The 92,329-nt window shown below is 46.1% G+C and carries 97 protein-coding genes, 11 tRNA genes, 7 rRNA genes, 1 pseudogene and 2 other annotated features (2 of these 118 cut by a window edge); of the genes and pseudogenes, 113 read left to right on the top strand and 3 right to left on the bottom strand.

The annotated features are described in order from the left end of the window. The 108 genes and pseudogenes from divIC to NYE28_RS00910 form a co-directional block, all read left to right on the top strand. Positions 1–9, top strand: partial view of a cell division protein DivIC gene (gene divIC / locus NYE28_RS00375; RefSeq protein ID WP_004264632.1) — the end only. Its footprint begins 369 nt before the window's first position; 9 of the gene's 378 nt are visible here — the last part of the coding sequence; the start codon falls outside the window, past its left edge; it ends in the stop codon at positions 7–9. 80 nt (positions 10–89) lie between these two features. Then, positions 90–476: a S1 domain-containing RNA-binding protein gene (locus NYE28_RS00380; protein ID WP_004264630.1), complete on the top strand. Its 387-nt coding sequence runs from the start codon at positions 90–92 to the stop codon at positions 474–476. 155 nt (positions 477–631) lie between these two features. After that, positions 632–708: transfer RNA gene (locus NYE28_RS00385), tRNA-Met, on the top strand. Positions 709–717: 9 nt separating this feature from the next. Continuing rightward, positions 718–789: transfer RNA gene (locus NYE28_RS00390), tRNA-Glu, on the top strand. A gap of 209 nt (positions 790–998) precedes the next feature. After that, complete coding sequence (spoIIE, locus tag NYE28_RS00395; protein ID WP_007409936.1) at positions 999–3,488, top strand: stage II sporulation protein E; 2,490 nt, start codon at positions 999–1,001, stop codon at positions 3,486–3,488. A 67-nt stretch (positions 3,489–3,555) separates the two neighbouring features. Then, complete coding sequence (locus NYE28_RS00400) at positions 3,556–4,293, top strand: VWA domain-containing protein (protein ID WP_004264624.1); 738 nt, start codon at positions 3,556–3,558, stop codon at positions 4,291–4,293. Further along, positions 4,259–5,260: a serine/threonine-protein kinase gene (locus tag NYE28_RS00405; protein ID WP_094031439.1), complete on the top strand. Its 1,002-nt coding sequence runs from the start codon at positions 4,259–4,261 to the stop codon at positions 5,258–5,260. The genes NYE28_RS00400 and NYE28_RS00405 overlap by 35 nt, the downstream gene beginning before the upstream one ends. Before the next feature lie 104 nt (positions 5,261–5,364). After that, the gene (tilS, locus tag NYE28_RS00410; RefSeq protein ID WP_072589792.1) at positions 5,365–6,783 is read left to right on the top strand and encodes a tRNA lysidine(34) synthetase TilS; all 1,419 of its coding nucleotides are present in this window, start codon (positions 5,365–5,367) and stop codon (positions 6,781–6,783) included. Beyond that, positions 6,780–7,319, top strand: a complete 540-nt coding sequence (gene hpt, locus NYE28_RS00415) for a hypoxanthine phosphoribosyltransferase (protein ID WP_004264611.1) — start codon at positions 6,780–6,782, stop codon at positions 7,317–7,319. Before tilS ends, hpt begins: the two co-directional genes overlap by 4 nt. A gap of 97 nt (positions 7,320–7,416) precedes the next feature. After that, on the top strand, positions 7,417–9,336 hold the full coding sequence (gene ftsH, locus NYE28_RS00420; RefSeq protein ID WP_342490249.1) for an ATP-dependent zinc metalloprotease FtsH: 1,920 nt from the start codon (positions 7,417–7,419) through the stop codon (positions 9,334–9,336). 148 nt (positions 9,337–9,484) lie between these two features. Beyond that, on the top strand, positions 9,485–10,261 hold the full coding sequence (locus NYE28_RS00425) for a type III pantothenate kinase (RefSeq protein ID WP_007409940.1): 777 nt from the start codon (positions 9,485–9,487) through the stop codon (positions 10,259–10,261). Positions 10,262–10,271: 10 nt separating this feature from the next. Continuing rightward, positions 10,272–11,147, top strand: a complete 876-nt coding sequence (gene hslO, locus NYE28_RS00430) for an Hsp33 family molecular chaperone HslO (protein WP_004264606.1) — start codon at positions 10,272–10,274, stop codon at positions 11,145–11,147. Positions 11,148–11,192: 45 nt separating this feature from the next. Further along, positions 11,193–12,083 (top strand): peptidyl-prolyl cis-trans isomerase, encoded by an 891-nt coding sequence (locus tag NYE28_RS00435; RefSeq protein WP_039062448.1) that lies wholly within the window; start codon positions 11,193–11,195, stop codon positions 12,081–12,083. Between the two features lie 75 nt (positions 12,084–12,158). Next, on the top strand, positions 12,159–13,085 hold the full coding sequence (gene cysK / locus NYE28_RS00440; protein ID WP_342490250.1) for a cysteine synthase A: 927 nt from the start codon (positions 12,159–12,161) through the stop codon (positions 13,083–13,085). Between the two features lie 167 nt (positions 13,086–13,252). Further along, the gene (gene pabB / locus NYE28_RS00445) at positions 13,253–14,665 is read left to right on the top strand and encodes an aminodeoxychorismate synthase, component I (protein WP_025284092.1); all 1,413 of its coding nucleotides are present in this window, start codon (positions 13,253–13,255) and stop codon (positions 14,663–14,665) included. Between the two features lie 15 nt (positions 14,666–14,680). Continuing rightward, positions 14,681–15,268, top strand: a complete 588-nt coding sequence (gene pabA / locus NYE28_RS00450) for an aminodeoxychorismate/anthranilate synthase component II (protein WP_160223398.1) — start codon at positions 14,681–14,683, stop codon at positions 15,266–15,268. Continuing rightward, positions 15,265–16,128: an aminodeoxychorismate lyase gene (gene pabC, locus NYE28_RS00455; RefSeq protein ID WP_160223399.1), complete on the top strand. Its 864-nt coding sequence runs from the start codon at positions 15,265–15,267 to the stop codon at positions 16,126–16,128. The genes pabA and pabC overlap by 4 nt, the downstream gene beginning before the upstream one ends. A 1-nt stretch (position 16,129) precedes the next feature. Beyond that, positions 16,130–16,987 (top strand): dihydropteroate synthase, encoded by an 858-nt coding sequence (gene folP, locus NYE28_RS00460; RefSeq protein WP_007409946.1) that lies wholly within the window; start codon positions 16,130–16,132, stop codon positions 16,985–16,987. Next, positions 16,980–17,342, top strand: a complete 363-nt coding sequence (folB, locus tag NYE28_RS00465) for a dihydroneopterin aldolase (RefSeq protein WP_003150671.1) — start codon at positions 16,980–16,982, stop codon at positions 17,340–17,342. The genes folP and folB overlap by 8 nt, the downstream gene beginning before the upstream one ends. Next, positions 17,339–17,842, top strand: a complete 504-nt coding sequence (gene folK, locus NYE28_RS00470; protein ID WP_007409947.1) for a 2-amino-4-hydroxy-6-hydroxymethyldihydropteridine diphosphokinase — start codon at positions 17,339–17,341, stop codon at positions 17,840–17,842. Before folB ends, folK begins: the two co-directional genes overlap by 4 nt. After that, on the top strand, positions 17,794–18,003 hold the full coding sequence (locus tag NYE28_RS00475) for a helix-turn-helix transcriptional regulator (protein WP_003150668.1): 210 nt from the start codon (positions 17,794–17,796) through the stop codon (positions 18,001–18,003). The genes folK and NYE28_RS00475 overlap by 49 nt, the downstream gene beginning before the upstream one ends. Positions 18,004–18,024: 21 nt before the next feature. Beyond that, positions 18,025–19,026: a tRNA dihydrouridine synthase DusB gene (gene dusB, locus NYE28_RS00480; protein ID WP_007409948.1), complete on the top strand. Its 1,002-nt coding sequence runs from the start codon at positions 18,025–18,027 to the stop codon at positions 19,024–19,026. A gap of 89 nt (positions 19,027–19,115) precedes the next feature. Further along, positions 19,116–20,615 carry a lysine--tRNA ligase gene (lysS, locus tag NYE28_RS00485; protein WP_014416740.1) on the top strand — a complete coding sequence of 500 codons (1,500 nt, stop codon included), beginning with the start codon at positions 19,116–19,118 and terminating at the stop codon, positions 20,613–20,615. 327 nt (positions 20,616–20,942) lie between these two features. Next, positions 20,943–22,492, top strand: a 16S ribosomal RNA gene (locus NYE28_RS00490). A gap of 233 nt (positions 22,493–22,725) precedes the next feature. After that, positions 22,726–25,655 (top strand): 23S ribosomal RNA (locus NYE28_RS00495). 50 nt (positions 25,656–25,705) lie between these two features. Beyond that, positions 25,706–25,821: ribosomal RNA gene (rrf, locus tag NYE28_RS00500) — 5S ribosomal RNA — on the top strand. A gap of 23 nt (positions 25,822–25,844) precedes the next feature. Then, positions 25,845–25,920 (top strand) — tRNA-Val (locus NYE28_RS00505). A 5-nt stretch (positions 25,921–25,925) separates the two neighbouring features. Continuing rightward, positions 25,926–26,001, top strand: a tRNA-Thr gene (locus NYE28_RS00510). 36 nt (positions 26,002–26,037) lie between these two features. Further along, positions 26,038–26,113: transfer RNA gene (locus NYE28_RS00515), tRNA-Lys, on the top strand. Between the two features lie 6 nt (positions 26,114–26,119). Further along, positions 26,120–26,201, top strand: a tRNA-Leu gene (locus tag NYE28_RS00520). A 24-nt stretch (positions 26,202–26,225) separates the two neighbouring features. Continuing rightward, a tRNA-Gly gene (locus NYE28_RS00525) sits at positions 26,226–26,300 on the top strand. A gap of 14 nt (positions 26,301–26,314) precedes the next feature. Further along, positions 26,315–26,400: transfer RNA gene (locus NYE28_RS00530), tRNA-Leu, on the top strand. A gap of 11 nt (positions 26,401–26,411) precedes the next feature. After that, positions 26,412–26,488 (top strand) — tRNA-Arg (locus NYE28_RS00535). A 16-nt stretch (positions 26,489–26,504) separates the two neighbouring features. Then, positions 26,505–26,581: transfer RNA gene (locus NYE28_RS00540), tRNA-Pro, on the top strand. 4 nt (positions 26,582–26,585) lie between these two features. Then, positions 26,586–26,661 (top strand) — tRNA-Ala (locus NYE28_RS00545). Between the two features lie 166 nt (positions 26,662–26,827). Further along, positions 26,828–28,377: ribosomal RNA gene (locus tag NYE28_RS00550) — 16S ribosomal RNA — on the top strand. Positions 28,378–28,610: 233 nt separating this feature from the next. After that, positions 28,611–31,540: ribosomal RNA gene (locus NYE28_RS00555) — 23S ribosomal RNA — on the top strand. A gap of 50 nt (positions 31,541–31,590) precedes the next feature. After that, a 5S ribosomal RNA gene (gene rrf / locus NYE28_RS00560) occupies positions 31,591–31,706 on the top strand. The 16S, 23S and 5S rRNA genes sit together here with 9 tRNA genes alongside, the layout of an rRNA operon. A gap of 227 nt (positions 31,707–31,933) precedes the next feature. Then, positions 31,934–32,398, top strand: a complete 465-nt coding sequence (ctsR, locus tag NYE28_RS00565; protein WP_003156396.1) for a transcriptional regulator CtsR — start codon at positions 31,934–31,936, stop codon at positions 32,396–32,398. 13 nt (positions 32,399–32,411) lie between these two features. After that, entirely contained in the window at positions 32,412–32,969 is a 558-nt protein-coding gene (locus NYE28_RS00570; protein WP_025284097.1) for a UvrB/UvrC motif-containing protein, read from the top strand. Further along, positions 32,969–34,060: a protein arginine kinase gene (locus NYE28_RS00575; RefSeq protein WP_003156398.1), complete on the top strand. Its 1,092-nt coding sequence runs from the start codon at positions 32,969–32,971 to the stop codon at positions 34,058–34,060. Before NYE28_RS00570 ends, NYE28_RS00575 begins: the two co-directional genes overlap by 1 nt. After that, a complete protein-coding gene (gene clpC / locus NYE28_RS00580) occupies positions 34,057–36,489 on the top strand; it encodes an ATP-dependent protease ATP-binding subunit ClpC (RefSeq protein WP_007410388.1) in 2,433 nt (810 codons plus the stop codon). The genes NYE28_RS00575 and clpC overlap by 4 nt, the downstream gene beginning before the upstream one ends. Before the next feature lie 93 nt (positions 36,490–36,582). Further along, a complete protein-coding gene (gene radA, locus NYE28_RS00585; protein ID WP_015239037.1) occupies positions 36,583–37,962 on the top strand; it encodes a DNA repair protein RadA in 1,380 nt (459 codons plus the stop codon). Between the two features lie 3 nt (positions 37,963–37,965). Beyond that, complete coding sequence (disA, locus tag NYE28_RS00590; protein ID WP_007615225.1) at positions 37,966–39,048, top strand: DNA integrity scanning diadenylate cyclase DisA; 1,083 nt, start codon at positions 37,966–37,968, stop codon at positions 39,046–39,048. A gap of 113 nt (positions 39,049–39,161) precedes the next feature. Next, positions 39,162–40,262 (top strand): PIN/TRAM domain-containing protein, encoded by a 1,101-nt coding sequence (locus NYE28_RS00595; protein ID WP_003156403.1) that lies wholly within the window; start codon positions 39,162–39,164, stop codon positions 40,260–40,262. A gap of 12 nt (positions 40,263–40,274) precedes the next feature. After that, positions 40,275–40,973 carry a 2-C-methyl-D-erythritol 4-phosphate cytidylyltransferase gene (gene ispD, locus NYE28_RS00600; protein ID WP_015239038.1) on the top strand — a complete coding sequence of 233 codons (699 nt, stop codon included), beginning with the start codon at positions 40,275–40,277 and terminating at the stop codon, positions 40,971–40,973. Then, positions 40,966–41,442, top strand: a complete 477-nt coding sequence (gene ispF, locus NYE28_RS00605) for a 2-C-methyl-D-erythritol 2,4-cyclodiphosphate synthase (RefSeq protein ID WP_003156407.1) — start codon at positions 40,966–40,968, stop codon at positions 41,440–41,442. The genes ispD and ispF overlap by 8 nt, the downstream gene beginning before the upstream one ends. Before the next feature lie 91 nt (positions 41,443–41,533). Then, positions 41,534–42,985 (top strand): glutamate--tRNA ligase, encoded by a 1,452-nt coding sequence (gene gltX, locus NYE28_RS00610; protein WP_007410392.1) that lies wholly within the window; start codon positions 41,534–41,536, stop codon positions 42,983–42,985. Between the two features lie 2 nt (positions 42,986–42,987). Then, positions 42,988–43,221, top strand: a binding site (T-box leader). Positions 43,222–43,295: 74 nt separating this feature from the next. Continuing rightward, positions 43,296–43,949 carry a serine O-acetyltransferase gene (gene cysE / locus NYE28_RS00615; protein ID WP_003156410.1) on the top strand — a complete coding sequence of 218 codons (654 nt, stop codon included), beginning with the start codon at positions 43,296–43,298 and terminating at the stop codon, positions 43,947–43,949. Then, the gene (gene cysS, locus NYE28_RS00620; protein ID WP_160222801.1) at positions 43,946–45,346 is read left to right on the top strand and encodes a cysteine--tRNA ligase; all 1,401 of its coding nucleotides are present in this window, start codon (positions 43,946–43,948) and stop codon (positions 45,344–45,346) included. The genes cysE and cysS overlap by 4 nt, the downstream gene beginning before the upstream one ends. 4 nt (positions 45,347–45,350) lie before the next feature. After that, entirely contained in the window at positions 45,351–45,782 is a 432-nt protein-coding gene (locus NYE28_RS00625; RefSeq protein ID WP_003156412.1) for a Mini-ribonuclease 3, read from the top strand. Continuing rightward, positions 45,766–46,515 carry a 23S rRNA (guanosine(2251)-2'-O)-methyltransferase RlmB gene (gene rlmB / locus NYE28_RS00630; RefSeq protein WP_003156413.1) on the top strand — a complete coding sequence of 250 codons (750 nt, stop codon included), beginning with the start codon at positions 45,766–45,768 and terminating at the stop codon, positions 46,513–46,515. The genes NYE28_RS00625 and rlmB overlap by 17 nt, the downstream gene beginning before the upstream one ends. Positions 46,516–46,521: 6 nt before the next feature. Then, a complete protein-coding gene (gene rae1, locus NYE28_RS00635; RefSeq protein ID WP_003156414.1) occupies positions 46,522–47,034 on the top strand; it encodes a ribosome-dependent mRNA decay endonuclease Rae1/YacP in 513 nt (170 codons plus the stop codon). Between the two features lie 62 nt (positions 47,035–47,096). Next, the gene (gene sigH / locus NYE28_RS00640) at positions 47,097–47,753 is read left to right on the top strand and encodes an RNA polymerase sporulation sigma factor SigH (protein WP_003156415.1); all 657 of its coding nucleotides are present in this window, start codon (positions 47,097–47,099) and stop codon (positions 47,751–47,753) included. A gap of 85 nt (positions 47,754–47,838) precedes the next feature. Continuing rightward, on the top strand, positions 47,839–47,988 hold the full coding sequence (rpmG, locus tag NYE28_RS00645) for a 50S ribosomal protein L33 (RefSeq protein ID WP_003156421.1): 150 nt from the start codon (positions 47,839–47,841) through the stop codon (positions 47,986–47,988). Positions 47,989–48,020: 32 nt separating this feature from the next. Further along, entirely contained in the window at positions 48,021–48,200 is a 180-nt protein-coding gene (secE, locus tag NYE28_RS00650) for a preprotein translocase subunit SecE (protein WP_003156422.1), read from the top strand. 167 nt (positions 48,201–48,367) lie between these two features. After that, positions 48,368–48,901 (top strand): transcription termination/antitermination protein NusG, encoded by a 534-nt coding sequence (gene nusG, locus NYE28_RS00655; protein WP_003156423.1) that lies wholly within the window; start codon positions 48,368–48,370, stop codon positions 48,899–48,901. A gap of 167 nt (positions 48,902–49,068) precedes the next feature. Beyond that, on the top strand, positions 49,069–49,494 hold the full coding sequence (gene rplK, locus NYE28_RS00660) for a 50S ribosomal protein L11 (RefSeq protein WP_003156430.1): 426 nt from the start codon (positions 49,069–49,071) through the stop codon (positions 49,492–49,494). 94 nt (positions 49,495–49,588) lie between these two features. Further along, positions 49,589–50,287 carry a 50S ribosomal protein L1 gene (rplA, locus tag NYE28_RS00665; RefSeq protein WP_003156431.1) on the top strand — a complete coding sequence of 233 codons (699 nt, stop codon included), beginning with the start codon at positions 49,589–49,591 and terminating at the stop codon, positions 50,285–50,287. 48 nt (positions 50,288–50,335) lie between these two features. Further along, positions 50,336–50,478 (top strand) — a sequence feature (ribosomal protein L10 leader region). A 63-nt stretch (positions 50,479–50,541) separates the two neighbouring features. Next, positions 50,542–51,042 (top strand): 50S ribosomal protein L10, encoded by a 501-nt coding sequence (rplJ, locus tag NYE28_RS00670; RefSeq protein ID WP_007410396.1) that lies wholly within the window; start codon positions 50,542–50,544, stop codon positions 51,040–51,042. A 41-nt stretch (positions 51,043–51,083) separates the two neighbouring features. After that, a complete protein-coding gene (gene rplL, locus NYE28_RS00675; RefSeq protein WP_003156436.1) occupies positions 51,084–51,455 on the top strand; it encodes a 50S ribosomal protein L7/L12 in 372 nt (123 codons plus the stop codon). A 91-nt stretch (positions 51,456–51,546) separates the two neighbouring features. After that, a complete protein-coding gene (locus NYE28_RS00680; RefSeq protein WP_007410397.1) occupies positions 51,547–52,152 on the top strand; it encodes a class I SAM-dependent methyltransferase in 606 nt (201 codons plus the stop codon). A 244-nt stretch (positions 52,153–52,396) separates the two neighbouring features. After that, positions 52,397–55,978, top strand: a complete 3,582-nt coding sequence (rpoB, locus tag NYE28_RS00685) for a DNA-directed RNA polymerase subunit beta (protein ID WP_003156440.1) — start codon at positions 52,397–52,399, stop codon at positions 55,976–55,978. A gap of 62 nt (positions 55,979–56,040) precedes the next feature. Next, positions 56,041–59,640, top strand: a complete 3,600-nt coding sequence (rpoC, locus tag NYE28_RS00690; RefSeq protein ID WP_007410398.1) for a DNA-directed RNA polymerase subunit beta' — start codon at positions 56,041–56,043, stop codon at positions 59,638–59,640. Positions 59,641–59,808: 168 nt separating this feature from the next. Beyond that, positions 59,809–60,057 (top strand): 50S ribosomal protein L7ae-like protein, encoded by a 249-nt coding sequence (locus NYE28_RS00695; RefSeq protein ID WP_003156443.1) that lies wholly within the window; start codon positions 59,809–59,811, stop codon positions 60,055–60,057. 115 nt (positions 60,058–60,172) lie between these two features. Then, a complete protein-coding gene (rpsL, locus tag NYE28_RS00700) occupies positions 60,173–60,589 on the top strand; it encodes a 30S ribosomal protein S12 (RefSeq protein ID WP_003156445.1) in 417 nt (138 codons plus the stop codon). Positions 60,590–60,628: 39 nt separating this feature from the next. After that, on the top strand, positions 60,629–61,099 hold the full coding sequence (rpsG, locus tag NYE28_RS00705; protein ID WP_003156447.1) for a 30S ribosomal protein S7: 471 nt from the start codon (positions 60,629–60,631) through the stop codon (positions 61,097–61,099). A gap of 52 nt (positions 61,100–61,151) precedes the next feature. Then, positions 61,152–63,230 carry an elongation factor G gene (gene fusA / locus NYE28_RS00710; protein ID WP_007410399.1) on the top strand — a complete coding sequence of 693 codons (2,079 nt, stop codon included), beginning with the start codon at positions 61,152–61,154 and terminating at the stop codon, positions 63,228–63,230. Positions 63,231–63,349: 119 nt separating this feature from the next. After that, a complete protein-coding gene (tuf, locus tag NYE28_RS00715) occupies positions 63,350–64,540 on the top strand; it encodes an elongation factor Tu (protein WP_007410400.1) in 1,191 nt (396 codons plus the stop codon). Between the two features lie 103 nt (positions 64,541–64,643). After that, positions 64,644–65,609 carry an alpha/beta hydrolase gene (locus NYE28_RS00720; protein WP_085341675.1) on the top strand — a complete coding sequence of 322 codons (966 nt, stop codon included), beginning with the start codon at positions 64,644–64,646 and terminating at the stop codon, positions 65,607–65,609. 248 nt (positions 65,610–65,857) lie between these two features. Further along, the gene (gene rpsJ / locus NYE28_RS00725; protein ID WP_003156464.1) at positions 65,858–66,166 is read left to right on the top strand and encodes a 30S ribosomal protein S10; all 309 of its coding nucleotides are present in this window, start codon (positions 65,858–65,860) and stop codon (positions 66,164–66,166) included. Positions 66,167–66,205: 39 nt separating this feature from the next. Beyond that, positions 66,206–66,835: a 50S ribosomal protein L3 gene (rplC, locus tag NYE28_RS00730; protein ID WP_007410402.1), complete on the top strand. Its 630-nt coding sequence runs from the start codon at positions 66,206–66,208 to the stop codon at positions 66,833–66,835. Between the two features lie 27 nt (positions 66,836–66,862). Next, on the top strand, positions 66,863–67,486 hold the full coding sequence (gene rplD, locus NYE28_RS00735; RefSeq protein ID WP_007615239.1) for a 50S ribosomal protein L4: 624 nt from the start codon (positions 66,863–66,865) through the stop codon (positions 67,484–67,486). Next, complete coding sequence (gene rplW, locus NYE28_RS00740) at positions 67,486–67,773, top strand: 50S ribosomal protein L23 (protein ID WP_003156467.1); 288 nt, start codon at positions 67,486–67,488, stop codon at positions 67,771–67,773. The genes rplD and rplW overlap by 1 nt, the downstream gene beginning before the upstream one ends. 31 nt (positions 67,774–67,804) lie before the next feature. Next, positions 67,805–68,638, top strand: coding sequence for a 50S ribosomal protein L2 (gene rplB, locus NYE28_RS00745; protein WP_003156470.1), 834 nt, complete (start codon positions 67,805–67,807; stop codon positions 68,636–68,638). A gap of 57 nt (positions 68,639–68,695) precedes the next feature. Then, complete coding sequence (rpsS, locus tag NYE28_RS00750; RefSeq protein ID WP_003156472.1) at positions 68,696–68,974, top strand: 30S ribosomal protein S19; 279 nt, start codon at positions 68,696–68,698, stop codon at positions 68,972–68,974. A 16-nt stretch (positions 68,975–68,990) separates the two neighbouring features. Next, on the top strand, positions 68,991–69,332 hold the full coding sequence (gene rplV / locus NYE28_RS00755; RefSeq protein WP_003156475.1) for a 50S ribosomal protein L22: 342 nt from the start codon (positions 68,991–68,993) through the stop codon (positions 69,330–69,332). A gap of 3 nt (positions 69,333–69,335) precedes the next feature. Further along, positions 69,336–69,992: a 30S ribosomal protein S3 gene (gene rpsC / locus NYE28_RS00760; RefSeq protein WP_003156476.1), complete on the top strand. Its 657-nt coding sequence runs from the start codon at positions 69,336–69,338 to the stop codon at positions 69,990–69,992. A gap of 1 nt (position 69,993) precedes the next feature. Continuing rightward, the gene (gene rplP / locus NYE28_RS00765; RefSeq protein WP_003156478.1) at positions 69,994–70,428 is read left to right on the top strand and encodes a 50S ribosomal protein L16; all 435 of its coding nucleotides are present in this window, start codon (positions 69,994–69,996) and stop codon (positions 70,426–70,428) included. Beyond that, on the top strand, positions 70,418–70,618 hold the full coding sequence (gene rpmC / locus NYE28_RS00770) for a 50S ribosomal protein L29 (protein ID WP_003156482.1): 201 nt from the start codon (positions 70,418–70,420) through the stop codon (positions 70,616–70,618). The genes rplP and rpmC overlap by 11 nt, the downstream gene beginning before the upstream one ends. A 22-nt stretch (positions 70,619–70,640) precedes the next feature. Continuing rightward, entirely contained in the window at positions 70,641–70,904 is a 264-nt protein-coding gene (rpsQ, locus tag NYE28_RS00775; RefSeq protein WP_003156484.1) for a 30S ribosomal protein S17, read from the top strand. A 40-nt stretch (positions 70,905–70,944) separates the two neighbouring features. Further along, a complete protein-coding gene (gene rplN / locus NYE28_RS00780) occupies positions 70,945–71,313 on the top strand; it encodes a 50S ribosomal protein L14 (RefSeq protein ID WP_007410404.1) in 369 nt (122 codons plus the stop codon). A gap of 36 nt (positions 71,314–71,349) precedes the next feature. Continuing rightward, positions 71,350–71,661, top strand: a complete 312-nt coding sequence (gene rplX, locus NYE28_RS00785; protein WP_003156486.1) for a 50S ribosomal protein L24 — start codon at positions 71,350–71,352, stop codon at positions 71,659–71,661. A gap of 26 nt (positions 71,662–71,687) precedes the next feature. Next, the gene (gene rplE / locus NYE28_RS00790; protein ID WP_003156487.1) at positions 71,688–72,227 is read left to right on the top strand and encodes a 50S ribosomal protein L5; all 540 of its coding nucleotides are present in this window, start codon (positions 71,688–71,690) and stop codon (positions 72,225–72,227) included. 22 nt (positions 72,228–72,249) lie between these two features. Further along, on the top strand, positions 72,250–72,435 hold the full coding sequence (gene rpsN, locus NYE28_RS00795) for a 30S ribosomal protein S14 (protein ID WP_003156488.1): 186 nt from the start codon (positions 72,250–72,252) through the stop codon (positions 72,433–72,435). Between the two features lie 31 nt (positions 72,436–72,466). Then, complete coding sequence (gene rpsH / locus NYE28_RS00800) at positions 72,467–72,865, top strand: 30S ribosomal protein S8 (protein WP_003156489.1); 399 nt, start codon at positions 72,467–72,469, stop codon at positions 72,863–72,865. Positions 72,866–72,895: 30 nt separating this feature from the next. Further along, complete coding sequence (rplF, locus tag NYE28_RS00805) at positions 72,896–73,435, top strand: 50S ribosomal protein L6 (protein WP_003156490.1); 540 nt, start codon at positions 72,896–72,898, stop codon at positions 73,433–73,435. Between the two features lie 34 nt (positions 73,436–73,469). Next, complete coding sequence (rplR, locus tag NYE28_RS00810; RefSeq protein WP_003156492.1) at positions 73,470–73,832, top strand: 50S ribosomal protein L18; 363 nt, start codon at positions 73,470–73,472, stop codon at positions 73,830–73,832. Between the two features lie 24 nt (positions 73,833–73,856). Further along, on the top strand, positions 73,857–74,357 hold the full coding sequence (gene rpsE, locus NYE28_RS00815; protein WP_003156493.1) for a 30S ribosomal protein S5: 501 nt from the start codon (positions 73,857–73,859) through the stop codon (positions 74,355–74,357). Between the two features lie 13 nt (positions 74,358–74,370). After that, positions 74,371–74,550 carry a 50S ribosomal protein L30 gene (gene rpmD / locus NYE28_RS00820; RefSeq protein WP_003156497.1) on the top strand — a complete coding sequence of 60 codons (180 nt, stop codon included), beginning with the start codon at positions 74,371–74,373 and terminating at the stop codon, positions 74,548–74,550. Positions 74,551–74,580: 30 nt separating this feature from the next. Further along, the gene (rplO, locus tag NYE28_RS00825; RefSeq protein WP_007410405.1) at positions 74,581–75,021 is read left to right on the top strand and encodes a 50S ribosomal protein L15; all 441 of its coding nucleotides are present in this window, start codon (positions 74,581–74,583) and stop codon (positions 75,019–75,021) included. Between the two features lies 1 nt (position 75,022). After that, positions 75,023–76,318, top strand: a complete 1,296-nt coding sequence (gene secY / locus NYE28_RS00830) for a preprotein translocase subunit SecY (RefSeq protein ID WP_007615246.1) — start codon at positions 75,023–75,025, stop codon at positions 76,316–76,318. Between the two features lie 51 nt (positions 76,319–76,369). Then, the gene (locus tag NYE28_RS00835) at positions 76,370–77,023 is read left to right on the top strand and encodes an adenylate kinase (RefSeq protein WP_094031443.1); all 654 of its coding nucleotides are present in this window, start codon (positions 76,370–76,372) and stop codon (positions 77,021–77,023) included. Beyond that, positions 77,020–77,766 (top strand): type I methionyl aminopeptidase, encoded by a 747-nt coding sequence (gene map, locus NYE28_RS00840; RefSeq protein WP_007410408.1) that lies wholly within the window; start codon positions 77,020–77,022, stop codon positions 77,764–77,766. The genes NYE28_RS00835 and map overlap by 4 nt, the downstream gene beginning before the upstream one ends. A gap of 22 nt (positions 77,767–77,788) precedes the next feature. Further along, positions 77,789–78,113: pseudogene (locus tag NYE28_RS00845) on the top strand (RNA-binding protein). Continuing rightward, positions 78,091–78,309, top strand: coding sequence for a translation initiation factor IF-1 (gene infA / locus NYE28_RS00850; protein ID WP_003156508.1), 219 nt, complete (start codon positions 78,091–78,093; stop codon positions 78,307–78,309). The pseudogene NYE28_RS00845 and the gene infA overlap by 23 nt, the downstream one beginning before the upstream one ends. 33 nt (positions 78,310–78,342) lie before the next feature. Further along, positions 78,343–78,456, top strand: a complete 114-nt coding sequence (rpmJ, locus tag NYE28_RS00855; RefSeq protein WP_003156543.1) for a 50S ribosomal protein L36 — start codon at positions 78,343–78,345, stop codon at positions 78,454–78,456. A 22-nt stretch (positions 78,457–78,478) separates the two neighbouring features. Then, the gene (rpsM, locus tag NYE28_RS00860; RefSeq protein WP_003156545.1) at positions 78,479–78,844 is read left to right on the top strand and encodes a 30S ribosomal protein S13; all 366 of its coding nucleotides are present in this window, start codon (positions 78,479–78,481) and stop codon (positions 78,842–78,844) included. A gap of 20 nt (positions 78,845–78,864) precedes the next feature. After that, positions 78,865–79,260 (top strand): 30S ribosomal protein S11, encoded by a 396-nt coding sequence (gene rpsK, locus NYE28_RS00865; protein WP_007410409.1) that lies wholly within the window; start codon positions 78,865–78,867, stop codon positions 79,258–79,260. A 176-nt stretch (positions 79,261–79,436) separates the two neighbouring features. Beyond that, positions 79,437–80,381 (top strand): DNA-directed RNA polymerase subunit alpha, encoded by a 945-nt coding sequence (locus NYE28_RS00870; protein WP_003156549.1) that lies wholly within the window; start codon positions 79,437–79,439, stop codon positions 80,379–80,381. 77 nt (positions 80,382–80,458) lie between these two features. Further along, positions 80,459–80,821, top strand: coding sequence for a 50S ribosomal protein L17 (rplQ, locus tag NYE28_RS00875; protein ID WP_003156550.1), 363 nt, complete (start codon positions 80,459–80,461; stop codon positions 80,819–80,821). Positions 80,822–80,952: 131 nt separating this feature from the next. Beyond that, positions 80,953–81,798: an energy-coupling factor ABC transporter ATP-binding protein gene (locus NYE28_RS00880; RefSeq protein ID WP_007615256.1), complete on the top strand. Its 846-nt coding sequence runs from the start codon at positions 80,953–80,955 to the stop codon at positions 81,796–81,798. Next, on the top strand, positions 81,774–82,643 hold the full coding sequence (locus NYE28_RS00885; protein WP_094031444.1) for an energy-coupling factor ABC transporter ATP-binding protein: 870 nt from the start codon (positions 81,774–81,776) through the stop codon (positions 82,641–82,643). The genes NYE28_RS00880 and NYE28_RS00885 overlap by 25 nt, the downstream gene beginning before the upstream one ends. Continuing rightward, complete coding sequence (locus NYE28_RS00890; protein WP_059366897.1) at positions 82,640–83,437, top strand: energy-coupling factor transporter transmembrane protein EcfT; 798 nt, start codon at positions 82,640–82,642, stop codon at positions 83,435–83,437. Before NYE28_RS00885 ends, NYE28_RS00890 begins: the two co-directional genes overlap by 4 nt. A gap of 12 nt (positions 83,438–83,449) precedes the next feature. Continuing rightward, the gene (gene truA, locus NYE28_RS00895) at positions 83,450–84,193 is read left to right on the top strand and encodes a tRNA pseudouridine(38-40) synthase TruA (RefSeq protein ID WP_076425820.1); all 744 of its coding nucleotides are present in this window, start codon (positions 83,450–83,452) and stop codon (positions 84,191–84,193) included. 159 nt (positions 84,194–84,352) lie between these two features. Next, positions 84,353–84,790, top strand: coding sequence for a 50S ribosomal protein L13 (rplM, locus tag NYE28_RS00900; protein WP_003225844.1), 438 nt, complete (start codon positions 84,353–84,355; stop codon positions 84,788–84,790). Between the two features lie 20 nt (positions 84,791–84,810). Next, a complete protein-coding gene (rpsI, locus tag NYE28_RS00905; RefSeq protein ID WP_003225846.1) occupies positions 84,811–85,203 on the top strand; it encodes a 30S ribosomal protein S9 in 393 nt (130 codons plus the stop codon). A 137-nt stretch (positions 85,204–85,340) separates the two neighbouring features. Further along, a complete protein-coding gene (locus NYE28_RS00910; protein WP_007410414.1) occupies positions 85,341–86,108 on the top strand; it encodes a class I SAM-dependent methyltransferase in 768 nt (255 codons plus the stop codon). A 13-nt stretch (positions 86,109–86,121) separates the two neighbouring features. Here NYE28_RS00910 and NYE28_RS00915 read toward each other — a convergent pair whose 3' ends face one another. Continuing rightward, entirely contained in the window at positions 86,122–86,595 is a 474-nt protein-coding gene (locus tag NYE28_RS00915) for a DinB family protein (protein WP_025284101.1), read from the bottom strand. Positions 86,596–86,725: 130 nt separating this feature from the next. Between NYE28_RS00915 and NYE28_RS00920 the strand changes: the two genes are divergently transcribed. The 3 genes from NYE28_RS00920 to NYE28_RS00930 all read left to right on the top strand — a co-directional run bounded on the left by NYE28_RS00920 (position 86,726) and on the right by NYE28_RS00930 (position 89,075). Next, positions 86,726–87,169 (top strand): DUF2521 family protein, encoded by a 444-nt coding sequence (locus NYE28_RS00920; RefSeq protein WP_011996201.1) that lies wholly within the window; start codon positions 86,726–86,728, stop codon positions 87,167–87,169. Positions 87,170–87,229: 60 nt separating this feature from the next. After that, positions 87,230–87,943, top strand: coding sequence for an N-acetylmuramoyl-L-alanine amidase CwlD (gene cwlD, locus NYE28_RS00925; protein WP_007410417.1), 714 nt, complete (start codon positions 87,230–87,232; stop codon positions 87,941–87,943). A 79-nt stretch (positions 87,944–88,022) separates the two neighbouring features. Continuing rightward, positions 88,023–89,075 (top strand): Mrp/NBP35 family ATP-binding protein, encoded by a 1,053-nt coding sequence (locus NYE28_RS00930; protein WP_007410418.1) that lies wholly within the window; start codon positions 88,023–88,025, stop codon positions 89,073–89,075. A 32-nt stretch (positions 89,076–89,107) separates the two neighbouring features. Here the strand turns inward: NYE28_RS00930 and gerD are convergent, their stop codons facing one another. Then, positions 89,108–89,665 carry a spore germination lipoprotein GerD gene (gerD, locus tag NYE28_RS00935; protein WP_007410419.1) on the bottom strand — a complete coding sequence of 186 codons (558 nt, stop codon included), beginning with the start codon at positions 89,663–89,665 and terminating at the stop codon, positions 89,108–89,110. Between the two features lie 107 nt (positions 89,666–89,772). Between gerD and kbaA the strand changes: the two genes are divergently transcribed. Further along, positions 89,773–90,369 carry a KinB-signaling pathway activation protein gene (gene kbaA / locus NYE28_RS00940; protein WP_007410420.1) on the top strand — a complete coding sequence of 199 codons (597 nt, stop codon included), beginning with the start codon at positions 89,773–89,775 and terminating at the stop codon, positions 90,367–90,369. On the opposite strand, the gene pdaB is transcribed toward kbaA, so the two are convergent. Beyond that, positions 90,370–91,134, bottom strand: coding sequence for a polysaccharide deacetylase family sporulation protein PdaB (gene pdaB / locus NYE28_RS00945; RefSeq protein ID WP_011996204.1), 765 nt, complete (start codon positions 91,132–91,134; stop codon positions 90,370–90,372). A gap of 341 nt (positions 91,135–91,475) precedes the next feature. Between pdaB and NYE28_RS00950 the strand changes: the two genes are divergently transcribed. Beyond that, a 16S ribosomal RNA gene (locus NYE28_RS00950) occupies positions 91,476–92,329 on the top strand; it runs 696 nt beyond the window's last position.

Genomic DNA, 92,329 nt, shown 5'->3' on the forward strand with positions numbered 1-92,329 from the left:
AGCAAGTAGCCTTGTTGACACTTAAATTTTTATTTAGGTATAATTAAACAAACGATCTTTTTATAAGCCTAAGGAGGAGCACTTTTTTTATGTCGATTGAAGTTGGCAGCAAGTTGCAAGGGAAAATAACAGGTATTACAAATTTCGGAGCATTTGTTGAATTGCCTGGAGGCTCAACCGGTCTCGTTCATATCAGTGAGGTAGCCGATAATTATGTTAAAGACATTAACGAGCATTTAAAAGTCGGCGATCAAGTTGAAGTGAAAGTCATCAACGTTGAAAAAGACGGGAAAATTGGTTTATCAATTAAAAAAGCTAAAGACCGTCCGCAAGCCAGACCTAGAAATGATTTCCGTCCGAAAGAATCTTTTGAACAGAAAATGAACAAGTTTCTTAAAGATAGCGAAGACCGCTTATCATCTTTAAAACGAAACACGGAATCAAAACGTGGAGGGCGCGGAGCAAGAAGAGGATAACTTGCTGCTTTCTATAAATACATGGAGCATCCGTCTATCCCAGCGGGTGCTTTTTTTATGCGCCATTATAGTCAGAAAATTAAAACTTCAAAGTTTCTGTTGACGGAATGAAGAAACCTTTGTATTATATAACTTGTGCTTATAAGCACCTATATGGCGGTGTAGCTCAGCTGGCTAGAGCGTACGGTTCATACCCGTGAGGTCGGGGGTTCGATCCCCTCCGCCGCTACCATATATATCTGGCCCGTTGGTCAAGCGGTTAAGACACCGCCCTTTCACGGCGGTAACACGGGTTCGAATCCCGTACGGGTCATCAAGCGAATCGGCTTCTGTTGCAGAAGCCGATTTTTTCATATTTAGACAACTTTTTGAGAAATGTCGGAGGAAATACGAAAGGAAAGGGGAACAAGGGAGAAAGCGTCGAAGAGTTCTTTGGAATTGTTACCTTCTTTTGACAAAATCCTATCTGGGCTTTCATTTATAATGACAAGCAACGAATAAAACAGGTGGGGGATGAGAGCAATGGAAAAAGCGGAAAGAAGAGTGAACGGGCCGATGGCGGGACAAGCTTTGGAAAAACTGCAATCGTTTTTTGAAAAGGCGGCAAAGCTTACAGTCCATCAAGCGCATTCACTTTTTTTCTATAAGGGTTTCATTTATGTCGTGATCGGTTTTTTACTTGGACGGGCTTTCATATTATCTGAGGTTCTTCCGTTTGCGCTGCCGTTTTTCGGAGCGATGCTTTTGATCAGAAGAGATAAAGCCTTCTATGCTTGTCTGTCTTTACTTGCGGGCGCTTTAACCATTTCGCCGAAACACTCTTTATTGATTCTCACAGCTTTGGCCGTCTTCACTTTATTTTCAAAAATCGGTACATATATCGTGCAGGACCGGGTGAAGATGCTGCCGATCGTGGTGTTTTTCTCTATGGCTGCCGCGAGAATCGGATTTGTTTATTTTGAAAGCGGCGCTTTTACCACCTATGATTATGTGATGGCTGTTGTCGAGGCGGGCCTGGCCTTTATTTTGACGCTGATCTTTTTGCAAAGCCTGCCGATTTTCACGATCAAAAAAGTGAAGCAATCGTTAAAAATAGAAGAAATCATCTGTTTTATGATCTTGATCGCATCCGTTTTAACCGGGCTTGCCGGTGTTTCATTTCAGGGAATGCAGGCTGAACATATCCTGGCCCGCTATGTCGTGCTGAGTTTTTCCTTTGTCGGCGGGGCAAGCATCGGCTGTACGGTCGGTGTTGTGACCGGACTGATCCTCGGGCTTGCGAATATCGGGAACCTCTATCAAATGAGTCTGCTTGCGTTTTCCGGGCTTCTTGGCGGGCTGCTGAAAGAAGGAAAGAAAGCCGGAGCCGCAGTCGGATTAGTGATCGGCTCACTGCTGATTTCATTATATGGAGAAGGGTCTGCCGGATTAATGACCACTCTTTATGAATCTTTGATTGCCGTTGTTTTGTTTTTGATTACGCCCCAATCGATTACGAAAAAGGTGGCGCGATACATACCGGGCACTGCTGAGCACAGTCAGGAACAGCAGCAGTACGCGAGGAAAATCAGAGATGTCACCGCCCAGAAAGTAGACCAGTTCTCCAATGTGTTTCATGCCTTGTCGGAGAGCTTCGCCACCTTTCATCAGACGTCTTCCGATGAGCAGGCGGAAGAAGGGGAAGTGGATCTCTTTTTAAGCAAAATCACCGAGCATTCCTGCCAATCCTGCTATAAGAAAAGCAAATGCTGGGTTCAAAACTTTGATAAAACATATGACTTAATGAAACAAGTTATGCATGAAACAGAAGAAAAACAGTATGCCTCAAACCGCAGATTAAAAAAGGAGTTTCAACAGCACTGTTCCAAATCCAGACAGGTGGAAGAGCTGATTGAGGACGAACTTGCCCACCATCACGCCCATCTGACACTGAAGAGAAAAGTTCAGGACAGCAGAAGGCTTGTTGCCGAGCAGCTGTTGGGGGTTTCTGAGGTCATGGCGGACTTTTCTCGGGAAATAAAACGGGAGAGGGAGCAGCATTTTATTCAGGAAGAACAAATGATAGAGGCGCTTCAGCATTTTGGAATCGAGATTCAGCATGTCGAGATATACAGCTTGGAGCAGGGCAATATTGATATCGAAATGACAATCCCGTTCAGCGGAGGACACGGCGAGAGTGAGAAAATTATCGCCCCGATGCTGTCTGACATTCTTGAGGAGCAGATACTTGTCAAAAGCGAACAGCACTCGACTCATCCGAATGGCTACAGCCATGTCGCGTTCGGTTCGACCAAGTCGTACCGGGTATCGACAGGCGCGGCTCATGCGGCAAAAGGCGGCGGCCTTGTCTCCGGCGACAGCTACAGCATGATGGAACTGGGGGCGAGAAAGTATGCGGCCGCGATCAGTGACGGCATGGGCAATGGGGCGAGGGCCCATTATGAGAGCAATGAAACGATTAAGCTGCTCGAAAAAATTCTCGAATCAGGTATTGATGAAAAAATAGCGATAAAAACGATCAACAGTATTCTGTCTTTACGGACGACAGACGAAATCTACTCAACTCTCGATCTTTCTATCATTGATCTTCAGGATGCAAGCTGCAAATTCTTGAAGGTCGGTTCAACGCCGAGTTTTATCAAGCGGGGAGATCAAGTCATGAAAGTGCAGGCCAGCAATCTGCCGATCGGCATCATCAATGAATTTGATGTGGAGGTTGTAAGTGAACAGTTAAAAGCGGGAGATCTGCTCGTCATGATGAGTGACGGTATTTTTGAAGGGCCGAAGCACGTTGAAAACCACGACCTGTGGATGAAACGGAAAATGAAAGGGCTGAAAACCGAAGACCCGCAAGAAATCGCTGATATATTAATGGAAGAGGTCATCAGAACGCGTTCCGGCCAAATCGAAGACGATATGACAGTGGTTGTTGTCCGGATTGACCACAACACGCCGAAATGGGCTTCCATACCGGTGCCGGCGGTTTTCCAAAATAAAAAGGAGATTTCTTAATCCATTCGTATAAATCACTTTCCTTCTGGCGAAGATGGGACTAATCGTATCACCGGGAGGAATGTATGTGAATAAGGGACATTTAAATCAAGTTCTGCTGATTACAGATGGCTGCTCCAATCATGGTGAAGACCCGATCGCAATGGCGGCTTTCGCCAAGGAGCAGGGGATTACGGTGAATGTTATAGGAATTATGGAAGAAAACGCGATTGACCAAGAAGCAATGAAGGAAGTTGAAGGCATCGCCATGGCCGGAGGCGGCGTCCATCAAGTTGTGTATGCGTCACAATTGTCTCAGACGGTTCAAATGGTGACGAAAAAAGCAATGACCCAGACGCTGCAAGGTGTCGTCAATCAAGAGCTTAAACAAATCTTAGGGAAAAACGTTGAAATGGAAGAGCTTTCTCCTGAAAAACGCGGCGAAGTGATGGAAGTGGTTGATGAACTCGGCGAAACGGTTCATCTGCAAGTGCTTGTGCTGGTTGATACGAGTGCGAGTATGGCGCCGAAACTGCCGACGGTGAAAGAAGCGCTGATCGATCTTTCCATCAGTTTAAATTCCCGGGCCGGGCAAAATGAATTTGCAATGTGTATATTTCCCGGGAAAAGCCAGGAAGTTGAGCTTGTGCTGAATTGGACGCCGAAGCTTGAATCCCTTTCTGCACTCTTTGCGAAGCTGTCGACCGGCGGTATCACCCCTACGGGCCCCGCTATCCGGGAAGCGACGCAGCAGTTTGAGAGAATCCGCTCAAGAAGGAGCATGTTGGCAGATGATGAACGACGCTTTAACGAGTTTGGCATGTAGTCTGGCACCGGGGACGGCAATTCAGGGCAAATGGAACGGCAAATCCTACAGATTGCTCAAACAGCTTGGAAAAGGGGCTAACGGTATTGTATATCTGGCAGAAGCATCAGGCGGACAGGTCGCTTTGAAAATAAGCAGCGACAGCATGTCTGTTACCTCTGAAGTGAATGTCTTAAAATCCTTTTCAAAGGCCCGGTCGCAAACGATGGGGCCTTCTTTTTTTGATGCGGACGACGCGTTTATTCCGCAGCTGAATAAAAATGTCTCTTTTTACGTGATGGAGTACATAGAAGGGCCGCTTCTTCCGCAATATATCAGCAGTAAGGGAACAGAGTGGATTCCGGTGCTGATGGTGCAGCTTCTTTCCAGCCTGTCAGTCCTTCATCAGCAAGGGTGGGTTTTTGGCGACCTCAAACCGGACAATCTCATTGTAACCGGACCACCGGCTGCCATTCGCTGCATTGATGTAGGGGGAACGACAAAACAGGGCCGCGCGATTAAAGAGTATACGGAGTTTTACGACAGGGGCTATTGGGGGTATGGAACAAGAAAAGCAGAACCATCCTATGACCTGTTTGCTGTCGCAATGATCATGATCCACTGTGCCCAGAAGAAAGAGTGCAAAAAGTCAGGACAGCCGAAAGAACAGCTTCGTTCTATCATTGAAGGCCACCCGTTTCTGAATAAGTATAAGAAGGTTCTGTTTTCTGCTTTTAACGGCCAATATCCGTCTGCGGAAGCCATGAAGCATGACATCCTGACGGCGGGGCAGAGTGCAGGGAGTAAAAGGAAAGCCGCCGCCAAGCCTAAGCCGCCGCAATCAAAACCGCGGCAGGGCACTGTATCTCAAACGCGGTATAAACCTAAACAAAAACCCGCAAAGCACAATGGTTTGTTTGAAACAACACTTATTTTAATCAGCGTTCTCGCCCTTTATTTCGCTTACATCGTCTTTTTTCTCATCTAGTGCCGGCCGGACGCCTGCGCTCATGCTTCTTCTTTGCTTGGAGGGAATGAAAGTGATAGGATATGTATATCTTTAAAAAACCTGCTCATTGTGAGGGGGACATTGTGAAAAGCGTGGAAGATTTTTTCAAAACATATCATCTTCAGGCGGAGGGAGAAACGATTATTGCCGGGGTCTCCGGAGGCCCTGATTCAATGGCGCTTCTCAGTATGCTGAATAAGCACTTCGGGCATTCCTCCGTTATCATAGCGGCGCATGTCGACCATCAGTTCAGGGGTCCTGAATCTGAAGAAGATATGAAGTTTGTGCAGTCATATTGCGAAGCGGAACACATCCTCTGCGAAACGGTACAGATTGATGTTTCTGCATACGCAAAGAAGAATAAGCTGAACAAGCAGGCTGCCGCGCGTGATTGCAGATATCAGTTTTTCGAAGATCTGATGACAAAACACCAAGCGAAGTTTTTGGCACTGGCTCATCATGGCGATGACCAGGTTGAAACAATGCTCATGAGGCTTGCGAAAGGTACGCTCGGGGCAGGGCTTGCGGGAATGCAGCCCGTCCGCGAATTTGCATCCGGCTGGCTGATCAGGCCTTTCCTCTATGCGGCAAAGGATGAAATCCTTGAATACTGCCGTCAAGAAGGGCTCAGCTACAGAACGGATGAGAGCAATGCAAAAGACGATTATGCAAGAAACAGATTCAGAAAGACCGTGCTTCCTTTTTTAAAACATGAATCACCTGACGTTCATAAAATGTTTCAAAAGGTGAGTGAAGCACTGACAGAAGACGAACAATACCTGCAGTCATTAACGAAAGAACGAATGAATAAGGTTATTACAAGCAAGTCAGACACATCGGTTGAAGTCAATTCCTCTCAATTGCTTGCCCTTCCGATACCTTTACAAAGAAGAGGAGTTCAACTAATATTAAACTATCTTTATGAAAACGTTCCATCGTCGTTTTCCGCCCGCCACATACAGCAGTTTCTCGAATGGGCGGAAAATGGAAGCGCCTCGGGAGTGCTTGATTTTCCGAAAGGGCTGAAGGTGGTCAAATCATATCAGACATGTTTGTTTACATTTGAACAATGGCAATGTGAAAAAGTTCCCTTTGAGCTGCAGCTGCAAGGAGCGAAAGGCGAGACTGCTGTTCTCCCCAACGGCTTTATGATAGAGGTGGCCGATCAGGCTGACCCTCATATCAAAAATGGGAATGCTGTTTTTATGACAAGCAGAAACAAGGTGCAATTTCCTTTAACAATCCGGACGAGAAAAATCGGCGACCGGATCAAACTTAAAGGGATGAATGGCTCGAAAAAGGTGAAAGATATATTTATTGATCATAAACTGCCTCTGCGGGATCGGGACGAATGGCCGATTGTAACGGATGCGAGCGGTGAAATTATCTGGCTGCCTGGCTTGAAAAAATCCATCTTTGACGATCTTGTGATTTCAAACAGTGACCGCATTGTATTACAATATAGACAGCATGAAAAGTGTAGGGGGCAAGCATTAACATGAAACAGGATATCGAAAAAGTGCTGATCTCAGAAGATGAGATCCAGCAGAAAGTAAAACAGCTTGGAGAACAATTAACAAGCGAGTACAGCGACACGTTTCCGTTGGCAATCGGTGTGTTAAAGGGAGCGCTTCCTTTTATGGCTGATCTTATAAAGCATATTGATACATATTTGGAAATGGACTTCATGGATGTATCAAGCTACGGAAATTCCACGGTTTCTTCCGGAGAAGTCAAAATCATCAAAGATTTGGATACATCTGTAGAAGGCCGGGACATCTTAATCATTGAAGATATTATCGACAGTGGGTTAACCTTGAGCTATCTCGTAGAACTCTTCCGATATCGTAAAGCGAAATCAATTAAGATTGTTACCCTGTTGGATAAACCAAGCGGAAGAAAAGCGGACATTAAAGCAGACTTCGTAGGCTTTGAAGTTCCTGACGCGTTTGTTGTGGGTTACGGACTTGATTATGCCGAACGCTATCGCAATCTGCCTTACATCGGAGTATTAAAACCGGCGATTTATGAAAGCTGATCGGCTGCCTGCTTCCGAGATGGTTATCGGTTGTATTGGAATGATTTTCTATGGTACTATTGAACATAGTTGTGCTTACTGTGGGAGGAGGTAAGGAATGAATCGGGTCTTCCGTAATACCATTTTTTATTTACTTATTTTATTAGTAGTAATCGGGGTTGTGAGTTACTTCCAGACTTCAAACCCGAAGACAGAAAATATGTCGTACAGTACGTTTATCAAGAACCTCGATGAGGGGAAAGTTGATAGCGTATCGGTTCAGCCTGTCAGAGGTGTTTATGAGGTAAAAGGACAGCTGAAAAAATACGACAAAGACCAGTACTTTTTAACACATGTTCCTGAAGGAAAGGGAGCAGACCAGATATTTGATGCAATTAAAAAGACGGACGTAAAAGTTGATCCCGCACAGGAAACAAGCGGGTGGGTGACGTTCTTAACGACGATCATTCCGTTTGTCATCATCTTTATTCTGTTTTTCTTCCTGCTCAATCAGGCTCAGGGCGGCGGCAGCCGTGTCATGAACTTCGGAAAGAGCAAAGCGAAGCTGTATACGGAAGAAAAGAAACGCGTGAAGTTTAAAGATGTAGCCGGCGCGGATGAGGAGAAGCAGGAGCTTGTTGAGGTTGTTGAGTTTCTGAAAGATCCTCGCAAATTCGCCGAGCTTGGCGCCAGAATCCCTAAAGGCGTGCTGTTGGTCGGACCTCCGGGAACCGGTAAGACGCTGCTTGCGAGAGCCTCAGCCGGTGAAGCAGGCGTTCCTTTCTTCAGCATCAGCGGATCTGACTTCGTTGAAATGTTTGTCGGTGTCGGTGCTTCCCGTGTGCGTGATTTATTCGAAAATGCGAAAAAGAATGCGCCTTGTCTGATTTTCATTGATGAGATCGACGCGGTGGGACGTCAGCGCGGCGCAGGTCTTGGCGGCGGGCATGATGAACGCGAACAGACGCTGAACCAGCTGCTTGTAGAGATGGACGGTTTCAGTGCGAATGAAGGAATCATTATTATCGCTGCGACAAACCGTGCGGACATTCTTGACCCTGCATTGCTTCGTCCGGGACGTTTTGACCGTCAGATTACGGTAGACCGTCCGGATGTCATCGGCCGTGAAGCCGTATTACAGGTCCATGCGAGAAACAAACCGCTTGATGAAACGGTGAACTTAAAAGCAATCGCTTCAAGAACACCCGGTTTCTCAGGCGCCGATTTAGAAAACCTTCTTAACGAAGCGGCACTTGTTGCTGCCCGTCAAAACAAGAAGAAAATTGATATGCGCGACATTGATGAAGCGACGGACCGTGTCATTGCGGGTCCTGCGAAGAAGAGCCGCGTCATATCGAAAAAAGAACGCAATATCGTGGCGTACCACGAGGGCGGTCACACCGTTATCGGACTTGTGCTGGATGAAGCCGATATGGTTCATAAAGTAACGATCGTTCCGAGGGGGCAGGCGGGCGGATACGCGGTCATGCTTCCGAGAGAAGACCGTTACTTCCAGACAAAACCTGAACTTCTCGATAAAATTGTCGGTCTTCTGGGCGGACGGGTTGCCGAGGAAATTATCTTCGGCGAAGTCAGCACGGGGGCTCACAATGACTTCCAGCGGGCAACGAGCATTGCCAGAAGAATGGTGACAGAGTTCGGTATGTCAGAAAAACTCGGACCGCTTCAGTTCGGTCAATCTCAAGGCGGTCAAGTATTCCTGGGCCGGGATTTCAACAACGAGCAGAACTACAGTGATCAGATCGCTTACGAAATCGATCAGGAAATTCAGCGCATCATTAAAGAATGTTATGAGCGTGCGAAAACCATCCTGACTGAAAATCGCGATAAGCTTGAATTGATTGCTCAGACATTGCTTGATGTGGAAACATTAGATGCGGAACAAATCAAGCATCTCGTGGATCACGGAAAACTCCCTGAGCGCAATTTCTCAGATGACCATCATCAAAAAGACGATGTGAAAGTAAACATCCTGTCTAAAACAGAAGACGAAAAGAAAGACGAGCCGAAAGAATAGTTCGCTTTCTGATATGAAAACCGCCGGCGTATACCGGCGGTTTTTTTACTGGTTCCGTTTTGTTTACAAAAGAGCCGCAGATCGTGTATGGTATTGTAGAATGTTGAAAATGTTATGATTAGAAACTATTCAAAAGTGGTGATAGAGGTTGTTACTGGTTATAGATGTGGGGAACACCAACACCGTGATTGGTGTATATCATGATGGGGAATTAGAATATCATTGGCGCATAGAAACGAGCAGGCACAAAACAGAAGACGAATTCGGCATGCTGCTCCGCTCCTTATTTGAACATTCCGGACTCATGTTTGAACAGATTGAAGGGATTATCATCTCATCCGTGGTGCCGCCGATTATGTTCTCTTTAGAAAGAATGTGCACAAAATACTTTCACATCGAGCCGCAAGTTGTCGGCCCGGGAATGAAAACAGGTTTAAATATAAAGTATGACAATCCGAAAGAAGTGGGAGCTGACAGGATCGTCAATGCCGTTGCGGCGATCCAGCAGTATGGCGGCCCCTTAATTGTTGTTGATTTCGGAACGGCGACGACGTATTGCTACATTGATGAAAACAAACAATACATGGGCGGCGCGATTGCTCCCGGCATTACGATTTCAACGGAAGCGCTGTACTCACGTGCGGCGAAGCTTCCAAGAATTGAAATTGCCCGTCCGGACAATATCATCGGCAAAAACACGGTAAGCGCCATGCAGTCCGGCATCCTTTTTGGCTATGTCGGGCAAGTTGAAGGTATAGTGAAGCGGATGAAATGGCAGGCAACACAGGAACCGAAAGTCATTGCGACAGGCGGGCTTGCGTCATTAATCGCAAACGAATCAGACTGTATTGATATTGTTGACCCGTTTCTCACTCTGAAAGGGCTGGAAATCATTTATGAGCGAAATCGCGTGGGTCACGTATAGGAGGTAAACGATGGATTATTTAATTAAAGCAATTGCATATGACGGTAAAGTGCGGGCTTATGCAGCCAGAACGACAGATATGGTTAATGAAGCGCAAAGAAGGCATGACACGTGGCCGACGGCATCAGCCGCAATCGGCCGGACGATGACAGCTTCTCTGATGCTAGGAGCGATGCTTAAGGGTGAAGATAAGCTGACAGTCAAAATAGAAGGCGGCGGCCCGATCGGAGCCATTGTCGCAGATGCGAACGCAAAGGGTGAGGTAAGAGCATACGTATCAAACCCGCACGTTCATTTTGATCTCAATGAACAAGGGAAACTGGATGTCAGACGGGCGGTCGGAACTGATGGAACACTCAGTGTCGTAAAAGATTTGGGCTTGCGTGATTATTTTACGGGACAAGTAGAGATTGTCTCGGGTGAACTCGGTGACGACTTCACGTATTACCTTGTTTCTTCTGAACAAGTCCCTTCATCTGTCGGCGTAGGTGTTCTAGTAAATCCTGATAACACGATTCTCGCTGCGGGCGGGTTCATCATTCAGCTTCTTCCGGGGACTGATGAAGAAACCATTTCAACAATTGAAAAGCAATTATCTCAAATCGAACCGATTTCAAAATTGATTCAAAAAGGCCTGACACCGGAAGAAATCTTGGAAGAAGTTCTGGGTCAAAAACCGGACGTTCTCGAAACAATGCCGGTCAAATTTCACTGTTCTTGTTCAAAAGATCGATTCGAAACGGCCATTTTAGGACTAGGCAAAAAAGAAATACAAGATATGATAGAAGAAGACGGAAAAGCCGAAGCGGTTTGCCATTTTTGTAATGAGAAATATTTATTTACAAAAGAAGAACTGGAAGAGCTTCGTGACGAAACAACCCGCTAGCTCTTTAGCGGGTTGTTCTATTTTTTAAAAGGGATGGGGTAGATTTTGAAATCGAGAACACTTTTGACGATTATTGTAGCGGCGCTGTTAGTATGCAGTGTGACAGTGGCGTATAAGTTAACAAAATCCCAAGCCGCGGGGTCATCTGAAGAATCCATCGCGACAATCGGTGATAAACATATCACACGGCAAGACTGGATGAAAAAGATGGAAGACCAGTACGGAAAATCAACTCTGGAAGACATGATTAATGCAGAAGTAGTGGAAGAGCTTGCGAAAAAGAATAAACTCACAGTTTCAAACAGCGAATTGGAGCGGGAGTTTCTTTTAATCAAAGCGGTAGATAATTCATTTTATGAAGACAGCCATATTACCGAAAAAGAATGGAGAGACCAGATCCGCTACAACATTCTTCTTGAAGAACTGCTGACGAAGGACATCGATATATCGGATAAGGAAATGCAATCATTTTATAATAAAAATAAAGAATTGTACCATTTCGATGATTCATACAGAATCCGGCACATTGTCGTCAAAAACAAAGATGAGGCGGACAGGGTGCTTGCTGATTTGAAAGGCGGTTCCAGCTTTGAAGCCGTCGCCGCTGAGCGTTCCACGGACAGATACACGTCTCAGTATGGCGGAGACCTCGGCTTTGTGACAGAAAACCAGGAAAATATCCCGCAGGCATATATCACAGAAGCTAAAAATCTTAAAGAAGATGAATGGTCCGCTGAACCGATTAAAGTTTCTTCAGGATACGCCGTCATTCAGCTGAAAGAAAAGCTTAAAGCGAGAACTTTCTCATACAATGAAGTGAAGAGCCAAATCAGACGCCAGATCGCGATGGATCAATTAGGTGACAAGGCGACAGTCAAAACGCTGTGGAAAGAGGCGGGGGTCTCTTGGTTCTACGGGGAAAAAAGAACTAAATGATTGACAAAAAATTTTGAAATTGATAACTTATATTTATAATACCAATAAATTTAGTCGGAAATTGAGGTGTCCAACATGGTGCGTATTGCAAATTCTATTACTGAACTAATCGGAAATACTCCTATTGTGAAATTGAATCGCCTGACGGATGAAAACAGTGCAGATGTATATCTGAAGCTTGAATACATGAATCCGGGCAGCAGCGTAAAAGATCGGATCGGAGTGGCGATGATTGAAGCGGCTGAAAAAGAAGGAAAATTAAAAGCCGGCGACACAATCATTGAACCGACAAGCGGAAATACAGGAATCGGTCTTGCGATGGTGGCAGCGGCTAAAGGTCTCAGAGCCATTCTCGTTATGCCTGATACGATGAGTATGGAGCGACGCAATCTGTTGCGCGCATACGGAGCGGAGCTTGTGCTGACTCCCGGCGCAGAAGGAATGAAGGGCGCCATTAAAAAGGCGGAAGAACTTGCGGAGGAACACGGATACTTTGTGCCTCAGCAATTCAACAATGCGGCAAACCCGGAAATTCACCGCCAAACGACGGGGAAAGAAATCGTAGAACAGTTTGGTGACGAACAGCTTGATGCGTTCGTGGCCGGAATCGGTACCGGCGGAACCATCACGGGAGCGGGCGAAGTGCTGAAAGAAGCATATCCATCCATCAAAATCTATGCGGTAGAGCCGGCGGATTCTCCGGTTCTTTCCGGCGGAAAACCGGGCCCGCATAAAATTCAGGGTATCGGAGCGGGATTTGTCCCTGAAACATTGAATACGGATATCTATGATCAAATCATTCCCGTCAAAAACGAGGATGCATTTGAATATGCCCGTAAAACGGCAAAAGAAGAAGGGATTCTCGGCGGCATTTCTTCCGGAGCGGCCATTTACGCGGCCCTGGAAATCGCGAAAAAACTGGGGAAAGGCAAGAAAGTGCTTGCGATCATCCCTAGTAACGGAGAACGTTACTTAAGCACACCGCTTTATCAGTTTGAATAGAGACATACACACGGCTCCCGGCTGTATCCGGGAGTTTTTTTGTGCCTGAAGCATCGAAAATCCAAAAAACGTTTCGAATTTTATGGTTGGAAGTGAAATTCACTTTTTTCACCAGTGTGATTGCTTTAAAATAAAACTACAGTAAAACGAAGCAGAGGATTGATATGATGGCACAACGCAGACCGGCAGGAAGAAAAATACCTTTTACGAAACAAGCATTTTTACAGCGATATGAAAACCTTTCGAAATCGAGAAAACGGCATGTTCTGCTCGAAAGCGCGAGAGGGGGAAGATTCAGTATAGCCGGTCTAGATCCGATTGCGTCCGTCAGAGGGAAAGACGGAATTACAACGATCAAGCATGAGGGGGAAACACTGTTTAAAGAAGGTGACCCGCTGCGGGCCTTTCATGAATGGTTTGGAACGCTCGGAACGGAAACAAACGTTGAGTTTCCGGACTTTCAAGGCGGTGCGATTGGTTTTATCAGTTACGACTACGCCCGATATATTGAGAATTTTAAGATGCTGTCGTTAGATGATCTGGAAACACCTGATATTTACTTTCTTGTTTTTGATGATGTGGCCGTTTATGACCATGAGGAAGAGGCGTTATGGCTCATTACCCATACTGAAGCGGAAGAAGCGGATCTTGCGGAAGAAAAGCTGTCCCGCTTAGAGGACATGTGGTGTTCCCTTCAAACGGCGGACGAGCCTTTTTCACCGCTGAATCGGAATGGGGACGGATCGTACGCCGCTCCGTTCACTGAGGAAGGATTTTCACAGGCTGTAGAACAAATTAAACAATATATCGCGAGCGGCGATGTGTTCCAGGTTAATTTGTCCATCAGGCAGTCTCAGTCCTTATCCGTTCATCCGTATGAGGTGTATAAACACTTGAGAAACGTCAATCCGTCTCCTTACATGGCCTATCTCGAGACACCGGGGTTTCAAGTGATATGCGGGTCGCCGGAGCTATTGGTGACAAAGAAGGGGAAGAAGCTTGAAACGAGACCGATCGCGGGTACGCGTTCAAGAGGAAAAGACGATGCTGAAGACAAGGCTTTGGCTGATGAATTAATTCACAACGAAAAAGAACGTGCGGAACACGTCATGCTTGTTGATCTTGAGCGCAATGATCTCGGGCGCGTATCGCGCTACGGCTCCGTGCGGGTTAACGAATTTATGGCGATCGAAAAGTATTCCCACGTCATGCATATCGTGTCAAACGTACAGGGGGAACTGCAGGACGGATATGACGCGACAGACATTATTCATGCGGTTTTCCCGGGGGGCACCATCACGGGAGCGCCCAAAGTGAGAACGATGGAAATTATAGAAGAGCTTGAGCCGACAAGACGAGGGCTTTATACTGGATCTATAGGCTGGTTCGGATTCAACGGAGATTTGCAGTTTAACATTGTGATCCGGACGATCTATGCAGCCGGCGGACATGCTTTCATGCAGTCCGGAGCAGGAGTGGTCATTGATTCGGTTCCGAAGCATGAATACAAGGAATCGTTCAAAAAAGCTTTTGCAATGAAAAAGGCGTTAGAGCTGAGCGAAGAAGAGACAAAAAATTAGACGAGGTGAGCAGAGATGATTTTAATGATTGACAATTATGATTCATTTACGTACAACTTGGTTCAATATTTGGGTGAGCTCGGGGAGGAACTGATCGTCAGACGGAATGACGAGATTACAATTGAGCAAATTGAAGAGCTGGCACCGGATTTCTTAATGATTTCACCCGGGCCGTGCAGTCCTGATGAAGCGGGGATCAGCCTCGAAGCGATCAAACATTTTGCCGGCAGTATCCCTATTTTCGGCGTATGTCTCGGACATCAGTCGATTGCGCAAGTATTCGGCGGCGACGTCGTCAGAGCGGAGCGGCTCATGCACGGCAAAACGTCAGAAGTTATGCATGACGGACAGACGATTTTTAAAGGGCTGCAAAATCCGCTTGTCGCCACCCGGTACCATTCACTTATTGTCAAAGCGGACACGCTGCCGGATTGTTTTACGGTATCCGCTCAAACCAAAGAAGGAGAAATTATGGCAATCCGCCATAATGAGCTGCCTGTTGAAGGTGTTCAGTTCCATCCGGAATCCATCATGACCTCCTTCGGCAAAGAGATGCTCAGAAACTTTATAGAGACACACCGCAAAAAGGAAGTGCCGGTGTGATTATATATTTGAATGGTCAATATATAGAGGAGAAAGAAGCGGCGCTTTCTCCTTTTGACCATGGTTATCTGTACGGGATCGGCGCGTTCGAGACGTTCAGGCTTTACAGCGGCCGGCCGTTTCTGCCGGATGCGCATGTCGCCAGGCTCAACAGGGCGCTTCGGGATCTGCAGATTGCATATGAGGTGAACAAACAGGAGCTGCTTGATATGCTTCGGAGACTGTTGCTCCTCAATGACATCAAGGACGGCAGCGCGCGTGTCCGGCTTAACATCTCGGCAGGCGTCAGCGATAAAGGGTTTGCCGCGCAGACTTATGAAAAGCCGACCGTCCTTTGTTTCGTCAACCGGCTCAATCCGGAAACTCTGCCTGTTCAAAAAGAAGGCAAGCTTCTCTCTATCAGGAGAAATACGCCTGAAGGATATTTCCGGTTAAAATCCCATCACTATTTAAACAACATGTATGCTAAACGGGAGATCGGGAATGATCCCAATCTTGAAGGCATTTTCCTGACCGGAGAAGGAGATGTCGCGGAAGGCATTGTCTCCAACGTGTTTTGGCGAAAAGGAGACAAGGTCTTTACGCCATCCTTGGATACGGGAATTCTCGATGGTGTAACGAGACAGTTTGTCATTGATGAATTGAAACGGCAGGGGACAGAAGTCACCGAAGGCCGATTCCGTTTTCAATCAATGCTTGAAGCGGATGAAGCATGGTTGACAAACTCCGTGCTTGAAATCATCCCGTTTTCTAAAATAGAGGAAGTGCCGCTGCCCGGAGTGAGCGGAAAAACGGTGCAATTGCTCCGTAATCAGTATCAGCAGGAAATAAACAAAATGAATGTACAGGAGGAGGAATAAAATGGCGCAGCAAACAATTGAACAGCCTAAACTGATTCATACAAAAAAAGGCGCTCTTTCCTATAAAGAGAAGACGCTCGTTATGGGGATATTAAATGTAACGCCAGACTCCTTCTCTGACGGCGGCAAATACGACAGTACGGAAAGGGCGCTTCTGCATGCGGCGAAGATGGCTGAAGAAGGGGCGCATATCATAGATATCGGCGGCGAATCGACAAGACCCGGCGCATCACTCGTGTCGGCTGATGAGGAAATGTCACGAGTCATCCCCGTCATAGAGCGGATCACAAGCGAGCTGGACATTCCGCTTTCAATCGATACGTACAAAGCGTCCGTGGCAGACGAAGCGGTCAAAGCGGGAGCCTCTATCCTTAATGACATCTGGGGGGCGAAAGGTGATCCTGACATGGCGTCAGTAGCCGCCGCACACGGGGTTCCGATTATCTTAATGCATAACCGCATGGAAAGAAACTACAACGATCTTATTCCTGATATGCTTGCAGACTTGATGGAAAGCGTAAAAATTGCCGCAGAAGCCGGCGTCACAGATGAAAATATGATTCTGGATCCGGGGATCGGCTTTGCGAAAAACTATGAGGACAATCTGGCTGTCATGAACAAGCTGGAGGTGTTCAGCGGGTTAGGTTATCCGCTGCTCCTGGCGACATCGAGAAAAAGGTTCATCGGCCGTGTGCTTGACCTTCCCCCTGAAGAACGTGCCGAGGGAACGGGAGCGACAGTATGCCTTGGCGTCCAAAAAGGCTGCGACATTGTGAGGGTGCACGATGTCAAAGAGATCGCAAGAATGACGAAGATGATGGATGCTATGTTGAACAAAGGAGGCGTACATTATGGATAAAGTATATGTGGAAGGTATGGAGTTTTACGGATATCACGGCGTGTTCGAAGAAGAAAACAAACTCGGCCAGCGCTTCAAAGTAGACCTGACTGCCGAACTGGATTTGAGCAAAGCGGGAAAAACGGATGACCTTTCTTATACCATTAACTATGCGGAATTGTACAGTGTCTGCCGCGGCATCGTTGAGGGCGAGCCCGTTAATTTGGTCGAGACCCTTGCGGAACGGATCGCAGACACCGTCCTTGAGAAATTTGAGCCGGTGCAGCAATGTACGGTAAAGGTTGTTAAGCCTGACCCGCCGATTCCCGGCCATTATAAATCAGTAGCCATAGAAATGACGAGAAAGAAATCATGAACAATACGGCATATATCGGCCTCGGCTCCAATATGGGCGACCGTGAACATTATTTGCGTCAGGCAGTGGCCATGCTCAGCCGGCATCATGGCGTGACGGTGTCAAAGGTGTCCTCCATATATGAAACAGATCCCGTCGGCTATGAGGATCAAGATCAGTTTCTTAATATGGCGGTTGAAGTGAAAACGTCGTTATCTCCTTTTGAACTTCTTGATGTAACGCAGAGCATTGAAGCTGAATTAGGCAGAACGAGAGAGATTCGCTGGGGACCGCGGACGGCAGACCTTGACATTTTGCTGTATAATCGTGAAAATATTGAAACAGAGCGGCTGATTGTTCCGCATCCGAGAATGTATGAGCGCTTATTTGTCCTTGCGCCGTTAAAAGAAATATGCCCGCAGGCGGATCATATCACGATAAGCGCTGAAACAAACCAAGAAGGTGTAAGAGTATGGAAGCAGAAATCTGGGGTAGGCGAATTCGTGCATTCAGAAAGCTGAAAGGTTATACTCAAGAAGGATTTGCAAAAGCATTAGGTATATCAGTTTCTATTGTCGGTGAAATTGAACGCGGAAACCGATTGCCATCAGATGCCATCATTCAAGATGCGGCAGATGTTTTAAATATAAGTGCGGACGAATTGGCCCCGCCTGAAAAATAGACAAATGAAAGGAGGGGAAAAATGTTTAAAATCGGTGATATTCAATTGAAAAACCGGGTTGTGCTTGCCCCTATGGCCGGTGTCTGCAACTCAGCGTTCAGATTGACTGTAAAGGAATTCGGAGCCGGATTGGTATGCGCTGAAATGGTCAGTGACAAAGCGATTCTTTACAATAACGCCAGAACAATGGGGATGCTTTACATTGATGAACGTGAAAAACCGCTCAGCCTTCAGATTTTTGGAGGAAAAAAGGAAACCCTTGTGGAAGCGGCGAAGTTTGTAGATCAAAACACGACTGCTGATATTATTGATATTAACATGGGATGTCCCGTACCCAAGATTACAAAATGTGATGCGGGCGCCAAATGGCTCCTCGATCCCGATAAGATTTATGAAATGGTATCCGCAGTAGTAGATGCTGTTGATAAGCCGGTTACAGTGAAGATGAGAATGGGTTGGGATGAAGAGCACATTTATGCGGTGAAAAATGCCCAAGCCGTTGAACGTGCCGGCGGAAAAGCCGTTGCCCTGCACGGACGCACAAGAGTGCAAATGTATGAAGGCACTGCGAACTGGGATATCATTAAAGAAGTGAAGCAATCCGTCTCCATTCCCGTCATCGGAAACGGTGATGTCAAAACGCCTCAGGACGCGAAACGCATGCTTGAGGAAACAGGAGTTGACGGCGTCATGATCGGCCGGGCCGCACTCGGCAACCCGTGGATGATTTACCGTACGGTGCACTACCTTGAAACCGGCGAGTTAAAAGACGAACCGAAAGTCCGTGAAAAAATGTCAGTATGCAAACTGCACTTAGACCGCCTGATTAAGTTAAAAGGCGAAAATGTGGCAGTCAGAGAAATGAGAAAACACGCTGCCTGGTACCTGAAAGGTGTCAGAGGCAATGCGAATGTACGCAACGAAATTAACCAATGTGAGACGCGTGAAGAAGTTGTGCAGCTTTTAGATGCATTTACCGCCGAAGCAGAGGCAAAAGAGCTTCAAGATGCAAAAGTAGGTTAATATACACCCTCTATTGCTGCTCACTGCCAGCTTACCGCTGGCAGTTTTTCTGCTTTTTCGTGAAATCAAAATGTAACGGAGTGATACCAATGAGTCAAGAAGAGCAAAATCATGAGGAATTGAACGACCAGCTGCAAGTCAGACGAGATAAAATGAACCAGCTGAGAGAAAACGGCATTGACCCTTTCGGCGAACGTTTCGAGAGAACGCATCAATCTCAACAGATCATTGACGCCTACCAGGAGCTTTCTAAAGAAGAACTGGAAGAAAAAGCGATCGAAGTGACCATTGCAGGCCGTATGATGACAAAGCGCGGAAAAGGGAAAGCCGGCTTTGCGCATCTGCAGGACTTAGAAGGTCAAATTCAAATTTACGTAAGAAAAGACAGTGTCGGCGAAGAACAATATGAAATCTTTAAATCTTCAGACCTCGGAGACGTTATCGGCATCACGGGGAAAGTTTTCAAAACAAACGTAGGCGAGCTTTCTGTCAAAGCGACATCTTTTGAACTGCTGACAAAAGCACTGCGTCCTCTTCCTGATAAATATCATGGGTTAAAAGACGTTGAACAGCGTTACCGCCAGCGCTATCTCGATCTCATCGTAAACCCTGACAGCAAACAAACGTTTATCACACGCAGCAAAATCATCCAAGCGATGAGAAGATACTTAGATGACCATGGATACTTAGAAGTTGAAACACCTACGATGCACAGTATACCGGGAGGAGCGTCTGCACGCCCGTTCATCACGCACCATAACGCGCTCGACATGCCTCTTTATATGCGTATTGCGATTGAACTGCACCTGAAACGCCTGATTGTCGGCGGATTGGAAAAAGTCTACGAAATCGGCCGCGTGTTCCGTAACGAAGGTGTTTCTACACGCCATAACCCTGAATTCACGATGATCGAGCTGTATGAAGCGTACGCCGATTATAAAGATATTATGAGTCTTACGGAAAACCTCGTAGCACATATTGCGCAGGAAGTGCTTGGAAGCACCACAATCCAGTACGGCGAAGAGCAGATTGATCTGAAACCTGAATGGAAACGACTCCACATGGTAGATGCGGTCAAAGAAGCGACGGGTGTAGATTTCTGGAATGAGATGACTGTTGAAGAAGCGCGCGGTCATGCAAAAGAGCATGGTATCGAGATCACAAACTCAATGACGGTGGGTCATATCATCAATGAATTCTTCGAACAAAAAATTGAAGAAACACTCATTCAGCCTACATTTATTTACGGCCACCCTGTAGAGATTTCTCCTCTTGCTAAGAAAAATCCGGAGGACCCTCGCTTTACAGACCGTTTTGAACTGTTTATCGTCGGCCGTGAGCACGCTAATGCGTTTACGGAGCTGAATGACCCTATTGACCAGAGGGAACGCTTTGAAGCGCAGTTAAAAGAAAGAGAAGAAGGAAACGATGAAGCGCATATGATGGATGAAGACTTCGTTGAAGCTCTTGAATACGGCATGCCGCCGACCGGGGGATTGGGTATCGGTATCGACCGCCTTGTCATGCTGTTAACAAATGCTCCGTCTATCAGAGACGTTTTATTATTCCCTCAAATGAGACAACGATAATAAAAGGGAAGGCGCCGTTTCTGCTTATCGCAGTACGGCGCTTTTTTAGAAACAAGCCGCTCGTGAAACTTTTTTGATTTTCTTTTAAAAAACTATTGCACTATTATTTGTGAGGTGGTATATTATTATTCGTTGCCGCTAAACAAGGCGCTGACGAAAAAAGAAATTTAAAAAGTTGTTGACTTCAAGAGATTGATAAGATATAATAATAAAGTCGCTTGAACGAAAGACAAAATGATCTTTGAAAACTAAACAAGACAAAACGTACCTGTTAATTCAAAGTTTTAAATAAATCGCACAGCGATGTGCGTAGTCAGTCAAACTACTTTATCGGAGAGTTTGATCCTGGCTCAGGACGAACGCTGGCGGCGTGCCTAATACATGCAAGTCGAGCGGACAGATGGGAGCTTGCTCCCTGATGTTAGCGGCGGACGGGTGAGTAACACGTGGGTAACCTGCCTGTAAGACTGGGATAACTCCGGGAAACCGGGGCTAATACCGGATGGTTGTCTGAACCGCATGGTTCAGACATAAAAGGTGGCTTCGGCTACCACTTACAGATGGACCCGCGGCGCATTAGCTAGTTGGTGAGGTAACGGCTCACCAAGGCGACGATGCGTAGCCGACCTGAGAGGGTGATCGGCCACACTGGGACTGAGACACGGCCCAGACTCCTACGGGAGGCAGCAGTAGGGAATCTTCCGCAATGGACGAAAGTCTGACGGAGCAACGCCGCGTGAGTGATGAAGGTTTTCGGATCGTAAAGCTCTGTTGTTAGGGAAGAACAAGTGCCGTTCAAATAGGGCGGCACCTTGACGGTACCTAACCAGAAAGCCACGGCTAACTACGTGCCAGCAGCCGCGGTAATACGTAGGTGGCAAGCGTTGTCCGGAATTATTGGGCGTAAAGGGCTCGCAGGCGGTTTCTTAAGTCTGATGTGAAAGCCCCCGGCTCAACCGGGGAGGGTCATTGGAAACTGGGGAACTTGAGTGCAGAAGAGGAGAGTGGAATTCCACGTGTAGCGGTGAAATGCGTAGAGATGTGGAGGAACACCAGTGGCGAAGGCGACTCTCTGGTCTGTAACTGACGCTGAGGAGCGAAAGCGTGGGGAGCGAACAGGATTAGATACCCTGGTAGTCCACGCCGTAAACGATGAGTGCTAAGTGTTAGGGGGTTTCCGCCCCTTAGTGCTGCAGCTAACGCATTAAGCACTCCGCCTGGGGAGTACGGTCGCAAGACTGAAACTCAAAGGAATTGACGGGGGCCCGCACAAGCGGTGGAGCATGTGGTTTAATTCGAAGCAACGCGAAGAACCTTACCAGGTCTTGACATCCTCTGACAATCCTAGAGATAGGACGTCCCCTTCGGGGGCAGAGTGACAGGTGGTGCATGGTTGTCGTCAGCTCGTGTCGTGAGATGTTGGGTTAAGTCCCGCAACGAGCGCAACCCTTGATCTTAGTTGCCAGCATTCAGTTGGGCACTCTAAGGTGACTGCCGGTGACAAACCGGAGGAAGGTGGGGATGACGTCAAATCATCATGCCCCTTATGACCTGGGCTACACACGTGCTACAATGGACAGAACAAAGGGCAGCGAAACCGCGAGGTTAAGCCAATCCCACAAATCTGTTCTCAGTTCGGATCGCAGTCTGCAACTCGACTGCGTGAAGCTGGAATCGCTAGTAATCGCGGATCAGCATGCCGCGGTGAATACGTTCCCGGGCCTTGTACACACCGCCCGTCACACCACGAGAGTTTGTAACACCCGAAGTCGGTGAGGTAACCTTTTAGGAGCCAGCCGCCGAAGGTGGGACAGATGATTGGGGTGAAGTCGTAACAAGGTAGCCGTATCGGAAGGTGCGGCTGGATCACCTCCTTTCTAAGGATTTTAACGGAATATAAGACCTTGGGTCTTATAAACAGAACGTTCCCTGTCTTGTTTAGTTTTGAAGGATCATTCCTTCAAAACATAGGAACACCTGCTAAATGCGCCACTTCCTGTGGCAACGCATGTGTTAGCATGTCCTATGCGTTGTTCTTTGAAAACTAGATAACAGAAGTAATTCACATTCAATTAGTAATGCAAGATATCACGTAGTGATTCTTTTTAACGGTTAAGTTAGAAAGGGCGCACGGTGGATGCCTTGGCACTAGGAGCCGATGAAGGACGGGACGAACACCGATATGCTTCGGGGAGCTGTAAGCAAGCTTTGATCCGGAGATTTCCGAATGGGGAAACCCACCACTCGTAATGGAGTGGTATCCATATCTGAATACATAGGATATGAGAAGGCAGACCCGGGGAACTGAAACATCTAAGTACCCGGAGGAAGAGAAAGCAAATGCGATTCCCTGAGTAGCGGCGAGCGAAACGGGACCAGCCCAAACCAAGAGGCTTGCCTCTTGGGGTTGTAGGACACTCTGTACGGAGTTACAAAGGAACGAGGTAGATGAAGAGGTCTGGAAAGGCCCGCCATAGGAGGTAACAGCCCTGTAGTCAAAACTTCGTTCTCTCCTGAGTGGATCCTGAGTACGGCGGAACACGTGAAATTCCGTCGGAATCCGGGAGGACCATCTCCCAAGGCTAAATACTCCCTAGTGACCGATAGTGAACCAGTACCGTGAGGGAAAGGTGAAAAGCACCCCGGAAGGGGAGTGAAAGAGATCCTGAAACCGTGTGCCTACAAGTAGTCAGAGCCCGTTAACGGGTGATGGCGTGCCTTTTGTAGAATGAACCGGCGAGTTACGATCCCGTGCAAGGTTAAGCAGAAGATGCGGAGCCGCAGCGAAAGCGAGTCTGAATAGGGCGAATTGAGTACGTGGTCGTAGACCCGAAACCAGGTGATCTACCCATGTCCAGGGTGAAGTTCAGGTAACACTGAATGGAGGCCCGAACCCACGCACGTTGAAAAGTGCGGGGATGAGGTGTGGGTAGGGGTGAAATGCCAATCGAACCTGGAGATAGCTGGTTCTCTCCGAAATAGCTTTAGGGCTAGCCTCAAGGTAAGAGTCTCGGAGGTAGAGCACTGATTGGACTAGGGGCCCCTACCGGGTTACCGAATTCAGTCAAACTCCGAATGCCGATGACTTATCCTTGGGAGTCAGACTGCGAGTGATAAGATCCGTAGTCGAAAGGGAAACAGCCCAGACCGCCAGCTAAGGTCCCAAAGTATACGTTAAGTGGAAAAGGATGTGGAGTTGCTTAGACAACCAGGATGTTGGCTTAGAAGCAGCCACCATTTAAAGAGTGCGTAATAGCTCACTGGTCGAGTGACTCTGCGCCGAAAATGTACCGGGGCTAAACGTATCACCGAAGCTGCGGACTGTTCTTCGAACAGTGGTAGGAGAGCGTTCTAAGGGCTGTGAAGCAAGACCGGAAGGACTTGTGGAGCGCTTAGAAGTGAGAATGCCGGTATGAGTAGCGAAAGAGGGGTGAGAATCCCCTCCACCGAATGCCTAAGGTTTCCTGAGGAAGGCTCGTCCGCTCAGGGTTAGTCGGGACCTAAGCCGAGGCCGAAAGGCGTAGGCGATGGATAACAGGTTGATATTCCTGTACCACCTCCTCACCATTTGAGCAATGGGGGGACGCAGGAGGATAGGGTAAGCGCGGTATTGGATATCCGCGTCCAAGCAGTTAGGCTGGGAAATAGGCAAATCCGTTTCCCGTGAAGGCTGAGCTGTGATGGCGAGCGAATTATAGTAGCGAAGTTCCTGATTCCACACTGCCAAGAAAAGCCTCTAGCGAGGTGAGAGGTGCCCGTACCGCAAACCGACACAGGTAGGCGAGGAGAGAATCCTAAGGTGATCGAGAGAACTCTCGTTAAGGAACTCGGCAAAATGACCCCGTAACTTCGGGAGAAGGGGTGCTCTGTTAGGGTGCAAGCCCGAGAGAGCCGCAGTGAATAGGCCCAGGCGACTGTTTAGCAAAAACACAGGTCTCTGCGAAGCCGTAAGGCGAAGTATAGGGGCTGACGCCTGCCCGGTGCTGGAAGGTTAAGAGGAGCGCTTAGCGTAAGCGAAGGTGCGAATTGAAGCCCCAGTAAACGGCGGCCGTAACTATAACGGTCCTAAGGTAGCGAAATTCCTTGTCGGGTAAGTTCCGACCCGCACGAAAGGCGCAACGATCTGGGCACTGTCTCAACGAGAGACTCGGTGAAATTATAGTACCTGTGAAGATGCAGGTTACCCGCGACAGGACGGAAAGACCCCGTGGAGCTTTACTGCAGCCTGATATTGAATGTTGGTACAGCTTGTACAGGATAGGTAGGAGCCTTGGAAACCGGAGCGCCAGCTTCGGTGGAGGCATCGGTGGGATACTACCCTGGCTGTATTGACCTTCTAACCCGCCGCCCTTATCGGGCGGGGAGACAGTGTCAGGTGGGCAGTTTGACTGGGGCGGTCGCCTCCTAAAAGGTAACGGAGGCGCCCAAAGGTTCCCTCAGAATGGTTGGAAATCATTCGCAGAGTGTAAAGGCACAAGGGAGCTTGACTGCGAGACCTACAAGTCGAGCAGGGACGAAAGTCGGGCTTAGTGATCCGGTGGTTCCGCATGGAAGGGCCATCGCTCAACGGATAAAAGCTACCCCGGGGATAACAGGCTTATCTCCCCCAAGAGTCCACATCGACGGGGAGGTTTGGCACCTCGATGTCGGCTCATCGCATCCTGGGGCTGTAGTCGGTCCCAAGGGTTGGGCTGTTCGCCCATTAAAGCGGTACGCGAGCTGGGTTCAGAACGTCGTGAGACAGTTCGGTCCCTATCCGTCGCGGGCGCAGGAAATTTGAGAGGAGCTGTCCTTAGTACGAGAGGACCGGGATGGACGCACCGCTGGTGTACCAGTTGTTCTGCCAAGGGCATCGCTGGGTAGCTATGTGCGGACGGGATAAGTGCTGAAAGCATCTAAGCATGAAGCCCCCCTCAAGATGAGATTTCCCATTCCGCAAGGAAGTAAGATCCCTGAAAGATGATCAGGTTGATAGGTCTGAGGTGGAAGTGTGGCGACACATGGAGCTGACAGATACTAATCGATCGAGGACTTAACCAATTTGAATGTATGCTTACTGTTATCTAGTTTTGAGAGAACACTCTCAATGGTTTGGTGGCGATAGCGAAGAGGTCACACCCGTTCCCATGCCGAACACGGAAGTTAAGCTCTTCAGCGCCGATGGTAGTCGGGGGTTTCCCCCTGTGAGAGTAGGACGCCGCCAAGCTATTACACGTAAGTGTAATATATGGAGGATTAGCTCAGCTGGGAGAGCATCTGCCTTACAAGCAGAGGGTCGGCGGTTCGAGCCCGTCATCCTCCACCATATTTGCCGGCCTAGCTCAATTGGTAGAGCAACTGACTTGTAATCAGTAGGTTGGGGGTTCAAGTCCTCTGGCCGGCACCATTTTTGGACAAGATAATAACATAAGTCTTTTAAAAAGAGCCATTAGCTCAGTTGGTAGAGCATCTGACTTTTAATCAGAGGGTCGAAGGTTCGAGTCCTTCATGGCTCACCATGTTACGCGGGTGTGGCGGAATTGGCAGACGCGCTAGACTTAGGATCTAGTGTCTTATGACGTGGGGGTTCAAGTCCCTTCACCCGCATTATACAGGATAACTATCCTGTATGCGGAAGTAGTTCAGTGGTAGAACACCACCTTGCCAAGGTGGGGGTCGCGGGTTCGAATCCCGTCTTCCGCTCCAACTATACCATCCGCGCCGGGGTGGTGGAATTGGCAGACACACAGGACTTAAAATCCTGCGGTAGGTGACTACCGTGCCGGTTCAAGTCCGGCCCTCGGCATTCATTATTATGCGCCCGTAGCTCAATTGGATAGAGCGTTTGACTACGGATCAAAAGGTTAGGGGTTCGACTCCTCTCGGGCGCGCCATAATATTTTTGAAAATCGGGAAGTAGCTCAGCTTGGTAGAGCACATGGTTTGGGACCATGGGGTCGCAGGTTCGAATCCTGTCTTCCCGACCACTTCGGGGCCTTAGCTCAGCTGGGAGAGCGCCTGCTTTGCACGCAGGAGGTCAGCGGTTCGATCCCGCTAGGCTCCACCATTTATAAAAAAATATGTTGACTTTAAAAGAAACTTATTATATAATTAAAAAGTTGATTGAGAAAGTGAACAAAATGATCTTTGAAAACTAAACAAGACAAAACGTACCTGTTAATTCAAAGTTTTAAATAAATCGCACAGCGATGTGCGTAGTCAGTCAAACTACTTTATCGGAGAGTTTGATCCTGGCTCAGGACGAACGCTGGCGGCGTGCCTAATACATGCAAGTCGAGCGGACAGATGGGAGCTTGCTCCCTGATGTTAGCGGCGGACGGGTGAGTAACACGTGGGTAACCTGCCTGTAAGACTGGGATAACTCCGGGAAACCGGGGCTAATACCGGATGGTTGTCTGAACCGCATGGTTCAGACATAAAAGGTGGCTTCGGCTACCACTTACAGATGGACCCGCGGCGCATTAGCTAGTTGGTGAGGTAACGGCTCACCAAGGCGACGATGCGTAGCCGACCTGAGAGGGTGATCGGCCACACTGGGACTGAGACACGGCCCAGACTCCTACGGGAGGCAGCAGTAGGGAATCTTCCGCAATGGACGAAAGTCTGACGGAGCAACGCCGCGTGAGTGATGAAGGTTTTCGGATCGTAAAGCTCTGTTGTTAGGGAAGAACAAGTGCCGTTCAAATAGGGCGGCACCTTGACGGTACCTAACCAGAAAGCCACGGCTAACTACGTGCCAGCAGCCGCGGTAATACGTAGGTGGCAAGCGTTGTCCGGAATTATTGGGCGTAAAGGGCTCGCAGGCGGTTTCTTAAGTCTGATGTGAAAGCCCCCGGCTCAACCGGGGAGGGTCATTGGAAACTGGGGAACTTGAGTGCAGAAGAGGAGAGTGGAATTCCACGTGTAGCGGTGAAATGCGTAGAGATGTGGAGGAACACCAGTGGCGAAGGCGACTCTCTGGTCTGTAACTGACGCTGAGGAGCGAAAGCGTGGGGAGCGAACAGGATTAGATACCCTGGTAGTCCACGCCGTAAACGATGAGTGCTAAGTGTTAGGGGGTTTCCGCCCCTTAGTGCTGCAGCTAACGCATTAAGCACTCCGCCTGGGGAGTACGGTCGCAAGACTGAAACTCAAAGGAATTGACGGGGGCCCGCACAAGCGGTGGAGCATGTGGTTTAATTCGAAGCAACGCGAAGAACCTTACCAGGTCTTGACATCCTCTGACAATCCTAGAGATAGGACGTCCCCTTCGGGGGCAGAGTGACAGGTGGTGCATGGTTGTCGTCAGCTCGTGTCGTGAGATGTTGGGTTAAGTCCCGCAACGAGCGCAACCCTTGATCTTAGTTGCCAGCATTCAGTTGGGCACTCTAAGGTGACTGCCGGTGACAAACCGGAGGAAGGTGGGGATGACGTCAAATCATCATGCCCCTTATGACCTGGGCTACACACGTGCTACAATGGACAGAACAAAGGGCAGCGAAACCGCGAGGTTAAGCCAATCCCACAAATCTGTTCTCAGTTCGGATCGCAGTCTGCAACTCGACTGCGTGAAGCTGGAATCGCTAGTAATCGCGGATCAGCATGCCGCGGTGAATACGTTCCCGGGCCTTGTACACACCGCCCGTCACACCACGAGAGTTTGTAACACCCGAAGTCGGTGAGGTAACCTTTTAGGAGCCAGCCGCCGAAGGTGGGACAGATGATTGGGGTGAAGTCGTAACAAGGTAGCCGTATCGGAAGGTGCGGCTGGATCACCTCCTTTCTAAGGATTTTAACGGAATATAAGACCTTGGGTCTTATAAACAGAACGTTCCCTGTCTTGTTTAGTTTTGAAGGATCATTCCTTCAAAACATAGGAACACCTGCTAAATGCGCCACTTCCTGTGGCAACGCATGTGTTAGCATGTCCTATGCGTTGTTCTTTGAAAACTAGATAACAGAAGTAATTCACATTCAATTAGTAATGCAAGATATCACGTAGTGATTCTTTTTAACGGTTAAGTTAGAAAGGGCGCACGGTGGATGCCTTGGCACTAGGAGCCGATGAAGGACGGGACGAACACCGATATGCTTCGGGGAGCTGTAAGCAAGCTTTGATCCGGAGATTTCCGAATGGGGAAACCCACCACTCGTAATGGAGTGGTATCCATATCTGAATACATAGGATATGAGAAGGCAGACCCGGGGAACTGAAACATCTAAGTACCCGGAGGAAGAGAAAGCAAATGCGATTCCCTGAGTAGCGGCGAGCGAAACGGGACCAGCCCAAACCAAGAGGCTTGCCTCTTGGGGTTGTAGGACACTCTGTACGGAGTTACAAAGGAACGAGGTAGATGAAGAGGTCTGGAAAGGCCCGCCATAGGAGGTAACAGCCCTGTAGTCAAAACTTCGTTCTCTCCTGAGTGGATCCTGAGTACGGCGGAACACGTGAAATTCCGTCGGAATCCGGGAGGACCATCTCCCAAGGCTAAATACTCCCTAGTGACCGATAGTGAACCAGTACCGTGAGGGAAAGGTGAAAAGCACCCCGGAAGGGGAGTGAAAGAGATCCTGAAACCGTGTGCCTACAAGTAGTCAGAGCCCGTTAACGGGTGATGGCGTGCCTTTTGTAGAATGAACCGGCGAGTTACGATCCCGTGCAAGGTTAAGCAGAAGATGCGGAGCCGCAGCGAAAGCGAGTCTGAATAGGGCGAATTGAGTACGTGGTCGTAGACCCGAAACCAGGTGATCTACCCATGTCCAGGGTGAAGTTCAGGTAACACTGAATGGAGGCCCGAACCCACGCACGTTGAAAAGTGCGGGGATGAGGTGTGGGTAGGGGTGAAATGCCAATCGAACCTGGAGATAGCTGGTTCTCTCCGAAATAGCTTTAGGGCTAGCCTCAAGGTAAGAGTCTCGGAGGTAGAGCACTGATTGGACTAGGGGCCCCTACCGGGTTACCGAATTCAGTCAAACTCCGAATGCCGATGACTTATCCTTGGGAGTCAGACTGCGAGTGATAAGATCCGTAGTCGAAAGGGAAACAGCCCAGACCGCCAGCTAAGGTCCCAAAGTATACGTTAAGTGGAAAAGGATGTGGAGTTGCTTAGACAACCAGGATGTTGGCTTAGAAGCAGCCACCATTTAAAGAGTGCGTAATAGCTCACTGGTCGAGTGACTCTGCGCCGAAAATGTACCGGGGCTAAACGTATCACCGAAGCTGCGGACTGTTCTTCGAACAGTGGTAGGAGAGCGTTCTAAGGGCTGTGAAGCAAGACCGGAAGGACTTGTGGAGCGCTTAGAAGTGAGAATGCCGGTATGAGTAGCGAAAGAGGGGTGAGAATCCCCTCCACCGAATGCCTAAGGTTTCCTGAGGAAGGCTCGTCCGCTCAGGGTTAGTCGGGACCTAAGCCGAGGCCGAAAGGCGTAGGCGATGGATAACAGGTTGATATTCCTGTACCACCTCCTCACCATTTGAGCAATGGGGGGACGCAGGAGGATAGGGTAAGCGCGGTATTGGATATCCGCGTCCAAGCAGTTAGGCTGGGAAATAGGCAAATCCGTTTCCCGTGAAGGCTGAGCTGTGATGGCGAGCGAATTATAGTAGCGAAGTTCCTGATTCCACACTGCCAAGAAAAGCCTCTAGCGAGGTGAGAGGTGCCCGTACCGCAAACCGACACAGGTAGGCGAGGAGAGAATCCTAAGGTGATCGAGAGAACTCTCGTTAAGGAACTCGGCAAAATGACCCCGTAACTTCGGGAGAAGGGGTGCTCTGTTAGGGTGCAAGCCCGAGAGAGCCGCAGTGAATAGGCCCAGGCGACTGTTTAGCAAAAACACAGGTCTCTGCGAAGCCGTAAGGCGAAGTATAGGGGCTGACGCCTGCCCGGTGCTGGAAGGTTAAGAGGAGCGCTTAGCGTAAGCGAAGGTGCGAATTGAAGCCCCAGTAAACGGCGGCCGTAACTATAACGGTCCTAAGGTAGCGAAATTCCTTGTCGGGTAAGTTCCGACCCGCACGAAAGGCGCAACGATCTGGGCACTGTCTCAACGAGAGACTCGGTGAAATTATAGTACCTGTGAAGATGCAGGTTACCCGCGACAGGACGGAAAGACCCCGTGGAGCTTTACTGCAGCCTGATATTGAATGTTGGTACAGCTTGTACAGGATAGGTAGGAGCCTTGGAAACCGGAGCGCCAGCTTCGGTGGAGGCATCGGTGGGATACTACCCTGGCTGTATTGACCTTCTAACCCGCCGCCCTTATCGGGCGGGGAGACAGTGTCAGGTGGGCAGTTTGACTGGGGCGGTCGCCTCCTAAAAGGTAACGGAGGCGCCCAAAGGTTCCCTCAGAATGGTTGGAAATCATTCGCAGAGTGTAAAGGCACAAGGGAGCTTGACTGCGAGACCTACAAGTCGAGCAGGGACGAAAGTCGGGCTTAGTGATCCGGTGGTTCCGCATGGAAGGGCCATCGCTCAACGGATAAAAGCTACCCCGGGGATAACAGGCTTATCTCCCCCAAGAGTCCACATCGACGGGGAGGTTTGGCACCTCGATGTCGGCTCATCGCATCCTGGGGCTGTAGTCGGTCCCAAGGGTTGGGCTGTTCGCCCATTAAAGCGGTACGCGAGCTGGGTTCAGAACGTCGTGAGACAGTTCGGTCCCTATCCGTCGCGGGCGCAGGAAATTTGAGAGGAGCTGTCCTTAGTACGAGAGGACCGGGATGGACGCACCGCTGGTGTACCAGTTGTTCTGCCAAGGGCATCGCTGGGTAGCTATGTGCGGACGGGATAAGTGCTGAAAGCATCTAAGCATGAAGCCCCCCTCAAGATGAGATTTCCCATTCCGCAAGGAAGTAAGATCCCTGAAAGATGATCAGGTTGATAGGTCTGAGGTGGAAGTGTGGCGACACATGGAGCTGACAGATACTAATCGATCGAGGACTTAACCAATTTGAATGTATGCTTACTGTTATCTAGTTTTGAGAGAACACTCTCAATGGTTTGGTGGCGATAGCGAAGAGGTCACACCCGTTCCCATGCCGAACACGGAAGTTAAGCTCTTCAGCGCCGATGGTAGTCGGGGGTTTCCCCCTGTGAGAGTAGGACGCCGCCAAGCTATCATTACGGTAAAGGCAGCTCATCATGAGCTGCCTTTTTTGTGTTTTTCTGCATACGTTATATAATATGAGAAACGTAACGATATGCCTTTTTGCAAAAGCAGGTTTTATGCTTGTGCAAAGTGGAAATAATAGAGATAGAGCGATACAGTTGAAAAATTTTGCGAAACACCTTATAGTAAGGTTAAAGTCAAATATAGTCAAAGTCAATGAAGGAGGGGGTTGAGTGGGACATAATATTTCTGACATCATTGAACAGTACTTGAAACAAGTATTAGATCAAAATGGCAAAGAAATTTTAGAGATCAAACGCAGTGAAATCGCTGATAAATTTCAATGTGTTCCTTCCCAAATAAATTATGTCATCAACACCAGATTTACAAGTGAAAGAGGATATATTGTTGAAAGTAAACGGGGAGGCGGCGGTTATATTCGTATTATCAAAATTAAAATGAATAACGAAGTCGTCCTCATCAATAATATTATTTCGCAGATTCATACCCACTTGTCCCAGGCAGCCTCTGATGACATTATTCTCAGACTGTTAGAGGACGGAGTTATTTCGGAAAGAGAAGCTAAAATGATGGTGAGTGTAATGGATCGTTCAGTTCTATATATTGATTTGCCCGAACGGGATGAACTAAGAGCCAGAATGATGAAAGCAATGCTCACATCTTTAAAACTAAAGTAAGCGGGTGAAAAGATTGATTTGTCAAGAATGCAATGAGAGACCGGCCACTTTTCACTTTACGAAAGTTGTTAATGGAGAAAAACAAGAAGTTCATATTTGTGAACAATGTGCAAAAGAAAATAGCGATTCATACAGTATAAGTGGAAACCAAGGGTTCTCGATCCATAATTTATTATCAGGGCTGCTGAATATGGAGTCTTCATTTCAAAACACCGGTTCTCAAATGTTCAGCTACTCAGAGCAAGGCACAGCTTGTAAGAAATGCGGTATGACGTTTCAGCAGCTGAGAAAAACAGGGCGTTTCGGCTGTGCGGAATGTTACGATACGTTCTACAGCCAAATTACGCCGATCTTGCGAAAAGTTCACAGCGGGAATACGGTGCATGCCGGGAAAATTCCAAAACGAATAGGCGGAAACCTGCATGTAAGACGGCAAATGGAAATGTTAAAAAAAGAACTTGAATCTTTAATACACCACGAAGAGTTTGAAAGAGCAGCGGAGGTCAGGGATCAGATCCGATCGTTAGAGCAGAAATTAAAAAGTAAAGACAGTGAGGGGGAACAAGGGTAATGTCGCTCAAGCATTTTATTCAGGACGCACTAAGCAATTGGATGAAGCAAAAGGGACCTGAAAGTGACATTGTACTCAGCAGCCGTATACGGTTGGCCCGAAACTTTGAAAATATAAAGTTTCCCGCCCGGTATACGAATGAAGAAGCCTCATCCATCATTCAGCAATTCGAAGATCATTTTTCAGGAAAAGAACTGCCTGATATCGGTCAATTTCATTTAATCAGAATGAGTGAAGCTCAGCCTTTGGAAAAACGGGTGCTGATGGAGAAACATCTGATCAGTCCTAATTTAACGGAATCTCCTTTTGGCGGCTGTTTGCTTTCTGAAAATGAAGAAGTCAGCATTATGTTAAATGAAGAAGATCATATCAGAATTCAATGCCTCTTCCCCGGCTTCCAGCTTCTCAATGCCATAAAAGCGGCAAACCAGGTTGATGACTGGATTGAGGAGAAAGTGGATTACGCCTTTGGAGAGAAGAGAGGGTACTTAACAAGCTGTCCTACAAATGTAGGGACGGGACTAAGGGCTTCAGTCATGATGCATTTGCCGGGCCTTGTATTAACTAGGCAAATGAATCGAATTATACCGGCAATTAACCAATTAGGTTTAGTTGTTAGAGGAATTTACGGTGAAGGCAGCGAAGCATTAGGAAATATCTTTCAAATTTCAAATCAAATCACACTCGGAAAATCAGAACAGGACATTGTAGATGATTTAAACAGTGTGGCTGCCCAGCTGATTGAGCAGGAACGTTCAGCCCGAGAAGCGCTTTACCAAACCTCGAAAATTGAATTGGAGGACCGGGTATTCAGGTCTTACGGTGTTTTATCCAACTGCCGTATGATTGAATCAAAGGAAACGGCGAAATGCCTTTCTGACGTTCGGCTGGGGATAGACCTGGGGATCATTAAAGGGCTATCAAGCAATATACTTAATGAACTGATGATTTTGACACAGCCGGGTTTTCTCCAGCAATATTCGGGCGGTGCATTACGGCCGAACGAAAGAGACGCGAGAAGAGCGGCTCTTATCAGGGAAAGGCTGCATTTAGAAATGAGTGCAAATAGACAGGAGGATGATTCGATATGATGTTTGGAAGGTTTACAGAGCGAGCTCAAAAGGTATTGGCACTGGCACAGGAAGAAGCACTGCGCTTAGGCCATAACAATATTGGAACTGAACATATCTTATTAGGTCTGGTTCGTGAAGGAGAAGGGATTGCGGCTAAAGCACTCCAAGCACTCGGACTCGGTTCGGATAAAATTCAGAAAGAAGTGGAGAGCTTAATCGGACGGGGACAGGAAATGTCTCAAACGATTCATTATACGCCAAGAGCAAAAAAAGTCATTGAGCTCAGCATGGATGAAGCCAGAAAGCTAGGACATTCTTATGTGGGAACAGAACACATACTTCTCGGACTGATTCGTGAAGGAGAAGGCGTGGCCGCGAGAGTTCTGAATAATCTCGGTGTCAGCTTGAATAAGGCGAGACAGCAAGTGCTGCAGCTTCTGGGAAGCAATGAGACGGGGTCTTCTGCATCCGGTACGAACAGCAATGCAAACACGCCGACGCTTGACAGCTTGGCGCGTGATTTAACTGCGATTGCGAAGGAAGACAGTCTTGATCCGGTTATCGGCCGAAGCAAAGAAATTCAGCGTGTTATTGAGGTATTAAGCCGCAGAACGAAGAATAACCCCGTTCTTATCGGAGAACCGGGTGTAGGTAAAACTGCGATTGCTGAAGGCCTCGCACAGCAGATCATCAATAATGAAGTGCCGGAAATTTTACGTGATAAACGCGTAATGACATTAGACATGGGTACGGTTGTAGCCGGTACGAAATACCGCGGAGAATTTGAAGACCGCTTGAAAAAAGTAATGGATGAAATACGTCAGGCCGGCAATATTATTTTATTCATTGACGAACTGCATACACTGATTGGAGCGGGGGGAGCAGAAGGTGCGATTGACGCATCGAATATCTTAAAACCTTCACTGGCCCGCGGAGAGCTCCAATGCATCGGTGCGACAACGCTTGATGAATACCGTAAATATATCGAAAAAGACGCCGCTCTGGAGCGCCGTTTCCAGCCGATTCAGGTGGATCAGCCGTCAGCCGATGAAAGCATTCAAATTTTAAAAGGGCTCCGTGACCGCTATGAAGCGCATCACCGCGTATCCATTACCGATGAAGCGATTGAAGCGGCGGTAAAATTGTCCGACCGTTATATTTCTGACCGCTTCCTTCCGGATAAAGCGATCGATTTAATTGATGAAGCGGGTTCAAAAGTGCGTCTCCGTTCTTTCACAACGCCTCCGAACTTAAAAGAGCTTGAGCAGAAACTCGATGAAGTTCGCAAGGAAAAAGACGCTGCCGTTCAGAGCCAGGAGTTTGAAAAAGCGGCTTCTCTTCGTGATACGGAGCAGCGCCTGAGAGAACAGGTGGAAGACACGAAAAAAACGTGGAAAGAAAAACAAGGCCAGGAGAACTCCGAAGTTTCTGTAGAGGATATCGCAATGGTTGTATCCAGCTGGACCGGGGTGCCTGTATCTAAAATTGCTCAAACGGAAACAGATAAGCTTCTCAATATGGAAAGCATTCTGCACTCCCGCGTCATCGGCCAGGATGAAGCTGTTGTAGCCGTTGCAAAGGCTGTCAGACGTGCAAGAGCCGGTCTGAAGGACCCGAAACGCCCGATTGGTTCATTCATCTTCTTAGGCCCTACAGGCGTTGGGAAGACAGAGCTGGCACGAGCGCTGGCGGAATCCATTTTCGGTGATGAAGAAGCGATGATCAGAGTGGATATGTCCGAATACATGGAGAAACATTCGACTTCACGTCTTGTCGGTTCTCCTCCGGGATATGTCGGCTATGATGAAGGCGGCCAGCTGACAGAAAAAGTGAGAAGAAAACCTTACTCTGTCGTACTGCTTGATGAAATTGAAAAAGCGCACCCTGATGTGTTTAACATACTCCTGCAAGTGCTTGAAGACGGACGCTTGACTGATTCAAAAGGACGCACTGTGGATTTCCGCAACACGATCCTGATTATGACGTCAAACGTCGGAGCGAGCGAGCTGAAACGCAACAAATATGTGGGCTTCAATGTGCAGGATGAATCACAAAACCATAAAGACATGAAAGACAAAGTCATGGGAGAGCTGAAGCGTGCCTTCAGACCTGAGTTTATCAACCGGATTGACGAAATTATCGTCTTCCACTCCCTTGAGAAAAAACACCTTACAGACATAGTGTCGCTTATGTCTGATCAGTTAACAAAACGTCTGAAAGAACAAGATCTCTCTATCGAGCTGACGGATGCTGCAAAAGCAAAAGTGGCAGAAGAGGGCGTCGATTTGGAATACGGCGCACGTCCGTTAAGAAGAGCGATTCAAAAGCATGTGGAGGACCGGTTATCAGAAGAACTCCTCAGAGGCAATATTGATAAAGGCCAGCACATTGTTCTTGATGTTGAGGACGGCGAATTTGTCGTAAAAACAACTGCTAAAACGAACTAATATAGTGACAAACATGAGGCATACGTAAGTAAGTGTATGCCTCACTTTGTTATATAGAGAAATATTCGATAAGGAAGAGGTCTTACAACATATATGGCTAAATCAAAAACAAAATTCATCTGCCACTCATGCGGATATGAATCCGCAAAATGGATGGGAAAGTGCCCGGGCTGCGGGGCTTGGAATACAATGGTGGAAGAAACCATAAAAAAAGCGCCGGCGAATCGGCGGGCGGCTTTCTCCCACTCCGTTCAAACCGTCCAGAAACCATCACCCATTTCATCAATTGAAACATCGGAAGAACCCCGCGTCCAAACAAAGCTCGAAGAATTCAACAGAGTGCTTGGCGGCGGCGTTGTGAAAGGCTCGTTAGTATTAATCGGCGGCGATCCCGGGATCGGAAAATCAACGCTCCTTCTCCAAGTATCCGCACAATTAGCAGATACGGCTGGCAGCGTGCTTTACATTTCAGGGGAAGAATCCGTGAAGCAAACGAAGCTGCGCGCCGACAGACTTGGAATCAACAGCCAAATGTTACATGTTTTATCTGAAACCGATATGGAGTATATTTCGTCTGCTATACAAGAGATGAAACCCGCATTTGTTGTCGTAGACTCCATTCAGACCGTTTACCAAAGTGATATCACCTCAGCTCCCGGCAGTGTATCACAAGTAAGAGAGTGTACGGCCGAATTGATGAAAATCGCGAAAACAAACGGCATACCTATTTTTATCGTCGGGCACGTCACAAAAGAAGGATCGATCGCAGGGCCGAGATTGCTTGAGCACATGGTCGATACCGTTCTATACTTTGAAGGAGAGCGGCACCATACATTCCGTATTTTGCGGGCCGTAAAAAACCGTTTCGGCTCCACAAATGAAATGGGCATCTTTGAAATGCGGGAAGAGGGGCTTACGGAAGTGCTGAACCCTTCTGAAATTTTCTTGGAAGAGCGTTCTGCCGGGGCATCGGGTTCGAGTATCGTTGCGTCAATGGAAGGAACGAGACCGATCCTGGTTGAAATCCAGGCGCTCATATCACCGACCAGTTTTGGAAACCCGCGCCGCATGGCTACAGGCATTGACCACAACAGGGTATCGTTAATTATGGCTGTGCTTGAGAAGCGGGTGGGTCTTTTGCTTCAAAATCAAGATGCGTATTTAAAGGTCGCCGGCGGGGTCAAACTGGATGAACCGGCGATTGATTTGGCAGTAGCCGTCAGCATTGCTTCAAGCTTCAGAGATACACCGCCGAATCCCGCAGATTGCTTTATCGGTGAAGTGGGTCTGACAGGAGAAGTCCGCAGGGTGTCAAGAATCGAACAGCGCGTAAAGGAAGCGGCGAAACTCGGCTTCAAGCGCATGATCATACCTGAGGCGAATGCAGACGGGTGGACAATACCAAAAGGGATTGAGGTTGTCGGAGTAGCAAATGTTGCAGAAGCGCTTCGTACTTCATTAGGAGGATCATAATAGATGGAAAAAGAGAAAAAAGGGGCGAAACAAGAGCTTGACCTGTCTGCAATTCTGCAGTTCGTTGCACCGGGCACCCCGCTCAGAGCCGGGATAGAGAATGTACTTCGGGCAAATACAGGCGGCCTGATTGTTGTCGGATACAATGATAAGGTAAAGCAAGTCGTGGATGGCGGTTTTCATATTAATACATCATTTGCGCCCGCTCACTTATACGAGCTGGCCAAAATGGACGGTGCCATTATTTTAAGTGATTCCGGCCAGAAAATTCTTTATGCGAATACGCAGCTTATGCCGGAAGCGACCATTTCTTCTTCAGAAACGGGAATGAGGCACCGTACGGCGGAACGGGTGGCGAAGCAGACCGGCTGTCTCGTCATCGCCATTTCAGAGCGCAGAAATGTCATTACGTTATATCAGGACAGCATGAAGTACACACTAAAGGACATAGGATTTATTTTAACAAAGGCAAATCAGGCCATTCAAACGCTTGAGAAGTATAAAACCATTTTAGACAAAACGATTACGGCTTTAAACGCATTAGAGTTTGAGGAGCTTGTGACATTCAGTGACGTGCTGTCCGTCATGCATCGATATGAAATGGTGCTCCGAATAAAAAATGAAATCAATATGTATATTAAAGAACTCGGAACGGAAGGCCACTTAATCCGTCTGCAGGTGATTGAACTGATTACGGACATGGAAGAAGAGGCGGCACTTTTCATCAAAGACTATGTCAAAGAAAAAATCAAAGATCCGTTCGTGCTGTTAAAAGAGCTTCAGGATATGTCCAGCTATGATCTGCTTGATGATTCCATTCTGTTTAAGCTGCTTGGATATCCGGCTTCTACCAATATTGATGATTATGTGCTCCCGAGAGGATACAGGCTGCTGAACAAAATTCCGCGTCTGCCGATGCCGATTGTTGAAAATGTGGTTGAGGCGTTCGGATTTTTGCCAAGCATAACGGAAGCCACTGTAGAAGAGCTTGATGATGTTGAGGGTATCGGCGAAGTGCGCGCCAAAAAAATCAAAAAAGGCTTAAAACGTCTTCAGGAAAAACACTATATAGATAGACAGCTTTAAGAATCGCTTAAACCTGTCGGAATCCGGGTATATTATTGTTAGTTTTTGTTTATTCTGAATTTGTAGGCTCTGACAGTCTGCTGAAAAAATGCTACTTAAAAGGAGGTGGAGGTATGTTAAAACGAATAGTTCAGGCGTTCTTCATTATTGTGGGCGGCGTTGTCGGTATCTTTTTAATACCTGAATTGTTTGTGCTGTCAAATATACAGGACATACCTTTAATAACAAACGCATATACGTCTGCTGCAATTGGTGCTATTATCTTTTTTCTCATCAGTATATGGACGACAGAATATGTGATTAATTGGGTAAAATGGATTGAAGATTCTTTGCTGAGAGCTCCGGTGCCGGATCTGTTATTCGGGAGTCTCGGATTGGTTTTTGGACTTATCATCGCATATCTCATTGTAAACGTGATTCCGCTGGACAATATTCCGTACCGTATATTCAGCACCATCATTCCGGTCTTTCTGGCTTTCTTTCTCGGTTACCTGGGCTTCCAAGTCGGATTTAAGAAAAAGGATGAACTGATCAGTCTTTTCTCCATTTCTGCAAGAATGCAGAAGAAAAAGGGAAGTGCTGATGAGGAGCAGGAGGAACAGGATAAAAGGCTGAAAATCTTGGATACAAGTGTTATTATTGATGGGAGAATTGCAGATATTTGTCAGACGGGCTTTTTAGAAGGCGTCATTGTCATTCCTCAATTTGTGCTGGAGGAATTACAGCATATCGCTGATTCTTCAGATGTTTTAAAACGTAACAGAGGGCGCCGCGGACTGGATATCTTGAATCGCATTCAAAAGGAACTGGATATTACGGTTGAAATTTATGAAGGCGACTTCGAAGACATTCAGGAGGTTGACAGCAAGCTTGTCAAACTTGCGAAGCTGACATCCGGCGTCGTTGTGACGAATGATTTTAATTTAAATAAAGTATGTGAGCTTCAGAAGGTTGCGGTACTGAATATTAATGACCTTGCAAACGCGGTGAAGCCGGTTGTGCTTCCGGGCGAAGAGATGAATGTGCAGGTGATTAAGGACGGGAAAGAGCATAATCAAGGTGTGGCTTACTTGGATGACGGGACGATGATTGTTGTGGAAGAAGGCCGCAATTATATAGGGAAACATATTGATGTGCTCGTAACCAGCGTACTGCAGACAGCGGCGGGACGAATGATTTTTGCCAAGCCCAAGCTGCTTGAGAAAGCTCTTTAAGAGGGAGTTTATATGGAGTATGTTGTCGTTATTCCGGCTGCCGGACAAGGAAAAAGGATGAAGGCCGGGAAAAATAAGCTGTTCATCAGCTTAAAAGGTGCACCTGTTATTATACACACACTGCGGGTTTTTGAAAGCCACGCACCCTGTCAGAAAATAATCTTGGTGATAAACGAGAGTGAACGGGAAGATTTTCGACAGCTGCTGGCCCAATTTCCGATTCAGACGGAAATTGAGCTTGTTACCGGGGGGGCGGAGCGTCAGCACAGTGTATACGAAGGACTGAAAGTGATTGATAAGGAATCGGTCGTCCTTGTTCATGACGGAGCGCGCCCGTTTGTCACACATCAGCATATCGATAAGCTCGTTGAAACAGCAGAGGAGGCGGGAGCGGCTGTCCTGGCTGTTCCTGTGAAAGACACGATAAAACGGGCGGAAGGCTCCCGGGTTGCGGAGACCTTTGATCGTTCAAGCTTGTGGGCCGTTCAAACGCCGCAAGCTTTTCGTCTTTCTTTATTGAAGACGGCGCATATGGAAGCGGAAAACAAAGGCTTCTTAGGTACGGATGACGCCAGCCTCGTCGAGCGTCTTGATGGATATCAGGTGAGTATCGTTGAAGGCAGCTATACCAATATTAAGCTGACAACGCCTGATGACCTGATATTTGCGGAAGCAATCATGAAAGCGGAAAGTGGGAATCATAATGTTTAGAATCGGACAAGGATTTGATGTGCATCAATTAACGGAAGGCCGTCCTCTCATCATCGGCGGAATTGAAATTCCTTATGAAAAGGGGCTGCTCGGACATTCAGATGCTGATGTATTGCTGCATACAGTCGCAGACGCGTGTCTCGGAGCGGCAGGTGAAGGAGATATCGGCAAGCATTTCCCGGATACTGATCCGGAATTCAAGGATGCGGATTCTTTTAAGCTGCTTCAGCATGTCTGGAACATTGTTAAAGAAAAAGGATACGTACTCGGAAATATAGACTGCACGATTATTGCGCAAAAGCCGAAAATGGCGCCGCATATTGATGCTATGAGAAAACGGATAGCGGAAGGCCTTGAGGCGGACGTCTCTCAAGTAAACGTAAAAGCGACGACGACAGAAAAGCTCGGGTTTACCGGAAGAGCCGAAGGAATTGCCGCTCAGGCAACCGTTCTGATCCAAAAAGCCTGATCATTGTTTTGATGCCCGGTCTATTTGGTGGTAGAATAGATACATATATTCGGCTAGAGGCTACAGACGAGATGAAAGGAAGTATTTGAACATGGGAAATGAAGTACGCGTTCGTTATGCACCGAGTCCGACCGGACATTTGCATATCGGTAACGCCAGAACGGCGCTTTTTAACTATTTATTTGCCCGCAGCCAAGGCGGAAAGTTTATTATCCGGATTGAGGATACGGACAAAAAGCGAAATATTGAAGGCGGAGAGCAAAGCCAGCTCAACTATTTGAAATGGCTCGGCATGGACTGGGATGAAAGTGTGGATATCGGCGGAGAATACGGCCCGTACCGCCAGTCTGAGCGTAACGACATTTACAAAAAGTACTATGAAGAGCTTCTTGAAAAAGGGCTTGCTTATAAATGTTTCTGTACGGAAGAAGAACTTGAGAAAGAACGTGAAGAGCAAATCGCCCGCGGGGAAATGCCGCGCTATTCCGGCAAACACAGAAACCTGACTCAGGAAGAGCAGGAGCAGTTTTTAGCCGAAGGCAGACAGCCGAGCATCCGTTTCCGCGTGCCGGAAGGGAAAATCATCGCATTTAACGATATCGTAAAAGGCGAGATTTCTTTTGAATCAGACGGCATCGGCGACTTTGTCATCGTCAAAAAAGACGGAACACCGACGTATAACTTTGCCGTCGCGATTGACGATTACTTAATGAAAATGACGCACGTGCTCCGCGGTGAGGATCACATTTCAAATACACCGAAACAGATCATGATTTTCCAGGCATTCGGCTGGGATGTTCCTGTCTTCGGACATATGACGCTTATCGTAAACGAAAGCCGCAAAAAATTAAGTAAACGTGATGAATCAATTATCCAGTTTATTGAGCAGTATGATGAGCTGGGTTACCTGCCTGAAGCGCTGTTTAACTTTATCGGACTTCTCGGCTGGTCTCCCGTCGGTGAAGAAGAGCTTTTCACAAGAGAACAATTCATTGAAATTTTTGATGTAAATCGTTTGTCTAAGTCACCGGCTCTGTTTGATATGCATAAACTGAAATGGGTCAACAACCAATACGTCAAAGCGCTGGATCTTGATCAAGTGGTTGAGCTGACCCTGCCGCACCTGCAAAAAGCAGGAAAAGTCGGCACTGAGCTTTCTGCCGAGGAGCAGGAATGGGTTCGTAAATTAATCTCTCTTTACCATGAGCAATTGAGCTACGGCGCTGAAATTGTCGAGCTGACTGATTTGTTCTTTAAAGATGAGATCGAGTATAATCAAGAGGCAAAAGCCGTTCTGGAAGAGGAACAGGTGCCTGAAGTGCTCAGCGTATTTGCTGCGAAGCTTGAAGAGCTTGAAGAATTTACGCCTGAGCTGATCAAAGCCTCAATCAAAGCTGTTCAGAAAGAAACAGGCCATAAAGGCAAAAAGCTGTTCATGCCGATTCGTGTAGCGGTTACCGGTCAGACACACGGTCCTGAGCTTCCGCAGGCCATTGAGCTGATCGGCAGAGAAACAGCCGTCAGACGCCTGAAAAGCATTTAAATATACGATTGTTGACAGGGAAGAGTATAAAACAATGACCATTACAGAAAGAATCTTCATCGGCTGAGAGAGATTCATGCGTCATGTTTTAGAAGTGCGCCCTTAAGACCTTTGAAGAACATTTCTGCGGAAATCAGTATTTAAAGGCGGCCGCCGCCGTTACCGGCTTTTAAGTTGGGAAAACAGTGACTTGTTTTTCAAACAGAGTGGAACCGCGCGGTAAAAGCGTCTCTGTCATGTTTACATGCAGAGGCGCTTTTTTTATAGGCGGAAAAACAGACTGGAGCGGGGAGAGAATGGGGGGAAGCATGTGTTTTTTAAAATGCTAAAAGAAGACATAGATACAGTGTTCGATCAAGATCCGGCAGCAAGAAGCTATTTCGAAGTTGTTTTAACTTATTCTGGTTTACATGCTATATGGGCGCATCGGATTGCACATGCTTTATATAAACGGAGATTTTTCTTCCTGGCGCGCCTGATATCACAGATTGCCCGTTTCTTTACCGGAATTGAAATCCATCCCGGCGCGACCATCGGGAGAAGGTTTTTCATTGACCACGGTATGGGGGTCGTCATAGGGGAAACATGTGAAATCGGCAATAACGTGACGGTATTCCAAGGTGTCACTCTCGGGGGAACGGGAAAAGAAAAGGGGAAGCGGCATCCGACCATAAAAGATGATGCTTTAATTGCAACCGGAGCGAAGGTGCTCGGCTCTATTACGGTCGGGCAAGGTTCTAAAGTAGGGGCCGGTTCCGTTGTGCTTCGTGATGTTCCCGACTTCTCGACCGTTGTCGGCATACCTGGAAAAGTCGTCATTCAGAACGGAAGAAAAATCAAACGCGATCTCAATCACCAAGACTTGCCCGATCCGGTTGCTGACAGGTTTAGAGCATTGGAGCAGCAGATTTTTGAACTGCAGGCTGAACTGGAAGATAAAAAAGAAAGGATCAACCAAAAATGACCATTACACTTTATAATACATTGACACGGAAAAAGGAAACATTCGTTCCTCTTGAGGAAGGCAAAGTAAAAATGTACGTGTGCGGACCGACTGTATACAACTATATTCATATCGGAAACGCCCGTCCGGCGATTGTGTATGATACCGTACGCAACTATTTAGAGTATAAAGGATACGATGTTCAATACGTATCGAATTTCACCGATGTTGACGACAAACTGATTAAGGCGGCCAACGAGCTCGGCGAGGACGTCCCGACCGTTTCTGAACGGTTCATTAAAGCGTATTTTGAAGACGTGGGCGCCCTCGGATGCCGGAAAGCGGATCTTCACCCCCGGGTCATGGAAAACATGGATGCCATTATTGAATTTGTCAGCGAACTGATTAAAAAAGGCTACGCTTATGAATCAGAAGGCGACGTCTATTTCAAAACAAGGGCCTTCGAAGGGTACGGCAAACTATCTCAGCAATCAATTGATGAACTCAGATCAGGCGCGCGTATCCGTGTCGGCGAGAAGAAAGAGGATGCGCTGGACTTTGCTCTTTGGAAAGCTGCTAAGGACGGAGAAATTTCATGGGATAGCCCTTGGGGAAAAGGCCGCCCGGGCTGGCATATTGAATGCTCCGCAATGGTGAAAAAGTATTTGGGTGACGAAATCGATATTCATGCCGGCGGTCAGGACCTGACATTCCCGCACCATGAAAACGAAATCGCCCAATCTGAAGCATTAACAGGCAAGACATTCGCAAAATACTGGCTTCACAACGGATATATCAATATCGATAATGAGAAAATGTCAAAATCGCTCGGCAACTTTGTTTTGGTGCACGATATCATTAAGCAATATGACCCGCAGCTTTTGAGATTTTTCATGCTGTCCGTTCATTACCGCCACCCGATCAACTATTCGGAAGAGCTGCTTGAGAAAACAAAAAACGCGTTTAACCGCCTGAAGACGGCCTACAGTAATTTAAACCATCGTTTGATTAGCAGCACGAATCTGACTGACAATGATGAGGAATGGCTCGCTAAAATCGAAGAGCACCGCACTGCGTTTGAAGAAGCAATGGATGATGATTTTAATACGGCGAATGCGATTTCCGTTTGGTTTGATCTGGCGAAGCTCGCCAATTACTACATGCAGGAAGACAATACGGCGGATCACGTCATTAAAGCCTTTATCAGCATGTTTGACAGAATCGGATCTGTTCTCGGACTTAAGCTCGGCGAAGAAGAGCTTGTCGACGAAGAGATTGAAGAGTTGATTGAGAAGAGAAATGAAGCCCGCCGCAATCGCGATTTTGCTTTGTCAGACCAGATTCGCGATCAGCTGAAAAGCATGAATATCATTCTTGAAGATACGGCCCAGGGAACTCGCTGGAAGCGGGGAGAGTAAGCGGATGCTTCAATTTGAACAAATCAAAGATTCAAAGCAGTTAAACGGTCTTGCGCTCGCTTATATGGGTGATGCCATTTTTGAAATATACGTCCGGCATCACCTGCTTAAGCAGGGCTTTACGAAACCGAATGACCTTCATAAGAAGGCGAGCCGGATTGTATCGGCAAAATCACAGGCAGACATATTGTTCCGCCTTCAGGACGAATCCTTTTTCACGGAGGAAGAGGAAGCCGTGCTGAGAAGAGGCAGAAACGCGAAATCAGGGACGACGCCTAAAAACACAGATGTACAGACGTACCGCCATAGTACAGCTTTTGAGGCTTTACTCGGATACCTTTTTCTTGAGAAAAGAGAAGAAAGACTGAATCAGCTGATTGCTGAGGCTATACAAGTCGGGACGTCAGGGAGGAAAACAAATGAGTCAGCAACATGATTACGTCATAGGAAAAAACGCTGTGATTGAGACGTTAAAGTCAGATCGCAAGCTGTATAAGTTATGGATGGCGGAAAACACAGTAAAAGGACAGGCGCAGCAAGTTATGGAGCTTGCTAAAAAGCGCGGCGTCACCATTCAATTTGTACCGAGGAAAAAACTCGATCAGATGGTGGAGGGGCAGCATCAGGGTGTTGTCGCCCAGGTGGCGGCATATGAATATGCACAATTAGACGAATTATATAAAAGAGCGGAAGAGAGAAACGAACAGCCTTTCTTTCTCATACTGGACGAGCTGGAAGACCCTCATAATCTCGGTTCCATCATGAGAACGGCTGACGCTGTCGGTGCACACGGCATCGTGATTCCGAAACGCAGAGCGGTCGGACTGACTTCGACGGTCGCAAAAGCTTCGACCGGTGCGATTGAACACATTCCCGTCGTGAAGGTGACCAACCTTGCCCGGACACTTGATGAAATGAAGGAGCGGGGGATTTGGGTCGTCGGAACGGATGCATCCGCCCGGGAAGACTACCGCTCTATGGACGGCAAGATGCCTTTGGCGCTCGTTATCGGAAGCGAAGGCAGAGGAATGGGCCGGCTTGTGAAAGAGAAATGTGATTTTCTCATTAAGCTTCCGATGGCCGGAAAAGTCACGTCTCTGAATGCGTCGGTAGCGGCCGGCCTTCTCATGTATGAAGTCTACCGGAAGCGCAATCCTTTAGGGGAATGAAGACAGATGGACATCCTGTTAGTAGACGGATACAACATGATTGGAGCTTGGCCGCAGCTAAAGGATTTAAAAGCGAACAGTTTTGAAGAAGCGAGAGATGTACTGATCCAGAAGATGGCGGAATATCAGTCCTACACGGGAATCAGAGTCATTGTGGTGTTTGACGCACACCTGGTAAAAGGCATAGAGAAAAAACAAACGAATCACAGAGTCGAAGTGATTTTCACACGGGAGAATGAAACGGCGGATGAGCGGATCGAGAAGCTTGCCCAGGCGCTGAATAATATTGCAACACAGATTCATGTCGCAACCTCCGATTATACGGAGCAGTGGGCGATTTTCGGACAAGGGGCTCTCCGTAAATCCGCCCGGGAGCTCCTGAGGGAAGTGGATACGATAGAACGCCGGATTCAAAGGCGGGTTTCAAAGATCACTTCTGAAAAACCACCGGGTAAAATCGAGCTGTCCGAAGAGGTTTTGAAAACGTTTGAAAAGTGGCGCCGAGGCGGTCTGGATTAGGTTGACGCTTTTTCGCCCATTAATGTATAATATTTCTATCTACGTGCGCCGGGGGGATCGCAGTGAATCTACAGAACAGCAAGGGAAAGTTCAACAAAGTGCAATTTTGCCAGTTGGAGGACGAGCAGGTCATTGAAAAGGTTCATGTTGGGGATAGTGATGCGTTAGATTACTTGATTACGAAGTACCGTAATTTTGTACGGGCGAAAGCAAGGTCTTATTTTTTAATAGGGGCCGACAGAGAAGATATTGTACAGGAAGGGATGATAGGCTTATATAAGTCTATCCGAGACTTTAGAGAGGACAAGCTTACTTCATTTAAAGCTTTTGCAGAATTATGCATTACCCGCCAGATTATTACCGCAATAAAGACAGCTACCCGTCAGAAACACATTCCTTTAAATTCCTATGTTTCTTTAGACAAACCTATTTTTGATGAAGAATCTGACAGAACACTGCTTGATGTCATTTCAGGCGCTAAAACGTTAAATCCTGAAGAGATGATTATTAATCAGGAAGAATTTGATGATATCGAAATGAAAATGGGAGAACTGCTGAGCGATCTGGAGAGAAAGGTGCTTGTTTTGTACTTGGACGGAAGAAGTTACCAAGAGATTTCAGATGACTTAAACCGACACGTAAAATCAATCGATAATGCCCTGCAGCGCGTGAAGCGCAAGCTTGAAAAGTATTTAGAAATAAGAGAGATCAGCCTGTAGCAGGTTTCTGTGTCATATTGACAGAATTTTTCTGACTGTGCTATTTTATTAAGATAAATGAATGTTTAGGAAAAGGTGTAACGACATGAGAAAAAAGATTACGCTGGCATGCAAAACATGCGGAAATCGTAATTATACGACAATGAAAAGCTCTGCATCAGCGGCTGAGCGGTTAGAAGTTAAGAAGTACTGCAGCACTTGCAATTCACATACAGCTCATTTAGAAACAAAATAGTGTTCGCTTTTTAAATTGTGGAGGTCTTTTACATGCGCATGATGAGTTTCTTTAAAGATGTTGGGAAAGAAATGAAAAAGGTTAGCTGGCCTAAAGGCAAAGAGTTAACGCGCTATACGATCACGGTGATTTCAACGGTTATCTTTTTTGTTATCTTTTTTGCCCTCCTTGATACAGGAATTTCTCAATTAATTCGTTTAATAGTTGAATAATGATCAGCAATACGTGCTATAATAGATCATAATATCGTTTGCCAAAACCCGTTCAGCGGGTTTTTTATTGTGTTGTTGAAAAAAGGATTCATAGGCCCTGAGCCTATTTTTTGTTTTACACTTCATTTTTAAATGCGGGGAGGGAAGGACTGCAGAGTCCTGATAGAATGGAAAAGAATTGGTATGTTGTTCATACGTATTCCGGTTATGAAAACAAAGTAAAAGCGAACCTTGAAAAACGTGTGGAATCAATGGGAATGCAGGATAAAATTTTCCGCGTTGTCGTCCCTGAAGAAGAAGAGACTGATATTAAGAACGGCAAGAAAAAAGTAGTCAAAAAGAAAGTGTTCCCGGGTTATGTGCTTGTTGAAATCGTCATGACTGATGATTCCTGGTATGTGGTCCGCAACACGCCGGGCGTTACCGGATTCGTCGGATCAGCCGGTTCAGGCTCAAAGCCTACTCCGCTTCTTCCTGGCGAAGCGGAAACCATCTTAAAACGCATGGGCATGGATGAGCGGAAAACCGACATTGATTTTGAATTGAATGAGACAGTCAAAGTCATAGACGGACCTTTCGCCAACTTTACAGGATCAATTGAAGAGATTGATTATGATAAGAGCAAAGTGAAAGTATTCGTTAACATGTTCGGCCGTGAAACGCCGGTTGAACTGGAATTTACCCAGATCGACAAATTGTAATGTGAAAAAACTTGAAATTGCTATATATTAATGATAATATAGCAAAGGTACGTCTTGGACTAATCCAAGGCAGCTAGCTTGATATTTCGTCATTCATATAAAGAATGAAACCTTGAGTGGGAGGGTTTACCCTATTACCACATCACGGACTTAAGGAGGTGTGTCTCGTGGCTAAAAAAGTAGTAAAAGTTGTAAAATTGCAAATTCCTGCTGGAAAAGCTAACCCAGCGCCGCCAGTTGGACCTGCACTAGGTCAAGCCGGTGTAAATATCATGGGATTCTGTAAGGAGTTTAACGCTCGTACAGCTGACCAAGCTGGTTTAATCATTCCTGTTGAAATTTCGGTTTACGAAGACCGTTCATTTACATTTATTACAAAAACTCCGCCTGCTGCAGTATTGCTTAAAAAAGCAGCTGGAATTGAGTCTGGTTCTGGTGAACCAAACCGTAATAAAGTGGCAACCGTTAAGCGCGATAAGGTTCGCGAAATCGCTGAAACGAAAATGCCTGACTTAAACGCAGCAGACGTTGAAGCGGCAATGCGCATGGTTGAAGGTACTGCCCGCAGTATGGGTATCGTTATCGAGGATTAATTTGTTTCTTGTCGGGTTGCGAGTTTTCACAAGTTCGCAACCCTTATTCGTGGGAGGTTATTCCGCTATAACCACATAAGGAGGAAATTTTAAAATGGCTAAAAAAGGTAAAAAGTACGTTGAAGCTGCGAAGCTTGTAGACCGTGCGAAAGCTTACGACGTCGCTGAAGCAGTGGCGCTTACTAAAAAAACAAACACAGCTAAATTCGACGCTACAGTTGAAGTTGCTTTTCGTTTAGGGGTTGACCCTCGTAAAAACGATCAGCAAATCCGCGGTGCAGTTGTACTTCCTAACGGAACTGGTAAAACTCAGCGCGTGCTAGTATTCGCTAAAGGCGAAAAAGCAAAAGAAGCTGAAGCTGCCGGTGCAGACTACGTTGGCGATTCTGATTACATCGCGAAAATCCAGCAAGGCTGGTTCGAATTCGATGTAATCGTTGCGACTCCTGACATGATGGGTGAAGTCGGTAAAATCGGCCGTGTGCTTGGACCAAAAGGTCTTATGCCAAACCCTAAAACAGGAACTGTTACATTCGAAGTAGAAAAAGCAATCGGCGAAATCAAAGCTGGTAAAGTAGAATACCGCGTTGACAAAGCTGGTAACATCCATGTTCCGATCGGAAAAGTTTCTTTCGAGGATGAAAAACTTGTTGAGAACTTCACAACAATGTATGATACAATCCTGAAAGCAAAACCGGCTGCGGCTAAAGGTGTTTACGTGAAAAACGTTGCCGTTACTTCTACTATGGGCCCTGGTGTCAAAGTAGACGCTTCTACTTTCAACGTAAAATAATATTTGACTTTAGATCAGCATTCTGATATGATTCAAAATGTTGTAAAATATAATATGTCATTTATACCGTAGACAGCAGGGGCCGTTAAGGCTTAATATCCTGCCGAGGTGTATATATATCACAGCTATTACGTTACGTATGCTTGTATATACAGCCTCCATGTCCACATGGAGGCTTTTTATATGAAATCGTCGTCACAGTCGTGATCACCTAGCGGTATAAGTGTTACACAAAATCTACAGGAGGTGTAACCATGAGCAGCGCAATTGATACAAAAAAAGTTGTTGTTGAAGAGATTGCTTCTAAACTGAAAGAAAGCAAATCAACGATCATCGTTGACTACCGCGGACTTAACGTTTCTGAAGTAACTGAACTCCGTAAACAGCTTCGCGAAGCTAACGTAGAGTTCAAAGTGTACAAAAACACAATGACTCGCCGTGCGGTTGAACAAGCTGAACTTGATGGTTTGAATGATGTCTTAACTGGACCGAATGCGATCGCATTCAGTACTGAAGATGTTATCGCTCCGGCAAAAGTTCTTAACGAGTTCGCGAAAAATCACGAAGCTCTGGAAATCAAAGCGGGCGTTATCGAAGGAAAAGTATCTTCTGTTGAAGAAGTGAAAGCTCTTGCTGAACTTCCTTCACGCGATGGCTTACTTTCTATGTTGCTTAGCGTACTTCAAGCTCCAGTTCGCAACCTTGCACTTGCAGCTAAAGCAGTTGCAGACCAAAAGGAAGAACAAGGCGCTTAATCTGATTTTACCCTAAAATAAAACAAATGGAGGAATTTCAAATGGCTTTAAATATCGAAGAAATCATTGCTTCCGTTAAAGAAGCAACTGTACTTGAATTGAACGACCTAGTAAAAGCAATCGAAGAAGAATTTGGCGTAACTGCTGCTGCTCCTGTAGCTGTAGCTGGCGGAGCTGCTGCTGGCGGCGCTGCTGAAGAGCAAAGCGAATTCGACCTTATCCTTGCTGGTGCAGGTTCTCAGAAAATCAAAGTTATCAAAGTTGTTCGTGAAATCACTGGTCTTGGCTTGAAAGAAGCTAAAGAACTTGTTGACAACACTCCAAAACCACTTAAAGAAGGTATTGCGAAAGAAGAAGCTGAAGAGCTTAAAGCTAAACTTGAAGAAGTTGGCGCTTCTGTAGAAGTTAAGTAATCTTCACTTGCCTGTAGGGGAAGCTCGCTTTTATGAGGCGGGCTTTTTCTTTGCTTTTCTTTAAGTGCCATTATAAAAGGAGGTTCTAATAATGAGTGATCACTATTATTCAGAAAAACCTTCAGTTAAAAGCGATAAACAGACATGGTCATTTACACTGCGGAACAGATCTTATACATTCACAAGTGACAGCGGCGTTTTCTCGAAAAAGGAAGTTGATTTCGGTTCGCGTGTCTTAATTGAAGCGTTTGAAGAGCCGGAGATCGATGGTGACTTCCTGGATGCAGGCTGCGGTTACGGCCCGATCGGTCTGTCACTCGCCGGTGAATTTACAGACCGGACCGTGCACATGATTGACGTGAATGAAAGAGCCGTAGAGCTGTCAAATGAAAATGCAGAAAAAAACGGAATAAAAAACGTTAGAATTTATCAGAGTGATTTATTTTCAAATATTGATTCTGCTCAAACATTTGCTTCTATTATTACAAACCCCCCAATCCGCGCCGGAAAAAAAGTTGTCCATGCCATTTTTGAAAAAAGCGCTGAGCATTTAAGGGCTTCAGGTGAATTGTGGATCGTTATACAGAAAAAACAGGGCGGGCCTTCTGCCATTGAAAAACTGAAGGAGCTTTTTGACGAAGTTTCTGTGGTTCAAAAAAAGAAAGGCTATTATATCATAAAAGCAAAAAAAGTTTGACTTGAATTTTCAGCTATGTTAATATTGTAAAATGCCAATGTATATATTTTGCATGATATGCTGAAATAATCATAGTGCATGTATAAATTATACAAACATGGAAATGCTAATAAAATCGGTATTTGTTTTTGGATGTGGTTTTCTTAATTAGAAACCCTTTTTTCTTTTGTCTTGTAAAAGTATTTCTTTATCGTAAGAGATGCTTATTACACATATAATACGCATGATTTGAGGGGTGAATCAGTTGACAGGTCAACTAGTTCAGTATGGACGACACCGCCAGCGCAGAAGCTATGCTCGCATTAGCGAAGTGTTAGAATTACCAAATCTCATTGAAATTCAAACCTCTTCTTATCAGTGGTTTCTTGATGAGGGTCTTAGAGAGATGTTTCAAGACATATCACCAATTGAGGATTTCACTGGTAACCTCTCTCTAGAGTTCATTGACTACAGTTTAGGAGATCCTAAGTATCCCGTTGAAGAGTCAAAAGAACGTGATGTGACTTACTCAGCTCCGCTGAGAGTGAAGGTTCGTTTAATTAACAAAGAAACTGGAGAGGTAAAAGACCAGGATGTCTTCATGGGTGATTTCCCTATTATGACAGATACCGGTACTTTTATCATCAACGGTGCAGAACGTGTTATCGTATCTCAGCTTGTTCGGTCTCCAAGTGTATATTTCAGTGGTAAAGTAGACAAGAACGGTAAAAAAGGTTTTACCGCGACTGTCATTCCAAACCGTGGCGCATGGTTAGAATACGAAACTGATGCGAAAGATGTTGTGTATGTCCGCATTGATCGCACACGTAAGTTGCCGGTTACGGTTCTTTTGCGTGCTCTCGGCTTCGGTTCCGACCAAGAGATTCTCGATCTCATTGGTGAGAACGAATATCTCCGCAATACACTGGATAAGGACAACACTGAAAACAGTGACAAAGCGCTTCTTGAAATCTATGAGCGCCTTCGTCCCGGAGAGCCGCCTACAGTAGAAAACGCAAAAAGCTTGCTGGATTCCCGTTTCTTCGATCCGAAGCGATACGACCTTGCGAATGTAGGACGCTATAAAATTAATAAAAAGCTTCATATCAAGAACCGCCTGTTTAACCAGCGCCTTGCAGAAACACTGGTGGATCCGGAAACCGGTGAAATTCTCGCTGAAAAAGGGCAGATTCTTGACAGAAGAACACTTGATAAAGTACTGCCATACTTAGAAAATGGAATCGGCTTCAGAAAGCTTTATCCTAACGGCGGCGTTGTCGAGGATGAAGTGATGCTTCAATCCATTAAAATCTATGCTCCTACCGATGCAGAAGGAGAGCAGACGATCAATGTGATCGGCAATGCTTACATCGAAGAGGCGATTAAAAACATTACGCCTGCTGATATTATTTCTTCTATCAGCTACTTCTTCAACCTCCTGCACGGAGTGGGCGACACTGATGATATCGACCATCTCGGAAACCGCCGTCTGCGTTCTGTAGGTGAGCTCCTGCAAAACCAATTCCGTATCGGTTTAAGCCGGATGGAACGTGTCGTACGTGAAAGAATGTCTATTCAAGACACGAATACAATTACGCCGCAGCAGCTGATTAACATCAGACCTGTTATTGCGTCTATTAAAGAGTTCTTCGGAAGCTCACAGCTTTCTCAATTCATGGATCAGACGAACCCGCTTGCTGAATTGACGCACAAACGCCGTCTGTCAGCTCTCGGACCGGGCGGTTTGACACGTGAGCGCGCAGGTATGGAAGTACGTGACGTTCACTACTCTCACTATGGCCGTATGTGTCCGATTGAAACGCCTGAGGGCCCGAACATCGGTTTGATCAACTCATTGTCATCATTTGCGAAAGTAAACCGCTTTGGTTTCATTGAGACGCCATACCGCCGCGTTGATCCTGAAACAGGAAAAGTAACGCCTAGAATCGACTACCTGACTGCTGATGAAGAGGATAACTATGTCGTAGCCCAAGCGAATGCTAAGCTGAGCGATGACGGTTCTTTCTTGGATGACAGCATCGTAGCGCGTTTCAGAGGGGAAAACACCGTTGTAGCCCGCAACCGCGTGGATTACATGGACGTATCTCCTAAACAGGTTGTATCTGCTGCGACAGCATGTATTCCGTTCTTGGAAAACGATGACTCGAACCGTGCCCTCATGGGAGCGAACATGCAGCGTCAGGCTGTGCCTTTGATGCAGCCGGAAGCTCCGATCGTCGGAACGGGTATGGAATACGTATCCGGTAAAGACTCCGGTGCAGCCGTTATTTGTAAACACCCTGGTATCGTTGAACGGGTGGAAGCGAAAAACGTATGGGTGCGCCGCTATGAAGAAATTGACGGCCAAAAAGTAAAAGGCAACCTGGATAAGTACAGCTTGCTGAAATTTGTCCGCTCCAACCAAGGTACGTGCTACAACCAGCGTCCGATCGTCAGTGTCGGCGATGAAGTAGTCAAAGGAGAAATCCTTGCTGACGGACCTTCAATGGAGCTTGGTGAACTTGCTCTCGGCCGCAACGTAATGGTCGGCTTCATGACATGGGATGGTTACAACTATGAGGATGCCATCATCATGAGTGAACGCCTTGTGAAAGATGATGTATACACATCTATTCACATTGAAGAATATGAATCAGAAGCACGTGATACAAAGCTTGGGCCGGAAGAGATCACCCGCGATATTCCAAACGTAGGGGAAGACGCGCTTCGCAATCTTGATGACCGCGGAATTATCCGTATCGGTGCGGAAGTCAACGACGGAGACCTTCTCGTAGGTAAAGTAACGCCTAAAGGTGTAACTGAGCTTACGGCTGAAGAACGCCTTCTGCATGCGATCTTTGGAGAAAAAGCGCGTGAAGTCCGTGATACTTCTCTCCGTGTGCCTCACGGCGGCGGCGGAATTATCCACGACGTAAAAGTCTTCAACCGTGAAGACGGCGACGAACTTCCTCCGGGAGTGAACCAGCTTGTACGCGTATATATCGTTCAGAAACGTAAGATTTCTGAAGGTGATAAAATGGCCGGACGTCACGGAAACAAAGGGGTTATCTCGAAGATTCTTCCTGAAGAAGATATGCCTTACCTTCCTGACGGCACGCCGATCGATATCATGCTTAACCCGCTGGGTGTACCATCACGTATGAATATCGGTCAGGTATTAGAACTTCACATGGGTATGGCTGCCCGCTACCTCGGCATTCACATCGCGTCACCTGTATTTGACGGCGCGCGTGAAGAAGATGTGTGGGAAACACTTGAAGAAGCAGGCATGTCAAGAGACGCTAAAACAGTTCTTTATGACGGCCGTACGGGTGAACCGTTTGACAACCGTGTATCTGTCGGAATCATGTACATGATCAAACTGGCACACATGGTTGATGATAAACTTCATGCCCGTTCTACAGGTCCTTACTCACTTGTTACGCAGCAGCCTCTCGGCGGTAAAGCCCAATTCGGCGGACAGCGTTTCGGTGAGATGGAGGTTTGGGCGCTTGAAGCTTACGGCGCAGCTTACACGCTTCAAGAAATCCTGACTGTGAAGTCCGATGACGTGGTCGGACGTGTGAAAACATATGAAGCCATCGTCAAAGGCGACAATGTTCCAGAGCCTGGTGTTCCGGAATCATTCAAAGTATTGATCAAAGAGCTTCAAAGCTTAGGTATGGACGTGAAAATCCTTTCAGGCGATGAAGAAGAAATAGAAATGAGAGATCTAGAAGACGAGGAAGATGCGAAACAAGCTGACGGCCTTGCATTATCAGGTGATGAAGCGCCGGAAGAAACAGCATCTCCAGACGTTGAACGTGACGCAGTAACGAAAGAATAGTCTCTGATTGATAAAGGCAAGTGACATCGGTTAATCCGAAGATAAAAAGGGAGGTAGGCCCCTTGCTAGATGTGAACAATTTTGAGTATATGAACATCGGTCTTGCTTCACCGGATAAAATCCGTTCATGGTCTTTTGGTGAAGTGAAAAAGCCTGAAACGATAAACTATCGTACATTGAAACCTGAAAAGGACGGCCTGTTCTGCGAACGCATTTTCGGACCGACTAAGGACTGGGAATGTCATTGCGGCAAGTACAAGCGGGTTCGTTATAAAGGCGTAGTTTGTGACCGTTGCGGAGTTGAAGTAACGCGGGCTAAAGTCCGTCGTGAGAGAATGGGGCATATTGAACTGGCTGCCCCGGTTTCTCACATTTGGTATTTCAAAGGTATTCCGAGCCGTATGGGTCTTGTATTGGATATGTCACCGCGTGCGCTGGAAGAAGTTATTTACTTTGCTTCTTACGTCGTAACTGACCCGGCCAATACACCGCTCGAAAAGAAACAGCTTTTATCTGAAAAGGAATACCGTGCGTATCTGGATAAGTACGGAAACAAATTCCAAGCCTCTATGGGTGCGGAAGCCATTAATAAACTTCTGCAGGACATCGACCTTGTCAAAGAAGTTGATATGTTAAAAGAAGAGCTGAAGACTTCTCAAGGACAGCGCCGTACACGTGCGATCAAACGCCTTGAAGTGCTTGAAGCCTTCCGTAATTCAGGAAACAAGCCGTCTTGGATGATCCTCGACGTGCTTCCGGTTATTCCGCCTGAATTAAGACCGATGGTTCAGCTTGACGGCGGACGTTTCGCAACGTCTGACCTGAACGACCTTTACCGTCGTGTCATCAACCGTAATAACCGTTTAAAACGTCTGTTAGACCTCGGCGCGCCAAGCATCATCGTTCAGAACGAAAAACGTATGCTTCAGGAAGCAGTCGATGCTCTGATTGACAACGGACGCCGCGGCCGTCCGGTTACCGGACCGGGTAACCGTCCGCTTAAATCTCTTTCTCACATGCTGAAAGGGAAACAAGGGCGTTTCCGTCAGAACCTTCTCGGTAAACGTGTAGACTACTCAGGACGTTCCGTTATCGTCGTAGGTCCGCATCTGAAAATGTATCAGTGCGGTTTGCCGAAGGAAATGGCGCTTGAGCTCTTCAAGCCTTTCGTCATGAAAGAGCTTGTTGAAAAAGGCCTTGCTCACAATATCAAGAGCGCAAAACGCAAAATCGAACGCGTGCAGCCTGAAGTATGGGATGTGCTTGAATCTGTCATTAAGGAGCATCCGGTCTTACTGAACCGTGCCCCTACTCTTCACAGATTAGGTATCCAGGCTTTTGAACCGACGCTTGTTGAAGGACGCGCCATCCGTCTTCACCCATTAGTATGTACAGCTTATAACGCTGACTTTGACGGTGACCAAATGGCGGTTCACGTACCTTTATCAGCTGAGGCTCAAGCTGAGGCGCGCATTCTGATGCTTGCGGCCCAAAACATCTTGAACCCTAAAGATGGTAAACCGGTTGTTACGCCGTCTCAGGATATGGTATTAGGAAACTACTACCTGACGCTTGAGCGCGCCGGAGCAGTCGGCGAGGGTATGGTTTTCAAAAATACGGACGAAGCGCTTCTTGCTTATCAAAACGGTTATGTTCACCTTCATACGAGAGTTGCTGTTGCAGCGAACTCCCTTAAGAATGTGACATTTACTGAAGAACAGCGTTCAAAATTGTTAATTACAACTGTCGGTAAGCTCGTCTTCAATGAAATTCTTCCGGAATCATTCCCTTACATGAATGAACCAACGAAGAGCAACATTGAAGAGAAGACACCTGACCGTTTCTTCTTAGATAAAGGTGCTGACGTAAAAGCTGTGATTGCTGAGCAGCCGATCAACGCACCGTTTAAAAAAGGCATTCTCGGTAAAATCATCGCGGAAATCTTTAAACGATTCCATATCACGGAAACGTCTAAAATGCTTGACCGCATGAAAAATCTCGGTTTCAGATATTCAACGAAAGCCGGCATCACAGTAGGGGTTTCTGATATCGTCGTTCTCGATGACAAACAGGAAATCCTTGAAGAAGCACAAAGCAAAGTTGATAATGTCCTGAAACAGTTCAGACGCGGTTTAATCACCGAAGAAGAACGTTATGAAAGAGTCATTTCAATTTGGAGTTCAGCGAAAGATGTTATCCAAGGCAAACTGATGAAATCATTAGACGAAGTCAACCCGATCTACATGATGAGTGACTCAGGAGCCCGTGGTAACGCATCTAACTTTACACAGCTTGCGGGTATGCGCGGTCTGATGGCCAACCCGGCTGGACGAATCATTGAATTGCCGATTAAATCAAGTTTCCGTGAAGGTCTGACAGTATTGGAGTACTTTATCTCCACTCACGGTGCGCGTAAAGGTCTTGCCGATACCGCCCTGAAAACAGCTGACTCAGGTTACCTTACACGCCGTCTTGTTGATGTTGCGCAGGATGTTATCATTCGTGAAACAGATTGCGGAACAGACCGCGGTATTCTTGCAAAACCGCTCAAAGAAGGCACGGAAATCATCGAGCGTCTGGAAGAGCGTCTGATCGGACGTTTCGCCAGAAAACAGATCAAACATCCTGAAACGGGTGCTGTGCTCATTAACGAAAATGAATTGATCGATGAAGATAAAGCGCTGGAAATCGTTGAAGCCGGAATCGAAGAAGTGTGGATCCGTTCTGCGTTCACATGTAACACTCCTCATGGTGTATGTAAACGATGCTACGGACGTAACCTTGCAACCGGAACTGATGTTGAAGTCGGCGAAGCAGTAGGTATTATCGCCGCTCAATCTATCGGTGAGCCTGGAACACAGTTAACAATGCGTACGTTCCACACAGGCGGGGTTGCCGGAGACGATATCACACAAGGTCTTCCGCGTATCCAAGAGCTTTTCGAAGCGCGTAATCCGAAAGGTCAAGCGACGATTTCTGAGATTGACGGTACAATTGCCGAAATCAATGAAGTCCGCGACAAACAGCAGGAGATTGTTGTTCAGGGCGCTGTTGAGACACGTTCATACACGGCACCTTACAACTCACGCCTGAAAGTGGCTGAGGGTGATCAGATTACCCGCGGGCAAGTGCTGACAGAAGGTTCAATCGATCCGAAAGAACTTCTTAAAGTCACTGACCTGACAACGGTTCAGGAATATCTTCTGCATGAGGTTCAGAAAGTTTACCGTATGCAGGGGGTTGAAATCGGCGATAAACACGTAGAAGTAATGGTTCGCCAGATGCTTCGCAAAGTCCGTGTGATCGATGCCGGAGATACTGATGTTCTCCCTGGCACATTGCTTGATATTCACCAATTCACAGAAGCGAACAAAAAAGTGCTGCTTGAAGGCAATCGACCTGCTACAGGCCGTCCTGTCCTTCTCGGTATCACAAAAGCTTCACTCGAGACGGATTCATTCTTGTCTGCCGCATCATTCCAAGAAACAACACGCGTTCTTACAGATGCTGCGATTAAAGGCAAGCGCGATGAACTTCTCGGCCTGAAAGAGAATGTTATCATCGGTAAGCTGGTTCCGGCCGGTACCGGTATGATGAATTACAGAAAAGTAAAACCTGTTTCAAACGTTCAGCCTTCGGAAGATATGGTTCCGGCTGAATAATAGAAACTGCTGCAGGAAAGGCTGTTTCGACAGCTTTTCCTCAGTATTACAATTATTCTGGCGGTGGACTGCACTAAAAAATGTCATACGTTGTTGACATCCGTCCCGCAGAGTGATAATATAACCAAGGTGCTCGAAATAAAACCTGTTACTTTGGAGGATATGTTCATGTCTTATGATAAAGTATCACAGGCCAAATCAATTATTATTGGTACGAAGCAAACAGTGAAAGCTCTAAAACGAGGTTCAGTGAAGGAAGTCGTCGTGGCAAAAGACGCGGATTCAGTTCTTACAGCTGGCGTTATCCAGCTTGCAAAGAACCAAAATACCGCTGTCTGTATGGTGGATTCCATGAAAAAGCTCGGCAAAGCCTGCGGAATTGAAGTGGGAGCAGCAGCTGTTGCCATTATGTTATAGCGTACTTTTTGTTTTTATATAAGATATCAATCTTGTGTAAAGACATTGTTTTTTGCCTAATGATGAACCACCTGGGTATGTGGGTTATAAAACGTAATGAAGGGAGGAACATAACATGCCTACAATTAATCAGCTAATTCGCAAGGGACGCGTGAGCAAAGTTGAAAACTCTAAGTCACCTGCACTAAACAAAGGATACAACAGCTTTAAAAAAGAGCACACTAACGTATCTTCTCCACAAAAACGCGGGGTATGTACTCGTGTGGGTACAATGACACCGAAAAAACCGAACTCAGCACTTCGTAAATATGCTCGTGTTCGTTTGACTAACGGAATCGAGGTTACTGCCTACATTCCTGGTATCGGTCACAACCTGCAAGAGCACAGCGTTGTACTGATCCGCGGCGGACGTGTAAAAGACTTACCGGGGGTACGCTACCACATCGTTCGTGGCGCGCTTGATACTGCCGGAGTTGAAAACCGTGCGCAAGGCCGTTCTAAATACGGTACGAAACGTCCTAAAGCAAAGTAATCAAATAAATCATTAAAACTATGAAGGGAGGATATTCAGATGCCACGTAAAGGTCCTGTAGCAAAAAGAGATGTTTTACCTGATCCGCTTTACAACTCTAAGCTGGTATCCCGCCTGATCAACAAAATGATGATCGACGGTAAAAAAGGTAAATCTCAAACAATCCTATACAAGTCATTCGATATCATTAAAGAACGCACTGGCAATGATGCAATGGAGGTTTTCGAACAAGCATTGAAAAACATCATGCCTGTACTTGAAGTAAAAGCACGCCGTGTAGGTGGAGCTAACTACCAAGTGCCTGTAGAAGTTCGTCCTGAACGCCGTACAACTCTTGGTCTTCGCTGGTTGGTTAACTATGCGCGTCTTCGCGGAGAAAAAACAATGGAAGAGCGCCTGGCTAACGAAATTCTTGATGCAGCTAACAACACTGGTGCTGCCGTTAAGAAACGTGAAGACACTCACAAGATGGCAGAAGCGAACAAAGCATTTGCTCACTACCGCTGGTAGGATTCATATAATCAAAATAATAATTCCCTAATAAGGAAGGAGAAATTACCCAATGGCAAGAGAGTTCTCCTTAGAAAAAACTCGTAATATCGGGATCATGGCTCACATCGATGCCGGTAAAACGACTACTACAGAACGGATCTTGTTCTACACAGGCCGTATCCACAAAATTGGCGAAACTCACGAAGGTGCTTCGCAAATGGACTGGATGGAGCAGGAACAAGAACGCGGTATCACAATCACTTCTGCAGCAACGACTGCACAGTGGAAAGGTTACCGTGTAAACATCATCGATACACCGGGACACGTAGACTTCACAGTTGAAGTTGAACGTTCACTCCGTGTACTTGATGGTGCGGTTGCCGTACTTGATGCTCAATCAGGTGTTGAGCCTCAGACAGAAACAGTATGGCGCCAAGCAACAACTTACGGAGTACCGCGCGTTGTATTTGTCAACAAAATGGACAAAATCGGCGCAGACTTCCTTTACTCTGTAGGCACTTTAAGAGACCGTCTTCAAGCTAACGCTCACGCAATTCAATTGCCGATCGGCGCTGAAGACAACTTCGAAGGTATCATTGACTTAGTAGAAAACGTTGCGTATTTCTACGAAGATGACCTTGGAACTCGTTCAGATGCGAAAGAAATCCCTGAAGAGTACAAAGAGCAAGCTGAAGAGCTTCGCAGCAGCCTGATTGAAGCTGTAGCTGAGCTTGATGAAGAGCTTATGGAAAAGTACCTTGAAGGTGAAGAAATCACTATCCCTGAACTGAAAGCTGCTATCCGTAAAGGTACACTGAATGTTGAATTCTACCCTGTACTTGTTGGATCTGCTTTCAAAAACAAAGGTGTTCAGCTTGTACTTGATGCTGTTCTTGACTACCTTCCTGCGCCAACTGATGTTGCTGCAATCAAAGGTGTACGTCCTGACACAGATGAAGAGATTGTTCGTCATTCTTCTGATGAAGAGCCGTTCTCTGCACTTGCATTTAAAGTTATGACTGACCCTTATGTCGGTAAGCTGACATTCTTCCGCGTATATTCCGGTACACTTGATTCCGGTTCATATGTAAAGAACTCTACAAAAGGCAAGCGTGAGCGCGTAGGACGTATCCTTCAAATGCACGCTAACAGCCGTGAAGAGATCTCTACTGTTTACGCTGGAGACATCGCAGCTGCTGTAGGTCTAAAAGATACTTCTACTGGAGATACTCTATGTGATGAGAAGGATCTTGTAATCCTTGAATCAATGGAATTCCCAGAGCCTGTTATCGACGTAGCGATTGAGCCTAAATCAAAAGCTGACCAAGATAAAATGGGTATCGCTTTAGCGAAACTTGCTGAAGAAGATCCTACATTCCGTACACAAACAAACCCTGAAACGGGTCAAACAATCATCTCTGGTATGGGTGAGCTTCACCTTGATATCATTGTTGATCGTATGAAGCGTGAGTTCAAAGTTGAAGCTAACGTTGGTGCTCCTCAAGTTGCGTACCGTGAGACATTCCGTACCGGTGCAAAAGTTGAAGGTAAATTCGTACGTCAATCAGGCGGACGCGGTCAGTTCGGTCACGTTTGGATCGAATTTGAACCGAACGAAGAAGGCGCTGGCTTTGAATTCGAAAACGCAATCGTCGGTGGTGTTGTTCCTCGTGAATACATCCCAGCCGTACAAGCAGGTCTTGAAGACTCTCTTGAAAATGGTGTCCTAGCCGGATTCCCGCTAATCGACATCAAGGCGAAACTTTTTGATGGATCTTACCATGATGTTGACTCAAACGAAATGGCGTTTAAAGTCGCTGCTTCTATGGCATTGAAAAATGCAGTCAGCAAATGTAACCCAGTTCTTCTTGAACCAATCATGAAAGTTGAAGTTGTTATTCCTGAAGAATACATGGGAGACATCATGGGTGATGTTACTTCTCGTCGCGGACGCGTAGAAGGTATGGAAGCTCGCGGTAACGCTCAAGTTGTGCGTGCGATGGTACCTCTTGCTGAAATGTTCGGTTACGCTACTGCCCTTCGTTCTAACACGCAAGGACGCGGTACGTTCACAATGTTCATGGATCACTACGAAGAAGTGCCGAAGAGCATCGCTGAAGAAATTATCAAAAAAAATAAAGGCGAATAATTGATTTTGCCACTTAACTCAAGTATAACTACTATTGTAAGATGAGGAAGTGAGAGCTTGCTTTCACTTTCTATCACTCTATACATTACTAATTAAAAGCTCTTAAGGAGGATTTTAGAATGGCTAAAGAAAAATTCGACCGTTCCAAATCACATGCCAATATCGGTACAATTGGACACGTTGACCATGGTAAAACAACATTAACTGCTGCTATCTCAACAGTACTTCATAAGAAATCTGGTAAAGGTACAGCTATGGCGTACGATCAAATTGATGGTGCTCCAGAAGAACGTGAGCGCGGTATCACAATCTCTACTGCACACGTTGAGTACGAAACTGACACTCGTCACTATGCACACGTTGACTGCCCAGGACACGCTGACTATGTTAAAAACATGATCACTGGTGCTGCGCAAATGGACGGAGCTATCCTTGTAGTATCTGCTGCTGATGGCCCAATGCCACAAACTCGTGAGCACATCCTTCTTTCTAAAAACGTTGGTGTACCATACATCGTAGTATTCCTTAACAAATGCGACATGGTAGACGACGAAGAGCTTCTTGAGCTTGTTGAAATGGAAGTTCGCGATCTTCTTAGCGAATACGACTTCCCTGGTGATGATGTACCAGTTGTTAAAGGTTCTGCTCTTAAAGCTCTTGAAGGTGACGCTGAGTACGAAGAAAAAATTCTTGAACTTATGGCTGCAGTTGACGAGTACATCCCAACTCCAGAACGCGACACTGACAAACCATTCATGATGCCAGTTGAGGACGTATTCTCAATCACTGGTCGTGGTACAGTTGCTACTGGCCGTGTAGAACGCGGACAAGTTAAAGTCGGTGACGAAGTTGAAATCATCGGTCTTCAAGAAGAAAACAGCAAAACAACTGTTACAGGTGTTGAAATGTTCCGTAAGCTTCTTGACTATGCTGAAGCTGGAGACAACATCGGTGCACTTCTTCGCGGTGTAGCTCGTGAAGACATCCAACGTGGACAAGTACTTGCTAAACCAGGTACAATCACTCCACACAGCAAATTCAAAGCTGAAGTTTACGTTCTTTCTAAAGAAGAGGGTGGACGTCATACTCCATTCTTCTCTAACTACCGTCCTCAGTTCTACTTCCGTACAACTGACGTAACTGGTATCATCAATCTTCCAGAAGGCGTAGAAATGGTTATGCCTGGAGATAACACTGAAATGATCGTTGAACTTATCTCTACAATCGCTATCGAAGAAGGAACTCGTTTCTCTATTCGTGAAGGCGGACGTACAGTTGGTTCAGGCGTTGTTTCTACAATCACTGAGTAATCGACTCGTTCATTAATGCGGGGTCCCTTATGGGGCCTCGTTTTTTTGTTTCCCCGCTGATTCCATGTATAATAGAACGTATACAAATTTTAGGAGCAGACCGATGAACGATAACTTCAAGAAAACCAATCGTATTTCAATGCTTCAGCAATTGCTGATTAATGGCAGTGAACAAACCATTATGATTAATGGTGATGACAGGAGTAATCCGCTGCTTTTGTTTTTGCACGGCGGTCCCGGCACGCCCCAAATCGGCTATGCGAGAAAATACCAGAATAAGCTGGAAAAGCATTTCACCGTTGTGAACTGGGATCAGAGAGGGGCGGGTCTCTCTTATTCAAAGGAAATTCCGGGTTCATCTATGACCTTGGATCAGCTGACAGCCGATACCATTCATTTGACCGAACGCCTATGCAAGCAATTCAGCAGGCAAAAAATATATATCGCCGGCTATTCGTGGGGTTCAGTTCTGGCGCTTCATGTTCTTCAAGAGAGGCCTGATTTGTATTATGCGTATATCGGTATCAGTCAGGTGGTTAATATTCAAAAGGAAGAAACGGAAGCTTACCGGCTGATGATGGAATGGAGCAGGCAACGCAAACATTTCCTGCTGGAAAAGACGCTGAGCTTTATCGGAGCGCCTCCATGGGAGAAACAGCTGCAGCGAACGTTGTTTCTGCTTTGTATCGAGATGAGGGGAGGGGGCTTTACCCATCATCCGATCGGTGCTCTTAAAGCAGGGGGGCGAATGCTGTTTGGTGAACCGTACGGTGTGAGAGGGAGTTTCTTAGCCGCGCGGGGACAAATGTTCAGCCTGAAACACCTGTGGGAGGATCTCATTTTCTTTGATGCCGGAGAATCAGTTTCTTCTATTATAATACCGTGCTGTTTTATGTCAGGGAGATACGATTTGACGGTCCCGGGGACGACGTCTTATGAATATTATCAGAAGGTTGATGCGCCGTATAAAGAATGGCATTGGTTTGAGAATTCAGCCCATTCGCCTCACTTGGAGGAACCGGATCGCTTTGCCGAAGTTGTCAGCCGGTTCGCATCGTTCCATCTCTGAAAGAAAACAGGCATATCCTTGATTAATCATGGTATCACCTGTATAATAATCAAAGTGTGAAAACCACAAGGTTCTTTAAATAAACCTTGCAACATGCGTCTATTTTCTGTATAATAGTGTATGTTGGTCTTTGACTGCGATGAAGTGAGAGGTTGCTGACACACCCGGCCGCTTTGCCATGGCAAGGTGATCAGGTTTTTCTCGCGGAGAACTGTCTAACGTGATGTAGGCGAAAAGGAGGGAAAATAATGGCAAAACAAAAAATTCGTATTCGTTTAAAAGCATATGATCATAGAATCCTTGATCAATCTGCAGAGAAGATTGTTGAAACGGCAAAACGTTCTGGTGCCAGCGTATCTGGTCCGATTCCGTTGCCAACTGAAAAATCAGTTTACACAATCCTTCGTGCGGTGCACAAATACAAAGATTCTCGTGAGCAATTTGAAATGCGTACACATAAACGTTTAATCGACATTGTGAACCCAACACCACAAACTGTTGATGCTCTCATGCGATTAGACTTACCATCTGGTGTCGATATCGAAATCAAACTTTAATTCTAAAATATAGAATGATCTTAATAGGAGGTGTGACGAATGACCAAAGGAATCTTAGGAAGAAAAATTGGTATGACGCAAGTATTCGCAGAGAACGGTGATCTTATCCCGGTAACTGTTATTGAAGCAGCTCCAAACGTTGTTCTTCAAAAGAAAACAGCTGAAAATGATGGCTATGAAGCGATCCAGCTTGGTTTTGACGATAAGCGTGAAAAGCTTTCAAACAAACCGGAAAAAGGACACGTTGCAAAAGCGGAAACTGCTCCTAAGCGCTTCGTTAAAGAATTACGCGGCGTGGATATGGATGCGTATGAAATTGGTCAGGAAGTCAAGGTTGAAATTTTCTCTGCAGGAGAAATCGTAGATGTAACAGGAGTATCTAAAGGTAAAGGTTTCCAAGGTGCAATCAAGCGCCACGGACAATCTCGCGGACCTATGTCTCACGGTTCACGCTACCACCGTCGTCCTGGTTCAATGGGACCTGTAGATCCTAACCGTGTATTCAAAGGTAAACTATTACCTGGACGCATGGGCGGAGATCAAATCACTGTCCAAAACCTTGAAATCGTAAAAGTAGATGCTGAGCGCAATCTTCTTTTGATTAAAGGTAACGTACCTGGTGCGAGAAAAACTTTAATCACTGTTAAAAGTGCTGTTAAATCTAAATAAGTCTCTTAGGAAAGGAGGAAATTGATCATGCCAAAAGTAGCATTATACAACCAAAACGGTTCTACTGCTGGTGATATCGAATTAAACGCGTCTGTATTTGGAATTGAGCCAAATGAGAGCGTAGTATTCGACGCTATTCTTATGCAAAGAGCTTCCTTACGTCAAGGATCTCACAAAGTAAAAAATCGTTCTGAAGTACGCGGCGGAGGTCGCAAACCATGGCGTCAAAAAGGTACAGGTCGTGCCCGTCAAGGTTCAATCCGTTCACCGCAATGGCGCGGAGGTGGTGTCGTATTCGGCCCAACACCACGCAGCTATTCTTACAAATTACCTAAAAAAGTTCGCCGCTTGGCAATCAAATCAGTATTGTCTTCTAAAGTGAACGACAACAACATTATTGTTCTTGAAGATCTTACTCTTGATACGGTTAAAACAAAAGAAATGGCAGCTATCCTTAAAGGATTATCTGTTGAGAAAAAAGCTTTAATCGTAACTGCGGATGCAAACGAAGCAGTATCTCTTTCTGCACGCAACATCCCTGGAGTTACAGTTGTTCAAGCTAACGGAATCAACGTGTTAGACGTTGTCAACCACGAGAAGCTTCTGATTACAAAAGCTGCGGTTGAAAAAGTAGAGGAGGTGCTTGCATAATGAAAGATCCTCGTGATGTTCTTAAGCGCCCCGTCATTACTGAACGTTCTGCTGATTTAATGACTGAAAAAAAATATACTTTTGAAGTTGATGTAAGAGCTAACAAAACAGAAGTGAAAGATGCAGTTGAAAGTATCTTTGGAGTGAAAGTTGACAAAGTCAACATCATGAACTACAAAGGGAAATCAAAACGTGTCGGCCGCTACACTGGTATGACTAGCCGTCGCAGAAAAGCGATCGTAAAACTTACTGCAGACAGCAAAGAAATCGAAATTTTTGAAGCTTAATTATCTGTAAAAAGAAGGAGGGAAATTCAAAATGGCGATTAAAAAGTATAAACCGACCTCTAACGGACGTCGTGGCATGACAACTTCAGATTTTGCTGAAATCACGACTGACCAGCCGGAAAAATCCTTGCTTGCGCCCCTTCACAAAAAAGGCGGACGTAACAACCAAGGTAAATTGACTGTACGTCACCAAGGTGGCGGACACAAACGCCAATACCGTGTTATCGACTTCAAACGCGATAAAGATGGTATACCTGGACGCGTTGCTACAGTTGAGTACGATCCAAACCGTTCAGCTAACATTGCACTAATCAACTATGTAGACGGAGAAAAACGTTACATTCTTGCACCAAAAGGAATTCAAGTAGGTACTGAAATCATGTCCGGCCCTGAAGCTGACATCAAAGTAGGTAACGCACTTCCGCTTATCAACATTCCTGTTGGTACAGTTGTGCATAACATTGAATTAAAACCTGGTAAAGGTGGACAGCTTGTACGTTCAGCTGGTACATCTGCTCAGGTTCTTGGTAAAGAAGGCAAATACGTTCTTGTACGTCTTAACTCTGGTGAAGTTCGCATGATCCTTTCTGCTTGCCGCGCTTCTATCGGTCAAGTAGGTAACGAGCAGCACGAACTTATCAACGTTGGTAAAGCAGGACGCTCTCGCTGGAAAGGCATCCGCCCTACAGTCCGCGGTTCTGTAATGAACCCTAACGATCACCCGCATGGTGGTGGTGAAGGTCGCGCGCCAATCGGACGTAAATCACCAATGTCTCCTTGGGGCAAACCGACTCTTGGATTCAAGACACGTAAGAAAAAGAACAAATCTGATAAATTTATCGTACGTCGTCGTAAAAATAAATAACGGGGTTGTCTACGGTTCATTTCGGACCGTAGTGCAATCACGAAGGGAGGTTCCAAAATGGCTCGCAGCTTGAAAAAAGGACCATTTGTCGATGGACACTTGATGACAAAAATCGAGAAATTAAATGAAACGGACAAGAAACAAGTTGTAAAAACTTGGTCTCGCCGTTCAACTATTTTCCCACAATTTATCGGTCACACTATCGCAGTATATGACGGACGTAAACACGTGCCTGTATTCATTTCTGAAGACATGGTAGGCCACAAGTTGGGCGAATTCGCACCGACTCGTACTTACAAAGGCCACGCCAGTGACGATAAAAAAACAAGACGCTAAGAGAGGAGGCTTTTAAATGCAAGCTAAAGCTGTTGCAAGAACAGTCCGTATTGCTCCTCGTAAAGCACGTCTAGTAATGGACCTGATTCGAGGTAAGCAAGTAGGCGAAGCAGTATCTATCCTGAACTTAACTCCGAGAGCTGCTTCTCCGATCATCGAAAAAGTTTTAAAATCTGCTATCGCAAATGCTGAGCACAACTACGAGATGGACGCTAACAATCTGGTTATTTCTCAGGCATTTGTTGACGAAGGCCCAACGTTAAAAAGATTCCGCCCGCGTGCTATGGGACGTGCGAGCCAAATCAACAAACGTACGAGCCACATTACAATCGTTGTATCAGAAAAGAAGGAGGGATAAGTAGTGGGTCAAAAGGTAAATCCAGTCGGTCTTCGTATCGGAGTCATTCGTGATTGGGAATCTAAGTGGTACGCTGGTAAAGATTACGCTGACTTCCTGCACGAAGATTTAAAAATTCGTGAATTCATTAGCAAACGCCTTTCTGACGCTTCTGTTTCTAAAGTAGAAATCGAGCGCGCAGCAAACCGCGTTAACATTACGATCCACACTGCTAAGCCTGGTATGGTAATCGGTAAAGGCGGATCTGAAGTTGAAGCACTTCGTAAAGCCCTTAACAGCCTTACTGGCAAGCGTGTACACATTAACATTCTTGAAATCAAAAGAGCAGATCTTGATGCTCAGCTTGTAGCTGACAACATCGCTCGTCAACTAGAAAACCGTATTTCTTTCCGCCGTGCGCAGAAACAACAAATCCAACGCACTATGCGTGCTGGAGCACAAGGTGTGAAAACAATGGTTTCCGGCCGTCTTGGCGGAGCTGACATTGCTCGTTCTGAATACTACAGTGAAGGAACTGTTCCATTGCACACTTTACGTGCTGACATCGACTATGCAACATCTGAAGCTGACACAACTTACGGTAAGCTTGGTGTAAAAGTCTGGATCTATCGTGGAGAGGTTCTTCCTACTAAGAAGAAAACTGAGGAAGGAGGAAAATAATATGTTATTACCAAAACGCGTTAAATATCGCAGAGAGCATCGCGGAAAAATGCGCGGTCGCGCTAAAGGCGGTACTGAAGTACATTTTGGTGAGTACGGTATCCAGGCTCTTGAAGCTTCTTGGATCACAAACCGCCAAATCGAAGCTGCACGTATTGCGATGACTCGTTACATGAAACGTGGCGGTAAAGTTTGGATTAAAATTTTCCCTTCAAAACCTTACACTGCTAAACCGCTTGAGGTACGGATGGGTTCCGGTAAAGGGGCTCCTGAAGGCTGGGTAGCTGTTGTAAAACCGGGCAAAGTTTTATTTGAAATTTCTGGTGTGTCTGAAGAGGTAGCTCGTGAAGCTCTTCGTCTTGCATCTCACAAATTGCCAATTAAAACGAAGTTCGTAAAACGTGAAGAAATTGGTGGTGAATCAAATGAAAGCTAATGAAATTCGTGACCTTACCACTGCTGAAATTGAACAAAAAGTAAAGTCTCTTAAAGAAGAACTTTTCAATCTTCGCTTTCAATTAGCGACAGGACAACTTGAAAATACTGCTCGCATTCGTGAAGTGCGCAAAGCTATCGCGCGCATGAAAACTGTGATTCGTGAAAGAGAAATTGCTGCCAACAAATAATCACTGAGGGGAGGTCGTGAGCATGAGCGAACGTAACCAACGCAAAGTTTACCAAGGCCGTGTTGTTTCTGACAAAATGGATAAAACCATCACTGTTGTTGTTGAAACATACAAAAAGGATCCTATTTACGGTAAACGCGTAAAATACTCAAAGAAATTCAAAGCACATGATGAAAATAACCAAGCTAAAATCGGAGACATCGTAAAGATCATGGAAACTCGTCCATTATCTGCAACTAAGCGTTTTCGTCTAGTAGAAGTTGTCGAAGAAGCTGTTATTATCTAATAAAGTTCGGAATTCTTTTTCCGAAGGGAGGTAACAAATAATGATTCAACAAGAGACTCGTTTAAAAGTTGCTGACAACTCCGGTGCGCGTGAGGTACTTACTATTAAAGTTCTTGGCGGTTCTGGACGTAAAACGGCTAACATTGGTGATGTAATTGTTTGCACGGTTAAACAAGCAACACCAGGAGGCGTTGTCAAAAAAGGTGAAGTCGTAAGAGCTGTTATCGTTCGCACAAAAAGCGGAGCACGCAGAACTGACGGATCATACATCAGCTTCGATGAGAATGCATGTGTTATCATCCGTGACGACAAGAGCCCGCGTGGAACTCGTATCTTCGGACCGGTTGCCCGTGAATTACGTGAAAACAACTTCATGAAAATTGTTTCTCTGGCTCCAGAAGTTATCTAATGAAATAAATGCCTTACTCAAGGAGGTGCGATCAGGATGCATGTGAAAAAAGGCGATAAAGTAATGGTTATCTCTGGTAAAGATAAAGGCAAACAAGGTACGATCCTTGCTGCTTTCCCTAAAAAGGACCGCGTTCTAGTTGAGGGCGTAAACATGGTGAAGAAGCACTCTAAACCAACTCAAGCAAACCCTCAAGGCGGTATTTCTAATCAAGAGGCGCCAATTCATGTATCAAACGTTATGCCGCTCGATCCTAAAACAGGTGAAGTGACTCGCGTAGGATACAAAGTGGAAGATGGCAAAAAAGTTCGTGTTGCAAAAAAATCTGGGCAAGTCTTAGATAAATAGTATTTAAAGGAAGGGAGGTCTATCTCATGAACCGCCTTAAAGAAAAGTACAATAAAGAAATTTCACCTGCTTTAATGACGAAGTTCAACTACGACTCTGTTATGCAGGTGCCAAAAATCGAAAAAATCGTAATCAACATGGGTGTCGGTGATGCTGTTCAAAACGCAAAAGCAATCGACAGTGCTGTTGAAGAATTAACGTTTATCGCAGGTCAAAAACCTGTCGTTACTCGTGCGAAGAAATCAATTGCTGGATTCCGTCTTCGTGAGGGAATGCCTATCGGTGCGAAAGTAACTCTTCGCGGAGAGCGCATGTATGATTTCCTTGATAAACTTATTTCTGTATCTTTACCGCGTGTACGTGACTTCCGCGGGATTTCTAAGAAATCTTTTGACGGTCGCGGAAACTACACTCTTGGTATCAAAGAACAGTTAATCTTCCCTGAAATTGACTACGATAAAGTAACAAAGGTTCGCGGAATGGACATCGTTATCGTAACGACTGCTAACTCTGACGAAGAGGCTCGTGAGCTATTAACTCAAGTAGGTATGCCGTTCCAGAAATAATCAATGAAAGGGAGGCGAAATCGTGGCTAAAAAGTCAATGATTGCGAAACAACAACGTACACCAAAGTTTAAAGTGCAAGAGTACACTCGCTGTGAACGCTGCGGACGTCCGCACTCAGTCATTCGTAAATTTAAACTTTGCCGTATTTGTTTCCGTGAGCTTGCATATAAAGGACAAATTCCTGGCGTGAAAAAAGCCAGCTGGTAATCCCCAAGAATGGGAAGGAGGTAATTATATAATGGTTATGACAGATCCAATTGCAGATATGCTGACTCGTATTCGCAATGCAAACATGGTACGTCATGAGAAGCTTGAAATTCCTGCTTCTAAATTGAAAAGAGAAATTGCTGACATTTTAAAGCGTGAAGGTTTCATTCGTGACGTTGAGTTCGTAGAAGACAGCAAACAAGGTATCATCCGCGTTTTCTTGAAATACGGACAAAACAACGAGCGCGTTATCACTGGTCTTAAAAGAATCAGCAAACCAGGTTTGCGTGTATACGCTAAATCAAATGAAGTACCTCGCGTACTTAACGGTCTTGGAATCGCGATTATTTCTACATCACAAGGTGTTTTAACGGACAAAGAAGCCCGTGCAAAACAAGCTGGTGGAGAAGTTCTAGCATACGTTTGGTAAGAAGTTTAACAAGAATGGAGGTGTTTTAGTATGTCTCGTGTAGGAAAAAAACTGCTTGAGATCCCTTCTGGAGTTACAGTAACGCTGAACGAAGGCAACACTGTAGCTGTAAAAGGACCAAAAGGAGAATTAACTCGTACTTTCCATCCTGATATGGAAATCAAAATTGAGGACAACGTGCTTACAGTTACTCGTCCTTCTGATCACAAAGAGCACCGTGCGCTGCATGGTACGACTCGCAGTCTGCTTGGAAACATGGTTGAAGGCGTATCTAAAGGATTTGAAAGAGGTTTGGAATTAGTCGGTGTCGGTTATCGTGCGGCTAAATCCGGAAACAAACTTGTTTTAAACGTTGGATACTCTCACCCTGTTGAGATCGTTCCTGAAGAGGGCATCGAAATCGAAGTTCCTTCTCAAACTAAAGTAGTTGTAAAAGGTACAGACAAAGAGCGTGTAGGAGCTATCGCTGCTAACATCCGCGCTGTACGTTCTCCAGAGCCTTACAAAGGTAAAGGAATCCGCTACGAAGGTGAAGTTGTTCGCCGTAAAGAAGGTAAATCTGCTAAGTAAGACCGCTTAAAGTGAAGAAAGGAGTGACCTAAGGATGATTACGAAAACTAGCAAAAATGCTGCTCGTCAAAAAAGACATGCCCGTGTTCGTGCTAAACTTTCAGGCACAGCTGAAAGACCTCGTCTGAATGTGTTCCGTTCAAACAAACACATTTATGCTCAAATCATCGATGATGTAAATGGCGTTACACTTGCTAGTGCCTCTACTCTCGATAAAGATTTGAACGTGGAAAGCACTGGTGACAGCGCTGCTGCTGCTAAAGTCGGTGAACTCGTTGCGAAACGCGCTTCTGAGAAAGGTGTTTCTGACGTAGTATTTGACCGCGGTGGATACTTATACCATGGACGTGTAAAAGCTCTGGCCGATGCAGCTCGTGAAGCCGGACTGAAATTTTAATAAAAAAAGGAGGGACACATGATTATGCGTCGTATTGACCCAAGCAAATTAGAGTTAGAAGAACGCTTAGTTACGGTTAACCGCGTAGCGAAAGTTGTTAAAGGTGGTCGTCGTTTCCGTTTCGCAGCTCTAGTCGTTGTCGGTGACAAAAACGGTCACGTAGGTTTCGGTACTGGTAAAGCACAAGAAGTACCTGAAGCAATCCGCAAAGCTGTTGAAGATGCGAAAAAGAATTTGATTGAAGTACCAATGGTTGGAACTACGATTCCACACGAAATCATCGGACGTTTCGGTGCAGGCAATATCTTGTTGAAACCTGCTTCTGAAGGTACTGGAGTTATCGCTGGAGGCCCTGTACGTGCGGTACTTGAGCTTGCTGGCGTTGCTGATATCCTTTCTAAGTCTTTAGGTTCTAACACACCGATCAACATGATCCGTGCAACACTTCAAGGTTTAAGTGAGCTTAAACGTGCCGAAGAGGTTGCGAAGCTTCGTGGAAAATCTGTAGAAGAACTGTTAGGATAAGGAGGGAACATTAATGGCTAAATTAGAAATTACCCTCAAACGCAGTGTAATCGGTCGCCCGGAAGATCAGCGCGTTACTGTAAGAACACTTGGTTTAAAGAAAACAAACCAAACTGTCGTTCATGAAGATAACGCTGCGATCCGCGGTATGATTAATAAAGTATCTCATCTAGTTTCTGTTAAAGAACAATAAAAATAAATTATAGGCTAAGGAGGTGTCCTAATGAAACTTCATGAATTAAAGCCTTCAGAAGGTTCACGTAAAGTACGCAATCGCGTAGGTCGTGGTATTGGTTCTGGTAACGGTAAAACAGCTGGTAAAGGTCACAAAGGTCAAAACGCTCGTTCTGGCGGCGGTGTACGCCCTGGATTCGAGGGGGGACAAATGCCTTTATTCCAACGTCTTCCTAAACGCGGTTTTACAAACATCAACCGTAAGGATTACGCTATTGTGAACGTAGACAAATTGAACGGTTTTGCGGAAGGAACGGAAGTCACTCCTGAACTTCTTCTTGAGACTGGTGTTATTAGCAAACTTAATGCAGGAGTAAAGATTCTTGGCAACGGTAAATTAGAGAAAAAATTAACTGTAAAAGCCAATAAATTCTCTGCTTCTGCGAAAGAAGCTGTTGAAGCTGCTGGCGGTACAGCTGAGGTGATCTAACTTGTTTAAGACAATCTCCAACTTTATGCGTGTGAGTGATATTCGGAATAAAATCATTTTTACATTACTCATGCTTATCGTCTTTCGCATAGGTGCATTTATCCCTGTGCCATATGTAAATGCTCAGGCGTTGCAGACACAAAGTTCGATGGGGGTTTTTGATCTCCTTAATACATTTGGCGGCGGTGCGCTTTATCAGTTCTCCATTTTTGCGATGGGAATTACGCCTTACATCACTGCTTCAATCATCATTCAGCTGCTTCAGATGGATGTTGTGCCGAAGTTTACCGAGTGGTCTAAGCAAGGTGAAGTCGGCCGCCGTAAATTAGCTCAGTTCACGAGATATTTTACGATTGTGCTTGGTTTTATCCAGGCATTAGGTATGTCTTACGGGTTTAACAACCTGGCAAACGGTATGCTGATTGAAAAATCCGGCATATCGACATATCTGATTATTGCTTTAGTACTCACTGGAGGAACTGCTTTTTTAATGTGGCTGGGAGAACAAATTACTTCCAATGGAGTAGGTAACGGAATTTCGATCATCATCTTCGCGGGGATTGTGGCTAGTATTCCGAAAACTGTTGGGCAGATTTATGAGACTCAATTTGTCGGCAGCAGCGATCAGCTGTTTATTCATATTGTAAAAATCGCTTTACTGGTGATTGCGATTTTGGCCGTTATTGTTGGTGTTATTTTCATTCAGCAGGCCGTACGCAAAATCGCGATTCAATATGCAAAAGGGCAAGGTCGTTCACCTGTTGGCGGAGGCCAGTCAACTCACCTTCCGCTTAAAGTGAATCCGGCAGGGGTTATTCCGGTAATCTTTGCGGTTGCGTTTCTTATTACGCCGCGTACTATCGCGTCATTTTTCGGAGAAAACAATGTGACAAAGTGGATTCAAGCCAACTTTGACAATACACATCCGGTGGGCATGGCGGTTTATGTCGCATTAATTATCGCCTTTACGTACTTCTATGCTTTTGTGCAGGTAAACCCTGAACAAATGGCTGATAACCTAAAAAAACAGGGTGGCTATATCCCGGGGGTTCGTCCAGGGAAAATGACTCAAGATAGAATTACGAGCATTTTGTATCGACTTACGTTTGTGGGTTCTATATTCTTAGCCGTGATTTCCATTCTTCCTATCTTTTTCATTCAATTCGCTGGATTGCCTCAAAGTGCACAGATTGGCGGAACATCATTGTTAATTGTCGTCGGGGTAGCCTTGGAGACAATGAAGCAGCTGGAGAGCCAGTTAGTGAAACGTAATTACCGAGGATTTATGAAAAATTAGAGGACTGGTTTTAACCATTCCTCTAAATAAGAGAGGACGGGGGAAATCCGAATGAACTTAGTCTTAATGGGACTTCCTGGAGCCGGTAAAGGCACACAGGGAGAACGAATTGTTGAGGATTATGGGATACCTCATATCTCAACGGGAGATATGTTCCGTGCTGCTATGAAAGAAGAAACACCACTCGGACTCGAAGCAAAGTCTTATATTGATAAAGGCGAGCTCGTACCGGACGAAGTCACAATCGGCATTGTCAAAGAAAGACTCGGCAAAGATGATTGTGAAAGAGGTTTTCTTCTGGACGGATTTCCGCGAACAGTCGCTCAGGCTGAAGCTCTTGAAAACATTCTTGAGGAATACGGCAAGCCGATTGATTATGTCATTAACATTAAAGTAGACAAAGACTCTTTAATGGAACGTTTGACTGGACGCAGAATTTGCAGTGTTTGCGGCACAACCTATCATTTGGTTTTCAATCCGCCGAAAACGCCGGGTGTTTGTGATAAAGACGGAGGAGACCTTTATCAACGGGCAGATGATAATGAGGAAACCGTCTCAAAACGGCTTGAGGTCAACATGAAGCAGACTCAGCCTTTACTCGATTTTTATTCTGAGAAAGGGTATCTTGTCAACGTCAATGGCCAGCAGGACATTAACGACGTGTACCAAGATGTGAAAGAGCTTCTTGGAGGATTGAGCAAATGATTATCTGTAAGACCCCTCGTGAGCTTGGCATCATGCGGGAAGCAGGGCGAATCGTGGCTTTGACTCATGAAGAGATGAAAAAGCACATTAAACCAGGAATCTCGACAAAAGAATTGGATCAAATTGCCGAACGTTTTATTGAGAAGCAGGGTGCAATCCCATCTTTTAAGGGGTATAATGGGTTTCGCGGGAGCATCTGTGTATCAGTTAATGAAGAACTCGTTCACGGAATACCCGGTAAAAGGGTTTTGCGTGACGGTGACATTATCAGCATTGATATCGGTGCTAAATTAAATGGTTATCATGGTGACTCTGCTTGGACATATCCGGTAGGAAACATCAGTGATGATGATAAACGACTGCTGGAAGTAACAGAGGAGTCTTTATATAAAGGCTTGAAGGAAGCAAAACCAGGTGAACGTTTGTCGAATATTTCCCACGCAATACAAACGTATGTCGAAAATGAGCAGTTTTCAGTTGTTAGGGAGTATGTCGGACATGGTGTTGGTCAAGACTTGCATGAGGATCCGCAAATTCCTCATTACGGTCCGCCAAACAAAGGACCTAGGCTGAAGCCTGGTATGGTTCTCGCTATAGAACCGATGGTTAACGCTGGCAGCCGATATGTGAAAACATTGGCTGATAACTGGACGGTTGTAACGGTAGATGGGAAAAAGTGTGCTCATTTTGAACATACGATTGCGATTACGGAAACGGGTTTTGATATACTGACAAAAGTCTAGATGATGAAATGAATTCCATGACATATGTTTTTCATTCCGCACCTGGGCAGATTGTAGGTTTACAATTGGTCGGAAGAAAAACCGGCTAGCTGCTGTCACCGGAATGAAGATTCATCATCGTGTACTAAAGCAGACGGAGAAAAGCGTACATTTCATTCTCCTTAGAAAAAGAATATCAATCATTCACCCTTTATGATTGCGTATCTCCGGAAGTTCAGAACAGTATAAACGAAACAGGGCGTGTGACAAACGGATAACTGAGATTTTCTCTTTTGAAATTTGTCAGAGAGCAAGTTACTGATTTGAAGAAGGGAGAACACTTGAATGGCGAAAGACGATGTAATTGAAGTGGAAGGTACGATTGTCGAAACACTGCCAAACGCGATGTTCAAAGTTGAACTCGAAAATGGCCATACGGTTTTGGCTCACGTATCTGGTAAAATCCGCATGCACTTCATTCGCATTTTACCTGGAGACAAAGTTACGGTAGAATTATCTCCATATGACTTAACTCGTGGCAGGATTACGTACCGTTACAAATAAAGCACTCCGGAAACTGAAGGAGGTTGGAAACACATGAAAGTGAGACCATCAGTTAAACCAATCTGCGAGAAATGTAAAGTTATTCGCAGAAAAGGAAAAGTAATGGTGATCTGTGAAAATCCAAAGCATAAACAAAAACAAGGATAATTAATAAGGAGGTGCCCAGAGAATGGCTCGTATTGCTGGTGTAGATATCCCACGTGACAAACGTGTTGTTATTTCTTTAACATATGTCTTCGGAATTGGCCGCACAACGGCTCAGCAAGTCTTGAAAGAGGCTGGTGTTTCTGAAGATACTCGTGTGCGTGATCTTACTGAAGAAGAACTTGGTAAAATCCGTGATGTTATTGACAAACTGAAAGTAGAAGGTGACCTTCGCCGTGAAGTTTCTCTTAACATCAAGCGTCTGATCGAAATCGGAAGCTACCGCGGAATCCGCCATCGCAGAGGTTTGCCTGTTCGCGGACAAAACTCTAAAAACAATGCGCGTACTCGTAAAGGTCCGCGTCGTACTGTAGCTAACAAGAAAAAATAAGTAAGGGAGGTACCTAAACAATGGCTGCTGCTCGTAAACAAAACACGCGTAAACGTCGCGTGAAAAAGAATATTGAGTCAGGAATCGCTCATATTCGTTCAACTTTCAACAACACGATCGTTACGATCACTGATACTCATGGTAATGCTCTTTCTTGGTCAAGTGCCGGAGCTCTAGGATTCAGAGGTTCTCGTAAATCTACTCCTTTTGCTGCGCAAATGGCTGCTGAAACAGCTGCTAAAGGTTCAATCGAACACGGACTTAAAACTCTTGAAGTAACTGTTAAAGGACCAGGTTCTGGCCGTGAAGCTGCAATCCGTGCTTTACAAGCTGCCGGACTTGAAGTTACAGCTATCAGAGACGTAACTCCTGTTCCTCATAATGGATGCCGTCCACCAAAACGTCGCCGCGTGTAATTTGTTTGTATAGATTTTGTGTCCCTGTCAATAATGGGTTATGATACAGTTATTTATGAAACGAATGCACCGACTCGTTGCCTGAGCACATACGGGACTAAACAATGGGGAATTTCGGATGGAATCTCATATGATTCTATTCGAGGTTTCGACGTTTTGAAGGAGGGTTTTAAGTAATGATCGAGATTGAAAAACCAAAAATCGAAACGGTTGAAATCAGCGACGATGCCAAATTTGGTAAGTTTGTCGTAGAGCCGCTTGAGCGTGGATATGGTACAACTCTGGGTAACTCCTTACGTCGTATCCTCTTATCCTCACTCCCTGGTGCCGCTGTAACATCGATCCAGATAGATGGTGTACTGCACGAATTCTCGACAATCGAAGGCGTTGTGGAAGATGTTACAACGATAATCTTGCACATTAAAAAGCTTGCATTGAAAATCTACTCTGATGAAGAGAAGACGCTTGAAATTGATGTACAGGGCGAAGGAACTGTCACAGCAGCTGATATTACACACGACAGCGATGTTGAAATCCTTAATCCGGATCTTCATATCGCGACTCTTGGTGAGAATGCGAGTTTCCGAGTTCGCCTTACTGCACAAAGAGGACGTGGGTATACACCTGCTGATTCGAACAAAAGAGACGATCAGCCAATCGGCGTGATTCCGATCGATTCAATCTTTACGCCAGTTTCTCGTTTATCTTATCAGGTAGAAAACACTCGTGTAGGCCAGGTTGCAAACTATGACAAACTTACACTTGATGTTTGGACTGACGGAAGCACTGGACCGAAGGAAGCAATTGCTCTCGGTTCAAAGATTTTAACTGAACACCTTAATATATTCGTCGGTTTAACTGACGAAGCTCAGCATGCTGAAATCATGGTTGAAAAAGAAGAGGATCAAAAAGAAAAAGTTCTTGAAATGACGATTGAGGAACTTGACCTTTCTGTCCGTTCTTACAACTGCTTGAAGCGTGCGGGCATTAACACGGTTCAAGAACTTGCGAACAAGACGGAAGAAGATATGATGAAAGTTCGCAACCTGGGACGCAAATCACTTGAAGAAGTGAAAGCGAAACTAGAAGAACTTGGACTCGGCCTTCGCAAAGACGATTGATCTAGTTTCCATGTGAACTAGGATTTTCGTGTGTTTTTTATTTAGAAACAGCATTCCATTAAAGGAGGGGACATCACATGTCATACAGAAAACTAGGACGTACGAGTTCACAGCGTAAAGCTATGCTTCGTGATCTTACAACAGATTTGATCATCAACGAAAGAATTGAAACAACTGAAACACGTGCGAAAGAACTTCGCTCTGTTGTTGAAAAGATGATCACTCTTGGTAAGCGCGGTGACTTGCATGCTCGTCGTCAAGCTGCTGCATACATTCGCAACGAGGTTGCTAATGAAGAAAATAACCAAGATGCACTTCAAAAATTGTTCTCTGACATTGCAACTCGTTACGAGGAGCGCCAAGGCGGATACACACGTATTATGAAGCTTGGTCCTCGCCGTGGTGACGGTGCACCAATGGCAATCATCGAATTGGTTTAATCACATATTTTTGTGTATCTAAAGAAGGGCGGGACAGTTTCTAACTGGATCTATGCCCTTTTTTTAGATATCAGAACTTTTTATCATGAGACAGAAAAGCAGAGCTATAGCTGAGAGGAGGTCAGGCGCCCGTGGATCAAAAACAGCTTATATCCGTAAAAGACATTCTATTCCGCTACCGCAAAGATGCAGAAAGACCGGCGCTGGACGGTGTGAGTCTGGAGGTATACGAAGGAGAATGGCTTGCTATCGTAGGCCACAACGGTTCAGGGAAGTCGACTTTGGCCAGAGCGCTGAACGGACTGATTTTGCCTGAGGCCGGAGAAATTGAAGTCGGCGGCATCAAACTGACTGAGGATACCGTGTGGGATGTGCGAAAAAAAATAGGGATGGTCTTTCAGAATCCCGATAACCAATTTGTCGGAACGACTGTTCGCGATGATGTGGCTTTTGGTTTAGAAAACAATGGTGTTCCGCGCGAAGAAATGATTGAGAGAGTAGATTGGGCTGTCACACAAGTCAATATGCAGGATTTTCTTGATCAAGAGCCGCACCATCTCTCCGGAGGTCAAAAACAAAGAGTGGCGATCGCGGGGATTATTGCCGCGCGTCCTGATATTATGATTTTGGATGAAGCGACATCCATGCTTGACCCGATTGGGAGAGAAGAAGTCCTTGATACTGTCAGACGCTTAAAAGATCAGGGCATGGCCACCGTCATTTCGATAACACATGACCTGGAAGAAGCCGCAAGGGCGGACAGGATCATTGTGATGAACGGCGGCAGGAAATATGCAGAGGGCACGCCTGAAGAGATTTTTAAATTAAACGAAGACTTGGTTCGCATCGGTCTTGATTTGCCTTTCTCATTCCAGCTCAGCCTGCTTTTGAAAGAAAGCGGACTGGCGTTAACGAAAAACCATCTGACTCAGGAAGGGCTGGTGAATGAGCTGTGGACATTAAAATCAAAGATGTAGAACACCGCTATCAAATGAAGACACCGTTTGAACGGCTGGCTCTGTATGATATCAATGCCGTGATAAAAGAGGGCAGCTACGTTGCCGTCATCGGGCATACAGGGTCGGGCAAATCGACGCTCCTGCAGCATTTAAACGGTTTGCTGAAACCGACTAAAGGACAGCTTGAACTCGGGAGCACGATTCTGGCAGCCGGTAAAAAGAATAAAGACCTTAAGACTTTGCGAAAAAAAGTCGGAATCGTTTTCCAATTTCCCGAACATCAGCTGTTTGAAGAGACTGTGCTGAAGGACATCGCATTCGGACCGATGAATTTCGGTGTAAAAAAAGAAGACGCTGAACGGAAAGCAAAAGAAATGCTGGGGCTTGTGGGCCTTCCGGAAGACATTTTGAATCGTTCACCATTTGAGCTCAGCGGCGGCCAGATGCGCAGAGTGGCGATTGCCGGCGTTCTCGCGATGGAGCCGGAAGTGCTGGTTTTGGATGAACCGACGGCCGGTCTTGATCCGAGAGGGCGCCAGGACATTATGGACATGTTCTATGCGCTTCATCAGCGGGGAAACCTGACTACCGTTCTCGTCACCCATAGCATGGAGGACGCCGCCCGCTATGCTGACGAAATGATCGTCATGCACAAAGGAACCATTAAAGCGACGGGGAGTCCGCGTGACTTGTTTGTAAAAGGTGAAGAGATGGCCGAAATGGGACTGGATCTTCCTGAATCGGTGAAGTTTCAGAGACGGCTTGAGAAGGCTCTCGAAGTCAAGTATGAAAAACCCATGCTGACCCTGCAGGATGCCGCCAGTGAAATTAAGGCTTTCTTTCAGGAGGAAAAGGACCAATGATGGACAGCATGATTATCGGAAAGTATGTTCCGGGATCATCGCTTATTCACCGATTGGACCCGCGAACAAAACTTGTCAGCATTTTTCTTTTTGTATGTATCGTCTTTTTGGCAAACAACGTACAGACGTATGCTTTGCTCGGTTTGTTTACATTCGGGGTGATCGCCTTGACTCGCGTGCCGTTCAGCTTTTTGCTGAAGGGGCTTAAGCCGATTATCTGGATTGTGGCGTTTACCTTTTTATTACACATTTTCATGACGCATGAAGGATCTGTCATTTTTCAGCTTGGCTGGTTTAAAGTGTATGAGGGCGGACTTATACAGGGGATTTTTATCTCTCTCCGTTTCGTTTACCTTATCTTTATGACGACGCTGCTGACGCTGACAACAACGCCGATTGAAATAACGGATGGAATGGAGCAGATCCTGAATCCTTTTAAAAAGGTGAAGCTGCCCGTACACGAACTCGCATTGATGATGTCGATATCATTGCGATTTATCCCGACATTGATGGAAGAGACAGATAAAATCATGAAGGCGCAAATGGCGAGGGGTGCGGACTTTACAAGCGGCCCGGTGAAAGACAGAATCAAAGCGGTTGTTCCGCTGCTTGTCCCGCTGTTTGTCAGCGCCTTTAAACGCGCGGAAGAGCTCGCGGTCGCCATGGAGGCGAGAGGCTACCAGGGCGGTGAGGGGAGAACGAAATACAGAAAGCTCGTCTGGACCGGAAAGGATACCGGAGCTATTCTGCTCATCATCGTATTAGCCGTGTTATTGTTTTTCTTAAGAAGTTAGAGGTGCTGCTGAATGAGAGTGAAATGTACCATTGCTTATGACGGGCATTTATTTAACGGATATCAGGTTCAGCCTGGAAAACGGACCGTTCAAAGTGAATTGGAAAAAGCGCTGGCCGTCATCCATAAAACGGACGGCAGAGTGCCTGTGTACTCATCCGGCCGCACGGACAGCGATGTTCATGCTGCCGGGCAGGTCATTCATTTTGATACGCCGCTGTCCATCCCGGCTGAGAAATGGCCGTTTGCGCTCAATGCCCTGCTGCCTGATGATATTGCCGTCAAAACAGCAGAGATTGCGGATGATGGGTTCCATGCACGATTTAGCGCGGTCCAAAAGGAATATCGCTACTTTGTATATACGGAGAAACACCCGGACGTATTTAAACGACATTACGCTTACCATTTTGCATATCAGCTTAATGTGCAGAAAATGAGGGAAGCTTCAAGGCACCTCATCGGGACACATGATTTCACAAGCTTTTGTGCGGCTGATACCGCGGTTCAGGATAAAGTCAGAACGATTTACGAGCTGGATTGGACTGAGACCGGAGACGGCCTGCAGATGCGGATCACCGGTAACGGTTTTCTCTATAATATGGTCAGAATCATTGCCGGAACATTATTGGATACAGGAGCTGGAAAATTTTCTCCCGATGATGTAAAAGCAATGCTCGAAGCGAAGGATCGCGAAGCCGCGGGGCGCACCGCACCGGGGCACGGGCTGTATTTATGGAGCGTTTGCTATGACAACTAAACCAGGTGTAACATTTTCTTGACAGAGTCTGCATAAAGTTATAAGATATCATATGGTATGTATTTCAACCCCACGATAAGCCCCGGAACTTATTGTGTTGTGAAATAGAACGTAATCGAAGATTATTGAAAATGACAGATCATTTAGGAGGGAAATTCAATGCGTACAACACCTATGGCTAACGCAAGTACTATTGAACGCAAGTGGTTAGTTGTTGATGCAGCAGGCAAGACTTTAGGACGTCTTTCTACAGAAGTTGCATCTATCCTTCGCGGGAAACACAAACCGACTTACACACCGCACGTTGATACTGGAGATCATGTGATCATCATCAACGCTGAAAAAATCGAGTTAACTGGTAAAAAGTTAACTGACAAAATCTACTACCGTCACACTCAACATCCAGGCGGATTAAAATCAAGAACTGCTCTTGAAATGCGTACAAACTACCCTGAGAAAATGCTTGAGCTTGCTATCAAAGGCATGCTTCCAAAAGGTTCTCTAGGTCGTCAAATGTTCAAGAAATTGAACGTATACCGTGGTTCTGAGCATCCACATGAAGCACAAAAACCTGAAGTTTACGAACTTCGCGGTTAATTAAAAAGGAGGTTACCAATTTGGCACAGGTTCAATATTACGGTACTGGCCGTCGTAAAAGTTCTGTAGCGCGTGTGCGCTTAGTTCCAGGTGAAGGTCGTATCGTCGTTAATAATCGTGAAATCAGCGAGCACATTCCATCTCCAGCTCTAATCGAAGATATCAAACAACCATTAACTTTAACTGAAACAGCTGGTACTTATGATGTTTTAGTAAACGTACATGGAGGCGGCTTATCTGGTCAAGCTGGAGCAATCCGTCATGGTATCGCTCGTGCTTTGCTTGAAGCAGATCCAGAATACCGTGCAACACTTAAACGTGCTGGTCTTCTGACTCGTGACGCTCGTATGAAAGAACGTAAAAAATACGGTCTTAAAGGCGCTCGTCGTGCACCTCAGTTCTCAAAACGTTAATCGTTTTGGATGGCAAAAACCACAACTTCTTGGTTGTGGTTTTTTTGTATTTTTTTCTCATATTCAAGAGGTTATCCGATGTTTTTCTAGAATTGTTTGTTATACTCTATTCATTACCAATAAGGAGCGCAGTTATAATGAATAAGTTAGTCATACATAACAGCAAGGCATGGGATAAAAAAGTCGAAACAGGCAATGAATGGACGGTTGCGGTTGATTCTCATACGATTGGTGAAGCGAAAAAAGGCAATTGGAGCATCAGAATGACCCCCGGAAAAGATGTGCCGGCGGATTGGTTTCCGCCCATAGACGGTCTGAAGGTTCTTTGTCTCGCTTCAGGAGGAGGACAGCAAGGGCCGGTCCTTGCTGCTGCAGGAGCGGACGTGACCATCTTTGACAATTCGGAAAAACAGCTTGCGCAAGACAGAATGGTTGCCGAGCGGGACGATCTTACGCTTCGGACTGTCAAAGGCAGCATGAATGATCTGAGCTGTTTTGATGATGAGTCATTTGATTTTATCGTGCACCCGGTATCGAATTGCTTTGTTGATACGGTTCTTCCGGTATGGAAAGAAGCTCATCGTGTATTGAAAAAAGGCGGGTCTTTAGTCTCCGGTTTTGTAAATCCCGTCGTGTTCTTATTTGATATGGATTTAGAGCAGGAAGGCGTACTAAAAGTAAAGTATTCCATTCCGTTTTCGGATGAAAAAGATCTGAGTAAGAAAAAGGTAAAGGAACTTATTGATAATCATGAAGCACTTGAATTCGGCCATACGCTGGAGGATCAAATTAAAGGTCAGATTGACGCAGGCTTCATGGTTGCCGGTTTTTACGAGGACAAAGGCGGCCTCGTGCTGGATGAATACATTAATACATACTCCGTAACAAGAAGCATTAAAATATAAAAACGGCATCCCGTCAGAGGTGCTGTTTTTTTGCGGCTTTTTCCTGCGGTCGGCTGATCACATTAGCCGAAACCGGTTCTACTCCAATGTCTCTGGCCCAAACCGACAGTTGTCCCATATGGTGAATCTCATGCGCAAGGATGTGGCGGAGAATATCTTCTTTAGGAAAGGTTTGGTCCATCCAGCCCGGCTTAACAAGATCCGGTCCTTTGAGGGAGACCGCATGAATGACATCCTCCCGATACTGTTCAGACAGTTTTCTGAGATCCTGAATGCTTGTATAGTCAGACTCAGCAGGTAAAACATCATCTTTACCTAAAATGGCACGAGCCCAGCTGATCTCGACATCAATGATATGAAATAAAGTCCGCAAGATGCTCTTCATTCCGCCCGTCCGGGTTTTCGCCAGATCCTCCCGGCTCAGCTTTTCACATATCATAAACCACTCGTCACGCACCGTCCAATTGTATTGAAACAGCTTTTTCATCACGTCACCTCAGCTCTTTATTCTTCCAGTTAACATAAAACTCCTTCATTTGGGAGGATTTCCACTATCAACAAAGCATGCTTTTTCCCTTTTCCTTTCAAAATAACAGTAAAAAGGAGCGTGGCTGGCAATGGCAGAAGTATTATCTTTTTCAGACGTGAAACGGCAGAAGGATTTTGAGCTTGAGAAGAGTTTACTAAAGGAGCTGTCACTGACGCAGATCATTCAGTCCGTAAAAGCATGTCTTACCCCTTTGTTTCCCTTTCTTCAAGACGAAAACGGCATTCTGAGTGAAGGATGCATAGATTTTGCAATTGAAGCGTATTTATTAGGCGGCCGGTTCGGCGTCTTTGGCTATTATGGTGAGTCTTTGCAGAGGGCAAACGCCCGTTCGGCTGAGGAAGAGGAAGAACTGACGGTCGATTTTTTTGAATATCTTTGCAATTGGACGCATGAGCAATATTCTTCCGTTAAACAAAAAGAAATCTATGAAGCGTCCTGCCGGTTTATCAACAGCTGGTGGACGGAAGGATTTCTGCAAAGAGAAAAACAATGTAAGCTCCGCATGAGGTAATCATAATTTCTTCCCTTGTCCCATACTTATTAATAACGGGGACAAGCGGGAGGGAAAGGTATGACAAAAAAGCTGAAATGGCTCGGTTTTTTACTTGGCTTTATCATATTATTGTGTTTATTCCGGTTTCAATTCCATAATGATGATTCCTGGCGGCCGTGGAGTCTGCCGCTGAGCGGGAAAATCATCTATCTCGATCCGGGACACGGCGGGCCGGACGGAGGCGCCACGGGAGGCAGTCACCTTGAAAAGGACATTACTCTCGAAGTGGCCTCCAGGGTCAGAGACTATTTGCAGGAGCAGGGGGCTTTGGTCATTATGACGCGGGAGACGGATACTGATTTAGCTCCTGAAGGGACGAAAGGCTACAGCAGACGCAAAGCGGAAGATCTGAGAAAGCGCGTGGAAATCATCAACCGTTCAGAGGCGGAGCTTTATATCAGCATTCATCTGAACGCCATACCGTCACCGAGATGGAGCGGCGCCCAAAGCTTCTACTATGGAAAATACGAAGAAAATGAAAAAGTGGCAAAATATATACAGGACGAATTGAGAATCAATTTGGAGAATACAACGAGAAAGGCGAAACGGATACACGGCATTTACTTAATGCAGAATGTAACCAAACCGGGCGCGCTGGTGGAAATCGGTTTTCTGTCCAATCCCGCGGAAGCGAAAAGGCTCGGCCAGCCCAAATATCAGGACAAAATCGCTTCTTCCGTGTATAAGGGCGTATTGAGATACTTCACAGAGAAAGGAGACCCTCCCGAGTAAGGAGGGTTTTTCGCCGATTCTATGTTTAATATATGGTATAATACCATTTGTAAACGAATACACAAAGGGTGAGGGTTCGATGATAAGAGAAGATGAAGTAAGAAATATAGTCGGAAACATGCGCGAACCTTTTCTTCATAGACCGCTGGGAGAATTGGATGCCATTAAAGAAGTAAAGATCAAGCCGGAAAAACGGCATGTCAGTGTGAAAATTGCATTGGCAAAAACGGGGACGGCTGAACAGATGGGTATTCAGCAGGAAATCGTATCCGTTCTGAAAGAAGCGGGTGCGGAAACTGTGGGACTGCGGTTTGAAGAGCTGCCGGAAGAAACATTGGCGAAATTCAGCCGGCCGGCTGCTGAAAGCGAAACCCTGCTGAATAGGAAACATCCGCCGGTCTTTCTTGCGGTGGCAAGCGGAAAAGGCGGTGTCGGCAAATCAACGGTTTCCGTCAACCTGGCCATTTCTCTTGCGCGGCTCGGAAAAAAAGTCGGCTTGATCGACGCGGATATATACGGATTCAGCGTGCCGGACATGATGGGTATTACAGTTCGCCCGACAGTAGAAGGAGAAAAACTGCTTCCTGTCGAAAGATTTGGAGTAAAGGTTATGTCGATGGGCTTTTTCGTCGAAGAAAACGCTCCGGTTGTGTGGAGAGGGCCGATGCTGGGCAAGATGCTGAATAACTTCTTCCATGAGGTTGACTGGGGAGAGGTTGACTATATCGTTCTTGATCTGCCGCCCGGCACGGGTGATGTGGCGCTCGATGTACACACGATGCTTCCGAGCTGCAAAGAGATTATCGTATCAACGCCGCACCCTACAGCCGCATTTGTAGCGGCGAGAGCGGGTTCTATGGCGATTAAGACCGATCATGAAGTTGTAGGGGTCATTGAAAATATGGCTTACTATGAAAGTGCAAAAACCGGCGAGAGAGAATATGTGTTCGGCCAAGGCGGGGGAGATAAGCTTGCAGAGGAATTGCAAGTGCCGCTGCTTGGCAGAATTCCTTTAAAACAGCCTGATTGGGACAAGGATCAGTTTGCGCCTTCTGTCTATGACAGAAGTCATCCGATCGGGGAAATTTATATGGGGATCGCCCAGAAAGTCATTGAAAAAACAGCTGAATAAAAAAGGGGCCGGGATCAACACGGCCCGGCCTTTTATTGGCTTTCTTTTTCAGAGCTTGAAGCTGCTTTTTTTAATTCATCCTCGAATTGCTTTTTGAAAAGCGGGCTGGAAAGTGTCTCTGTAATTACATCTTCTAAGTAACTGCGGAACTTTTGGCTTTTCACCAGCTCATAGTATTTTTTATCCATGCCCGGGTCCTGCATGATCTGCATAAAACTTTTCTGATAATCAGGGTCTTTCATCAGTTTTTTTATGATTTTTTCATGCTCGGGCTGAAGAGTTTTTGCAAAGCTCTCGGCGAATTTTGAGTCTTCAAAGATGGTTTTCCAGAACTCCGCCCCTTTTTTAGAGGTGAGGGTTTTCTCTATTGTGCCTTTAATGGCATTTTGATCAATCACCAATGCCTCATTCATCGCATCATCATTTAATATTTCCTTAATTGCCTTTTTTCCATCATCGGTCTTTAATATATCAACAACCATTTTTTTAGTCTGGTCATAATCCATATCCGCTGCTTGGTCTTTTGGAGCACAAGCTGTTACAGATAATAAAACAAAACAGCTTATCAATAGCGTTTTGGCTTTTGACATGCATAAGCTCCTTCCTTACTTGTACTTATTTTTAATATGATTCATCGGAATGGATTTATACATAACAAAATATCGCTGAACGCGATTGTCAGGGGGATGAATAAGAGATGAAAAGCCGCGGGCTTGTTCGATTTTTCTTTTCGATTTTAGCTGTGGGCGCTCTTATTACAAGCGTCGTGGGATTTGCTCTGAAGTGGGGGGAGTACAAGGGGTTCTTTCTGAATTTTGAGGCCGGTCAGATTTTCTCCGTTCTGATCTGGTTTATCGGGGTAGGCATGATTTTCAGTGTGATCAGCCAGATGGGATTCTTCGTTTTTCTGACGGTGCACCGGTTTGCCCTTGAAATTCTCAGGTCAAGCTCGCTTTGGAATCTGCTTCAGCTGTTTATCATTCTGTTTGTCGCTTTTGATTTAATGTACGTCAGATTTTTGTTTTTCGGAGAGCGGGATGACTCGATTGCAGGGTTTGTCTGGCTGCCGCTGGCTTTGCTTGCCGTCGGCCTGTTGACGGCGTATATAAAACAAAAGCAGTCCTCAAAAAATACGTTCGTTTCATCATTATTTTTAATGGTTGTTATTACAGCGCTTGAATGGGTTCCTGCGCTACGAGTGAATAATGAGGACTGGCTTTATTTGATGCTGATTCCGCTGATGGGCTGCAATGCGTTTCAGCTGCTAATGCTGCCGAAGTTTGCCCAGAGGTAATTATTTCACTTCTGATGACTTGACATCAGTATTTGCGATCAGGTCGCCGACGGTCACGTTTTTCAGTCCTTTTTGCTTTAAATTGTGAATGATGGCGGGGAGCGCTTCTTCAGTCTGTGTTGCTGAATCAGAGGCGTGCAGCAGAACAATGTCGCCGCCTTTTATATGACTGTTTACATTTTCAATGATTTTATCAGGGCCGGGATTTGTCCAATCCTGCGAGTTAACGCTGTAATGAACCACTGAATAGTGGTACTGCTGTGCAATGGTAAGAACCTTTTTATTAAATTGTCCGGTCGGCGGGCGGAGTAAATGAACATTCTTCACACCCAGCTTTTTAAATGCGGTCTGGGCCCGGAGGATATCTTTTTTTATTTCATTGTCCTCTAGGTTGGTATAATTCTTATACGCATATCCCATGCTGCCGATTTGATGTCCGTCTTTTACCATACGTTCAACTGTGTCCGGGTGCCGTTCCGCCCAAGAAGCTGACAGAAAAAAAGTAGCGTTTTTAATACCGTTTGCTTTTAGCGCGTTCAGAATCGGAACCGCCTTTTCATCGCCCCAGCTGATATCGAATGTTAATGCGACTTCGCCCGCTTTCGTCTCCCCTTTTGAAATAGCCTTCGGGCCGCTATCAGTTAAAAATACAGGAAGGGGGACGGCTCTCTGTATATAAAAAAAGCTGGCTGCTGCAAATGCGGCAATGATAATAATAAGCAGCTGTTTTATCCTTCTGATGTGCCACACGTAGAAGTGATTCACTGATGACGCCTCCTTATCTTGTCCATGCTTGATTACATCGTATGCCGCGGCGGAGATGAATATAACGAAATACGTTTTAAAAAAATGAAAAAAAAACACTTGCTAAATTTAAAGAATGCATGGTATATTATTAAACGTCGCTGATGAACAGCAGACAACAACGAAAAGCTTCGGAAACAACTTAAAAAAAGTTGTTGACATAAAAGAAGCTGAGTGGTAAGATAATAAAGCTGCTTCAACAAGCGGTAATGATCTTTGAAAACTAAACAAGACAAAACGTACCTGTTAATTCAAAGTTTTAAATAAATCGCACAGCGATGTGCGTAGTCAGTCAAACTACTTTATCGGAGAGTTTGATCCTGGCTCAGGACGAACGCTGGCGGCGTGCCTAATACATGCAAGTCGAGCGGACAGATGGGAGCTTGCTCCCTGATGTTAGCGGCGGACGGGTGAGTAACACGTGGGTAACCTGCCTGTAAGACTGGGATAACTCCGGGAAACCGGGGCTAATACCGGATGGTTGTCTGAACCGCATGGTTCAGACATAAAAGGTGGCTTCGGCTACCACTTACAGATGGACCCGCGGCGCATTAGCTAGTTGGTGAGGTAACGGCTCACCAAGGCGACGATGCGTAGCCGACCTGAGAGGGTGATCGGCCACACTGGGACTGAGACACGGCCCAGACTCCTACGGGAGGCAGCAGTAGGGAATCTTCCGCAATGGACGAAAGTCTGACGGAGCAACGCCGCGTGAGTGATGAAGGTTTTCGGATCGTAAAGCTCTGTTGTTAGGGAAGAACAAGTGCCGTTCAAATAGGGCGGCACCTTGACGGTACCTAACCAGAAAGCCACGGCTAACTACGTGCCAGCAGCCGCGGTAATACGTAGGTGGCAAGCGTTGTCCGGAATTATTGGGCGTAAAGGGCTCGCAGGCGGTTTCTTAAGTCTGATGTGAAAGCCCCCGGCTCAACCGGGGAGGGTCATTGGAAACTGGGGAACTTGAGTGCAGAAGAGGAGAGTGGAATTCCACGTGTAGCGGTGAAATGCGTAGAGATGTGGAGGAACACCAGTGGCGAAGGCGACTCTCTGGTCTGTAACTGACGCTGAGGAGCGAAAGCGTGGGGAGCGAACAGGATTAGATACCCTGGTAGTCCACGCCGTAAACGATGAGTGCTAAGTGTTAGGGGGTTTCCGC

It is taken from the genome of Bacillus sp. FSL R5-0443, assembly GCF_038608285.1.
GTDB lineage: Bacteria > Bacillota > Bacilli > Bacillales > Bacillaceae > Bacillus > Bacillus velezensis.

Coding starts and splice junctions, on each gene's coding strand:
- NYE28_RS00380 (WP_004264630.1), top strand. CDS start 90: ATGTCGATTGAAGTTGGCAGCAAGTTGCAAGGGAAAATAACAGGTATT.
- spoIIE (WP_007409936.1), top strand. CDS start 999: ATGGAAAAAGCGGAAAGAAGAGTGAACGGGCCGATGGCGGGACAAGCT.
- NYE28_RS00405 (WP_094031439.1), top strand. CDS start 4,259: ATGATGAACGACGCTTTAACGAGTTTGGCATGTAGTCTGGCACCGGGG.
- hpt (WP_004264611.1), top strand. CDS start 6,780: ATGAAACAGGATATCGAAAAAGTGCTGATCTCAGAAGATGAGATCCAG.
- ftsH (WP_342490249.1), top strand. CDS start 7,417: ATGAATCGGGTCTTCCGTAATACCATTTTTTATTTACTTATTTTATTA.
- hslO (WP_004264606.1), top strand. CDS start 10,272: ATGGATTATTTAATTAAAGCAATTGCATATGACGGTAAAGTGCGGGCT.
- cysK (WP_342490250.1), top strand. CDS start 12,159: ATGGTGCGTATTGCAAATTCTATTACTGAACTAATCGGAAATACTCCT.
- pabB (WP_025284092.1), top strand. CDS start 13,253: ATGGCACAACGCAGACCGGCAGGAAGAAAAATACCTTTTACGAAACAA.
- pabA (WP_160223398.1), top strand. CDS start 14,681: ATGATTTTAATGATTGACAATTATGATTCATTTACGTACAACTTGGTT.
- folP (WP_007409946.1), top strand. CDS start 16,130: ATGGCGCAGCAAACAATTGAACAGCCTAAACTGATTCATACAAAAAAA.
- folB (WP_003150671.1), top strand. CDS start 16,980: ATGGATAAAGTATATGTGGAAGGTATGGAGTTTTACGGATATCACGGC.
- folK (WP_007409947.1), top strand. CDS start 17,339: ATGAACAATACGGCATATATCGGCCTCGGCTCCAATATGGGCGACCGT.
- NYE28_RS00475 (WP_003150668.1), top strand. CDS start 17,794: ATGGAAGCAGAAATCTGGGGTAGGCGAATTCGTGCATTCAGAAAGCTG.
- dusB (WP_007409948.1), top strand. CDS start 18,025: ATGTTTAAAATCGGTGATATTCAATTGAAAAACCGGGTTGTGCTTGCC.
- lysS (WP_014416740.1), top strand. CDS start 19,116: ATGAGTCAAGAAGAGCAAAATCATGAGGAATTGAACGACCAGCTGCAA.
- NYE28_RS00575 (WP_003156398.1), top strand. CDS start 32,969: ATGTCGCTCAAGCATTTTATTCAGGACGCACTAAGCAATTGGATGAAG.
- clpC (WP_007410388.1), top strand. CDS start 34,057: ATGATGTTTGGAAGGTTTACAGAGCGAGCTCAAAAGGTATTGGCACTG.
- radA (WP_015239037.1), top strand. CDS start 36,583: ATGGCTAAATCAAAAACAAAATTCATCTGCCACTCATGCGGATATGAA.
- disA (WP_007615225.1), top strand. CDS start 37,966: ATGGAAAAAGAGAAAAAAGGGGCGAAACAAGAGCTTGACCTGTCTGCA.
- NYE28_RS00595 (WP_003156403.1), top strand. CDS start 39,162: ATGTTAAAACGAATAGTTCAGGCGTTCTTCATTATTGTGGGCGGCGTT.
- ispD (WP_015239038.1), top strand. CDS start 40,275: ATGGAGTATGTTGTCGTTATTCCGGCTGCCGGACAAGGAAAAAGGATG.
- ispF (WP_003156407.1), top strand. CDS start 40,966: ATGTTTAGAATCGGACAAGGATTTGATGTGCATCAATTAACGGAAGGC.
- gltX (WP_007410392.1), top strand. CDS start 41,534: ATGGGAAATGAAGTACGCGTTCGTTATGCACCGAGTCCGACCGGACAT.
- cysS (WP_160222801.1), top strand. CDS start 43,946: ATGACCATTACACTTTATAATACATTGACACGGAAAAAGGAAACATTC.
- NYE28_RS00625 (WP_003156412.1), top strand. CDS start 45,351: ATGCTTCAATTTGAACAAATCAAAGATTCAAAGCAGTTAAACGGTCTT.
- rlmB (WP_003156413.1), top strand. CDS start 45,766: ATGAGTCAGCAACATGATTACGTCATAGGAAAAAACGCTGTGATTGAG.
- rae1 (WP_003156414.1), top strand. CDS start 46,522: ATGGACATCCTGTTAGTAGACGGATACAACATGATTGGAGCTTGGCCG.
- rpmG (WP_003156421.1), top strand. CDS start 47,839: ATGAGAAAAAAGATTACGCTGGCATGCAAAACATGCGGAAATCGTAAT.
- secE (WP_003156422.1), top strand. CDS start 48,021: ATGCGCATGATGAGTTTCTTTAAAGATGTTGGGAAAGAAATGAAAAAG.
- nusG (WP_003156423.1), top strand. CDS start 48,368: ATGGAAAAGAATTGGTATGTTGTTCATACGTATTCCGGTTATGAAAAC.
- rplA (WP_003156431.1), top strand. CDS start 49,589: ATGGCTAAAAAAGGTAAAAAGTACGTTGAAGCTGCGAAGCTTGTAGAC.
- rplJ (WP_007410396.1), top strand. CDS start 50,542: ATGAGCAGCGCAATTGATACAAAAAAAGTTGTTGTTGAAGAGATTGCT.
- rplL (WP_003156436.1), top strand. CDS start 51,084: ATGGCTTTAAATATCGAAGAAATCATTGCTTCCGTTAAAGAAGCAACT.
- NYE28_RS00680 (WP_007410397.1), top strand. CDS start 51,547: ATGAGTGATCACTATTATTCAGAAAAACCTTCAGTTAAAAGCGATAAA.
- NYE28_RS00695 (WP_003156443.1), top strand. CDS start 59,809: ATGTCTTATGATAAAGTATCACAGGCCAAATCAATTATTATTGGTACG.
- rpsL (WP_003156445.1), top strand. CDS start 60,173: ATGCCTACAATTAATCAGCTAATTCGCAAGGGACGCGTGAGCAAAGTT.
- rpsG (WP_003156447.1), top strand. CDS start 60,629: ATGCCACGTAAAGGTCCTGTAGCAAAAAGAGATGTTTTACCTGATCCG.
- fusA (WP_007410399.1), top strand. CDS start 61,152: ATGGCAAGAGAGTTCTCCTTAGAAAAAACTCGTAATATCGGGATCATG.
- tuf (WP_007410400.1), top strand. CDS start 63,350: ATGGCTAAAGAAAAATTCGACCGTTCCAAATCACATGCCAATATCGGT.
- NYE28_RS00720 (WP_085341675.1), top strand. CDS start 64,644: ATGAACGATAACTTCAAGAAAACCAATCGTATTTCAATGCTTCAGCAA.
- rpsJ (WP_003156464.1), top strand. CDS start 65,858: ATGGCAAAACAAAAAATTCGTATTCGTTTAAAAGCATATGATCATAGA.
- rplC (WP_007410402.1), top strand. CDS start 66,206: ATGACCAAAGGAATCTTAGGAAGAAAAATTGGTATGACGCAAGTATTC.
- rplD (WP_007615239.1), top strand. CDS start 66,863: ATGCCAAAAGTAGCATTATACAACCAAAACGGTTCTACTGCTGGTGAT.
- rplW (WP_003156467.1), top strand. CDS start 67,486: ATGAAAGATCCTCGTGATGTTCTTAAGCGCCCCGTCATTACTGAACGT.
- rplB (WP_003156470.1), top strand. CDS start 67,805: ATGGCGATTAAAAAGTATAAACCGACCTCTAACGGACGTCGTGGCATG.
- rpsS (WP_003156472.1), top strand. CDS start 68,696: ATGGCTCGCAGCTTGAAAAAAGGACCATTTGTCGATGGACACTTGATG.
- rplV (WP_003156475.1), top strand. CDS start 68,991: ATGCAAGCTAAAGCTGTTGCAAGAACAGTCCGTATTGCTCCTCGTAAA.
- rplP (WP_003156478.1), top strand. CDS start 69,994: ATGTTATTACCAAAACGCGTTAAATATCGCAGAGAGCATCGCGGAAAA.
- rpmC (WP_003156482.1), top strand. CDS start 70,418: ATGAAAGCTAATGAAATTCGTGACCTTACCACTGCTGAAATTGAACAA.
- rpsQ (WP_003156484.1), top strand. CDS start 70,641: ATGAGCGAACGTAACCAACGCAAAGTTTACCAAGGCCGTGTTGTTTCT.
- rplN (WP_007410404.1), top strand. CDS start 70,945: ATGATTCAACAAGAGACTCGTTTAAAAGTTGCTGACAACTCCGGTGCG.
- rplX (WP_003156486.1), top strand. CDS start 71,350: ATGCATGTGAAAAAAGGCGATAAAGTAATGGTTATCTCTGGTAAAGAT.
- rplE (WP_003156487.1), top strand. CDS start 71,688: ATGAACCGCCTTAAAGAAAAGTACAATAAAGAAATTTCACCTGCTTTA.
- rpsH (WP_003156489.1), top strand. CDS start 72,467: ATGGTTATGACAGATCCAATTGCAGATATGCTGACTCGTATTCGCAAT.
- rplF (WP_003156490.1), top strand. CDS start 72,896: ATGTCTCGTGTAGGAAAAAAACTGCTTGAGATCCCTTCTGGAGTTACA.
- rplR (WP_003156492.1), top strand. CDS start 73,470: ATGATTACGAAAACTAGCAAAAATGCTGCTCGTCAAAAAAGACATGCC.
- rpsE (WP_003156493.1), top strand. CDS start 73,857: ATGCGTCGTATTGACCCAAGCAAATTAGAGTTAGAAGAACGCTTAGTT.
- rpmD (WP_003156497.1), top strand. CDS start 74,371: ATGGCTAAATTAGAAATTACCCTCAAACGCAGTGTAATCGGTCGCCCG.
- rplO (WP_007410405.1), top strand. CDS start 74,581: ATGAAACTTCATGAATTAAAGCCTTCAGAAGGTTCACGTAAAGTACGC.
- NYE28_RS00835 (WP_094031443.1), top strand. CDS start 76,370: ATGAACTTAGTCTTAATGGGACTTCCTGGAGCCGGTAAAGGCACACAG.
- map (WP_007410408.1), top strand. CDS start 77,020: ATGATTATCTGTAAGACCCCTCGTGAGCTTGGCATCATGCGGGAAGCA.
- infA (WP_003156508.1), top strand. CDS start 78,091: ATGGCGAAAGACGATGTAATTGAAGTGGAAGGTACGATTGTCGAAACA.
- rpmJ (WP_003156543.1), top strand. CDS start 78,343: ATGAAAGTGAGACCATCAGTTAAACCAATCTGCGAGAAATGTAAAGTT.
- rpsM (WP_003156545.1), top strand. CDS start 78,479: ATGGCTCGTATTGCTGGTGTAGATATCCCACGTGACAAACGTGTTGTT.
- rpsK (WP_007410409.1), top strand. CDS start 78,865: ATGGCTGCTGCTCGTAAACAAAACACGCGTAAACGTCGCGTGAAAAAG.
- NYE28_RS00870 (WP_003156549.1), top strand. CDS start 79,437: ATGATCGAGATTGAAAAACCAAAAATCGAAACGGTTGAAATCAGCGAC.
- rplQ (WP_003156550.1), top strand. CDS start 80,459: ATGTCATACAGAAAACTAGGACGTACGAGTTCACAGCGTAAAGCTATG.
- NYE28_RS00890 (WP_059366897.1), top strand. CDS start 82,640: ATGATGGACAGCATGATTATCGGAAAGTATGTTCCGGGATCATCGCTT.
- truA (WP_076425820.1), top strand. CDS start 83,450: ATGAGAGTGAAATGTACCATTGCTTATGACGGGCATTTATTTAACGGA.
- rplM (WP_003225844.1), top strand. CDS start 84,353: ATGCGTACAACACCTATGGCTAACGCAAGTACTATTGAACGCAAGTGG.
- NYE28_RS00910 (WP_007410414.1), top strand. CDS start 85,341: ATGAATAAGTTAGTCATACATAACAGCAAGGCATGGGATAAAAAAGTC.
- NYE28_RS00915 (WP_025284101.1), bottom strand. CDS start 86,595: ATGAAAAAGCTGTTTCAATACAATTGGACGGTGCGTGACGAGTGGTTT.
- NYE28_RS00920 (WP_011996201.1), top strand. CDS start 86,726: ATGGCAGAAGTATTATCTTTTTCAGACGTGAAACGGCAGAAGGATTTT.
- cwlD (WP_007410417.1), top strand. CDS start 87,230: ATGACAAAAAAGCTGAAATGGCTCGGTTTTTTACTTGGCTTTATCATA.
- NYE28_RS00930 (WP_007410418.1), top strand. CDS start 88,023: ATGATAAGAGAAGATGAAGTAAGAAATATAGTCGGAAACATGCGCGAA.
- gerD (WP_007410419.1), bottom strand. CDS start 89,665: ATGTCAAAAGCCAAAACGCTATTGATAAGCTGTTTTGTTTTATTATCT.
- kbaA (WP_007410420.1), top strand. CDS start 89,773: ATGAAAAGCCGCGGGCTTGTTCGATTTTTCTTTTCGATTTTAGCTGTG.